Genomic DNA, 111,504 nt, shown 5'->3' on the forward strand with positions numbered 1-111,504 from the left:
GGCCGCATCGGATCAAGACACTCGATCCACGGAGGGTGAACGATGACCGCGCGCGAGGACGTGCTGCGCCGGATCCGGGCCGCGCTCGGGCAGCCCGGCGCGGGCACGACGCCGGCCGGTCACGTCGGCACGGCCCCCGCAGCCGTCGATGTGCCGCGGCAGTACCGGACCGCCGGGGACGACGCGCCCCGGTCGCAGGCCGTCGTCGAGCAGCTCGTGGACCGCCTGGAGGACTACCGGGCCCACGTGCACCGGGTCACGGCGGGCGAGCTGCCCGCCGTGGTGGCGCGACGGGTCGGCGACCTGGCACCGGCCTCGGGCGACGCGCCGTCCGTCGCCGTGCCGCCCGGGCTTGAGCCCGCGTGGCTCGACGCCCTGCCGAGCTACATCGTCGTGCACCGGGACTCCCCCGACGCGCCGATGACCGCGCACGACCTGGACAAGGTCTCTGCTGTCCTGACCGCCGCCCGGGTCGCGTGCTCCGAGACCGGCACCATCGTCCTGGACGCCGAGGCGGACCAGGGCCGCCGGGCGATCTCCCTGGTGCCCGACGTCCACCTGTGCGTCGTGCGGACCGACCAGGTCGTCCAGACCGTGCCCGAGATGGTCCGCCGGCTCGCCAAGCATCCCGAACGGCCGCAGACCTGGATCTCGGGCCCCAGCGCCACCAGCGACATCGAGCTCGACCGCGTCGAAGGGGTGCACGGGCCGCGCACGCTGCACGTCCTGCTCACCGCAGGGCGACAGGAGCCGCAGCAATCACCGGCGACGGATCGAGCGACTGCTAGTCCCTAGCAAAGGTCACCGCGCTCTGACAGTAATTAAGATCCCCATCATCCTGGACTCGACACATCTCGATCACGAAGTCAGCCAGTGCATTCGTCGTCGGCATTCCGTCCGCGTCCGTTGCGCCGGGCTCAGCCTTCCAGTCGATCAGGTGGATCTGTACCGCGTATCGGCCAGAATCCAACGGAATCTCGGGCATAGGGGCGCCAAAATCCTCGCCAACGGCCTCCAGTCCGCCCAGCGCGACCATCCCGTCAGAGACAAGAAGATACGGTTGCGACGAAACCACCCGGAAGGCCTCCTCACGCTCAGTGAGGGTTCCTAGTTCGGACACGACACGAACGGTAAACTCGTACGCCCCATCACCACCAATATTGATGGGGACCAGCGCGCCCTCAGCGATCACCGCGGCAAGAGCGGAGTCCCCCGCGACCCGATCCTCCCATTCATCGATCCCCGCCACCTCAGAGAATCGGGAAGTCCTCCACAACGCGAACAGGCCAGCGTCCGTGCGCACGGTACTCGTCACTTCCACGTCAAGTTCCTCTCTCTTCTGGCTACGGCAACAGAGATTGCCTATCGCTCAGCCAGACCGGCGCGTCTTCTTCCTCGGGGAATCTTCCGTTTCTGTCAGGCCACAGGAGCTGGAGCGCGTCGAAGGAATCCTCGCCGTAGAACACCGTGGCCTGTACCAGGTTCGAGATCAGAATATCTCGCGAGAGCGCCCGGAACCGAACCTCGGCTCCCTCAAGAATTTCACCCGACGCGTCACCATCTCTATATACCCTCCCGTCAGTCAGCATGGACTGCACTGAGCTCAATACGCTTCCTGACAGCTCCTCCGCAAATCCAGCCACAACAACTTCGGCGTGATCATAACTGGAAGTAAACCCGATACTGTACGCAAAGGGAGGAAGTTTTGCTTCGGAATCGAAGACCCAAATACAGCTCCTCAGGACGGGCTACCCGATCCTGCGGACCGACACCACCCACGACGCTCCTCCAGCAGCCTCACCCAATCGTTCTCGGAGTTCCGCGAGTAGTCGACGCTCGCCGCACCGGGTGCCGTTTCGATGAGATGGAGCACGAACCACCCGAAACCGAAGCATCCGTCAGGTCCGAAGGCTCCCAGGAGGGCCTGAGCCTCCTCGTCCGTCACCGGCTTCTCAATGGCTTCGAGGAGACCCTCAATCGTGTCAAGCTCCTCGGGCGTAGCCCTGACTTCGGCAGGGAGGGGGGTCATGTCGACAAATTCTTCGACTGAGCGACGAATCATCAACCCACCTCTCTGTCAGCGCGGGCCGTGAGGGCGACGATGTCCTTGGCCGACGCGTCCGACGGGACCTCCCCGTCGAAGCTGTACGAGTCATCGCAGAAGACGACCTGCTCCTCGGCCTGCAGGGTCGGCGGGAACGTCCGACTCGCCGAGGTGCCGCACTCCCGGACGTCTCTCATAGGAGCCCCACACCAGGATCTCGCGCAGCCTTGCGGAGAGTTCAGCAGTGTCGACACCGGTGTCGCCCAGATCCACCTCGACGACCGACGACACCTCCAAGGCGTCGGCATCGTCACCTCTAAGCTGAAGACGAAGGAGGTGGCCGACCAGGCTCACGTCGAGCAGACAACCGTAGACGGTCAGACCTCGTTCGGTGGAGACGCAGTACGAATCCATCCCCGACCGGATCTCCTGCGCATCCGGGGGATAGGTCGAACGCTGGATCGAGAAGGATCGCTCACAACCGCCCTCGTCCTCACCGGCGAACGCGACCTCCAGAGCCTCCTCGTCGTCGTAGTCCTCGAAGAACCCCACGTTCCGGGCCTTCAGCCGCACCGTCTGCCTCCCCTCGGTCCGAAGATTCATTCTTCCGTGACGGGTCGTCCGCGGCCCGGTCCACGCTCGTCGTCAGACGGTATCGTCAATCCCGCGCCTGGCGGTGATGGATGCCCGAGATTGCGCCCTCCTGAAGGCCGATGCCACCTGCCTGTTGCCGGCGGATCAGCCAGCCGCGCAGCGACGCGTAGTCGACCGTGGGCGGAACGTCGACGGCGATCAGCTGGGCGAACGTGCACGACGACTCCCAGACGCAGCCGACCGTTCCGAGGTGCTCCTCGACCGCTGCTCTCTCGTCGTCCTCGTGAAGGACGATCCTGAGGGTCGAGTATCCGGACTCTCCGGTCAGCTCCTCGTAAACGAGCTCGCGGAGCTCATGGTCCGGACGTGCGGCGATGCGGTCGCCATAGGCGATGCCCCGGACGAAGAGCGGCGTGTTGAGGACTCGGAGCTCGCCCCTGACATCCGTCCTCTCGCACCACGTGCGCTCGCTGAGCACGGGTGGCCAGCTGTCGCTCTCGGCCTCCATCTCGAACGACACTTGAACATCGGTGCGGCGCCCGGCTCCCCAGAGAGCTCTCTCACATCTGAGATCATTTCGCTCCTCGTTCGCGGAGATCAGCAAAGTGCTGTGCGATATTCGTAGTTCGCCACCAGTTCGGCCGTTCCGCGAGGGGTGCTGCCGTACGCGTTGGCGGCCATCGGGTCGGCGCCCCTCGAACGGAGCAGAGCGATGACGTCCCCTCTACCCCGAGAGTTCGCGACGGCAACCATCAGTGCGGTGTTGCCGAACCGATTCCTCTGATCGACCTCGGCACCACCGTCCAGCGGGGCGCGAGCCGCCTCCGGATGTCCCCCTGGGGCGCGAAGTGCAGCGGAGTGAAACCCGACCTGTCGGCCGCCCCGGGGTCGCAACCGGCCGCAACCAAGGACCTGACCTCCTCGACGTCGCCGTCCAGAGCGGCAGAGTGCAGAGGGGTCCTTCCCCCGCGGTCAGCCTCGTCGAGGCTTTCCATCGCTGTGGCCCCTCATCGTGTCGGGCATCGATCAGGACGTGGACGGGCTGCCCGGATCTCGTCCTTTCGGTCGCCATTGAACACGACATTGCCCTTGAGCAGGGTGGACCGAGACTGGCAACTGTTCGACGGGCAGGCAACGCCGGCTCGTCCCCGGTGCCCCGCACTCGGGCCGTGGGCCCGCCTCCGCCGATGCGGAACAATGGGCCCCCGTGACCGACGCGCTCTTCGACGTCCCCGCCGACGCCCGCCGCCCCGCCACCCGGATCGTCCTGCTCACCGGAGCCTCCGGCAGCGGCAAGTCCGCCCTGACCCGCCGGCTCGGACTGCCCGTCGTCATGCTGGACGACTTCTACCGCGACCACGACCACCCCGGGATGCCGCAGGCGTTCGGCATCGTCGACTGGGACGACCCGGCGAGCTGGGACCACGACGCCGCCCTGGAGGCGCTGCGCACCCTCGCGGCCACGGGCCGCACCGAGGTGCCGGTCTACGACATCCCGACGTCGCGCCGCACCGGCGCCTCGGTGGTCGACGCGCACGGCGAGAAGGTCGTGATCGCCGAGGGCGTGTTCGCGGCCGAGCTCGTGGCCGACCTGCGCGCCGACGGCATCCTCGCCGACGCGATCTGCCTGGCACGTCCCCGCCTGGTGACCTTCTGGTTCCGCCTGCTGCGCGACCTCGGGGAGTCCCGCAAACCCCCGTTCACGCTGCTGCGACGTGGCTGGGGCCTCATGCGCGCCGAGCCGGAATTCGTGCGCCGCTGGACCGAGCTCGGCTGCCGGCCGCTCACCCCGAGCGTCGCCGAGCAGGAGATCCGGTCCGTGGCCTAACCTGTGCCTGATCGTCGTGCTCCCGCGCCGAACCTCCTCCGTGCTGCCGCCCTCCTGACCTGTCGAAGCCAGACGCACCGCGCGCCGTCGCGCGACCCCGCACCGGGGTTGCCTCAGGCAGCGCCCTCTGAAGTGTCATGAAGACTTAACACGACGGTCATCCCTGCCACATCACGTGGCTTCACCGTGGTTCCAGGAGGTGGTCGAGGTGTTCGAACACAGTTCACTGCGTGTCCTGTCCCTCTACGAGGGCTTCTTCTCCGGTGGCGCCCGCGTGCTGCACTCGACAGTGGTGTCGGGTCTCCACGCGCACGGCCACCAGCAGCACTCGGCGCTCAGCCTGTACAGCGCCGTGCGCCGCGAGACCATGCTGCAGCGGATGGAGGACGACCCCCGGTTCCTCGCGCTGCGCGCCGCGGGCGTCCGCATCTCGACACTGGGCCGGTCGACGGACGACGACCACGACCCGCGTGTCTTCACCGACGCAGAGATGGAGGTCGCCCGCCGCGAGGCGACGGGGGCCGACGTCGTCCTGTCCCTCAAGGAGCAGCCGCTGCGCCTGGCGAACGCGGCCGGGTTCCCGGACCGTCCGGTGGTGGCGTGCCTGCACCGCTCCGACCCGGAGAACTCCGGTGCGGCCCTGGACGACCTGCGCACCGCCGCCGACAGCGGGCTGCTCGCGGCAGCGGTGTGCTGCGCCGAGTCGACCCGGGACGCCTACGCCGCGGCCGGCGTCCCGGAGCACCTGCTCAAGGTGGTCCCCAACGGCATCGACCTCACGCGGTTCCACCCGCTGCGCCGCGTGCGCCGGCTGGCGCTGCGGGGATCGGCCGGCATCCCGGCCGACGCGACCCTCGTCGCCTATGCGGCCCGCTACGACGCGATGAAGAACCCGACGCTCTTCGTCGCCGCCGCACGCCAGTTCCTGGAGCGCGACGACTCCGGACACGTCATGATGTGCGGCGCCGGCATGACGCGGGACAACACCGGACTGACGGAGCTGCTCGACCAGGCCTTCGGGGACCGTCCCGACCTGCTCGCCCGCGTCCACACCCTCGGCGTGCGCCGCGACATGGAGAACGTCTACGCGATGGCCGACGTCGTCGCTCTCACCTCGGCCTACGGCGAGGCCGCGCCGCTGTGCCTCATCGAGGGCGCCATGAGCGGCGCGGTCCCCGTGACCACGCCCGTCGGGGACAGCGCGCGGCTGGTCGAGCGCATCGGGTTCGTGACGGGCTTCGACGCCGCCGAGATCGCCGAGACGTGGATCGAGGCCGCGGCACGACGCGGCGAGCTGCGCGGGGCGCTCACCGCGGCACGCCAGCGGTTCAGCCACGTCCGGATGCTCTCCGGCTACGCCCAGGTGCTCGAGCAGGCCGTGCGGGGCACCGGTCTGCAGGTCGCCGCCTGACGACCGGGCGACGGGACGCCCGCTCCGGCGTCCCGTTGCCGGGCCCGGCGGGACCCGCTAGGACTGGAGGCGTCCGGAGCGCTCCGGGCGACGCGTCCGGGAGGTGAGTGGATGCCGGTCCCCGACCCCGCCGCACCGACGCCGGCGGACGTCGACGTGCGCCCCGCGACCGTCTTCGAGGACGTCGCCACGCTCGTCGGACCGCGGCGTCCCGACGCGACCGTCTGCTTCTGCCTGAGCTACCGGATCGGCTCGACGGAGAGCCGGCGCCTGCGTGGGCCGGCCCGCGGCGAGCGCGTCCGCGAGCTCTGCGCGGAGGATCCCCCTCCCGGCGTCGTCGCCTACCTGGACGGAGAGCCCGTCGCCTGGGCCGCGATCCACCGCCGCGCCGACACGTCGTTCGCGACGAACCGCCGCATCCCGCACGTCGACGACGTCGACGCGTGGTCCCTGTGGTGCCTGCGCGTGCGGCCCGGGTACCGCCGGACCGGGCTGACCGCCCCGTTGATCGAAGGGGCGGTCCGGTTCGCCCGCGACCGTGGCGCACCGGCGGTCGAGGCCTACCCGCTGGACAACCAGGGCGAGCGCATCGACACCACGATGGCCTACGTCGGCACCCGCACGATGTTCGAGCAGGCGGGTTTCACGGTCGCCGCCGCGACGTCGTCGACGCTCGACGGGTTCCCGCGCGTGCTGATGCGCCAAGCGCTCGACGGGTCCTGACGGCCCGGCCTCGCTCGGCACGCCACGGGCCGGTCTCGCGCGACAGGCCCGGGTGACGCGTCTGACATCGACTCCGGTGCACCGGGTGTGTACCGTGATGAGCGGAGCCCGACAGTGGGTTCGCGGACGAGGGAGCAGTACCCGCCACACGACAAGACTGCCGCGAAAGAGGTACGTCTCGTCATGGCCTGGATCGTCCTGCTCGTCTCGGGTGTGCTGGAGGCCGTGTGGGCCACCGCGCTCGCCGCCTCCGGAGGCTTCCGCAAGCCGAAGCCCACCCTCCTTTTCGTCGTCGCGCTCGCCGCCAGCATGGCCGGACTCGCGTGGGCGATGACCGACCTTCCCACCGGCACCGCGTACGCCGTCTGGGTGGGGATCGGCGCCACCCTCACCGTCGTGTGGGGGTTCGTCACCGGGCAGGACCGCGTCAACGTCGCGCGCGTCCTCCTCCTGACCCTGCTCGTCGGCTCCGTCGTGGGCCTCAAGGCGGTGAGCTAGCCATGTCGTGGCTGATCCTGCTTCTCAGCGCCGTCGCCGAGGCCGTGTGGGCCACCGCGCTCGGCGAGTCCGAGGGCTTCTCCGTCCTCGGCCCCACCATCGTGTTCTTCGTGTTCCTCGCCATCTCCATGGCCGGCCTCGGCTGGGCCGTGCGCCGCATCCCGCTGGGCACCGCCTACGCGGTGTGGGTGGGTCTCGGCGCCGCCCTGACGGTGTCCTACGCCATCGCGACCGGCGAGGAGCCCCTCTCCGCCCTCAAGGTCGTGTTCCTCCTCGGGATCGTCGGGGCCGTCGTCGGCCTCAAGCTGGTCCCGCACGACACCCCGACCGCGGAGCGGGACGTCGACGTCCGCGACTGATTCGCGCCCGCGGGGCCGGGGGAACCTCCGCGGTGCCCCGTTCGTCGTACCGTGTGGCCCGCCGGAACCCTTTCCTCCGGCGGGCCACCACTCCCCTGCACCCCGAAGGTCCCGATGAGCTCGAACACCACCCCGATCCTGCGCGCCACCGGCCTCTCGGCCGGCTACGGCGGCCCCGACGTCGTGCGCGACATCGACCTCGAGCTCACGACCGGCTCCGCTCCCGTCGGCGTCGTCGGGCCGTCCGGGGCCGGCAAGTCCACGATCGTGCGCGCGCTGGTCGGACGGGTCAGGCCCACCAGCGGTCATGCCACCTGGCACGGCCGCACCGTGAGCCGCATCGGGCTGCGCGACAAGAAGGCCTTCCGCACCCAGGTCCGTCGCGTCACCCAGGAGGGCATCGCCGACGCCGACGCCCGCTGGACCGTCGACCGCGTGCTCGGCAAGGCCCTGACCGACGCCCGCAAGGCCGGCCGCCCCTCGGGCCGCACCGTCGAGGAGCTGCTGGCCGACGTCGCCCTCGAGCCGCGTTTCGCGCCCCGGCAGATCGGCACGCTCTCCGGGGGCGAGAAGCAGCGCGTCGCGCTCGCCTCCGCGCTGGCGACGCGCCCGGACGCCCTCCTGCTGGACGAGCCCCTGACCGCCGTCGACCCGGCGATGCGCGGCGAGGTCGTGCGCCGGCTGGGCGAGGCGACGTCCGCCCAGGGCACGGCCGTGCTGCTGGTGACCCACGACCTGGAGCTGGTGGAGCGACTCTGCCCGACGGTGCACGTGCTCGCCGACGGCACCTTCGTGACCTCCGGGAGCCTCTCGCAGGTGCTGGCGACCGCGACGCACCCGGTGGTGCAAGAGCTCGCCGAGGCGGCACCGCAGGCGGTCCAGCGGTTCCGCTGAGTCCGCCGACTCGGCGAAAGGCCGTCAGGCGGTCCCGTCCGGCGCATTGTAGGCTCGACGGCGAGTCAGTCTCGAAGTCCGCCAATCGTGAGGGGTAGCAATGCTCGTCCGGGGCGGTGTCACGGGATGACGAGCGGATCCCCGAACACGGTCATGGCCCGATGGGCGATCGACTCCCCGGAAGACCTCGCGCGTATCCGCACGGACCTCGACCGCGCCCTGCAACGGATGGAAGCGGTGGACTGCGACTGCTTCGCCCCCTCGGGTGCGAGCCCGGACCACGTGGTCCTCATCGCCAACGAGCTGGCGTCCAACGCGCTGGAGCACGCGGACGGGCCGGCACGGGTCGAGCTGCGCTGCGACGGCGCGACCGTCGTCGTCTCCGTGACGGACCAGCGCCCCGACCTCCCGCCCGTGCTCAGCCCGCACCGCGATCTGGGTGAGGGCGGATTCGGCCTCCAGCTGGCGCTGCGTGTCGCCGACGAGGTCGGCTGGTACCGCGACTCCGCCTGGGAGAAGCGCGTGTGGGCGCGGTTCACGCTGGCCGCGCGAGACCGCTCGCGGAGCGGTTCCGGGTCCGCACGCCACGCCGCACCGGAGACGCGGACGCCCGTCGGCCGGTGACGAGCGACGGCTCGTCGCGGCGTTCTGCGTGCCGTCGGCCGTAGCACCCCCACGTCACGTCTGGAACGCCGCGTCGCCCCGCTCCGAGGACGGACGGCGAGGGCCCGACCGGGAAGCTCCCGGTCGGGCCCTCGAAGAACGTCAGGCGATCAGGCCCGGCGGCGCATCCAGAGGAAGGTGCCACCGGCGGCGATCAGCGCGAGCGCCCCGATCGCGATGGCCGTGACCTCGGAACCGGTCTGCGGCAGCTCGTCCGTGGTGGGCTCCATGCTGTCGCCCGGGGACGGCTCGTCGGAGACGTCGGTCGAGGGCTCCGTCGACGGCTCGGTGGAGGGTTCCTCCGACGGCTCCATCGAGGGCTCCTCGGAAGGCTCCATCGAGGGCTCCTCCGACGGCTCCATCGAGGGCTCCTCCGACGGCTCCATCGACGGGGAGGGCGACATCGAGGGCGAGGGGGACACCGACGGCGACGTCGACGGGGCCGGCGAGTGCGAGGGCGACGGCTCGATCTTGACCTCCAGGACGGAGACGTGGCTGATCTCCTGCACCTGGCCGTTGTTGTTGGTTGCCGGGGACTCGACCAGGTACTCGGCGACCGGCTCGTCCAGCGTGATGTACGTGACCCCGTCGTTCGCCGCCTTCACGCAGATCTTCGTGATCAGGTAGCCCTCGGACGCCGTCACCTCGAACGTGGTCTCGTCGATGTCCTCGGTCTTGATCCACCCGTCGTTCTCGTCCGGGCAGACCTGCTCGTCGCTGGTCGTGATGGTGGCGCCCGGCGTGGCCGTGGCCACGGGAAGCCCCACGAGGGCACCGAGGAGGAACAAAGCGGCGGCGGCGATCAACGCGATCGGCAAGCGGAATCGAGCAGCGGTCATCGCTGGTGTCTCACTCTCAGGCTGGTCGTGACGAGGCGGCGCTTGGCAGCCTAGGGGAGTCCGTGCCAGGTCGGAAGGCCCGTCCGCGGAACGTTACCCGCTGGTGATATCGCGGACTCAGGACTTCTGTCCGTTCTGCCCGATCTTCCCGGCCCATCATGATCCGGGCCTCGGGGTCGCCGATCCGGGGGCCGCCGAGCGGATGTCGGACGAAGCCAGGTGCCGGACGGCAGAAGGCCCGCCCGGGGGTTCCCCCGGGCGGGCCTCCGTGCGAACCCCCCGGATCAGGCCCGGCGTCGCAGCCAGACGATGGCCCCGCCGGCGGCGATCAGCACGAGCGCGCCGATCGCGATCAGCGTGACCTGCGCGCCGGTCTGCGGGAGCTCGTCGGCGCCGGACTCGACCTCGCCGGCGGACACCGGCGTCGGCTCGACGGTCGGCTCCTCAGGGGCCTCCGAGGCGTCCTCCGAGGGCTCGACCGACGGCTCCGGCGTCGGCTCGGTCTGCGGTGGCGCGGCAGCGCAGCTCGGCGTGGCCGGCGGGTAGACGAGGTCGACGGAGATCTCCGGGTTCACGACGAGCGTCGCCTCGATGTCCCCGCGCGTCCAGGCGTCGTTGCCGTTGGTCGGCACCCAGGTGCCGTCCTCGAGCTGGGCCCAGCCCGGCCAGGCCGTCGGGGTCTCCCCGTCGTCCGCCACCGCGGCTCCGGGCCACAGCGTGCGACCGGACAGCGTGCCGTCCTCTCCGAGCATGCCGAGCTGAAGCGTCTCCGTGTGCGTCCCGTCGGTGAGCACGAGGGTCACGGCGCGCTCGGGAGACAGGCCGTCCGGGTCGGTCAGGACCACGTCGAAGGAGATCCACGGCGCGTTCGCGACGCACTCGCCGACGGCGACCGAGCCGGCCAGCGAGGGTTCGACCGGAGCGGACGTCGGCTCCTCCGACGGCTCCGTGCTCGGCTCGGCGGACGGCTCCTCGCTGGGCTCCTGGGAGGGCTCGACGGACGGCTCCTGCGAGGGCTCAGCGCTCGGCTCGACGGACGGCTCCTCCGAGGGCTCGACAGAGGGCTCCTCCGACGGCTCCGTGCTCGGCTCGACGGACGGCTCCTCCGAGGGCTCGACAGAGGGCTCGACGGACGGCTCGACGGACGGCTCCTCCGACGGCTCCGTGCTCGGCTCGACGGACGGCTCCGGCGTCGGCTCCTTGCACTCCACGAGGCCTTCCCAGTGGTAGTTCGTGCCGTCGACCTGCACCCACTCGTAGGCGTAGCGGGTCCAGCCGGGCCACTGGTCGAGCGTCGTCGGGTCGAAGCTCTCCACACCCGTCCACCGGCCGGCGTCGTGGTGGAAGTTGAACGTCTCCACCTCGTCGGTGTCGAGGTTGCGGACCCGGACGTTGACGTCGTTGCCGGACACGCCGTCCGGGTAGGTCACCGTCAGGCCGGCCTCGCAGGTCGGCGCGGGGTACGGCCAGCCACCGTCGTCCGCGACCTCGCGGATCGAGACGTGGCTGATGTCCTGGACGCTGCCCTTGCCGTTGTCCGACGGCGAGACGATCAGGAAGGTCTTCGCCGGGGGGTCCACCAGGAGTCGCTCGACGGTGCGCGCGGACTTCACGCACACCTCGGCGATGAGGTGGCCCTCGCTCGCCTCGGCGAGGTACTCGGTCCCGGTGAGGTCGTCGATCTTGGACCACTCACCGTCGGCGGGGCAGGTCGCCTGGCCGTTGCCGTTCCCGGCAACAGCGGCACCTCCCGCGGGCAGGGCGGCGGCGCCGGGGAGCGCCACGAGGGCGCCGAGCAGCATCAGCACGGCGGTGGCGATCATGGCGATCGGTAGGCGTAGACGGGCAGCGGTCATCGCTGGGAGCTCACTCTCGGGGGGTCGACGTGGAGACGGCCTGGGAAGCCTAGAGCACCCGTGACCTGCGACGGGACACCGACCGCACCCGGGGCCGGGCCGTGCGGTCCTGTCCGGCACGTCCCCTGTGCCCCGCTGGCCCGCTTTTCCGCTTGTTCAGGGCTTCCGTGCCGGTTCCGGCTCCTCTTCACCGGCGGAACGAATTCACCCGGTGTGTCGTCGTGGGGACGACCCGCGGTACACGCCGGGACGCGAGCGGCTCAGGAGTCGTCCGCGACGAACCGCTGCCGGGTCTCGGCGAGCAGGGGCCGGTCCGCGCGCAGCACGACGGCGACCCAGAGCACACCGAACAGGGCCAGCAGCGCCGGGGACATCAGCCAGCCGACAGCACCCGCCAGCACGACGGCGACGAGCACCACGAGGGTCGACCGCGGCAGCCGTCCGAGGAAGTACAGGGCGAGCTTGGCGGTGTCCCGGGCCCGGAAGGAGAAGAACGACGCGATCACGGTGGCCTGCACCAGCCAGAGCAGCAGGAGCACCGCGGCACCGATCCCGACACCGGTCGCCCAGGCGGGAGCCGTGCCGATCCCGGAGGCCACGGCGAGCGTCAGTCCCGCGAGCGCCAGCACGCTGGGCACCCACAGCACGAGGGCGTCCATCGCGTTGATCCGATAGCCGCGCCCGAACGCCGCCACGGGTCCGAGACCCTCCTCGATCGCCCTGTCCCCGAGCGCGAACGCCGCCGCGGAGAACGCCGGCCCCACGAACACCAGCGCGAGCGCCACGAGCGCCGTCCCGGCCGCTCCGGCGCCGCGCAGTCCGAGCAGCAGCACGGCCGGCGACACGGCGAGCGCGAAGAGGACACCGACGACCAGGAGCCGCACCGCGGTCGGGGTGTCGTCCGGAGACGGGGCGGGGGGTTCGGTCGAAGCCACGGCCCCACCGTACCGAGCCCGGCCGTGACCGTCGGTCGCACCGTCGCCACCCGGCGCGGTGCGACGCCGTCGGGCAGCATGACCCCATGACCCGCAACCCCCTCGACATCCTGTTCCTCGGCGGATCCGGCGTCATCAGCGCCGCGTCCGTCCACCGTGCCGTCGCGCAGGGGCACCGTGTCGCAGTGCTCAACCGCGGCCGCTCGACCCACCGCGAGCTGCCGGCCGAGGTCGAGCAGCTGACCGCCGACATCTCGGACGACGCCGCCGTGGACGCGGTGCTGGAGGGCCGCGACTTCGACGTGGTCGCCCAGTTCCGCGCCTTCACCCCCGACCACGTCGCCCGGGACATCGCCCGCTTCACCGGCCGTACCGGCCAGTACGTGTTCGTCTCGAGCGCGTCCGCCTACCAGACGCCCCCCGCGCGGCTGCCGGTCACCGAGTCCACGCCGCTGCGCAACCCGTTCTGGCAGTACTCCCGCGACAAGATCGCCGGGGAGGACCTGCTCGTCCGCGCCCACCGCGAGAACGCCTTCCCCGCCACCGTGGTGCGACCGAGCCACACCTACGACCGCACGCTGCTGCCCACGCTCGGCGGCTGGACCGACGTCGCCCGGATGCGCGCGGGGCGGCCCGTCGTAGTGCCCGGGGACGGCACCAGCCTGTGGACCCTGACCCACACCGACGACTTCGCGGTCGGGTTCGTCGGTCTGCTCGGCCACCCGCTGGCGATCGGCGACACCTTCCAGATCATGGGCACCCACGCGCCCACCTGGAACCAGGTCTACACCTGGCTCGGGCAGGCGGCCGGGGTCCCCGACCCGGAGATCGTGCACGTCGCCTCCGAGACGATCGCCCACGTGCTGCCCGACGTCGGGCCAGGTCTGCTCGGCGACAAGGCGCACACGATGCTGTTCGACTGCGCCAAGCTGCAGGCGCTCGTGCCCGACTTCGCGACGACGGTCACGTACGACCAGGCGGCGCACGAGCAGATCGCCTGGTTCGACGCCCACCGTGCCGCCCAGGAGGTCGACCCGGTGCTCGACGCCGGGTTCGACCGGCTCGTCGAGCATGCCGGGGCGATCTGACCGTAGGCTCGCCGCCGTGACACAGCCCCTCGTCCTCCTCGACCTCGACGGCACCCTCATGGACTCCGCTCCCGGGATCACCGCGTCGGTCGCCCACGCCTACCGCACGATCGGGCTGCCGGTGCCCGACGACGCCACGCTGCGCACGTTCGTCGGACCGCCGGTCAGCGAGTCCTTCGCGGGCCACGGCGTCCCGGCGGACCGCGCCGACGCCGCGGTGGAGGCCTACACCGAGGCGTTCACCGCCGGCGGGATGTTCGACTGCTCCGTGTTCGACGGGGTGGCGGACGCGCTGGGCGACCTGCGGGCCGCCGGCTACGAGCTCGTCGTGGCGACCAGCAAGCCCGAGATGTACGCCCGCCCGATCTGCGACCGCTTCGGGCTGAGCGACCTGGTCGACCGCGTGCACGGCTCCGCCGGCGACGGGAGCACCTCGACGAAGGCCGACGTCGTCGCCGCCGCCCTGGCCGGCTCCGGGCGCCTCTCCCCCGTCGACCCCGCCCACGGTCCGGTGCTCATGGTCGGCGACCGGGAGCACGACGTGCACGGGGCCGCCGCGCACGGCATCGACTGCCTCGGGGTCGCCTGGGGCTACGCACCGGACGGCGAGCTGCAGGAGGCCGGTGCCGTCGACATGGTCGAGGAGGTCACCGCGCTCGCGTTCGCCGTCACCGCCGCGCTCACCGTGGACGCCGGCGCCGGCGCAGGCGTCGGCGCAGGCGTCGGCGTCCACGCGATCGGGGCCTGAGCCGGCCGTCGGGCACGACGAAGGCCCCGGAACCCTCCACGGGTTCCGGGGCCTTCGCGGTGTCAGGCGGTGTCGCTCACGCGGTCACCGGGTCACTCGGCGCCGGCCTGCATCTGCCCGGTGGGCGGCAGGTCCTTGACCGAGACGCCGGACGGGGCGTCCAGCGCCGCCGACGCACCGACCGAGACGGGACCGCGGTCGTGCTCGGACTTGGGGACCCCGCGGAAGGTGAACTCCCCGAGGATGCCCTCGCCCTCGCCGTCGACGACGACCATCTCGCCCTGCTTGAGCTCGCCGAACAGGATCTTCTCGGACAGCGAGTCCTCGATCTCCCGCTGGATCGCCCGCTTGAGCGGCCGCGCACCGAGGACCGGGTCGTAGCCCTTCTCGGCGAGCAGCTTCTTGGCGGCCGTGGTCAGCTCGATCGCCATGTCCTTGTCGCGCAGACGGCGGTCCAGCTTGGCGATCTCGAGATCGACGATCTCGATGATCTCCTGCTCGGAGAGCTGCGGGAACACGATCATGTCGTCGACACGGTTGAGGAACTCGGGCCGGAAGTGCTGCTTGAGCTCCTCGTTGACCTTGGCCTTCATCCGCTCGTAGGAGGTGCCCAGGTCGCCGCCGGCGTTGAAGCCGGTCTGGACGCCCTTGGCGATGTCCCGCGTGCCGAGGTTGGTCGTCATGATGATGACGGTGTTCTTGAAGTCGACCACGCGACCCTGGGAGTCGGTGAGGCGACCGTCCTCGAGCACCTGCAGCAGCGAGTTGAAGATGTCGGCGTGCGCCTTCTCCACCTCGTCGAACAGCACGACGGAGAACGGACGGCGACGGACCTTCTCGGTGAGCTGGCCGCCCTCGTCGTAGCCGACGTAGCCGGGGGGCGAGCCGAACAGCCGCGAGACCGTGTGCTTCTCCGAGAACTCGGACATGTCGAGCTGGATGAGCGCGTCCTCGTCCCCGAAGAGGAACTCGGCGAGCGCCTTGGCCAGCTCGGTCTTCCCGACGCCGGTGGGGCCGGCGAAGATGAACGAGCCACCGGGACGCTTCGGGTCCTTCAGCCCGGCACGCGTGCGGCGGATGGCCTGCGAGAGCGCCTTGATCGCCGCGTCCTGACCGACGACGCGCTTGTGCAGCTCGTCCTCCATGTGCAGGAGCTTGGAGGACTCCTCCTCGGTCAGCTTGACCACCGGGATACCGGTGGACATCGCCAGCACCTCGGCGATCAGCTCGTCGTCGACCTCCGCGACCGTGTCGAGGTCGCCGGACTTCCAGGCCTTCTCCTTCTCGGCGCGCTTCTGCGTGAGCTGCTTCTCGGTGTCACGCAGACCCGCGGCCTTCTCGAAGTCCTGCTCGTCGATCGCCGACTCCTTCTCGCGACGCGCCTCGGAGATCTCCTCGTCGAGCTCCTTGAGCTCCGGCGGGGCGGTCATGCGGCGGATGCGCAGGCGCGCGCCCGCCTCGTCGATGAGGTCGATCGCCTTGTCCGGCAGGTACCGGTCGTTGACGTACCGGTCGGCGAGCTGGGCGGCCGAGACGAGCGCGGAGTCGGTGATGGACACCCGGTGGTGCGCCTCGTACCGGTCACGCAGGCCCTTGAGGATCTCGATGGTGTGCTCGAGGGAGGGCTCGTTGACCTGGATCGGCTGGAAGCGACGCTCCAGGGCCGGGTCCTTCTCGACGTGCTTGCGGTACTCGTCGAGCGTCGTGGCACCGATGGTCTGCAGCTCGCCGCGGGCCAGCATCGGCTTGAGGATGCTGGCGGCGTCGATCGCGCCCTCGGCGGCACCGGCCCCGACGAGGGTGTGGATCTCGTCGATGAACAGGATGATGTCGCCGCGGGTGCGGATCTCCTTGAGGACCTTCTTGAGGCGCTCCTCGAAGTCACCGCGGTAGCGCGACCCGGCCACCAGCGCACCGAGGTCGAGGGTGTAGAGCTGCTTGTCCTTCAGCGTCTCGGGGACGTCACCGCGCACGATGTCCGCGGCCAGCCCCTCGACGACGGCGGTCTTGCCGACGCCGGGCTCGCCGATGAGGACCGGGTTGTTCTTGGTGCGGCGGCTCAGCACCTGCATGACCCGCTCGATCTCCGTGGTCCGGCCGATCACCGGGTCGAGCTTGCCCTCGCGGGCCGCCTGGGTGAGGTTGCGGCCGAACTGGTCCAGCACGGCCGAGCCGGACGGCTGGCCCTCCTGGGGGCTCCCGGCGGCGACCGGCTCCTTGCCCTGGTAGCCGGACAGCAGCTGGATGACCTGCTGGCGCACCTTGTTCAGGTCGGCGCCCATCTTCGTCAGCACCTGAGCGGCCACGCCCTCGCCCTCGCGGATGAGGCCGAGGAGGATGTGCTCGGTGCCGATGTAGTTGTGGCCGAGCTGCAGCGCCTCGCGCAGCGACAGCTCCAGCACCTTCTTGGCGCGCGGCGTGAACGGGATGTGCCCGCTGGGGGCCTGCTGGCCCTCGCCGATGATCTCGGTGACCTGTGCGCGGACGCCGTCGAGCGAGATGCCCAGGGACTCGAGCGCCTTGGCCGCCACGCCCTCACCCTCGTGGATGAGGCCGAGGAGGATGTGCTCGGTCCCGATGTAGTTGTGGTTGAGCATCCGCGCCTCTTCCTGGGCGAGGACGACGACCCGACGGGCTCGGTCCGTGAATCTCTCGAACATGTGCTGCTCCTCATGCGGGCGGCATTCCTGCACCCCGTCGGTGTGACGGCGACAGCCTGACCGCTACGACTCTATTCGCTCCCAACTCACCGAACGGCCTCGGAATGCCCGTGTTCGCCAGGGGCGTGACGGCGTGGCCCGTTGCCGGTTCGCGCCGGGCGGGGAAAAGTGAGGGCAAGTGGCCACACGCACCGGGAGGTCCCCATGGACGACGGCGGGCACGACGCCGGGCACGAGAGCGCCGGCCAGGACACCACCCCGAACCCGCAGCACGCCGGTGACGTCGACCCGCGGATGGCGCGTTTCGCCGGGCGGGTCGGCGAGGTCGAGGACCCCCTCACCTGGGGTCTCGACCTGGAGGACGAGGCACTGACGGGCTGCGAGGACGACATCGACCCGACGTCGGACCGGTTCGTGCGCTCCTACCGCACGTTCGCCGGCGAGTCCCTCGAGATCGAGACCCTCCGGACGGCGGTGGCCGAGGACGCGGTCGAGGACGTGGTCCGCGCCGCCGCCAGCGGCGCCCTGGCGGCACCCCTGCACGCCGACATCGCGGCGCCCGTCGAGCCGGACGCCGAGCCGGCGCCGCGGCCCGGCCGGGACTTCGCCGACGACTTCGCGGACTACCGCAGCGCGATGCGGGCGATCGTGGCCGAGGTCGACGCGGTCGAGCTGGAGCACGACACGTTCGGGGTCGACGGGCGCCCGGTCGCCGCCACCGAGGTGCAGGTGCGCGACGTCGTGGCCGTGCACGTCGCGACGCCGGGACGCGGTCTGGTGATCACCGGCCCGGCCGACCTCGTGGACCGCGTCACCGTCGTCACCCGGCCGATCCGGTCGCTGCTGCACCCGCCCGAGCATCGCTGACCCCCTGGATCCCCGTCGTCGTGCCTGGTCACGACCGCCGTCCTACCGTGGACCCATGGACGGCATCGTGGTCGGGGTCAACGGGTCGGTCGAGGCCGACGAGGCGCTGGACTGGGCGGCGGCGGAGGCGAGGTCGGCACGCCTGCCGCTGGTCGTCGTGATGGTCGCCCGCGAGCGGGACGAGGAGTCGCTCGGCGCCGTGCTGGCCGAGCGCGAGGCGGAGGCCGCGGAGATCCTCGGACGCGCCCGCGAGCGCCACGGCGGTGAGCTCGACGCGGAGGTCCGGGTGGTGCACGGCCCGGAGCCCGAGGCGCTGATGGCGGCGGCCGACGACGCGGAGATGCTGGTGCTCGGCCGACGACGGCGCAACCGCCTGGGGCGCCGGCTGCTGGGTTCGGTCTCGACCACCGTGGTGGAGCACAGCCGGATCCCGGTGACCGTCGTGCGCCGCCCCGAGGACGGCGACCAGAGCGGCCCGGACCAACCCTCGGACAGGCCGCGGGTCGTCGCGGGCGTGGACACCTCCGGCCACTCGGTGGCCGCGCTCGTGCACGCCGCCCGGGCGGCCGCACGCCTGGGGGCGGTGCTGGAACCGGTGTTCGCCTGGCAGATCACGACGCTCGCGCCCCTGCCGGGTTCGTGGGGATGGGCACCCCCGATCGACGACTACGAGCGCTTCGCACGGGAACGCCTGGAGGACGTCATCCGTGCGGTCGAGCTGCCGCTGTCGCCCGACCGGGTCCAGCCACGGGTGGTGCACGGCCAGGCGGCGAAGGTCCTCATCGAGGCCTCGGTCGGTGCCGACCGGATCGTGGTCGGCACGCGCGGCCTCGGCGGGTTCGACCGCCTCGTGCTGGGCTCGACGGCGCGGCAGGTGCTCGACTACGCGAGCAGTCCCGTGACCGTGCTCAACGGCTGAGCCGGCACGCGCCGGGGACACGGCGGGGTCACACTGGCCCCATGCCCACCGCGACCACCCCCGCAGGCCTGCTGCTCACCCCCGGTGCCGGTGCGGACCGCGAGCACCCGACCCTGCGCGCCGTCGAGGACCGCCTGGCCGCTCACGACCCGCCGCTGCCCGTCGAGCGCGTCGACTTCCCCTACCGCACCGCCGGGAAACGCGCCCCGGACCGACCTCCCGTCGCGATCGCCCACGTCCGGGCCGAGACCGAGGCACTGGCCGCACGCCTCGGCGTCCCGACGGACCGCCTCCTGCTCGGCGGACGCTCCTACGGCGGCCGGATGTGCTCGATGGCCGTCGCCCAGGGCCTGCCCGCCGCCGGGCTCGTGCTCCTCAGCTACCCGCTGCACCCGCCCGGGAAGCCCGACAAGCTGCGCACGGAGCACTTCGGGGAGCTCGACCTGCCCGTGCTCTTCGTCTCCGGCGACCGCGACCCCTTCGGCAGCCCCGAGGAGCTCGCCGAGCACACCGCGGCGATCCCCGGCCCCGTCACCCGGACGACGCTGCGCGGCGCCCACGACGTCAAGGCCGTCGACGACGTGGCGGACGCCGTGGCGGAGTGGATCGACTCCCTGTGAGGTCCAGCCACGCCGATCGCCGGCACGAGTGCCCGGAACGACGATTGTTCCCCTAGCATGTGGGTCGCCGTCCGGCGCGAGCCGGTCCCAGCGTCGGAAGGTCCACGTGCGTAGCGCCCACCTCGTCTCCCGTGTCGTCGTGAGCATCGTGCTGGCCGGTGCCGCGAGCGGGATCGGCTCCTCCGCCGTCGCCGCCGACGACGACCTGGACGTCACCACCAACGGCGTCACCTACCGCGACCGCGACCAGCGCGCGCACGAGGACCAGGTCACCTACGCCATCCGCAGCCTGGACGAGTGGCGGTTCGAGTGGCTCACCGAACCGATGTCGATGGGCCGTGCCGGCGAGGTCCCGTTCACCAAGGCGCCCGGCGCCATGCCCGACGGCTACTGCGTCACGTACGTCCGGGTCCCCGGCGTCGGCGAGTTCCGCGAGAGCTCCGGAGGCCAGCGGTGCACCGGCACGTCCACCGCGCGGCCGCCGTCGAGCTCCGACCAGACCACGACGGCGCCCCGGGAGCCGCAGGACGAGCCGGCCCCGGAGCCCGCGCCGACCTCCGCCGAGCCCACGCCGGAGGAGGAGACCGCCTCCCCGACACCGACCCCGTCGCCCAGCCGGAGCGCGTCGGCGTCGCCGTCGGCCACACCCTCGCCGACGTTCACCAAGACCGGCCCCACGCCGTCGCCGTCGGCCGCCCCGCTCGCCGACGGTCCGGCCGGCGGTGAACCCGGCGACAGCGACCTGTGGAGCGCCCAGGACCGCATCCTGGACGGTGAGACCTGGGCCGCCATCGGGTTGGGTCTGGCCGCGGTCGGCGTCGCGGTCGGTGGCGCCGTGGCCCTGCGGGCGCGGTTCCGCGCCGACTGAGATCCCTCAGCGACCTCCGGCCGGCTGCTCGGGATAGTCCGCCGGGCGCTTGCCCAGCTCCAGGGTGATCTCCCGCCGGTCCGCCAGCACGCCCTCGCGCTCCTCGTCGCGCTGACGCAGCGCGTCCCGCTGCAGGTCCCGGGACAGGTGGTCCCAGTACAGGACGCCGTCGAGGTGCTGGCACTCATGGATGAACGCCCGCGCCAGGTAGCCGGTGGCGTCGAGCTGCACGGGGCCCCCGTGCTGGTCGACGCCCCGGACGCTCGCTCCCGCGCGCCGCGCCAGCGGCTCGTAGGCACCGGGCACCGACAGGCAGCCCTCGTCCTCGGTGACCAGCTCCGCGGTGTCGTCGATCTCGAGCACCGGGTTGACCACGTGACCCACGTGGCGGTCACCCCGGTCGTCCGTGAGGTCGTAGACGAAGACGCGCAGGTCGACACCGACCTGCGGCGCCGCGAGCCCGACGCCCTGCGCGACCTCCATCGTCGCGAACAGGTCGTCGACCAGCCGCGCGAGCTCCGGCGTCGAGAACTGCTCGACCCGCCGGGCCGGGCCGTGCAGCACCGGCTCCCCGATCTCGGTGATGCGCAGCGCGCGACCGCGCCGCGCCTCCGGCACCTGGGCCGGGTACGGGTCGACGGGCTCACCGAGCAGATAGGTGGTGGGGCGCCGACGCCCGAAGGTCCAAGGCATGCCCCCGAGGGTACCCGTGGCCCCCGTGTGCGTCCGGGTGTGCGACGTCGGCCGCGCGGCGTGATCATGGACGCGACGGACGCGGTCGGACGACGCTCGAGCGCGGCGACGGACGGGAGGTTGCGCAGATGGCCGACGACACGCACCAGAGGATCTCGACGTGAGCGACGCGGCGGCGGCACCCGGATCGGACGAGGTGCTGATGGGGCCCGTCGACTACCTCGTCATCGAGTTCCGCGGCGACCGCATGACCGGTGAGGGCTGGCCGATCCTCGTCGACCTCGTCGACCGCGGCGTGATCCGCATCCTGGACCTGGCCTTCCTGCGCAAGGCCGAGGACGGCTCGGTCAGCGGGCTCGCGCTGGAGGACCTCGGGGCGGACGGTGTCGAGCTCGAGGTCTTCGAGGGCGCCCGCTCCGGGCTGCTGGGGGACGACGACCTGGCGGAGGCTGCTGCCGCCCTCGAGCCCGGCAGCGCCGCCGGGGTGCTGCTGTACGAGAACACCTGGGCGGCGCCCTTCGCCGCGGCGATGCGACGCAGCGGCGGTGAGCTGGTCGCCTTCGGCCGCATCCCCCTGGACGTGCTGCTCGACGCCGTGGACGGCGAGGACGCATCGTGACGACCCGACCCCGATCCGAGGAGATCTGACATGCCCGGACTGCTCCGCGGCGTGGCGCGGACGGCGGCCATCGCCGGCACCGCCACCGCCGTCTCGAACCGCGTCTCCCGACGGCAGGCCAACCGGTGGGCGAACCAGGCGTACGCCCAGGAACCGCCGCCGCAGTACAGCGCCCCACCGCCGCCGCCCCCGGCACCCGCACCGGCTCCGGCCGCCGCCCCGGCGGGCGCGGACGACATGCTCGCCCAGCTCGAACGGCTCGGGAAGCTCCGTGACGCCGGGGTCCTCACCGACGCGGAGTTCGCCCAGCAGAAGGCGAAGATCCTCGCGGGCTGACGTGTCGCGCGGTCAGTGCCGGAACGACTCCGTGTGACTCGGGTCGTGCGGGAGCTTCGTCTCCAGGCTCTCGAGGAAGTCCGTGGACCGAGCGAGGTCGGCGAGGAACATCTCGGCCATGTCGCGTGACAGACCGTTGCGGACCACGACCCGCAGCCCCGCGACGTCGGTGAGGTCTGCCGGCAGGGTGTAGGCGGGGACCTGCCACCCGCGCTCGCGCATCTTCGCCGAGACGTCGTACACCGTGTAGTTCGTGACCTCGGGCCTGAGCCGGAAGAAGAAGACCGGCAGCTCCGAGCCGTCGGACAGGAGCTCGTAGGGTCCCATCCCGGCGATCGCCCCCGAGAGGAACAATGCGGTGTCCCGTGCTGCCTGCTGGATCTGCCGGTAGCCCTCCCGACCCAGGCGGACGAGGTTGTAGTACTGGGCCACGACCTGCGCACCGGGCCGCGAGAAGTTCAGGGCGAAGGTCGGCATGTCCCCGCCGAGATAGTTGACGTGGAACACGAGGTCCTCCGGGAGGTCCTCCGGCGTGCGCCAGACGATCCAGCCGACCCCGGGGAACACCAGCCCGTACTTGTGCCCCGAGGAGTTGATGGAGCGCACCCGCGGCACGCGGAAGTCCCAGCGCAGGTCCGGGTCGAGGAACGGCGCGACGAATCCGCCGGACGCCGCGTCCACGTGGACCGGGACGTCCGGCCCACCCGAGGCGGCGAGCTCGTCGAGCGCGTTCGCGATCTCCTCCACGGGCTCGTACGACCCGTCGAAGGTGGACCCGAGGATCGCGACGACACCGATGGTGTTCTCGTCGACGAGCTTGACGGCCTCCTCGGCGTTCAGCTGGAGCCGGCCCTCCTCGATCGGTGCGTAGCGCGGCTCGACGTCCCAGTAGCGGCAGAACTTCTCCCACACGACCTGCACGTTGATCCCCATGACGAGGTTGGGCCGGTCCGTGGGCAGTCCGGCGGCACGACGGCGCTCGCGCCACCGCCACTTCAGGGCCAACCCCCCGAGCATGACGGCCTCGCTCGATCCGGTCGTCGACGTGCCCGTCGCCTCCTCACCCTCGGGCGTGTTCCACAGGTTGGCGATCATCCGGACGCAACGGCCCTCGATCGCCGCGGTCTGCGGATACTCGTCCTTGTCGATCATGTTCTTGTCCGAGGTCTCCGCGAACAGCAGCCGGGCCTCGTCGTCCATGTACGTCGTGACGAACGTGGCCAGGTTCTGGCGCGAGTTGCCGTCGAGCATCAGCTCGTCGTGGATCATGCTGTACGCGATCGGCGGGTCCATCCCGTCCTCGGGGATCACCTGCGCGGGCATGCCGTGCGTCGCCCGCGGGCGCGCGTAGAGCGGAGCGATCGCGAGCCGCTCGAACTCCTGCAACTCTGAGGACTCGGACGAGTGAAGGGCCATGGAAACCACCATGGACCTGCCCGGCCGGGCTCGCACCGGTGCACGTGGTCGAGGGCACGGGTCGAGCGCGCGTCGTCGAGCGGGGAGGACGTGAGGTCATGTCGTGGGGCCCGGGTGTCAGTGCCGTCATCATCGTCCTCGTCGGGCTCGTCGCGGGCACGATCACGATCGTCGTGCGCCGTACGGCCCCCCGGCTCGGCTCCGTCGATCCGGCTCCCTGGTCCGCGACCCTCTCCTACGTGGCGACCGCCTACGGCATCGTGATCGGCTTCTCCATCCTCTACCTGTTCGGGGCGTACGCCGGGGCCCGCAGCGCCGTCGGCGACGAGGCGACCTCGATCGGCACCGCTTTTGAGGAGGTGCAGCTGTTCGACGAGGCCGCGCCGGACGTGCAGCACGCGCTGATCTGCTACGCCCGGGCGGCGTCGGCCTACGACTGGCCGGCGATGCAGGAGGGCACGTCCGCCCCGGAGGTCGACGACGCCTACGCCGACCTCGTCGCCTCGCTGGGGCAGGCGCAGGAACCTCCGCAGGGAACCTTCGGGCCCGCCACGGCCACCAACGTCCTCGTGCAGATCGGGTCCATCTCGACCGCCCGCGAGACCCGCCTCGTCGCGGCCACCACCGTCCTTCCCGTGCTGCTGTGGGCACTGGTGCTGGGAGGTGGGCTGCTCGTCGTCGCGCTGATCTTCGCCGTGACGCTGCCGGCTGCACGACGCACGCAGTCGGTGCTCGTCGGGCTCGCCGCGTCGTTCACCACCGTGCTCGTGCTCCTGGTCGCAGCGTTGAACAGCCCCTTCTCCGCCGGCTCCGGACGGGTGTCCCCGGCGCTGATCGACCAGACGACGGTGTCGATGGAGCAGTCGGCCCCGGAGATCGCCGGACGTCCCTGCCCGGCCTCGGGCGGGTAGCCCTGGTCCCCGGTTCAGTCCTGGGGCGTTCCCCGGCCGCGCTGCCACGGCCATCGGCCGTGCAGCTCGACCATGAGCGACCAGGACAGGAAGGTCCGCACCACCACCAGCAGCCCCAGGGCGGCGACGTTCTGCAGGGTCGGCTCGAGCGTGACGGTCCGGATCACATCGGCCGCGATCAGCAGGTCCAGGCCGAGCAGGAGGCCCCGGCCCACCGACTGCTTGACGCGCTCGACGGCGTCGCGCACCCCGGCGGTCCGCCACGTCCTGGCCCCGGCGACGAACGCCGCCACGACGGCGACCGTGATGACCGCGATCGCGACGACCTCGATCCAGACGGAGATGTTCTCGGCGAGGCTCCAGTCGCCGATGGCCGGTACCGCCTCCACGTCGTCCACCCGGGCCTCCCCTCGTGCCGTCGGATCCCCCGCCGATCAGGTCAGGATCTGGAGCGCGTCCCCGACCAGGCTGACACCGAAGACGACCAGGAGCACCGCCATCACCGTGGCGTTGTTCGCGATCAACCACGTCTTGGTGCGGTCGAGCGCGGGGGCGAGCCGTCGTCCCGCGACCAGGTAGCCGAGCACGGGCAGCGTCACCGTCAGCGTGGCCAGGACGGTGAACACCGCCACCGACGCCACCGTCCCGCCGGTCGACAGCGACAGCGAGCCCAACGAGGCGCCGGCGGCCGCGGCGAGCAGGAGGTTCTTGGGGTTCACCGCCGACAGCGCGAGCCCCAGGCCCGCGGCGGCGACGGGGCGGAGCTCGTCGATGCGGGACATCCAGCCCGGGACGGGCGGTTCGTCGTCGGGGCCCGGCCGCCCGGCCCACTGATGGCCGGCTGTCAGCAGCAGGAGCGCACCCAGCACGAGCTTGATCCACCCCGCGGTGGTGCCCGGCTCACCGCTGTCGGTCCCGAGCCCTGGGATCAGCAGGACGAGCGTGACCACGCCCGCGACGCCGACGATCCAGGCGAGCATGAACACGAGGCTGTTCACGCGGGCACGCCTGCTGAAGAGCATGAGGATCACCGCCGCAACCGGCAGCGGGCTGATCGCGATACCGACCGCGTAGCCGATCGTGACGCCGACCGCCTCACCCATGCCGCCCACCTCCGCGTGTCACCGGCGGTCTCACGGTATCCGCACGCCCGGTACCCCGCAGAGCAGCCTCGGGGGTTTCCCACCGACGCCTGGCGACGAGGTCGTTGCTAGCGTGACGTGGATGGACCGGGCAGGGATCGTGCGCGCCGTCTTCGACCAGGGCTGGAACGAGCAGCGCTTCGACGCGCTCGCCCCGGCGCTCGGGACGTTCGAGCTCCACGTGGGCGGTCAGCACCGGACGACGGACCTCGCCGAGCTCGAGGCGATCGTCGGCGCCTGGCACGAGGCCTTCGCCGAGCTCCGGTTCGACGTGCACGCCGTGACCGCCTCCGACGACGTCGCGGCGGTCCGCGCGACGCTTCGCGGTACGCATCGCGGCGCGTGGCAGGGCCTCGAGCCGACCGGACGCTCGATCGAGGTCGAGCACATGTTCTTCTTCCGGTTCGACGGTCCGCGCATCACGCACGTGTGGGAGCTGCTCGACCGCCCGGCGCTCGACGCGCAGCTCGGGCGCTGACCCGGCGATGCGCGACCGGGTGCTGGACCTCGTCTTCCTGGTCGGCGTGCTGCTCAAGGGGCTCGACGGCGTCGTCGAGCTGATCGTCGGCGTCGTGCTCCTGATCGTGACGCCGGCCCAGCTCCGCGACGCCGCCGACGCCCTGACCGCGCCCGAGCTCGCCGAGGACCCGCACGACCTGCTCGCGCACGTCCTGCTGCGCGGCGTCGAGAACCTCGACGCCGGGACCGCGTCGTTCCTGGCCGCGTACCTGCTGATCCACGGGGTCGTGAAGATCGGCATCGTCGGGGCGCTGGTGCTGGGGACGCGACGGGTCTACCCCTGGGCCATCGCCGTGCTGCTGGCATTCCTCGGCTACCAGGTCTACGAGCTCGTGGTGCACCCGACCGTCGTCGTCGCCCTGCTGACGGTCTTCGACGCGCTGATCGTCCTGCTGACGTGGCGGGAGTGGCGCGAGGGCCGCACGCTGCGCGAGACCCTGCGCAGCACCACGGAGTGGCTCACGGCCCGTGGGTGACCGCGGGCGACCACACCCCCGCCACGTCTACCGCGCCTCCAGGACGAAGAACAGGAAGCCGAAGAACGTCGACCGCTCCCCGCTGCGGAGGCGCGGAGGCAGCAGCTCGGGCGGGGTGTCGGGCGACGGCTCGGGCTCGTCGAGGAGGGAGATGCTGAAGCCGGCGTCCGCGAAGGCCGCGGACATCGCCCGCAGGGACCGGTGCCAGAACGTCAGCCAGACCGTCTCGCCGTCGAAGTCGTAGTCCTCCGTGTACGGCCAGACCGCGAACTGGTCCGCCTCCGGCCGGTCGACCACCTGGTGAACGGGGTGGTTGACCGAGAGCAGGAGCCGGCCGCCGGGCTTGAGCACCCGCTTGATCTCGGCGAGCGGGCCGGCCCAGTCCTCGAGGTAGTGCAGCACGAGCGAGGCGACGACGTCGTCGAAGGTGTCGTCCGCGAACGGCAGCGGTTCGGCGAGGTCGGCGACGTGCAGCGGCACGTCGTCACCCAGGTGCTCGCGGGCGAGCTCGATCATCGCGGGGCTGCCGTCGAGCCCGGTCACCTCAGCACCCCGGTCACGGAGCTCGGCCGTCAGCGGACCGGTCCCGCAGCCGACGTCGAGGATCCGCCGGCCGCGCACGTCGCCGGCCAGCCGGAGCATCGCGGGACGCTCGTAGTAGGTGTTGAACAGGCCCGAGGCGTTCGCCTCCTGGTACTCCCGCGCGAACCCGTCGTAGTGGTCGGCCCGCAGGGATGCCTCCGTCGGCGACTCGATGACCAGGGAAGACGCCACCGTAGCGTGCCGACGCCGAAGTCCGACCGCGCGTCGTCATCCCTCCACGATCCCCTCACCGGAGACGGGTCGTGAGGCCCGAGAAGGTGCGGGCCGGGCGGATCGCGGTGACGCTGGCCGTGGCCGTCGGAGGAGGACGACATGATCGAGAAGATCGCCCGCAGCCACGACGCGGTGCTCGGCTACCGGGTCGTCGGGGACGTCACCCGCGAGGACTACGAGGAGCTCGTGCCGGCGGTGCAGGCCGTCGTCGACGAGCACGGCAGAGCGCGGCTGCTGCTGGACCTGACCGACTTCCGGTGGGAGAAGGCCGAGGCCTGGGGTGCCGATCTCCGGTTCGGTGAGCACTTCCGGCACGTCATCGAGCGGATGGCTGTCGTCGGGGATCACGGCTGGGAGAAGTGGCTCGCGCGTCTCGCCGAACCGTTCTACGCGCAGGACGCGCAGTTCTTCACGGACCAGGACGCCGCCTGGGACTGGCTCGCCGAGTAGGACGCCGACTAGTGGTCGCTGGCGGCAGCGGGTCGTCGACTCAGTCCGTGGGTGCCGCGGACACGTCGACGCACACCGCGCCCCTGTTGCCGTCCTGGTCGGCGACCACGGTGATCCCCGGGGCGTCGCTGTCGTCGACGACGGTCCCGCCCGCGGCGACGGCGGCGGCGACCCGCTGCTCGGCCACCTCGGGTGCCACGTAGACCTCGACGTGGAACCGCTGCCCGGCGGTCTCATGCTCCGCAGGGCTCCCGAACCACAGGTTCGGCACCCGTCCCGTGGCATCCCGGACCTCGTCGCTGGGAGATCCGTGGCCCTGCGCCTCCGCGTCCCCGGTCAGCAGGGCGGCCCACACCGGGGCGATGGTCCCGGAACCTGCCGTGTCGAGGCCGAGCTCGAGGACACCGACCGCGGTGGGATGGGCGTCGACCCCGTGCCCGGCGGCGATCTCGGTGATCCGTCGGGCGAGGTCGACGTCGCGCTGGGTCACCCACTGGACCACGTGCTCGGTGCCCTCGTCGTCGCGGAAGACGGCGTCGTCGCTCATCAACCGGAGGTCGACGTGGCCCGTGCCGATCGACACGCTCAGATGGTCACCGATCGCGTCGCCCGCCGCGCCCAGCGCGGCGACGAAGCGCGCGCCGGTGCCGAAGTCGGCGGTCAGGTAGCGGGCGTGCAGCCCCTGAGCCAGCTTGCGCCAGTCGGTCAGACCGGCCCGGGCGATCTCGTCGCCCGTCAGCATGTCCATGCTCAGCGACGATATCGACGGTGTCGCTCGGTCGCCCGCTGTCACCAGGAACCGGCAACCCGGGACGGCACCACGACCGGGAGTCGCGGGGGTCGAGGAGCTCCCACGCCGTCATCAGGTCGACCGTGAGATCGACGACGGACGGACGACCATCGTCGTGCAGGTGCAGGGTCACGGCGGTATACAACCACCGACGTCATCCCGTTCGTCTACGCCATGGCCGGACGCCGCATGACAGCCGACCAGGCACGGATCGCCCTGCGCCTGGTCGAGCTGGGCGCCGACGTGAACCGCCGCTACGAACTGGCGCTGAACTCTCAGGGCAGCGCGGACATCTGGAGCCCCGTCCAGTACCCGCCGATCACCGTCGAGACCTGGGGCCACGGCACGTTGATCGGCCAGGCTCTTGCCGTGCACCCCTTCAGCAAGTCCCGCACCGGACCGACGCCGCTCTTCCTGGCGGTGGTCAACGACTCCCCCGAGCTCGTCGACGCCATGATCGCGGCGGGTGCGGACCCGAACGTGCGCACGAGCTTCGACGAGACGCCGTTGCACTGGGCCGTGCTGTTCGTCGCCCCTCGGGCTGCCGAACGCCTGCTCGAAGCCGGCGCCGACGTCAATGCCCGCACGACGGGCAAGCAGACGCCGTGGACGTGGACCCAGCGCCGGCGGCACAAGAAGGCCCGTGAGGATACGGCCGAGATCGCGAGGCTGCTCGAGGCCCACGGTGGTCATGCCTGAACCCCGGGCGATGCACGCACGGAGAACGACGAAGCCCCAGGCGGGGCGCTTGGCCTGACCTGGGGCTTCGGAGGGAGCCGCCTGTCGGAATCGAACCGACGACCTATTCATTACGAGTGAATCGCTCTACCGACTGAGCTAAGGCGGCGTGCCGTGCACGACCGGGACGGGTCCCGATCAGCGGGCGAGGCAACACTACCCGACGGCCAGGCCGGACTCCAAAGCGATCCGTGGAGCGACGCCGTCGGGTCGGTCACACCTCGATGGACGGCCCGACGCACGCGGTCCTGACTCGCGGCAGACCACCCTGACTCGGCGCAGAGTGCGCTGACTCGCGGGGAACTGCCCTGACCCGCGAAAGATCGTCCTGACTCGCGGGGAGCGGTCCTGACTCGCGGGGAGAGGGCCTGACTCGCGGGGAGCCGGTCAGCAGGTGAGGCCGTCCTCCGGCACCGTGCCCTCGATGAGGTAGTTCTCCACGGCGTCGGCGATGCAGTCGTTCGACCGACCGTAGGCGGTGTGCCCCTCGCCCTCGTAGGTGACCAGCACCCCCGAGTCGAGCGCGTCGGCCATCCCCTCGGACCACACGTACGGCGTCGCCGGGTCGTTGGTGGTGCCGATGACGACGATCGGGTCGGCCCCGGGCGCCGCGACGTCGTACTCCTGCTCGGCCGGCGGGTAGGGCCAGTCGGCGCAGGAGAGGCCGCCGTACCCGAAGAAGGAGCCCATCGTCGGAGCGGCCTCCTCGATCTCCTTCGCCTCGGCACGCATCGTCTCGACGTCCGTCGCACCCGCGCTGTCCAGGCAGTTGATCGCCGTGAACGCCTCGGTGGAGTTGGTCGCGAAGGACCCGTCGGCGTTCCGGTCGTTGTAGAAGTCCGCCAGGTACAGCAGCGTGTCCCCGGTGCCAGCGTTGATCGCCTCGTCGAGGGCCTGGGTGAGCACCGGCCAGCTCTGCTCGGCGTACAGCGTGACCGCGACCCCGTAGAACGCGAGCGTCTGGGTGACGTCGCGGTCCCCGCTGGTGGGGTACGGGTTGTCGTAGGCGCGGTCGAGCACGTCGCGCACCTGCTGCATACCCTCGTCGGCCGACCCGGTCAGCGGGCAGTCCGCGCCCGCCTGGCAGTCGGTGACGTAGGCGCGCAGCGCGTTCTCGAACCCGACCGCCTGCCCGGCGGAGATCTCGTCGGCGTCGAGGGTCGGGTCGATCGCGCCGTCCAGGACCAGCCGGCCGGCGCGGTCGGGGAACAGCCCCGCGTAGGTCGCGCCCAGGCTCGTGCCGTAGGAGAACCCGAGGTAGTGCAGCTGGTCGTCACCGAGCACCGCGCGCAGCAGGTCCATGTCCTTCGCGGCGCTCTGGGTGTCGACCTCACCGAGCAGCTCGCCGGTGTTCTGCTCGCACGCCTCGGCCCAGGCGGCGGCCGACTCCCGCGCGTCCTCGAGGCCGGCGTCGGTGGTCAGGTCGTAGTCCTCACTGAGGTACTCGTCCTTCTTGGCGTCGTCGAAGCAGGTGACCGCCGTCGAGTCCTGGACCCCGCGCGGGTCGAAGCCGACGATGTCGAACGACTCGCGCAGCGGCTCCCCGAACGAGCCGTTCTCCACGAAGTCGGTCCCCGACCCGCCGGGTCCCCCCGGGTTGACCAGCAGGGAGCCGACCTTCTCCCCCGTGGCCCGCGTGCGCACGAGCTCCAGCTCGATGCTGCCGGCCTCGGGGTCGTCCCAGGACAGCGGCGCCGTCGCCGTCGCGCACTCGAACCCGCCACGGCAGCCGGACCACTCGAGGTCCTGGGCGTAGAAGTCCTCGAAACCTTCCGGGCCGCCGGCCACGGGGTCGGAGCCCGCCTCGACGGTCGCCTCGCCCACCGGGGTCGCGGTCTTGGCCGGCGCGTCGGCCGTGCAGCCGGCGAGCGCCAGCGCAGCGGCGGCCACCCCTGCCAGCACGCCGGTCCGTCGGCCGGCGGGGACGTCGGGGTACGGGCGGGGGCGGCGGGCGGGGAACTTCACCCGGACAACCTACCGGCCGCGTCGAGCCCGGCCCGGCACCTTCACCGAACCTCCTCCGGCGCGTCGTCGCTGATGACAGGAAGGGGCCGTCAGCCCTGGGGACGCAGCGCGATCGCCATCGCCTCGACGGCGAGCAACGGCGCAACGTTGCCCTCCAGCCGCTCCCGCGCCTGACCGATCGCGTCCATGCGACGCACCGTCTGCTCGGGTGTCGAGTCGCGGGCCAGGCCGCGCACCGTGTCGGCCTGCTCGCCGTTGACCGGCTCGACGTCCGCGCCGAGCTGGACGACCAGCACGTCGCGGTACAGCGAGAGCAGGTCGACCATCGCCCGGTCGAGGACGTCGCGCTGGCTACGGGTCGCCCGGCGCTTCTGGTCGTCCTCGAGCTGCTTGACCTGCGACCGGAGCTTGGGCGGGACGGTCTCTCCCTCGCCCACGCCCAGAGCGCGCAGGAGCTCGGACTTCTCGGCGGCGTCGCGTTCGGTGGTCGCGGCGGCCGCCTCGGCCTTGGCGACCTCCACGAGGTCGGCGGCGGCCAGCACGGCGTCGGGCACCCCGCGGATGCGGCGCGCGATCCGGAGCACGTCCGCCCGGCGCTGCCGAGCCTCCGGGTCCCGCGCCAGCCGGCGCGCCATCCCGACGTGGGACTGCGCGGCCTGCGCCGCCTGCAGCGCCACCGCGGGGTCGACGCCGTCGCGGCGCACCAGCAGGTCGGCGACGTCCCGGGCCGGGGGCACGCGCAGCGCGACGCTGCGGCACCGCGAACGGATCGTCGGGAGGACGTCCTGGCTGCTGGGTGCGCACAGCACCCACACGGTGTGCGCCGGCGGCTCCTCGATCGACTTGAGCAGCACGTTGGTCGTGCGCTCGACCATCCGGTCGGCGTCCTCGACGACGATGACGCGGTAGCGGCCGGCCGACGGCGTGCGCGACGCCGTGGTGATGAGGTCTCGCACCTCGTCGATGGTGATGACGACCTTGTCCGTGGCCACGACCGTCAGGTCCGGGTGGGTCCCGGCCAGGGTGGTCGTGCACGCGCGGCAGCGCCCGCACCCACCCTCGGGACACTGCAGCGCAGCGGCGAAGGCGCGCGCCGCGACGGACCGGCCCGACCCGGGCGGTCCCGTCAGCAGCCATGCGTGGGTCATCGCGCTCGGGTCGGTCGCGGCGCGCCGCAGCACGCCCACCGCTTCGGGCTGGCCGACGACGTCGTCCCAGACGGTCACGACGTGCCCTCCTGGTCCGTGCGGGCATGCTCGGGCTCGATGTCGGAGGGGTCGGCCGACGGCCACCTGCGCACCGCGGCGACCTCGGGGTCGGCCAACCGCACGGCCTCTCCGACGACGGGGGTCAGGTCCAGGCGGGAGGCGACGTCCACGCGGATCTGCGCCTGGATGTCGTCGACCGTGCCGGTGGCGTCGATGACGAGCCACCGGCCCGGGTCCGCGCTCGCCCGACGCAGGAACGCGTCGCGGGTGCGGCGGTGGAAGTCGAGTCCGGCCCGTTCGAGCCGGTCGGGCTGTCCCTCGCGGCGCGCGGCGGCGGTGGCGGGATCGACGTCGAGCAGCACCGTCACGGCCGGCAGCAGTCCGTCGGTGGCCCACAGCGAGAGGTTCTCGACCTCGTCCTGGGACAGCTCGCGCCCTCCCGACTGGTAGGCGACCGAGGAGTCGAGGTACCGGTCGGTGACGACGACGGCGCCGCGTTCCAGCGCCGGCCGGATCACGGTGGCCACGTGGTGGGCCCGGTCGGTGGCGTACAGCAGGGCCTCGGTGCGGGGGTCCACGTCGCCGCCGTGCAGCACGGCCCGGCGCAGCTCCGCCCCCAGGGCCGTGCCCCCGGGCTCGCGGGTCAGCACGACCTCGCGCCCGGTGACCGTGCCGAGCCACTCCGCGAGCAGGCGGGCCTGCGTCGACTTGCCGGCGCCGTCACCGCCCTCGAAGGACACGAAGTACCCGGGTGCGCTGCTCACGCCCACACCCTAACCGGGCCGTCCCACACGGCTCGTGCTGTGGTATTGGTCGCATCAGGGGGTCCTCGGCACGCAGGACCCTCCCGGTAGCGGGACGATAGGGACACCACGACCGAAGGGGACGACGATGACCGACGACGGAACAACCACCACGCTCACCCCGGACGAGTGCTGGGCCGTGCTGGCCGCGCAGCCGATCGGCCGCCTCGCGACCGCCGTCGCCGGCGAGCCGGAGATCTTCCCGGTCTCGCACGCCGTCGCCGACGGACACGTCTACTTCCTCACCCGTCCGGGCAGCAAGCTGGTCGAGGTGACGGTCAACAACCGTGTCGCCTTCGAGGCGGACGAGTGGCGCTTCGACACCGCCTCGAGCGTCGTGCTCAAGGGCACCGCCGAGGTCCTGGAGAAAGACGAGGACATCGCCGCCGCCGAGGCGACCGAGCTCGTGCCCTACCTCGACGACGGCAAGAACGTCTGGGTCCGGATCACGCCGACCGAGATGAGCGGCCGCCGGCTCACCCGGTGACCGGCGGTCGCGCTCACTCGCCCGGGTAGACGACCCCGAGCTGGGCGCGCGCGTCGTCCAGGATGCTCATCACCTCGAGGGTGTGCTCCCACGGCATCCGCGGGCTCTCGGTCCGCCCGGCTGCGAGGCACCGGGCGACCTCGGCGGCCTCGTACGCCTTGCCCTCCCCCGCCGGGGAGGTGAACGACCAGGTGGTGCCGTCGTCCCGCACCACCCGGAAGCCGGTCGGGGTGAAGAACCACTCGGGGATCTCGATGTGGCCGCGCGTGCCGATGATGCGGGCGCCGGCCGCGCCCTTGGCGGTGGAGGACGTGTGCAGCACCGCCTGGGCGCCGGACTCGTACCGCAGGATCATGCTGACGTGGTCGTCGACGCCCGTCTCCGCCAGCGTCCCGCGGGCGACGGTCTCGGCCGGCACGCCCAGCAGGTCGTGCACGAGGGTGATCGGGTAGATGCCGAGGTCCAGCAGCGCACCCCCCGCCAGCTCCGGGGCGAACAGCCGGTGCGTCGGGTCGTAGTCCCGGTAGATGTCGAAGTCGGCCAGCACCGTGCGCACCTCGCCGATCTCCCCGCGGGCGATCGCCGCGCGGATCGCCGCGACGTGCGGCAGGTAGCGGGTCCACACCGCCTCCAGCAGGAACACCCCGGCCTCGCGTGCGGCCTCGAGCAGCGCACGCGACTCGGCCACCGAGCGGGTGAGCGGCTTCTCCACGAGGACGTGCTTGCCGGCGGCGATCGCGAGGCGGGCGTGCTCGAGGTGGTGCGAGTGCGGGGTGGCGACGTAGACCACGTCGACGTCGTCGTCCGCCACCAGGTCCTCGTACGACCCGTGGGCCCGCGCACCCGGTGCATGGGCGTCGGCGAAGGCCTGGGCCTTGTCCACCGAGCGGGAGCCGACGGCGGTCACCCGCGACGCCGTGCGGTCCCGGACGCCGTCGGAGAACGACCCGGCGATGTTCCCCGCACCGAGCACCCCCCACCGGATCGCCGGGGCGGCCATCAGGTCGGGCACTGTGCCGACGAGGTCGTCGGCGGTGAGACGGGCGGCGTAGGTGGACGGCGTGGCGGCGGTGGGATCGGTCATGGGTCCACCGTAGGCGCGGCGTCGCGGTGGGCGGCGGAGATCACCGCCGCGGAGGCGGCGCGCACCCGCTCGAGGTCGTCCAGGCCGAGCCCCGAGGCCGCCACGACACGACCCGGCACCTCGACCGCCTCGGACCGCAGGGCCCGGCCGGCCTCGGTGAGGTGCACCTCGACGACGCGCCCGTCCGCGGCGGACCGTCGCCGCTCGAGGAGTCCCTGCTGCTCCAGGCGCTTGAGCAGGGGCGAGAGGGTTCCCGGGTCGAGGTACAGCCGGCCGGCGAGCCCGGTCGCCGTCGTGGTGCGTCCCGCACCGGCGTCCTCCCACAGGCCCAGCAGGACGAGGTACTGCGGGTGGGTGAGACCGAGCGGCTCGAGCACCGGGCGGTACAGCGACACCATCGCCCGGGACGCCGCCGACAGCGCGAAGCAGACCTGCGTCTCGAGCGCGAGGGGATCCACCGGTCGGTCCATGCGCTCAGGGTAGGCCGAGCCCTCCGGTCCGACATATAGTTGGTGCACCAATCTTTGGTGGGCCACACATCAGGAGACGCCGTGGGACTGTTCCGCCGCCGCCCGGACGACGACCGCACCTGGGGCATGCGGTTCACCGAGTCGTTCCTGCCGGTCTTCGGGCCGGCGTCGATCCGCAGGACACCGCCCGTGCCCCCGAGCGCCGAGGACCTGGCTCGCGAGGCCCGCCTGCACAGCACCTACGAGCAGGTCACCGGGCCCGACGGCCACCGTTACGTCGTCGAGCGTCACCCCGACTGACCGCGCGGGAGCCGCCATGACGACGCCGCACGCTGCCGTGCCGATCTCGTTGCGCCTGGGACAGGTCCCCGCCATGCTCAACGCCGAGCTCGCCGACCACCCCGTCTACGACGGCTTCGAGCTCCAGCGGTTCGACGACCCCGAGCACGGCAGCGGAATACTCGCGTTCCTCACCCGCCGGGCGGACGGCACCGTCGACTACGCCGTCCAGCGTGGCCTCCGGCTGGACCGCGCCCGCTACGGCATCGGCGGCGGCATCCGGTCGTGGCGCGAGATCGACTTCGACCGGGACCGGCTCGAGGTGAGCGACGCCGGCACGGTGGCGCAGGTGCGGTTCGCCGACGCCGACGGCCACGTGGTCGAGATCGACGTCGACGACCGCGCTGCCGGCCCCCGGCGGCCGGCAGCGCTGCTCGCGCCCCTGGGAGCCGCGATCCGGCAGCCGGCCTCGCTGATGCTCGTGTGGATGCCGAGCTTCGACCTGCTGCGCGCGGTCCCGGGTCACGACCCCGTGGTCCGCATCGGGGGCCGGGATGTGGCGACCGGCCGGCTGCCCGCAGGGCGCCTCCACGGCAGGCTGCTGGTCAAGACCTCCGGCCGGCTGTGGGTGCTGGAGCTGAACCGCGACGGCGATCCCCCGGCCGTCGCGGGCGGGCCCGGGGAGGCCGCTCCCACCACCGACGGGGACGCGCTGCGGGGCGTCCGCGCCACCGCGGACGGACATGCCGCGCGGGTGCTCTTCCGCCCGCCCCTGCCGGACCCGGGCGAGCTCGCCGACGGCGACGCCCGGCACGGTGCGTGGCGCGTGCTGCTCGACGACGCGCTGCTCACGGGCGGCACCTGGAGCGTCGAGGTCGTCGACGGTCGCGCCGAGGTCGAGCTCGCGGTGACCCGGCGGTGGCGTCCGCGCCGACTGCCGGGGCTGATGCGCCTCGTCACCACGGCGCTGCCGGTCTTCCGCACCTGGCCCACGACGTACGCCTGGCACGCCTCGGTCCCCCTCGACGGCGGCCCCGCGACGACCGCCTGGCGCCGGACGGGGACCGCGGGAGCGGCGGCCTACCGGCGGGCGACCAGCAGCTGACCGCTACTTCTTGGTCGTCGACGACTTCTTCGCGGCGGGCTTCTTGGCGGCCGGCTTCTTCGCGGTCGACTTCTTGGCCGACGTGCTGCGCTTCTTCGGCCCCTGGGCCCGCTTCTCGGCGAGCAGCTCGATGGCCCGCTCGGCCGTGATCGACTCCGGGGTGGCGTCCCGCGGGAGCGTCCGGTTGGTCTCGCCGTCGGTCACGTACGGACCGAACCGCCCGTCCTTGACCACGATCGGCTTGCCGCTGGTCGGGTCGTCGCCGAGCTCGCGCAGCGGCGGGGTCGCCGTCCGGCCCCGGCCACGCTTCGGCTGGGCGAAGACCTTCAGCGCCTCGTCGAGGGTGATCGTGAAGAGCTGCTCCTCGGACTCGATGGACCGCGAGTCCGTGCCCCGCTTGAGGTACGGCCCGTACCGGCCGTTCTGCGCGGTGATCTCCTCCTCGGTCTCCGGGTCGGTGCCCACCACGCGCGGCAGCGACAGGATCCGCAGCGCGTCCTCCAGCGTCACCGTATCCAACGACATGGTCTTCAGCAGCGACCCGGTGCGGGGCTTGGGCTGGGCGGCCTTCGCCTTCTTCTGGGCTGCCTGGGAGAGGTTCGGGTCGATCTCGGGCAGGTCGAGCTTCTCGGTGACGAACGGTCCGAAGCGGCCGTTCTTCGCCACGATCTCGTGGCCCGACTCCGGGTCGACACCGAGCACGCGCCCGTCGTCGGCACCGGCCTTGAGCAGCTCGCGCGCCTTCTCGACCGTCAGCTCGTCCGGGGCCACGTCGTCGGGCACCGAGGCCCGCGGCGCCTTGCCGTCCTTGCCCGGCTCCGCCTGCAGGTCCTCCAGGTACGGCCCGTACCGACCGACCCGGACCCGGATGCCCTCGCCGATCTCGACCGAGTTGATGACCACGGGGTCGATCTCCCCGAGGTTCTCCACCAGGTCGCGCAGGCCCCACTGCTCGTCGCCGCCGGAGCCGTCCCCGAAGTAGAACCGCGTCAGCCAGGCCAGGCGCTCCCGGTCACCGGACGCGATCTGGTCGAGGTCGGCCTCCATCTCGGCGGTGAAGTCGTAGTCGATGAGCCGGGCGAAGTGCTCCTCCAGCAGCCGCACGACGGCGAAGGCCAGCCACGTGGGCACCATGGCCTGGCCCTTGGTGCGCACGTAGCCGCGGTCCTGGATCGTCGAGATCGTCGCCGCGTAGGTGGACGGGCGCCCGATCCCGAGCTCCTCGAGCGCCTTGACCAGCGACGCCTCCGTGTAGCGCGCGGGCGGGCTCGTCGAGTGCCCCTCGGCCGCGATCTCCGTCCCGGCCAGGGCGTCGCCCTCGGCCATGCGCGGCAGCCGGCTCTCCTTCGGGCCGGCGGGCGCGGAGCCGCCGCCCTCAGGGGTCTCGACGTCCGTCGACTCCTCGTAGGCGGCGAGGAACCCGCGGAAGGTGATCACGGTGCCCGACGCCGAGAAGACGGCGTCGCGACCGGCCCGGTCACCGGCGCCGTCCCCGAGACGGGCGCCCAGCCGGACGGACGCCGTCGACCCCTTGGCGTCGGCCATCTGCGAGGCGACGGTCCGCTTCCAGATGAGCTCGTAGAGCTTGAACTGGTCCCCCGAGATCTCACCGGCCACCTGCGCCGGGGTGCGGAAGGAGTCGCCCGCGGGACGGATCGCCTCGTGCGCCTCCTGCGCGCCCTTGTTCTTCGAGGCGTACAGCCGCGGCGCACCCGGCACGTACTCGGAGCCGTACAGCTCGGCGGCCTGGCGCCGGGCGGCGTCGGTCGCCTCGGCGGACAGCGCCGGCGAGTCGGTCCGCATGTAGGTGATGTAGCCGTTCTCGTACAGCGCCTGGGCGGTGCGCATCGTCTGCCGCGAGGCCATGCGCAGCTTGCGCGACGCCTCCTGCTGCAGGGTCGAGGTCGTGAACGGCGCGGCGGGCTTGCGCGAGTAGGGCTTGGTCTCCAGGGACCGGACCGCGAAGGACGCCTCGTCGAGCCCGGCGACGACCGCCCCCGCAGCGGCCTCGTCGAGGTGCACGACGCCGGTGCGCACCTTGAGGCGGCCCAGGTCGTCGAAGTCGCGGCCCGTCGCGACGCGGTCGCCGTCCAGACCGGTCAGGCGGGCGCGGAAGAGCTGGCCGGCGTCGTCGCCGGACTCGGGGGCGAAGGAGCCGGTGACGTCCCAGTAGTCGGCGGTCACGAACGCCATGCGGTCCCGCTCGCGCTCGACGACCAGCCGCGTGGCCACGGACTGCACCCGGCCCGCGGACAGGCCCTGGCGGACCTTGCGCCACAGGACGGGCGAGACCTCGTAGCCGTAGAGACGGTCGAGGATGCGACGGGTCTCCTGGGCGTCGACGAGGTCGTCGTCCAGGTCACGGGTGTTCTCCAGCGCCCGGGTGATGGCCTCGCGGGTGATCTCGTGGAACACCATCCGCTTGACGGGGACCTTGGGCTTGAGCTCCTCGATGAGGTGCCAGGCGATGGCCTCGCCCTCGCGGTCCTCGTCCGTGGCGAGGTACAGCTCGTCGGCGTCCTTCAGCGCGGCCTTCAGCTCCCGCACCTTGGACTTCTTGTCGGCGTGCACGACGTAGTAGGGGTCGAAGCCGTTGTCGACGTCGACGGCGAACTTCTTGTACGGCCCCTTCTTCATCTCCGCCGGCAGCTCGGACGGCTGCGGGAGGTCACGGATGTGGCCGACGCTGGCCTCCACGACGTAGTCGTCGCCGAGGTAGCCCTGGATCTTGCGAGCCTTCGTCGGGGACTCGACGATCACGAGCTTGCGGGCCTGAGGCATCCGTTCCTGCTTTCCGACGGTGGTGGCGGGACGCGGCGCCGGGAGCGTCGCGTCCTGTCACGGTACGACACGCTCGACGACGGCGGAACTCTACCGAGGCACGCCCGGCCCGGCGCACGGCGGTCCACAGGGCCGCCACCGGGCGGCGGCGCTCACTCCCGCGGTCGTGCCGTCGCCTGACGCACCAGGAGCAGCAGCGCGAACGTCACCGCGGTGGCGGCGAGGACACCGAGGACCCCGACCGCATAGGCGGTGACGTCCTCGCCGATGGGCACGCTGGCGGCGTCGACGAGCCGCACGCCGCCCGCGAGGGCCACCGTGCCGGCGACCAGGGCGCTGAGGAGCAGGAGTCCCGCGACCACGGAGGAACCGGGCGACGACAAGGCGTTCGGCCGGGCCTCGCCCGTGGGCAGTCGGTGCCGGCGCGGGGCGACGTCGAGCGACGAGGACGGCGTCAGGGCGCACACGAGGGCGCCCCAGGCGAGCACGACGAACAGGGCCGCGACGACGTCGGACGGCCGGTGCCACTGCCCGACGAGCGTGGCCACACCCGTCGCGGCCGTGTACGAGGCACCCAGCAGCGCGACGACGGCCCGCCAGGCCCGCGGGGTGGCGAAGAGCAGCGCGACCGAGACGGAGGCCGCCACCGTGGTGTGCCCGCTGGGCAGCGTGTTGCCGCTGTACCAGCCCGGCAGCAGGTCGGGGCGCGTCAGCAGGTAGTGCTTCAGCACCTGGGTGGTGAGGTTGGCCCCGCCGACCAGGGCCGCGACCTGCAGCGCCACGACCCACCGTCGACGGACCACCGCGACCAGCATCGCGGCGCCGATCCCGGCCACCACGAACGCCACCGACACGACGTCGAGCACGGGCTCGGCCACCCGCCACAGGCTGTCCTGCCCGTAGAGCGCGCCGTCGCGGGCGAGGTCGTCGAGCTGCTGACCGGGCAGGGTCGTGACCAGCACCCGGTACGTGAGCCAGACCCCGAGCGCGGCCACGAGCGCGATCACCGCCGCCGCGGCCTGGGCCAGCGGACGGGTCTCGGGCTGCAGAGGTGCGGCGACCTGCGCCACCGGCCGCGATCCCTGCGCGGTCGTCGCGCCCGTCGGCCGGGGCGGCGCGACCGGGACCTCGTGGAAGTCGCCGTTCATGCAGGTCAGGATAACCAGTCCGTGTGATGTTCCGGTGGACGGCCGGTGCACTCTCCGGACGGCGACGCGTCCGGGTCAGCGGGACAGGTCCGGGGGCAGGCCGTGGGCCCCGGCCGACGCCGGGTCGTGCAGGTGGCAGGCCACGCGGCGCGCCGCTTCCTGCGCGCCCCGGTCCCCGAGCGCCGTGGCGGTCAGACCGGGCCGCACCTCCCGGCACACGTCCATCGCGTGCGCGCACCGGGGCGCGAACGGGCAGCCCGGCGGCAGCCGGTGCATGTCGGGCGGGGCGCCGGGGATCCCCGTCAGCTCGCGGCGCTCGCCCCGCAGCGGCGGGAAGGAGTGCAGCAGGGCCGACGAGTAGGGGTGCCGGGGCCGGCGGTAGATCTCCTCGGCACCGGCGTCCTCGACGATGTCGCCCGCGTACATGATCGCGATGCGGTCGGCGATCTCGATGAGGAGCGACACGTCGTGGGTGATGAAGACGACGGAGAAGCCCAGACGCTGCCGGAGGTCGGCGATCTCCTCGACGATCTGGCGCTGCATGACCACGTCCAGCGCCGTGGTGGGCTCGTCCATGATGAGCACCTGCGGGTCCAGGGCCAGCGCCATGGCGATCATGACCCGCTGACGCATCCCGCCGGAGAGCTGGTGCGGGAAGTCGCGCAGCCGGTCGGCGTTGATCCCGACCATCTCCAGCAGCGACGCGGCCTGGTCCCAGGCCTCCCGCCGGCGCATGCCCGGACGGTGCGCCAGGATGCCGTCGGCGATCTGCCGGCCGACACGGTAGACGGGGTTCAGCGAGTTCATCGCCCCCTGGAACACGATCGCGGTGTCCCGCCAGCGCGAGGCGCGCAGCTCGGCGTCGCTCTGGCGCAGCACGTCGGTGCGTCGTCCGTCCCGGTCGGTGAAGTGCACGCTGCCGGAGGTGATGAGCCCGGGGGGCGGCAGCAACCGGGTCGCGGCGTAGGCGAGGGTCGACTTGCCGCAGCCGGACTCGCCGGCCAGGCCCAGGACCTCGCCGCGGTGCAGGGTGAGCGAGACGTCCCGCAGCACGTGGGTGGCGTCATCGACGTAGCCGTAGTCGACCGAGAGATTCTCGATCTCGAGCACCGGCTCGCCGACCGCCCCCGTCGGGGCGGGCACGTCGAGGGTCGAGGCGGTCATGAGCGCTCCTTGCGGGTCGGGCCGGCGGCGGCGGCACGGGGTCCTGCCCCCGGTGGCGTGCGCAGGACCGGCGTGAAGCCGATCCGCGGACGGATGCGCCGGCGCCGCAGGACGCGGGCGTTCATCCCGGTGCTGCGCAGGCGCGGGTTGACGAACTCGTCGATGCCGAAGTTGACCAGCGTCAGCGCCATGCCGAGCAGGGCGATGCAGAGGCCCGCCGGGACGAACCACCACCAGGCGCCGCGCTGCAGCGCGAGGTTGTTCTGCGCCCAGAACAGGATGGTTCCCCAGTTCCAGTCGGAGACGGGCGTGATGCCGATGAACGCCAGCGTCACCTGGGACATGACGGCGAACGTCACGGTGCCCACGAACCCGGCGGCGATGATCGCGGTGAGGTTGGGCAGCACCTCGGCGAGCACGAGGCGCCAGGTGCGCTCGCCGTTGGCCCGTGCCGCCTCGACGAAGTCGCGCTTGCGCAGCGACAGCGTCTGGGCGCGCATCACCCGTGCGCCCCACGCCCAACCGGTCGCCCCGATGACGAGCGCGACGGTGACACCGCCGGCGGTGGGGAGCTGACCGGCGATGATGATGATCAGCGGCAGCTGCGGGATGACGAGGAACACGTTCGACAGCGCCGAGAGCGTCTCGTCCCCGGCGCCGCCGACGAACCCTGCCGTCACGCCGACGACCACGCCGAGCACGGTGGCCGACACCCCGGCGATGAGCCCGACCACGAGGACCCCGCGGGTACCCACGACGATCTGGGACAGGATGTCCCGCCCCGTGTGGTCGGTGCCGAGCCAGTGCGTCCACGACGGCGGCTGCAGCAGGTCCACCGAGACCTGGTTGGGGTCGTAGGGAGCGATCCACGGCCCGACCACGGCCAGGACGCCGAAGAAGAGCAGGATGCCGATCCCGGTGAGGGCCTTGCCGTTGCGCAGGAACAGGAACCGTTTCGGTCGGCGCGGGTCGCGCGTCCGGTGTTCGACGGCGGGTTCGACGACGGTCTCGGACTCGACCAGCGACGTGTCCTGGGCCATGGGTCACCCCTCCTGACGGGCGCGCGGGTCGAGCGCGGCGTAGACGAAGTCGGCGATGATGTTCGCCCCGAGCACGGCGAGCGTGATGACGAGGAAGCAGCCCTGCATCAGCGGGTAGTCCTGGGTGTTGACCGCCTGGAACAGCGTGTAGCCGATGCCCTGGTAGGAGAAGACCATTTCCATGATCAGGGTGCCGCCGACGACGAACCCGAGGGACAGGGCGAAGTTGGAGACCTGCGGCAGGATCGCGTTGCGCGCGGCGTAGCCGACCATCACGGTGCGTTCCGGCAGGCCCTTGGCGTGGGCGACGGTGACGTAGTCCTCCGAGGAGACCGTGACGACCATGTTGCGCATGCCCAGGATCCAGCCGGCGATCGAGGACAGCACCACCGTCAGCGCGGGCAGGAAGCCGTAGTAGATCACCGAGCCCACGAACTCCCACGACCACGCGGGCACCATGCCGCGGTCGTAGCTGCCCGAGGAGGGGAACCAGCCGAGCGTCACCGAGAACACGGTGATCGCGATGAGGCCGAGCCAGAAGTACGGCACCGCGGAGAAGAAGGTCGTGATCGGCAGCAGGGCGTCCGCCCAGGTGCCCCGGCGCCACCCGATCGCGACGCCGATCGACGTCCCGAGGACGAAGGCGATGATCGTGGCGATCCCCACCAGCCCGATCGTCCACGGCAGCGCCTGCTGGACGATCTCGGCGACCGGCGTCGGGAAGAACGTGAACGACAGCCCGAGGTCGCCGCGCAGCAGCAGACCCCAGTAGTCGACGTACTGCTGCCAGATCGAGGAGCTGGTGTCGAGGCCGAACAGGACCCGGATGGACTCCTCCGCGTTGGAGTCGATCCGTCCCTGCATGCGCCCCATGAGGGCCGTCACCGGGTCGCCCGGCATCAGACGCGGGATGAGGAAGTTGATGGTCACCGCGGCCCACGCGGTGATCAGGTAGAAGATCGTGCGGCGGACGGCGAACCTCACGGGGTCCCTCCTTCGTCGGTGCGCCGGCCGTAGGCGTCGAGGACGTCGCCGAGGCGCGGGCGGTCAGCACGGTCCGCGTACCCCCAGCAGGCGACCGCGCGTCCCGCGGCGACCTCGATCAGCGTCGGCGTCTCGGTGCGGCACACGTCGGTGGCGAAGGGGCAGCGGGGGTGGAACCGGCACCCGGCGGGCGGGTCGACGAGGCTGGGGGCCTCGCCGCGAGCCCCGTGGGCCCGGGTCGCGAGGTCGTCCGGGTCCGGCGCCGAACCGATGAGCAGCTGGGTGTACGGGTGCCGCGGGTCCTGGGTGACCGACTCGCTGTCACCGGTCTCCACGACCCGCCCGGCGTACATCACGGCCGTCCGGTCGGCGAAGTAGCGGGCCGAGGCGATGTCGTGCGTGATGTAGAGGATCGCGATGTCGAGACGGTCGCGCAGGTCCTGCAGCAGGTTGAGGATCCCGAGCCGGATCGAGACGTCGAGCATCGAGATCGGCTCGTCGGCCAGCAGCACCTCGGGGTCGGCGGCCAGGGCCCGGGCGATCGCGACGCGCTGCCGCTGACCCCCGGAGAGCTCGTGCGGGAACTTGTCGATGTACCGCTCGGTGGGGCTGAGCCGGACCCGCTCGAGCAGCCGCTCGATCGCGGCCTCCAGCTCGGCGCCGCGCAGCCTGCCCTGGTGGATGCGCACGCTGCGCGAGAGCGTGTACCGCACCGTGTGGACCGGGTTCAGCGAGCCGAACGGGTCCTGGAAGATCATCTGGACGCGCCCGACGTAGGCCCGGAATCCTCGGCGACGACGCACGGTCGCGTCCCGGCCGTGCAGCTCGAGGCTCCCGGCGGTGCGCGGCATCAGCTGGGCGAGCAGGCGGGCGATGGTCGACTTGCCGGACCCGGACTCGCCGACCAGGGCGACGACCTCGCCGCGGTGCAGCGTGAGGTCGACGTCGTCCACGGCGTGGACGACGGCGCCGCGGCGGCCGCGGACCGGGAAGTGCTTGGTCAGGCCGACGGCGCGCAGGACCGGGACGTCGCGCTCCGTGGCGGCCGGGGACGGGTCGGTTGCTGAGGTACTCATGCGGTCACCTGGGTGGGAAGGGACGGCGGGACGGGACCGGGGCCCGGTCGGCCGGCGTCCGCCCGCTGGGGGCGACGGCCGGCCGACCCGGGACCGCGACGTCCTGGTCAGTCCGTCGCGGGCTCGAGCTCGAGCAGGATCTGCAGCGCCTGCGAACCGGTCGGCTGCGGCTGGTTGTACGGGTCCTCCTCCGAGGGCCAGCCGACGTAGTTGACGGTCGAGTACTGCGCCGTGGCCGGACGTGCCCACAGGGCGATGGCGGGGACGTCCTCGACGAAGTGCTGCTGGATCGTCGCCAGCGCCTCGGAGCGCTCGGCGTCGTCGGTCGTCGCGGCGTAGGTCGCGAGCGCCTCGGTGACGTCCTCGTTCCGGTAGCGGCCGAAGTTCCACGACGCCGGCTCGCCGAGCGGCTCGTACTGGGCACCGTCCATCATGTTGGAGTACAGGTCCCAGGGGGTGGCGCCGCCGTCGGTCCAGTGCAGCGTGGCGTCGAAGTTGCCGGGCGGGACGATGTCGGCGAACCAGCCGTCCGCGTTCGCGGGCTGGACGGTGGCCTCGGCGCCGAGCTCGGCCGCGGCGTTCTTGATGAGGTCGAGCGCGGTGAGGTAGTCGTTCCAGCCGGCCGGGTTGGTCAGCTCGAAGGTGACGGGCTCGCCGTCGGGGTCCACGAGCTGCTCGCCCACCCCGGTGTACCCGGCGTCGGTGAGGACCTGCTTGGCGCCCTCGACGTCCGCGGACAGCTCCTCGCCGGCGAGCTCGTCGCTGATGAACTCCTCACCGGCGGGCAGCGGCAGCCCGGTGACGCTGGTGATGGGCGGGTTGACGCCGGAGGTGGCGACGTCGGTGATCGACTGCCGGTCCAGGGCCATGTTGAGGGCCTGGCGGAAGGCGACGTCGTCGAACGGCTTCTCCTCGTTGTTGACGAAGAGCGCGTCGATGCCCAGCCCGGCCGCCGCGTACTGGTGGTAGTGCTCCGGGTCGGCGGCGATGTAGACGTTCTCGTAGTCCGCGATGAACGTCCAGCCCCACTGCGCCTCACCGGTGGTGAGCGCCGTGGTCAGCGCGTTGTTGTCGTTGTACGAGGAGTAGCGGATCTCCGGCACGGACAGCTCGCCGCCCCAGTAGTCGTCGCGGGCCACGACGGTCGCCGCCTGCGGGGTCCAGGACTCCAGGGTGTACGGACCGGTGCCCACCGGTTCGGTGTTGGTGTACGTCGTCGGGTCCTCGACGTCCGCCCACAGGTGCTCGGGCACGATGAGCATGTCGGCGAGCTTGGCCGTGTTGACGTACTGCGGGGACCCGAAGGTCACGGTGACGGTGGTCCCGTCGGACTCGACGGACTCGATCGGCAGGGCGGAGGTGTTCAGCCCCTCGTGGTCCTGGCGGAGCTGGATCGAGAAGGCCACGTCCTCGGCGTCGAACGCCTCGCCGTCGGACCAGGTGACGCCCTCGCGCGGCGTGACGACGGCCTGGGTGTAGTCGTCGTTCCACTCGATGGACTCCGCGAGCCAGGGCTGCGGCTCCTCGGCGGGCTTGGCGTCGTTGGCCATCATCAGCGGTTCGTAGATGACGAAGGCGTAGCCGAGGGACAGGGCGGCCGAGCCGGTCGCGAAGGGCGACTGGTTCTCGGTCTGGGTCCCGTTCGGCATGCCGACGGTCAGGACCTCGCCGGTGGCCGCGGCGGTCTGGTCGTCGGCCGTGTCGGCGCTGGTGTCGGTGTCGCCACCGCCGCCGCACGCCGTCGCCAGCAGAGCGACGGCGGCGACCCCGGCGAGCGACGCGGAGAGCTTGCGGATTCTCACGGTGTGCCTCCTTGCACGTGTTCTTCGGTGGAGCGTTCCTGGGGGGACGGTCGGTCGGTGGCCCCGTGGACGGGGACGTCCACGGGGCACCGCAGGTCACGGACGGAGCGGCCGGCCACGAGCCGGTAGGTGCCCGACGGCGTGGTCCAGCCCGCGTGGGCGTCCCACGTCTGCAGCGCGCGGCGCGGGACCGTGACGTCGACCTCGGCGGTCCCGCCCGGTGCGACGTCGACGACGGCGAAGCCGCCGAGCCAGCGCACGGGCCGGGCCGGGTCACGGACGGCGGTCCCGGCGGGCGGCTCGACGTACACCTGGACGACCTCCCGGCCCGACCGCGGCCCGGTGTTGCGCACGCGGACCCGCACCACGGCACCGGCCGCGGGGTCCGCGGGCGGGTCGAGGAGCTCGGCCGCCTCGTAGGACCACGTGGTCCAGCCGAGGCCGTGCCCGAAGGGGGCGGCCGGCTCCTGGCGCGAGGCCGTGCCGTCGGTGTCGCGCCGGCGCTCCCACGCCCGGTAGCCGACGTCGAGCCGCTCGGTGTAGTCGACGACGCCGTCGGTCGGCACGGCGTGCGGCACCGGGACGTCCTCGGCGCGCGCCGGCAGGGTCCAGGGCAGCCGGCCGGACGGCTCGGTGACCCCCGTGAGCACGTCGGCGAGCGCGGCCCCGGCCTCCTGGCCCGGCAGCCAGGCCCACAGCACCGTGGGCACCTCGGCGAGCCAGGGCAGGAGCACGGGGGCGCCCGCGTTGACGACGACGACGGTGCGCGGGTTCGCGGCCGCCACGCGGCGGACGAGCTCGTCCTGGTTGCCGGGCAGCCCGAGGTCCGTGCGGTCGAACCCCTCGGACTCGACCTCGTGGGTGGTGCCCACCACGACCACGGCGACGTCGGCGGCGCGGGCGGCCTGCTCGGCGGCGTCGAGCTCCTGCTCGGCGGAGGGTCCGGGGCGCCGGTGCACGAGCTGGGCGCGGACGAACCGGTCGTAGCCGACCGGGTGGACGACCTGCAGCTCGGCGACGAGCTCGGCGGACGACCCCGTGACCCGCGCCGTGGCGGCGACCGGGTGGTTGTGGGCCGAGGCGAGGATGACGTCCTCGGTGGCGACGACGTCACCGGCGGCGATCTCGTGGCCGTCCAGCACGACGCGGTGCACGCCGACCGTGCCGACCCCGATCTCGTGGACGCCCGGCTCGGCCACGTCGACCCGTGCGCTCAGGCGCACGGTGACGTCCTCGGCGTGCAGGTCGGTCATCCAGCCGTCCCACCGCGTCCGCGTCTCGGCACGGCGCACCGCACCGGTGCGGTCGAGCACCTCGAGACGCATCCCCGGTGCTCCGGTGACGGGGTCCGTGCACCGGTCCAGGTCCAGGGGAGGCGGGTTGCGCAGTGCCCGGGACCCCGCCACGACGTCGAGGTGCGACCCCTCCGGCAGCGCCTCGGCGAGCGCGGGGGCCGGGTAGGACAGCCGGTCGGGGACGACGAACGAGGAGCCCCCGCCCTGGAAGAACGGTTCGACGGCGGCGGCCCCGAGCAGCGCCACGCGCAGCGGCGCGCGGTTCTCGACGCCCGGCAGCGGCAGGAGCCCGGCGCGGTCCTGCAGGACGACGGTGGAGCGCGCGGCGAGCTCGCGCAGGAACGTCTCGCGCGCCTCGGGCACGGCGAACGCCGGTCGCGGGGCTCGACCTGCCGGGTACGCGGCGTCGTCGCCGGGTGGCGTCAGGCGGCCGACCCGGTGCGCGAGCCGCAGCAGACGTCGCACCTTGTCGTCGAGGTCGGCCTCGGTGACCGCCCCGGTCTCGAGGGCCGCGCCCAGGCCGTCGCCCCAGGCGCCGTCGGGACCGGGCATCTGCAGGTCGAGCCCGCCGCGGACGGCCGGCGCGACGGAGCGGGTGGCGACCCAGTCGGAGACGACGAGCCCGTCGAACCCCCACTCGTCCTTGAGCACCCCGGTCAGCAGCGGCCGGTGCTCGAGCACCTGTGCGGCGGTGGTGCCGTCGTCGACGCCGCTGTAGGCGCCCATGACGCTCCACGCGCCCGCCGCGACGAGCCGTTCGAACGGCGCCAGGTAGACCTCGCGCAGCGTGCGGGGGTCGACCCGGGCGAGGTAGCGGGTGCGGTCCGTCTCGGAGTCGTTCGCGACGTAGTGCTTGACGCACATGCCGACGCCGTCCTCCTGGGCGGCCGTGACGACCGCGACGGCGACCTCGGCCGTCAGGTGCGGATCCTCGCTGTAGCACTCGAAGTGCCGGCCGGCGACGGGGGTGCGCTGGAGGTTCACCTGGGGTGCGAGCACCAGGTGCACCCCGTGGCGGCGGGCCTCGGCGGCGAACAGTCGGCCCACCCCGCGGGCCGCCCCGACGTCCCAGGTGGCGGCGAGCGCGGAGGGGGCCGGCAGCATCGCGGAGCTGGACGAGCCGTCAGGCCGGCGCACACCGACCGGGCCGTCCGACATGACGACGGGCGCGAGCCCGATGCGCTCGATCCCCCGGGTCGACCACATGCCCGCACCGACGACGAGGGAGGCCTTCTCCTCGGCTGTCAGGCGGGCGAGGAGCCCGTCCAGAACGGCCTCCTCGTTGGGTGTCCCGACGGTCGTCGGGAGGGCGGTCGGCGATGACACGCGATGTCTCCTGTCCGGCGCGGCTGTGCGTCGCGTCACAGTGAACCATACTTACTTACTTGTTAGTAAGTGGATTGGATCACAGTATGGTGACGTCATGAGCCAGGCCACACCTCCCCGGTCCCGCCGCGTCCCCCGTGCCGAGCGGCGCGAGGAGATCCTGGCGGCCGCCGCCCGCGTGTTCGGCTCCAAGGGGTACCGCGCCGGCTCGCTCGCCGAGGTCGCGGAGCAGGTCGGCATCACGCACGCCGGGGTGCTGCACCACTTCGGGAGCAAGGACCGGCTGCTGTGGGAGGTGCTCGAGTACCGCGACCGCGTCGACGTCGAGCATCTGGAGGGCCAGCACATCCCCGGCGGGCTCGAGCTGTTCCGGCACCTGGTCACCACGGCCCGGCGCAACGCCGACCGCCGCGGCATCGTGCAGGCCTACACGGTCCTGACCGGCGAGGCCGTCACCGACGGGCACCCGGCCGCGGACCGGGCACGGACCCGCTTCGGGGTGCTGCGCGAGGACATCGCGTCGGCGCTGCGCACCGTCGCGGACGAGCGCGGCGTCGACCTCGCGGAGCAGGACGCCGTGCGGGCGGCCAGCGCCGTCATCGGGGTGATGGACGGACTGCAGACCCAGTGGCTGCTCGACCCGGAGGTCGTCGACCTGGCCGAGTCGACCGCGTTCGCGATCGAGGCGATCCTCCGGGCCGTGCTGCCCGGGGTCGAACCGCTGCCGGACTCCCCCGGGGCGTCCGGGGCACCGTGACGGACGCGCGCGTCAGGCCGGGCGTGGCGCGTACATGATCACCGCGACGCCGACCAGGCACACGAGGGCGCCGATCACGTCCCAGCGGTCCGGGCGGAACCCGTCGACCGCCATCCCCCAGACCAGCGACCCGGCGACGAACACCCCGCCGTAGGCGGCGAGGATGCGGCCGAAGTGGGCGTCCGGCTGCAGCGTGGCGAAGAACCCGTACAGGCCGAGCGCGATCACCCCCGCGCCGATCCAGAGCCAGCCCCGATGCTCGCGGACGCCCTGCCACACCAACCAGGCGCCGCCGATCTCGAACAGGGCGGCGGCCACGAACAGGACGACGGATCTCAGCACGGTCATGATCCAGTCTCCCGCCGTCGGCGGCCGAGGGCGCGAGCTCTCAGCGGCCGAAGACCTGGGTCCACCACGGGCCGCCCTGGCCGGGTTCCTTCCCGAGGCCGTGACGCGTGTGCGAGCACTCGAGGATGTTCGCCCGGTGGCCGGGGCTGTCCATCCAGGCCTGCACGACCGCCGCCGCGTCCCGCTGCCCGACGGCGATGTTCTCGGCCGCCAGCCCGCTCACGCCCGCGGCGTCCGCCCGGTCCCAGGGGGTCAGACCATCGGGGTCGGTGTGGTCGAAGTAGTCGCGCACGCGCATGTCCTGCGAGTGCGCCGTCGCGAGCGCGTCGAGCTCGGGGTCCTGCCGGAGCGGTCCGCACCCGGCGTCCGCCCGCTCCGCGTTGACGAGCTCGAGCACCGCGGCGGCCGCGGCGCCGGCCGGGTCCTCGCCGTCCGCGCGACCGGAGCCCTCGTCCCCCGGCTTCTCCGAGGCCGCCCGGGGGTCGGGCGTCGGAGACGGCGCGGGCTGCACCCGCACCGCGGGGGCGACCTCTTCCGTCGAGCGTTCGCCGTCCACGACGATCGCCGGCCCGAGGTTCGCGGCGACGTCCGGGGACGGCCCCGGACCCCCCGGCCCTGCGGCGTCCGTCACGCCGGGGGGACCCACGGGGCGGACGAACGACGGCCCGGCCGGCGCAGCCGCGGTCGATCCCGCGGGATCCGCTCGCTCCGGACCCGGCCGGAGCGCGTCAGGGGCGACCCCGGCGAGGACGGCCAGCAGGCCCAGGCCGATGACCAACGGAACACCGAACAGAACGGGCGAACGCCACGAGGGCACGGCATGTCGAGGGCTCATCACCGCCGCACGCTACCGGTCGCCAGGGCCGATGCCCAGGGTCGATGCTGCTCAGCGCTGCGCGAGATGCCGCTCGTAGGCCGGGGTGCGCCGGACGGCCTGGCGGTGGGCCTCGTGCGCGGCCGCACGCACGGCCTCGACGTCGAACCGCTTCTCGGCGTCGCGACGCCAGCCGACGTACTGGGTCCAGGCGAGGGGCTCGCCCTCGAGGGCCACGGGCGTCACCCCCGGCTGGTCGAGCAGCAGCGGCTGCACCAGCGCGACGGCGTGGTTGTCCCGCACCTGCTCGATGGCCGAGGCGCGCTCGGTCTCGCTGACCTCACGCGGGGTGAAGCCGGACCGGACGCACGCCGCCACGAAGCACCGCTCGAAGCACCCCTCCCCCGGTGCCGAGAGCCAGTACTCCTCCGCCAGCTCGGCGAGCGGGACGACCTCGTCGTCGGCCAGCCGGTGCGCGTCGGAGAGCAGCACGAACACCGGGTCGGTGAACAGCCGGGTCCACACCACGTCGCCGTCGGTGGGCAGCACCTCGTTCTCGCAGGCGCCGACGAGCGCCAGGTCGAGGTCACCGGCCGCGAGCCGCCGGGTCGCCTCCTGCGCCGACCACGCCGTGAACGACGTCAGCGCGATGCCGGTCAGGTCGGCGCGCAACCGGTTGAGGAAGATCCCGCCCAGCACCGTGGCGACGGTCCCCACCCGGAGCGCGGTCACGACGTCGGTCCGGCCGCTGACGTGGCGGCGCACGTCCTCGCCGAACGCGTCCATGGCCGGCAGGAGCACGCGGGCGTGCCGGAGGACGAGATCGCCCAGCGGGGTGGGCCGGGCACCGCGGCGGTCCCGGACGAACACGGAGCCGCCGAGGGCGTCGTCGATCCGGTTGAGCTGCGCGGTCAGGGCAGGTTGCGCCATCCCCAGCGCGGCGGCCGCGCGGGTCACGCTGCCGTGCTCCGCGACGGCGGTCACGAGCCGGAGGTGGCGGAGGTCGATCTCCATACCGGGATGGTATCCCGGGCATCCTGTCGGGGGGATGGATCTGCGGCGTGTGCCTGGTCACCAGGCGGACGCAGCCGCGGGCGACATAGGCTCCTGGGGCAATGGTGCCGCACGACGGCGGGAGGAGTCATCATGGCGGAGCGCGTGACGTTCGCGAGCAGCACCGGACCGATGCTGGCCGGCATCATCGACGAGCCGGAGGGGGAGGTGCGCGGCTGGGGCGTGTTCGTCCACGGCTTCACGCTCGGCAAGGACTCCCCGGCGGCAGCGCGCATCTCCAAGCAGCTCGCGGCCGAGGGCATCGGCATGCTGCGTTTCGACAACCTCGGTCTCGGCGACTCCGAGGGTGACTGGGGCGACGGCTCCTTCACGATCAAGGTCGCCGACGTCGTGCGCGCCGCCGAGTTCATGGCCGACCGGGGCACCCCGGTCGAGCTGCTCGTGGGCCACTCCTGGGGTGGCGCCGCCGCGATCGCCGCCGCGCCCGAGATCCCCGGCGTCCGGGCGGTGGCCTCCGTGTGCGCACCCTTCGACCCCAGCCACGCCGAGAACCACTACGACGACCTGGTCGACCAGGTGCTGGAGGAGGGCAACGCCGTCTGGCAGGTCGGCGGCAAGCGGCTCAACCTCAAGCGCGGCATGGTCGAGGACGTCCGGGACGCCGACCTGGAGCACCGCATCTCCGAGCTCGACACCCCGCTGATGATCATGCACTCGCCCACCGACCAGATCGTCGGCATCGAGAACGCGAGCAAGATCTTCGCCGCGGCCCGCCACCCACGCAGCTTCGTCTCCCTCGAGGGGTCCGACCACCTGCTCACGCGACCCGGTCAGGCGCAGCGCGCCGCCCGGATCATCAGCGCCTGGGCCAACCAGTACCTGCGCGAGGACTGACCACCGGACCGGTGCGGGGCGGGCCGGACGGTGCCACAGTTGTCCTTCGTGCAGTCACGCATCCTGCGGCTCCTGGCCGACCGCCGTCGTTCCCCCGCGGTCTCCCCGGCGAGCCTGCGCCGACGGCCCGCGCGAGTGGTCGCCGCCGGCTTCCTCGGTGCCATCGCCGCCGGCACCCTCCTGCTGAGCCTGCCCGTCGCCGCGACGGGGCGGACCGCCTCGGTCGTCGAGGCGTTCTTCACCGCGACCTCGGCCGCCTGCGTGACGGGGCTCGTCGTCGTCGACACCGAGACCTTCTGGTCGCCGTTCGGGCAGGCCGTCATCCTCGTGCTCGTCCAGATCGGCGGCTTCGGCGTGATGACGGTGGCCAGCCTGCTCGGGCTGCTGCTGTCCCGGCGCATGGGGCTGCGCACCCGGCTCGTCGCCGCGGAGTCGACCCACACCATCGGGCTCGGCGAGGTCCGCCGCGTGATGATCGGCGCGCTGCAGTTCACCGTGATCGCCGAGGTGCTCGTGGCGACGGTCATCACGCTCCGGCTGCGCGTCGGCTACGGCGAGTCCGTCGCCCACGCCACCTGGTCCGGCCTGTTCCACTCCGTGTCGGCCTTCAACAACGCCGGGTTCTCGCTGTACGGCGACTCGCTGATGCGGTTCGTCACGGACCCCTGGGTCTGCCTGCCGATCAGCGCGGCGGTGATCATCGGCGGCATCGGTTTCCCGGTGCTCGTCGAGCTCACCCGGCGCACCACCTCCGGCGACCGCCCCGTGCTGCTGCTGCGCCGCCCCGGGCGCTGGAGCGTGCACACCCGCCTGACGCTGCTCATGACCGCCGTGCTGCTGGCCGTCGCCACCCTGTTCTTCCTGGCCGTCGAGTGGGCCAACCCGCGCACGTTCGGTCCGCTGGACGTCCCCGGCAAGATGCTGGCCGCCTTCACCCAGGCCGTCATGCCGCGCACGGCGGGGTTCAACAGCATCGACACCGAAGGCCTGAACCACGGGTCGTGGTTCTTCACCGACATCCTGATGTTCATCGGGGGCGGCAGCGGCGGCACCGCCGGCGGGGTGAAGGTCGGCACGCTGGCGGTGCTGGCCGTCGTCCTGTGGGCCGAGCTGCGCGGCGACCCCGACGTGACCGCCTTCGACCGGCGGCTCGCCCCCTTCACCCAGCGCCAGGCCGGGACCGTCGCGCTCGTCGCGATGGCCGCCGTCGTCGTCACGACCCTCGCCATCACCGTCACGGTGCCGCCGGAGGTGGTCCCGCTGGACCGCGTGCTGTTCGAGGTCGTCTCGGCGCTGAGCACCACCGGTCTGTCCACCGGCATCACCGGCGACCTGGAGCCGTGGCACCAGTGCCTGCTGGCCCTGCTGATGTTCCTGGGACGCCTCGGCCCCATCACGCTGGGCACCGGGCTCGCGCTGCGCGAGCGCCGACGGCTCTACCGGCGGCCCGAGTCCGCCGTCGTCATCGGCTGACCGGCCGTGGCGGCGGGTCAGCCGGCGGGGGCCGGGGCCAGGAACCCGTCGCGCACGAGGTCGCGCACGACGGGCAGCAGCTCGGCGGCGAGGTCGTCCGCCGGCACCTCGAGCAGGGCGCCGAGCGCGCCCAGGATCTGGCCGACGGTCAGCTCGCCGTCGCAGACACCGACGAAGGCCGCCAGGCCGGTGGACGCCTGGACACCGCGGCCGAGCCCGTCGCCCTGGCGCACGACCACCACGTTCGGGTCGCTCGCGCCCGGGGTGAGGTACCGCTCCTCGGTGACGTCGCCGGCCACGACGAGCCGCTCGGTGGCCAGCTCGGCGTCCGAGCGCACCGCCAGCCAGTCGTGCGCGGCCAACGACGCCGCGACGTGCCCGCCCAGCGGCTGCCGCAGCGCACCGTGGTGCTCCTCGAGGCGCCGCAACGTCGGGCGGTCGTCGGCGGCGGGCCGCCGGAGCGTGACGAGACCGAAGCCGACGCCCTCGACGTCCCGGGAGGCGAAGTCGTCCAGCCAGGCACCGTAGGCCGCGGCCCAGGCCTCGGGCTCCCGGTCCGGCGTCGTGCCGCCGTCGCGGATCCAGGTCTCGGCGTACTCGGCAGGGTCGAGCAGTTCCCGCTCGATCACCCAGCCGTCCAGACCGGACGCGTCGAGCCAGGCCCCGACCCGGTCGGTCCAGGGCTCGCCGCGACGGCGCTCCCAGTTGACGAGCATCTGGGCCACACCGCCCGGGGACAGCACCTCGCCGACGCCGGTGATCAGGTCGCGCACGAGGTCGTCGCCGGCCCGACCGCCGTCGCGGTACTCGAAGGCGCCCAACGTCTCCGAGACGACGGCACCGGCGGCGCCCGCGTGCGGGGTGATGACGAACGGCGGGTTGGACACCACCAGGTCGAAGCGGTCGTCCCGCACCGGGTCCAGCATCGAGCCGGCCCGCAGGTCGAGGTCGGCCCCGGGGGCGTTCAGCGCCGCGTTGAACCGCGTGAAACCCAGAGCGCGCTGCGAGACGTCGGTGGCCACCACCGCCTCGGCGTGCCGGGCCGCGTGCAGCGCCTGGATGCCGCACCCCGTCCCGAGGTCGAGCACGCGCGAGACCGGGGTGCGGACCGTCACCTGGGCGAGCGTCGTCGACGCCCCGCCCGCACCGAGCACGTGGTCGGCGGCCAGCCGACGTCCGGTCGCGAGCTCGCCGAGGTCGCTGGCCAGCCACCACTGCACGGGACCGCCCGCGTCCGTGGCGGCGTAGGGACGCAGATCGCAGAGGGCCCGCACCGCGTCCGCGGCCCCCGACCCCGCGGCCTCGACGAGACCCAGGGCCTGGGCGCCGGAGGTGCCGACGCCGGGCAGGGCCGCGTCGATCGCACCCCGCGTGACCTCCCGGCCGAGCAGGAACAGCCGGGCCAGCGCCGCCCGCGGGTCTTCCGCGTGCCGGGCGAGCACACGGTCCGCGGGGACGGTCTGCTCGCGGTGCAGCGCCGCGGCGGCCAGCGGGCCGAGCAGGTCCTCGACCCCGTCGACGGTGTAGTCCACCCGCTCCAGCGCCGACCGCAGCGCGGCCGGGTCGCCGGACGAGGACGGAACCGTCACCCGCGGCACCCGCCGTCGAGGTACTGGGTCACCTGGTCGTGGGCGACGGCCGCTCGGGCCGTGTCGGCCTCCGAGAAGGTCAGCGTCATCACGGAGGCGACCTCGTCGGCGTCGTCGGTGTCGACGTCGGCGAGCGCGTCGACGGCGCTGTCCAGGTAGCTGGTCATCCCCGGCCAGCCCTCGACGTCGGGTGCCTCGACCGACGAGATCGCCCGGTAGGCCTCCCGGAAGCCGGACACCAGCGCCCGGGGGTGCTGCTCGTCGATGCCGGCCAGGGCGCGGTTGGTGTCCGCCCAGACCTGCTGCAGCTCCAGGCACTCCTCGTCCACCGACGGGGAGGGCGCGGGGGACTCGTCGTCGCCGTCGTCGTCGCCGTTGCTCATCACGAGGTCGGAACCGATCGAGATGGCGGGCATGGGCTCGGCCGACGCCGACCCGTCCGACTCCTCGCCGCCGCTGCAGGCACCGGCGGCCAGCACGGTCGCGAGCGTCGCCGCGGCGGTGGCGGCGGCTCGGCGGGAACGTCGACGGGTGGTCAGCATCGACCCATGGTGACCCACGCCCGGGGCCGTGCGGAAATCGGGCGCGCCGCGCGTGGGCGCCGCGCGCGCGACCTTCCGGGCGTTCCCGGCAAGCCGGGCCGGACCCGGCGGACGACGATCAGACGGTGGCTTTGCCGTCCGGGACCTCACCCGTCCGTCGCCCCGCAGTCGGAGGCGAGATGCTTCGTGACCCGCTCCGACGCCGCCGCCATGGCGGCCGTGTCCAGCTCGGCCATCGCGCCCGCGACGGCCGCCTCGACGTCGGAGGACTCCGCCTCCTCCGCCGCGTCCGCCACGACGGTCACGTAGGTCGCGACGGTGGACCAGTCGGCGGCCACCTCGGCGGGAGGCGTCAGGCCCGTGAGAGCGTTGCGTGCCGCGACGAAGCCGGTGCGCAGCGACTTCGGCGACTCGAGGTCCATCTGCACCTGGGCGGCGGCGGCACGCGACCACGCGACCTGGGCCGCCGCACAGGTCTCGGGCGCGGTGGTCAGCAAGCTGGCGTTCGCCTCGGATCCTCCGCCCGGCCCGCTGACGGCGTCGAACCCGGCACCCGCGCCCACGCCGGCGATCAGCGCGGCGGCGGTGACGACGACCAGGGAGCTGCGTCGGGCGAACCGGCCGCCGGGACGGCTCCTGGCCAGCACGACCCCGCGTCGCCTCATCCCGGCGGCACGATGGGCCACCTTGTCCGCGGCGTCGCGACCTGCGTCGGCGGCCCGCTGCCGGCGGCCCCCGGACCCCTGAGCGGCCGCGTCGTCGCGCTTGCCGCGACCCCCGGCCCCGCCACGCTTCCCGCGCCGCGTGGCCTTGTCCCCTCCCGGGGAGGACGACGACGGCCCCGCTGCGGAGCGGCCACCCAGCACGTCGTCGAGGGCCGGCACGTCGGTGCCGACGGTCGCGGAGGCCCAGGGCGGGGCCACCGGGCCCTCCGGGCCGCCGTGCTGCCCCGCGTCGTCCCCGTCCGGATCGGGGACGTCGTGGTGCACGTCGGTCGGCCTCATGTCGGCGAACAGTACCGGGTGACCCCCGGGCACCGAGATCGAGTTGCCCGATCCTTGCCTTGGTGACCTTGACCTGGGACCCGGTTGACCGCCAGATTGTGCGAGTGACATCGACGACGACGGGCATGTGGGTAGCACCCGAGAAGGATCCGCGCGCCACCGGTATCGATCCGGTCGGCGAGAAGGAGACGCTCTGGGAGTACCTCTGCCGCTACCGGATGACCCTCGTGATGAAGTGCGAGGGGCTCGACGCCGACCAGCTGGCGCGGCGCAGCGTGTACCCCTCGTCGCTCTCCCTGCTGGGGCTCGTACGCCACCTGGCCAACGGGGAGCACCACTGGTTCTCCCGCGTGCTCGGCGGCTCGACGGCGGACGCCCCGTTCGAGCGGCCCGGCGTCGAGGACGTCGAGTTCGACGAGGCGGTCGGCACGCCGGAAGCCGTGGCGGAGGCCTGGGAGGCGTGGCACGCCGCGGTCGACGCGGCCGACGAGCTGATGATCGAGGAGGACCTCGACCGGGAGGTGCCGTTCGACGACGGCACCGTGGAGGTGCGTGACGTCGTGATCCACATGGTCGAGGAGTACGCGCGGCACATGGGTCACGCCGACCTGCTGCGCGAGTGCATCGACGGGCGCGTCGGGCTCTGACCTGCGAACACCGTCGTCACGGACATGCAGCGCATGCCTGTCGCCCTCCCTCCGGGGAGATGCGGCTGCTGGGAGCGTCCTGTCAGGTCGCCGGCGGGTCGGCGGCGAGGATGCGGAGCGCGGCCTGACCGTCGTTCCGGCGTGTCTCGGGAAGGAGGCGCCACTCACGGGCGCCGTCGGGGAGGGCTCGTGCCAGTGTCCGGACCCTCGAGCGGTCGGACCCCGTGAACCGTTCGCGCTCGACGAAGGGGTCCTCGATGCAGGCGAGGAGGAGCGCCGCGTCCTGGAGATGTCGTCCCGTGTCCCGGGAGTCGGTGCGGTAGGCGGCGGCCTTGAGGATCGTGGCGCCGATCGCCGACGGGACGCTGATCGTCGTCGACCCCTCGGTGCCGATGGTGAGGCGCGCGTCGACCGTCCGCCTCAGTGCCTGCGTCCCGCCCTCGATCGCCACCATGTCTCGGCCCCGCAACGGCCCCACGACACGAGGTGGAGCATGGTCGGCGATCAGGACGTCGACGACGTCGTCGCCTGCCGTGACGACGTCGACCGTGTCCGCGCTCCGCCGGAATCGGTGAGCCGTCGTGTTGCGCTCGTCGATGGATGTCACCAATCCGTAGCCGATCGACTCGAGGGCACGCGCTGTCTCCGCGACGACGCCAGGGGTGGTCTCGACATGCACGAGGATGTCGACGTCGTGCGTCGGGCGCACGATGCCGATCCCCTGATGCACACCGTGGAGCTGGGCCATCAGACCGCCGACGAGCGTCCACCGGTCACCCGGCAGGACCGCGGCGAGCTCGGCGACGTTGCACCACGGTGGACCCCACCCACCGGGCGGGCTGGGGATGTCGAGCAGCGGACGATCAGGCACGGTACTCCCCCAACGCTCGCTCCAACGCGTCGCGCCCGGCACTGCGCTCCCGCACGTCGAGGGACTCCGCCAGGTCGACGGCGGCCAGCAGAGGACCTCGGTCGGCGAGCCGGCGGACCACGTCGAGCCTCATGGCCGTGGCCCGCAGCGTGACAAGTCCGTCGTCGTCCCGGGCAAGTCCGTACCGACCGACGAGGCCACCGAGAGCCGACTCCGCGACATAGCCGTCGACGGCATCGGAGGACGCCAGCCCGAGGCGCAGCTCGGCCTCTCGCTTGTGCACCACCTCGTGCTGGAGGTGACGCAGGGCGCTGGAGTGCGCGGCGTACCGGAAGACCTGAGCTCTGCCCCGCGATCGCTCGACCAACTCGTCCACGGAGATCTCGCGAAGACGCTTCGCCAACCGTGACCGCTGGCTCACGCCCAGCCAGTCCGGCTGGTCGCCCTCCAGCAGCGAGATCGCCGCCCATGCCGTGGAGCTCGACCACGCGCGCGTGTGCGAGTCGATGCGCACGGCCAGGTGCCTCTCGACGGAGGTCGCATCGACGAGGCCGCGCGCGACCTTCCGCAGCTCGCCGCGCGTCGCCAGGTTCTGGACCTGCCGCACCGAGACGCCGAGCCTCTCAGCGGCCTCCGAGACCGCCATGAACCCGCCCATGACAGAAAGTTTCGCCTTCGCGAATATTTCTGTCAACGCTCGGGCGTCGGCGGCACCGGCGATTCCCGTCGGCCGGCCACGGGGTTCTGCTCGATGGTCGTCGCCCCCTTCACGGGCGTCGACGCACCGAACGATGCGGTCGGGACGCCGGCACGTGTCACCGTCGGGCAGACGACCTCTGGTCTCCTCCGCCTCTGCGAGGTACCCGAGACGCCGACGCTGCCGGCCGCAGGACCGAAGCCTTGCGACCGGCAGCGTCGGCGCACGAATCGTCAGCGGGACGAGACCGGTGCCGGCTTCTCCTCGACGTCCGAGGTCTCGCCGTCGACGCGGGCTGCCCGCAGCCGCGACAGCACGACCGCACCCATGGCGATGGCGGCCGCCACGCAGGCGATGGCGATGCGCAGCGTGTGGTTCGCGTCCTCACCGGCCGACAGCATGACCACCGCCGGGGCGATGAGCAGCGACACGAGGTTCATCACCTTGATCAGCGGGTTGATCGCCGGTCCGGCGGTGTCCTTGAACGGGTCCCCGACGGTGTCACCGATGACGGTCGCGGCGTGCGCCTCGGACCCCTTGCCGCCGTAGGCACCGTCCTCGACGATCTTCTTCGCGTTGTCCCAGGCACCACCCGAGTTCGCCAGGAAGATCGCCATGAGCACGCCGGCGCCGATGGTGCCCGCCAGGAACCCGGCCAGCGGACCGACGCCGAGCCCGAACCCGACCGCGATCGGGGCGAACGCGGCCAGCAGGCCGGGGGTGGCCAGCTCACGCAGGGAGTCCTTCGTGCAGATGTCCACGACGCGGCCGTACTCGGGGCGCTCCTCGTAGGTCATGATGCCCGGGTGCTCGCGGAACTGGCGGCGCACCTCGTACACGATCGCACCGGCCGCCCGCGTCACCGCGTCGATGGCCAGCCCGGAGAACAGGAACACGGTGGCCGCACCGAGGATGACGCCCACGAGGGTCACCGGGGAGATGATCTCGTAGCTGAGCATCGAGGCCACGAGTCCGTCGGTGGCCACGACCACGCCGCCGAGCGCCGTCTCCACCGCGTCGGCGTACGAGCCGAACAGGGCCGTCGCGGCGAGCACGGCGGTCGCGATGGCGATGCCCTTGGTGATGGCCTTGGTGGTGTTGCCGACGGCGTCCAGGTCGGTCAGCGTCTGCGCACCCTGCTCGTCGACGTCGCCGGACATCTCGGCGATGCCCTGGGCGTTGTCGCTGACGGGCCCGAAGGTGTCCATCGCGACGATGACGCCGACCGTGGTGAGCAGACCGCAGCCCGCGAGCGCCACGAGGAACAGCGACAGCCAGATCGACCCGCCCGCCAGCAGGAACACGCCGCAGATCGCGGCGGCGATGATGCCGGCGGTGTACACCGCGGACTCGAAGCCGACGCCGATGCCGGAGAGGATCACCGTGGCCGCCCCGGTGCGGGAGGTCGCGGCCACGTGCGCGGTCGGCTTGGAGTCCGTGCCGGTGAAGTACCCGGTGATCCACAGGATGACGCCGGCCAGGACGATGCCCACGAGCACGGCCAGCGAGGCGACCACGCGCGGGTCGGAGGTGACGCCGGCGAGGTCGGCCGTGCCGCCCATCCCCTCGAAGCTGTCCGGCAGGTAGACGAAGGCCGCCACGGCGGCCAGGGCCGCCCCGACGACGGCGGAGATGTAGAAGCCCCGGTTGATGGCAGTGAGCCCGGACTCGTCACCGCGGACGCGGGTGATGAGGACGCCCAGCAGGGCGACGAACGCGCCGATCGCGGTCACGACGAGCGGGAAGACGAGGCCCTGCTCCCCCATCACGGCCTTGCCGAGGATGAGCGCGGCCACCAGGGTCACGGCGTAGGACTCGAAGAGGTCGGCGGCCATGCCGGCGCAGTCGCCGACGTTGTCCCCCACGTTGTCGGCGATGGTCGCGGCGTTGCGCGGGTCGTCCTCCGGGATCCCCTGCTCGACCTTGCCGACCAGGTCCGCGCCGACGTCGGCCGCCTTGGTGAAGATGCCGCCGCCGACCCGCATGAACATCGCCAGCAGCGCGGCGCCGAAGCCGAAGCCCTCGAGCACCGCGGGCGCATCGCCCCGGTAGACGAGGACCACCCCCGCCGCACCGAGCAGGCCGAGCCCGACGACGGACATCCCGACGACGCCACCGGTGCGGAACGCGATCCGGGCGCCGAGCGCACGGCCCCCGGGCAGGGCGGCGGCCGCGGCGACGCGCACGTTGGCGCGCACCGCCAGCCACATGCCCAGGTAGCCGATCGCGGCGGAGAAGCCCGCGCCGACGAGGAACGCGACCGAACGGCCGATGCGCACCCCGCCGTCCCCGGGCAGCAGGAACAGCAGCGCGAACACGACGACGGCGAAGATGGCCAGCGTGCGGAACTGCCGGTTCAGGTAGGCCGATGCGCCCTCCTGGACACCGCGCGCGATGTCCTGCATGGCGGCGGTCCCCTCGTCGGCCGCGAGGACCTGGCGGCGCAGCGTTCCTGCGCAGACCAGCGCTGCCAGGGCGATCACCGCGATGACTGCGACGATCGTCAGACTGTCGGACCCGAGTGTGAGCATCCGTCCTCCTCGACGTTCTGCCACGCCCCGCCCGGTCGCCGGTGACCGCACGGGAAGCCTGTGAGAGCCCGTCGTCGCCGTTGACGACGGGATGCGCGCGAGTCTACTCATCTGTGATGCCTGTCACGAAATGGTGGGTGACCGGGGCACCGTCCGGCCATAGGATCCGGCCACGACGTCAATGACGACTGATCGGAGCCACACGTGAACTCCCTTGTGCTGATGGTGGTGGGCCTCGCCATGGTCCTCGCCGGGTACTTCCTCTACTCGAAGTTCCTGGCCCGCCACATCTACCGCCTCGACGAGAACTTCCGGACGCCGTCCCACGAGATGCGGGACGGCGTCGACTACGTCCCGACGAACAAGTTCGTCCTGTGGGGCCACCACTTCACCTCGGTGGCCGGCGCGGCACCCATCGTCGGACCCGCGGTCGCGGTGATCTGGGGCTGGCTGCCCGCGTTCCTGTGGGTGACCCTCGGGACCGTGTTCTTCGCCGGCATGCACGACCTCGGCGCCCTGTGGGCCTCGGTCCGCAACAAGGGCCGCTCGATGGGGATGCTGTCCGGCCGCTACATCGGCTCGCGGGGGCGGGCGCTCTTCCTCGTGGTCATCTTCCTGCTGCTGCTCATGGTGATCGCCGCCTTCGCGACGGTCATCAAGAACCTGCTCATCTCCACGCCGACCTCGGTGATCCCGGTCTGGGGCGCCATCGCCGTGGCCGCGATCATCGGCCAGATGATCTACCGCTGGAAGATCAACCTGCCGGTCACCACCCTGATCGGCGTGACCGCCCTGTACGGGCTCATCCTGCTGGGCGACCGCTTCCCCGTCGTGCTGCCCGACTCCGTGCTGGGCATGTCCCCGGCGACGTTCTGGATCGTGGCGCTGTTCCTGTACGCCGGGATCGCCTCGCTGCTGCCCGTGTGGGTGCTGCTGCAGCCGCGCGACTACATCAACGGCGTCCAGCTGTTCATCGGCCTCGGCATCCTGTACCTGTCGGTGCTGCTCGCCAGCCCCGCCGTCGTCGCCCCCGCCGTCAACCAGAACGTGCCCGAGGGCACGCCGAGCATGGTGCCGCTGCTGTTCGTGACGATCGCCTGCGGCGCCATCTCCGGGTTCCACGGCATGGTCGCCTCCGGCACCTCCGCCAAGCAGCTGGACAAGGAGACCGACGCCCGGTTCGTGGGCTACTTCGGCGCGGTCGGCGAGGGCCTGCTGGCGCTCGGCGCGATCATCGCCGCCACCGCCGGCTTCCGGACGCTGGCCGACTGGGAGGCCGTCTACTCGGCGTTCAACGAGGGCGGCGTCTCCGCGTTCATCGACGGCGGAGCGTCGATCGTCAACACCGGCCTGGGCATCCCCGTGTCGCTGTCGGCGACCATCCTGGCCACGATGGCGGTGCTGTTCGCCGCGACGACCATGGACACCGGCGTGCGGCTGCAGCGCTTCGTGGTCCAGGAGGCCGGCGAGGTCATGGGTGTGACGGTCCGCAAGGGGCTGGCCACGATCGTCGTGCTCGTCGTCGCGGTCGGTCTGACCTTCAGCGCGGGCGGCGACGGCGCGGGCGGCCTGCTCATCTGGCCGCTGTTCGGCACGACCAACCAGCTGCTGGCCTCCCTGACCCTGTCGATCGTGGCCGTGATGCTGCTGCGCCGGAAGCGCAACCCCGTGGTCGTGCTGGTCCCGCTCGTGTTCGTCCTGGCGATGAGCGTGTACGCGCTGATCGTGCAGCTCGGCACGTTCTACGCCGACCAGAACTGGTTCCTGCTGGGGCTCGACGTGGTGATCCTCGTGGCCTCGGCCTGGGTCGCGGTCGAGGCCACGGCTGCGATGGTCGCCGCCCGCCGCGGCGAGTTCGACCCGGAGACCGACGAACCGGTGGCCGCCGGGCAGTCCGCCGGGACCACCGCCACCACGCGGGACTCCTGACGTGGCCGGCACCCTGAGCGCCCTGTCCGCCGGGCTGCGGGAGTTCTACGAGGCGCCCTACCGGCGCACCCTCTCCCGTGCCCGGCGCGACGAGGACGACCTGTTCACGATCGTCGTCCTCGCCGAGGCGCTCGGGGTGCCGAACCCCGCCACGTACTACACCGTCGAGCTGCTGCCGCTGCTGGCCGACCGCGTGCACGAGTGGCACACGCGGCTCGGGATGGACCGTTCCCCGCTGGAGGGAGTCTCGTGCTGCTAGACCTCGCCGCACGGCGGCAGGTGCTGTTCCTCGGCGGCAAGGGCGGCGTCGGCAAGACCTCCGTCGCCTCCGCCGTCGCCCTGCACCAGGCGCGCCAGGGCCGCCGCGTGCTCGTGGTCTCCACCGACCCGGCGCACAACCTCGGCCACCTCTGGCTCCGCGAGGTGGGCGACGAGGTCGTGCGGCTCGCCGACGGGGGAGGGTCCGGCGGGTACCTCGACGGCGTGGAGGTCGACCCCGAGCGGACGACGGCGGCGCACCTGACGGCGGTCCGGGCCACGCTCCGGCGGCTGGTGCCCGAGCACCTCGGCGGCGAGGTGGACCGCCACCTCGACCTCGCCCGGGACGCCCCCGGGATGCACGAGGCGGCGGTGCTCGAACGCGTCGCCGACCTCGTGGAACAGGGGACGCAGGAGTACGACCTCGTCGTCTTCGACACCGCGCCGTCGGGGCACACCACCCGGCTGCTGTCGCTGCCGGAGACGATGGGCGCGTGGACCGACGGGCTGCTGCGACGCCGCGAGCGCTCCGAGCGCTTCGGCGCCGCGGCCCAGATGCTGGGCGGGCGCGCCGAGCAGGCCGCCCGGCGGGACGCCGAGATCCGCGCGGTGCTCACCCGTCGCCAGGAACGGTTCGCGCTGCTGCGCGAGGTGCTCACCGACCCCGCCCGGTGCGCGTTCGTCGTCGTGCTCGCGGCCGAGCGGCTGCCCGTGCTGGAGTCGGTCGAGCTGGTCGGCACCCTGGAGGGCATCGGCGTGCCCGTCGGCGGGCTCGTGGTGAACAAGAGGTCCCCGGCCGACGCCGGGGAGCTGCTGGCCGCCCGCCGCGCCGGCGAGGAGGCGCACCTGGACACGCTGGGCGAGCACCTGGGACACCTGCCGCGCGACGAGGTGCCGCTGCTGGGCGACGACCTCGTCGGCGCGAGCGCGCTGACCACCCTCGCCGGCCACCTCTGAGCCGGCGTCCGCCACCGTGGCAGGATGCGGACCATGCAGGACACCACTCGCACCGTCCCCGACGCCGCCCGCGTACACGCCGAGGACCTCGGCCGGTTCGTCAGCGCGTCCCCGTCCTCGTACCACGCGGCCGCCGAGACGGCCCGCCGCGCGCAGGAGGCCGGGTTCACCCGCCTGACCGAGACCGACGTCTGGGAGGTCACGCCCGGCGGCCGCTACGTCGTCGTGCGGGACGGGTCCGCGATCGCGTTCGTCGTCCCGCCGACGGCGGACCCGACGACGCCGTTCAGCATCCTCGGCACGCACACCGACTCCCCCGGGTTCAAGCTCAAGCCGAAGCCGACCACGGGTCGCGGCGGGTGGGTGCAGGCCGGTGTCGAGGTGTACGGCGGCCCCCTGCTGAACTCGTGGCTGGACCGCGAGCTCGAGCTGGCAGGACGCGTCGTGACCCGCGACGGCGCCGAGCACCTGGTCCGCACCGGGCCGTTCGCGCGCATCCCGCAGCTCGCGATCCACCTGGACCGCAGCGTCAACGACGGCCTCACCCTGGACAAGCAGCGCCACACCCAGCCCGTGCTGGGGCTGGGCGAGGTCAGCGAGCACGACGTCCTCGGCGAGCTCGCCGGCCGCGTCGAGGGCGGCGCCGTGGACCCGGCCGACGTCCTCGGGTACGACGTGGTCGTCGCCGACACCCAGGAGCCGCGGGCGTTCGGGGCCCGCGGCGACCTGTGGGCCTCCGGTCGCCTGGACAACCTGCTCTCGACGCACGCGGCCCTGACCGCCCTGCTCGCGGCGGAGCCGGACGCCCTCACCGGGGTGGCCGTCGTCGCCGCCTTCGACCACGAGGAGATCGGGTCGGAGTCCCGCTCCGGCGCGGCCGGCCCCTTCCTCGCCGACGTGCTGGACCGCGTCTCCCGGTCGCTCGGTGCGAGCGGCGAGGACCGCCACCGCGCGCTCGCGGCGTCGCTGTGCATCTCCTCCGACGTCGGTCACGCCGTGCACCCCAACTACCCCGAGCGGCACGACCCGGCGAACCAGCCGGTCGCCGGCGGCGGCCCGATCCTGAAGATCAACGCCAACCAGCGCTACACGACCGACGCCCACGGGGCCGCGACCTGGCAGGCCGCGTGCGACGCGGCCGAGGTGCCGACCCAGGAGTTCGTGTCCAACAACACGATCCCGTGCGGCTCGACCATCGGCCCCATCACGGCGACGCGCCTCGGGATCCGCGTCGTCGACGTCGGCGTGCCGATCCTGTCGATGCACTCGGCCCGCGAGCTGACCGCCGTCGTCGACCCCTGGTACCTGATGCGGGCGATGGGCGCGGTGCTGGTGCGCTGACCCGGCCCGGGCGGGTGGCTCAGCGCAGCCCGAGCTTGCTCGTGCAGTGCGGCCACTGCCCCCAGCCGGCCCGCCGCTGGAGGATCTGCGCGCGCTTCGTCTGCTCCTGCGCGCCGTGGTAGTGCGGCAGTCCCGAGCCGCCGACGGCGCGCCAGGTGCTGGACGAGAACTGGTACATCCCGTAGTACCCGTTGCCGGTGTTCAGGCGCACCCGGCCACCGGACTCGCAGTGTGCGAGCTCGCCCCACACGTCGCGCTTCGTGAAGCGTCCCTCGCGCACCCAGCCGGTGCGCCCGCCGGGCAGCTTCACCTTGATCCGGTCCACGTCGCGCTGCGTCGTGCGGGCGCGCTTGACGACCCGGGTCCCGAGGTCGGCATAGGTGATCGTGCGCGACGTCGTGCGGATGTGCTTCGTCACGCGCAAGCGCTTGGTCGTGTAGGTCCGGCCGGTGATGTCGCGCAGCGGGACGGACGTGACCCGCTTCTTGCCGACCCAGCCGACCCGGCCGTCGGGGAGGCGTACCTTGAGCCGCTTCGGGTACCGGTCGAGCACGACGAGCCGGGTGCCGTCGTCGGGGCGCGCGATCGTCCGGCTGCTCGGGCTGCGCTTCACCGTCGTGCGGGCACGGTCGGCCTTGACCCAGCGGTACGTCGTCGTGGTGGCGGTCGGCACGGGGCCGACGGCGGCGGGCGCCGCGGTGGCGGTGGACGGCGCCGCGGCGGCCGAGGCGGCCGTCGCCGGGAGGCCGGCGACGGGGACGAGGGCGACTGCGGTCGCCGCGGCCACGGTCGCGCCGAGCCGCCGGAGGGGTGTGGTCATGGCGACCAGGAAACGATGATCACGATCTGATAACAGCCCCGCGCCGTGTTCCTTCACACAACCCTCGCCGCCACCACGCACCCGTGCTCGGGCGAACCGGACGCCTCCGCACAGACCGGCCAGGCCGCGGGTGCCACACTGTCGGCGTGCCGTCCCGCGACCCTGCCGCCGTCCCCGGGGAGAACCATCCCCTGGTGGACGTGCTGACCGCGCACGGCGCCCGGGCCGACCGCCTGACGCACCTGCGCACCCTCCCGGCGCGCAGCGGGGAGCACGCCGACTGGCCCGCGTGGGCCGACCCCGACCTCGTCGCCGGGTGCCGCGCGCTCGGGGTCGAGCGGCCCTGGACCCATCAGGTCACCGCGGCCGAGGCCACCTGGCGCGGCGAGCACGTGGCGCTGGCCACCTCGACCGGCTCGGGCAAGTCCCTCGCGTTCTGGCTGCCCGCCCTGACCGCCGTCCGCGACGCCCGGCGGGCCGCGACGCCCGACGCCGGACGGATCGAGACACGGCACCGGGGCGCCACCGCGCTGTACCTGTCACCCACCAAGGCCCTCGCCGCGGACCAGCTCTCCGGTCTGACGGGGCTGCTCGACGCCGCCGGCATCCGCGACGTGCGCACCGCCACCTGCGACGGCGACACCTCGACCGAGGAGCGGCGCTGGGTCGTCGACCACGCCGACGTCGTCCTGACCAATCCCGACTTCCTGCACTTCGCGCTGCTGCCCCAGCACCGCCGGTGGACGCGGCTGCTGCGAGGACTGCGGTACGTCGTCGTCGACGAGGGGCACACCTACCGCGGCGTCTTCGGCGCGCACGTCGCGCTCGTGCTGCGACGCCTGGCCCGGCTGGTCGAGCACCTCGGCGGCACGGCCCCGACCGTCGTCGTCGCCAGCGCGACGACCGCGGACCCGGCGGTCAGCGCCGCCCGGCTGATCGGCGTCGACCCGGACCAGGTCACGGCCGTCACCCGCGACTCCTCGCCGTCGGGGCGGCGCACCGTGGCGCTGTGGCGCCCGCCCGAGATCACCGGACCCGCCGTGGAGCGGGTCGGCGCCGACGGCCTCGACCCGGCGGCGGACCCGTGGGCGCTGCCCGACCCCCTGGACCGGGAGGCGCACGAGACCGACGCCGTCCTGACCCCCTCGGGCGAGGCCGAGCACCCGCGCCGGTCCGCCACCGCCGAGGTGGCGGACCTCCTGGCCGACCTCGCCGCGCACGGTGCCCGGACCCTGGCGTTCACGCGGTCACGGCGCGGTGCGGAGTCCGTGGCGCAGCAGACCCGCGACCACCTGCGCCCGGTCTCCACCGAGCTGGCCGGCCGGATCGCCGCCTACCGTGGCGGCTACCTGCCCGAGGAGCGCCGCGAGCTGGAGCAGGCCCTGCGCTCGGGAGCGCTGCTCGGCCTGGCGACCACCAACGCCCTCGAGCTCGGGGTGGACATCTCGGGTCTCGACGCCGTGCTCGTCGCCGGCTGGCCCGGGACCCGGATGTCGCTGTGGCAGCAGGCCGGACGCGCCGGACGGGCCGGCGCCGACGGGCTGGTGGCCTTCGTCGCGCGCGAGGACCCGCTGGACACCTACCTCGTCACGCACCCCGAGGCCGTGTTCGACGCGCCCCTGGAAGCCTGCGTGTTCGACCCCGCCAACCCGTACGTGCTCGCTCCCCAGCTCTGCGCGGCGGCGCAGGAGCTGCCGCTGCGCAGCGAGGGCCTGGCCCGGTTCGGCGACCCGGCCCTGGTCCGCGAGATCCTCGACGTGCTCGTGGCCCGCGGGGCGCTGCGGCGCCGCCCCTCCGGCTGGTACTGGACGCACGCCCGGCCCGCCGCCGACCTGGCCGACCTGCGCGGCAGCGGCGGCCGTCCGGTGCGGGTGGTCGAGGCCTCGACGGGTCGGCTGCTCGGGACGGTCGACGCCGCGTCCGCCGACGGTCAGGTGCACGACGGCGCCGTCTACGTGCACCAGGGCGTGACGTTCGTCGTCGACCACCTGGACCTCGCCGAGCACGTGGCGCTCGTCGCGCGCCGGGACGTCGACCACGCCACCTGGTCGCGCGAGCTGATGGAGATCAGCCTGGCCGAGCCCGGCGACGCCGAGCACCCCGCACCCGAGGGCGCACCACCCGCCCGCGGTCGCGCGTGGGGACCCGTGACCTGGGGTCTCGGCCCCGTGGAGGTCACCAGCCAGGTCGTCAGCTTCCAGCGCCGGCGCGTCCCGGACATGCAGGTCCTGGACACCGAGGCCCTGGACCTGCCGGCGCGCACGCTGGGCACGACGGCCGTGTGGTGGTCGGTGCCGGACTTCGTGCTGCGTGCGGCAGGGGTGGACGAGGAGACGGCACCCGGCGCGCTGCACGCCGCCGAGCACGCCGCGATCGGCCTGCTGCCGCTGCTGGCGACGTGCGACCGCTGGGACCTCGGCGGCGTCTCCACCGCCCGGCACCCCGACACCGGCGAGGCGACCGTGTTCGTCTACGACGCCTACCCGGGCGGTGCGGGGTTCGCCGAACGCGGGTACGAGCTCGGGGCGCAGTGGCTGCGGGCCGTCCGGGAGGCCGTGGCCGCCTGCCCCTGCGCCGACGGCTGCCCGGCCTGCGTGCAGTCCCCGAAGTGCGGCAACGAGAACTCCCCGCTCGACAAGACGGGGGCCGTGCGACTGCTCGACGCCGTGCTGTCCCACGCCCCGGCGGGCGCCCCGACGTCGTAAGACCCCCTACGATCGAGGCGTGACCCCCGAGGACGAACTCACCGCACGCCGTGACCGGCGCGAGAACACCCGTGTCGACCCGGCGAACGCCCGCTCGTGGCTGCTGCTGTCCGCGCTGCGCGCCGACGACTTCGACGCCGCGCAGCTGTCCCGGGCGGACCAGCTCGTGCTGGACTGCGAGGACGCCGTCGACGAGTCGCGCAAGGACGAGGCCCGCCGCCTCGTGCTGGACTGGTTCCGCACCGGCGGACGCGCCTGGGTGCGGGTCAACGAGCGCGGTGCGGCCGCCTGGGCCGACGACATGACCGCCTTCCGCGACGCCGAGGGCCTGTGCGGCGTGATCCTCGCCAAGTGCGAGAGCCCCGACCAGGTCGTCGACACCGTCCAGCGGCTGGGCGGACACGTCCCGGTCATCCCGCTGGTGGAGTCCGCCCTGGGGATCGAGGACGCCGTCGGCATCGCCCGCGCCCCCGGCGCGTTCCGGCTCGCCTTCGGCTCCGGGGACTACCGCCGCGACACCGGCGCGGCGAACGAGCCGCTGGCGATGGCCTACCCCCGGTCGCGCCTCGTGACCGCCTCCCGCATCGGCGAGCTGCCAGGACCGATCGACGGCCCGACCGTCGGGTCCAGCCACCCGCTCCTGCGCGAGCAGTCCGGCGACGCCGTGGCGATGGGCATGACCGGACGCATCTGCCTCGACCTGGAGCAGCCGGCGGTCATCAACGAGGTCCTGTCCCCGGCACCGGCGGACGTCGCCTGGGCCCAGGACTTCCTGGCGGAGTTCGAGGCCGCCGGCTCGGTGATCCGCGACGGGTCGGACAAGCCGCGCCTGGCCCGCGCCCGCCTGATCTCGGAGCGCGCGCGACTCTTCCGGGTCGAACCCTCCTGACCCACGCGGTCCGGCACCCTGCCGGCGCGCTCGCCGCGGCGCCCCGGCGGGTCCGGCCCGGGCGCTCGCCGTGGCGGCGCCGAGACCGAACCGGGAGCCGGGACCGCTGACGGGCCGCCGGACGACCACTTCCACGACGCCGCCGTCGTGCTGCTCGCAGCGGGCGAGCCGGGCGCCGTGGTGCACCACGGTCCGGCGGGCCACCGGGCAGGCGTCGTACCCCCACCGGCGCGCCTCGGCACCGGCGAGCGCCCCGAGGTCGGCGGCCGTCCGCGCTCCCGCCCGAGCCTGCTGCGTCTCCACCAGGGCCAGCAGCCCGGTCAGGCACAGCAGCACGACGGCGACCAGACCCAGGACCAGCACCGTGCCGGCGCCGCGCTCGCGGTCGACGGCCGTCACGGCTCGACCCAAGCGACGGCCCCGCCGGTCGCCTCCAGCGGGATCCCGGCCAGGACGCCCCCGGCCACCGGACGCGTGACCACGACCCGCACCCAGTCGCCCTCGGGAATCACCGTCACCTCGGCCCCGGCGCCGCCGACGCGCGCCACGGCAGCACGGACGGCAGTCTCGTCCTCCCCGACGGCGACCATCCGCGCGCCCGCCCGCGCCGCGTCCGCCGCACGCAGCTGTGCGGCGGACGCGGCCACGAGGGTGAGCACCGCGACCAGCAGCAGCGCCACGACGGGAAGACCGACGGCCAGCTCGGCCGTCACCGCGCCACGCTCGGACCGGTCGCGCGGTCTCATACCGTCAACGCCGAGCTGATGATCGACTCGAGCATCCCGCGCACCGTGTCGCTCTGCAGCACGAGGATGAGGAGCCCGGCGAACCCGGCCGCCGCGATGGTCGCGATGGCGTACTCGGCGGTGGCCAGCCCCGCCTCCGGGTCGAGGTCGGGCGTCCCGGACGCAGCGGGCTCCGGCACCTCGGGCGCCGCGGTCTCGGGTACCGCGCTCTCGGGCGCCGCGAGCGGCGTCGTCTCGACGGTCATGTGTTCTCCTCTCGGTCGCGGGCGGCCGGCCACGGTGGCCGGCCGCCCGTCGGGACCCGGGCCGGACGGCCGGGGTCGGACCCGCCGGTGGCGGGGGTCGGTGCGCTCAGCCGGACACGAGGTCCACACCGAGCGAGAGCAGGACGGGCACGAGCCCGAGCAGGACGAACGCCGGCAGGAAGCACAGGCCCAGCGGGAGCACGAGCCGTACCGCCAGCCGACCCGCCGCCGAGCGGGCCGCGGCACGTCGGCGCTGGTTCAGCTCGGCCGCGGCGGCCCGCAACGACTCGCCCGGTGCGACGCCGTCGGTCCAGGCGCTGCGCAGCGCGTCCCGCAGCGGGGCGAGCCGGGCCGTGCCGGTACCGGGCCGCACCCCGCCGGAGGCCTCCCAGGCCACGTGCCAGTCGCCGCCGAGCCGCAGGGAGGCCGCCACGGCGCGCAGGGTCCGGCCGTCCCGACCAGCGACCGCGGACCCCACGGCCTCCAGCGCCCGGGGGACGCCGACGCCGCTGCGCACGGCCGTCGCGACGAGCTCGAGCAGCACGGCCACGTCGACCGGACCGCCGGGGTCGTCCGCGACGGGGCGGCCCGCGCGGTCGGGGCCGTGACTCCCCCGGCGGTCGGCACCGCGCCGGCGTGCGGCCCGCGGACCGACAGGCGTCCACCACCAGGGGGCGAGGCCGACGAGCACGCACCCGCCCACGACGACGGCGATCACGACGGACCTCCGGCGCGTCGTGCGGCACGGACGAGCCGGGCCGTCCACCACCGGCCGACGGCCAGCGCGATCCCGCCCGCGACGACCGCCGCGGTGCCGAACCCGCCGTCCGTGGCCGACCCCACCGGGTCGGCACCGAGCACCCCGCCGAGCAGCACGCCCAGCGCCGGCAACCAGACCAGCACGCGCGCGGTGGTCTGCGGGCCGGCCAGCGCCGCGTCCCGTTCCTCCGCGGCCTCGGCCTCGGCGACGAGCGCGTCCGCGACCGACTCCAGGACCTGTCCCAGCGGCGCGCCTACCTCCCTCGAGAGGCGTGCCCCGGCGATCACCGCCGCCGCCTGCCGGGGGTCGGTCACGACCTCGGCCAGGCGCTCGGTGACGGGCAGGCCGTCGACATCGGTGGACACGTCCAGCCCGCGCGCCCAGGCGGTGGCCGGGGCGGCCCCGGACCGCAGCAGGGCGACCACCCGGGCCAGGGCGACACGGACGTCGTCGGGAGCCCGGCCCCGTCCGCGGCGTCGAGGCGTTCGTCGGGGGGCGTCCGCCCCGCCCGCGCCCGGCAGGAGCCCGGCGGGCCGACGTCCGCCGGGAGCGGTCACGCACCAGACCGCACCGGCCACGCACAGGCCGGCCAGCACGCTCACGCCACCCACCTCCGCCGCAGCGCGTCCCACCCGTGGCCGGGGACCGGCTCGGCGACGTCGCCCGGACCCTGCCAGGTGGCGACCGGGACGACCTGCAGGTCGCCCTGGCCGTCGCGGTGCACGGTGGCGATCTGGGCCAGGTGGCGCACCCTGCGCCGGCGCTGCAGGTGCAGCACGACGTCGAGGGCGGCCGTGGCCTGCGCGGCGACGGCGGTGCGGGACATGCCGGCCAGCGCCGCGAGCGCCTCGAGGCGCGCCGGGACGTGCTCGGCGGCGTTGGCGTGCACGGTGGCCATCCCGCCGTCGTGCCCGGTGTTGAGGGCGAGCAGGAGCTCGCGCACCTCGGCCCCGCGGCACTCGCCCAGGACGATGCGGTCGGGACGCATGCGCAGCGCACCCCGCACGAGGTCGGCCAGCGTGATCTCGCCGACCCCCTCGACGTTGGGCCGCCGCGCCGCGAGCGCCACGACGTGGGGGTGGACCGGGGCCAGCTCACGGGCCTCCTCGACGGTGAGCAGGCGTTCGTCGTGGGGGACCAGGCCGAGCAGGGCGGCGAGCAGGGTCGTCTTCCCGGTGCCCGTGCCCCCGGTCACCAGCAGGTTCGCCCGTCCCCGCACGAGCCCGTGCAGCACCGGCACCCACGCGTCCGGCAGGGCGCCGCGCTCCGCGAGCGCCCGCAGGTCGTGGGTCGCCTGGCGCAGCACCCGCAGGGCGATCACCGCGCCCTCGGGGGCGACGGGCGCGACGGCGGCGTGCAGCCGGGTGCCGTCGGGCAGGCGGGCGTCGACGACAGGGCTGGCGTCGTCGAGACGCTGGCCGGCGACGGCGGCCATGCGGACCGCGAGCTCGCGCACGGCACCCGGGGACGCGAGCGCCAGGTCGGCACGCTCCAGGCCGTGGCCCCGGTCCAGCCAGACCTCCTCGGGCCCGTTGACCAGGACGTCCGTGACGCCGGGCGTCTCGAGGAGCGGTTGCAGCGGACCGGCGCCGACCAGCTCGGCCCGGGCCGCGCGGGTGAGGTCGGCCAGCGCGTCGGACCCGAGGACCCGGCCGGTGGACCGCAGCGCCGCGGCGACGTCAGCGGCATCGGGCGGCGTGGTACGGCCAGGACCGCCGAGCCGTGCCCGGACGTCGTGGAGGAGCCCGTCGTCGAGCGTCGTCACGCCGCCTCCCGTCGGGCAGCAGTGCCGGTCAGCGCGTCCACGAGCCGGTTCGCCGCGCGTCCGAGCGGCGCCCGGCGTCCCGTGCTCGGGCCGTGGCCGCGTTCCAGGCGGCCGGCGAGCCGCGGGTCCCAGCCGACGGTGGCGACCACCGGGTGGCCGAGCACCTCGCCGAGCCCGCGCTCGTCGACCCGGCCGTGCGCGGGCCGGCAGGCGACCGGGAGGACGTGCGGGGCACCGACGTCGTCCAGCTGTCGCAGCGTGGCCAGCGCTCCGGCGACGCCCCCGGTGCGCAGCGGGGTGACCAGGACGACGGCGTCCGCCGCGCCGACCAGCGTGGCCGCGGCCGCGGTGCAGACCCAGGGGCGGGGCAGGTCGAGCACGACCCGGTGCCCGGTGCGCAGGACGGCCGTCGTCGTGTCCAGCACGACGGCCTCGTCGGGTGCGGTGGCGTCGCGGTGCCCTCCGGACAGGACGGGGACCGCTCCCCACCGGGGCAGGGTGGCGACGAGGGCGTCACCGTCGACCGTGCCGCGGGCGCCGGCGAGGTCGCTCCAGCGGGCACCCGCGGCGTCGTCGATCCCGAGGTGCACGTCCAGACCGGCGCCCGGGACGTCCAGGTCGACCAGCGCGGTCGACCCCACCCGCCGCCTCAGGGCGCGGGCGAGCGCGGCCGCGAGCAGCGAGGTGCCGACCCCGCCGCAGGCTCCGAGGACCCCGACGAGACGTGCGGCGGCCGGCACGGGGGGCACGCCGTCCGTGGGGGTCGTGGGGAGGTCCATGGCGACCACCGTGCCGGGCCGGACCACCCCGTCGCGGGCCACGACGCCGCCGCCGGGGACGACGAGACCTGGGGGTGACGTCCCCGAACGCTCCCGCGGCCCTGCCGACCTCCTCCAGGACGGCGCTAGGCTCGCCCCCATGAGCACCTCGCCGCTGGAGCCGCAGCAGCAGGGGGGCGCCACGTCGACGGGCCGGCGGGTCGCCGCGTTCTTCGACCTGGACAAGACGATCATCGCCACGAGCTCCACCGCGGTGTTCTCCCCCTCGTTCCTCGCCGGCGGGCTCATCACGCGCGGCGACGTGCTGCGCAGCGCCTACGCGCACTTCCTCTACATGGCCGGCAGCGCGGATGCGGACCAGACCGAGCGGATGCGCCAGCACCTGTCGGATCTCGCCACCGGGTGGGACGTGGCCCGGGTGAAGCAGATCGTCGCCGAGACCGTGCACGAGCACGTCGACCCGTACGTCTACGCCGAGGCGGTGGAGCTCATCACCGAGCACCACGAGGCCGGGCACGACGTCGTCGTCGTCTCGGCGTCCGGCACCGAGCTGGTGGAGCCGATCGCCGCCATGCTCGGGGCGGACCACGTGGTCGCCACCCGGATGGCGGTCGCCGACGGCCGGTTCACCGGGGAGATCGACTTCTACGCCTACGGGGAGAACAAGGCGACGGCGATCCGGGACCTCGCGCGCAAGCGCGGCTACGACCTGGACCGCTGCTACGCCTACTCGGACTCGGTGACCGACGCGCCGATGCTGGCCGCGGTGGGGCACGGGCACGCGGTCAACCCCGACCGTGCGCTGCGCCGGATGGCCGCCGAGAACGGGTGGGAGATGCTGACCTTCACCCGCCCGGTGGCGCTGCGCCCGCGGGTGCGCCCGGTCCCGGTGCTGGCGGCGGTCGGGCTGCTCGGCGCGGTGGGCCTCACGTGGTGGTGGCGCCGTCGCCAGGGACGCGACCTCGCCTGACGCGGGCGCTTGCGGTGGACGTCCCCCGGGCGTTTGATGGACGGGTCAGGACGGCACGCGGGACCCACGCTCAGGAAGTCCACGTCGAGGACTCGTCGAACGGGCTGGACCCGGTACGGCGATCGAGGACAAGGCGCCTGCTACCCGTGTCCTGTCCGGCGTGAACGGCGTCCCGGCCACCGTGCCCGGGCGCCGTTCGCGTGGTGGGTCCGGGCCGTCGCCCGAACGGCACCCCACCCGGTCACGCACCGTCCGGGCGCGACCACGACCGCTCGGCGGACCAGGGCGACCGCTCGCGGAACGGCGCCGCCGAGCGGATTGCGGAGCACTCCTTACTTTCGGCGTCCCGGGCGTGATCCCGGTCACGGTGCGGGTCTAGACTCGCCTGTGATGCGGCCCGGAGAGGCACGCGGACGGACGGAACGCGACGACGCGGAGGAACCAGTGACCGACACCCAGTCCAGCAGCCCGAGCCTGGAGAACCTGCTCCACGAGACCCGCACCTTCCCCCCGAGCGGGGAGTTCGCCGCCCAGGCGAACGCCCAGCCGTCGCTCTACGAGGACGCCGCGGCCGACCGCCTCGAGTTCTGGGCACGCCAGGCCCGCGACCTCGTCACCTGGCGGACGCCCTTCACCGAGACCCTCGACTGGTCCGGTGCGCCGGTGGCCCGCTGGTTCGCGGACGGCACCCTCAACGCCGCCTACAACGCGGTCGACCGGCACGTCGAGGCCGGCCTCGGCGACCGGGTCGCGATCCACTTCGAGGGCGAGCCCGGCGACACCCGCACCGTCACCTACGCCGACATGCAGCGCGAGGTGTCCCGCGCGGCCAACGCCCTGGCCGCGCTCGGGGTCGAGTCCGGCGACCGCGTCGTCATCTACATGCCCATGCTCGTCGAGTCGGCCGTGGCCATGCTCGCCTGCGCCCGGATCGGCGCCGCGCACTCGGTCGTGTTCGGCGGGTTCAGCGCCGACGCCCTGCGCAGCCGCATCGCCGACGCCGAGGCCAAGGTCGTCATCACCGCCGACGGCGGCTACCGCCGCGGTGCACCCAGCCCCCTCAAGCCCGCGGTCGACGAGGCCCTGCGCGGCGAGGGCGCCGAGAGCGTCGAGCACGTGCTGGTGGTCCGCCGCACCGAGCAGGACGTCGACTGGACCGAGGGCCGGGACGTGTGGTGGCACGACGTCGTCGACACCGCCGACGACGTCCACGAGCCCACCTGGGTGGAGGCCGAGCACCCGCTCTTCATCCTGTACACCTCCGGGACCACCGGGAAGCCGAAGGGCATCCTGCACACCACCGGCGGGTACCTCACCCAGGCCGCCTACACGCACAAGAACGTCTTCGACCTCAAGCCGGAGAGCGACGTCTACTGGTGCTCGGCGGACATCGGCTGGGTCACCGGGCACACCTACATCGTCTACGGACCGATGCTCAACGGCGCCACCCAGGTGATGTACGAGGGCACCCCGGACACCCCGCACAAGGGCCGCTGGTGGGAGCTCGTCGAGAAGTACAAGGTCTCGCTGTTCTACACCGCCCCGACCGCGATCCGGGCCTGCATGAAGTGGGGCGAGGAGATCCCCGCCGGCTTCGACCTGTCCTCGCTGCGGCTCCTCGGCTCGGTCGGCGAACCGATCAACCCCGAGGCGTGGATGTGGTACCGCCGCGTCATCGGTGGTGACACCACCCCGATCGTGGACACCTGGTGGCAGACGGAGACGGGCGCCATCATGATCAGCCCGCTGCCCGGCGTCACCGCGACCAAGCCGGGTTCGGCCCAGGTCCCGCTGCCGGGCATCAGCGCCGACGTCGTCGACGACGAGGCGAAGCCGGTGCCCGACGGCGGAGGCGGCTACCTCGTGCTGTCCGAGCCGTGGCCGTCGATGCTGCGTGGCATCTGGGGCGACCTGCAGCGGTTCAAGGACACCTACTGGTCCCGGTTCCCCGGCCTGTACTTCGCCGGGGACGGCGCCAAGAAGGACGAGGACGGCGACATCTGGCTGCTCGGCCGCGTGGACGACGTCATGAACGTCTCCGGGCACCGGCTGTCCACGACCGAGATCGAGTCGGCCCTGGTGTCCAACGACCTCGTCGCCGAGGCCGCCGTCGTCGGGGCGTCCGACGAGATGTCCGGCCAGGCGGTGGTGGCGTTCGTCATCCTGCGCGGCGAGCACGCCGACGAGGCCTCGACCGACGAGGGGTCGGCGCGCATCGAGAAGACGCTGCGCGACCACGTGGCCAAGGAGATCGGCCCGATCGCCAAGCCCCGCAGGATCCTCGTCGTGCCCGAGCTGCCCAAGACCCGGTCCGGCAAGATCATGCGTCGCCTGCTGCGCGACGTCGCCGAGAACCGTGAGGTCGGCGACGCCACGACGCTGGCGGACTCGTCGGTGATGAACCTGATCCAGGCCGGCCTCGGCAAGCCCTCGGAGGACTGAGCCGCAGCGAGCTCGCGAGTGCAGGCTCCGTCCGACCAACAGGCCCTGAGGACTGAGCCGGAGCTTGCCACGACGGCGAGGTCGTACCGTCCGCGTCCCCGTCGTACCCCGCGGGTGCGACCGCGGCGCGGACGGTACGACCTCGCCGTCGTCGGCGGTGGTGGTGGCTCCCGTCAGCGGGGTCACTCCGTGGCGAGTGCCCGGCTCTTGCGCCGGTAGACCGACGGCGTCTCCCCCGTCAGCCGCACGAAGGTCCGGGTGAACGACGGCTGGTCGTAGAACCCCGCCCGCACCGCCACCTCGGCGAGCGTCAGGTCGGTCTGCGTCAGCAGGGTGGTCGCGTGGTCGACCCGCGCCCGCAGCACGAACTGCTTGGGGGTCAGCCCGAAGATCCGTCGCATCCGACGGTCCAGGGCGCCGGTCGTGCAGCCGGCGACCTCGGCCAGCTCGGCCTGGGTCACGCCCACGCCCAGACGGTCCTCGACGACCTGCACCACGCGGGCCATGGACCCGATCACCTGGTCGTGCACGTCGCGGGTGTTCAGGTCCCGGGAGGTGGACACCAGCCCGAGGACGACGCCGTCCCGCTGCACGGGGAGCTTGGTCGTCAGGTACCACCCCGGTACCCCCCCGGGGCGTCGGATGAGCTCGAGCTCGTTGCGCAGCGGCCAGGCCTCGCTGAGCACCCTGCCGTCCTGCTCCTCGTAGCGGGCGGCGAGCTCGGGCGCGAACAGCTCGGCCGAGGTGCGGCCGACGACGTCGCGGGGCGAGCGACGGTTGGCGCGGTCCACGAAGGTCCGGTTGACCAGCACGTACCGGCCGGTGACGTCCTTGGCGCAGAACATCGTGCCCGACATCTCGTCGAGCAGGTCGACGAGCTCGGGGGACAACGCGTCGATGAGCCGCTCGGCCTCGGGCCACAGCTCCACGGGTGCGCCGATCGCCATGGCGTCGGACGCTACCACCGGCGCGGACCCTCGCCGGAGCGCCGACGGGCACGGGCCAGGGGCCACAATGGTCGGGTGCGACTTCCCGTCCCGATCGAGATCGGTCCCCTGTCCCCGTCCGCCCAGGACGCCGTCCGCACGCTGGCCTCGACGGCCGCGGCCCACGACGGCGTGGACCCGCTGTCGGAGCAGCCGCTGCTGCGCCTCGGCGACGACGGCGCCGACCTGACCCACGCGGTGGTCCGGTCCCGGTCGGGCGCGACGGTCGGCTACCTGCAGGTGGACCGCGGGGGCGACGTGGCCGGTGCGGAGATGGTCGTCCACCCCGAGCACCGGCGCGCCGGCGTGGGCAGCCTGCTGCTGCGGACCGCGGAGCGCGACGCGCGGCTGCCGGAGCGGTCCGGGGCACCCGACCAGCGCGGCAAGCCGCTGCGGGTGTGGGCCCACGGCGACCTGCCCGCCGCCCGGGCCTTCGCGGAGTCCCACGGCTACGCCGTCGTGCGCGAGCTGCTGTTCCTGGCCCGCCCGCTCGACGGGGCGGTCGACGCCGCCGACGCCCCCGCCGTGTCCGAGGGCCACGTCCTGCGGCCGTTCCGGCCCGGCGAGGACGACGACGCCTGGCTGGCGCTCAACGCGCTGGCGTTCGCCGACCACCCCGAGCAGGGGCGCCTGGGTCCGGACGACCTGAGGGCCCGGCTGGCCGAGCCCTGGTTCGACGCGGCCGGGTTCCTCCTGCTGGACCGTCCGGACGGCGGGCCGGCCGGATTCGTGTGGACGAAGGTGGAGACCGACCAGCCGGCAGGGCAGGCCGACGGCGAGATCTACGCCCTCGGCGTCGACCCGGGCACGCAGGGCGAGGGCCTCGGCCGGGTGCTGACGCAGGCGGGGCTGCAGCACCTGGCGGCCGTGGGCTGCACGCGCGCCGTGCTGTACGTCGAGGGCGACAACGTCCCGGCGCTGCGCACCTACGAGCGGGCCGGGTTCACCCGGGCCGCGGTGGACGTGCAGTACGCCCGCCGCTGACCCGGTCGACGCCTGCGTCACCCACCGGTCGGCAATCAGTGCCACGATGGGGCGTATGACAGGCTCCTCCACCCCCGCGGCGCGTCGACGCGACGCCCGTGGCCGGTTCGTGGCCGCTGCCACCTCCACCTCGTCCGAGACCCGCACGACAGCGAAGGCAGGACCCCGCCGGATGGATCCCGAGCTCGCCGCCCACATCGCCGAGCACATCGCCGAGGAGCCGGACCAGGACCAGGTCGTCGAGGAGTCCCTGCACCAGCCGGAGCTCCCCGAGGACCGGTTCGCCGACCGCGAGCTGAGCTGGCTCGCCTTCAACGAACGGGTGCTCGAGCTCGCCGAGGACGAGTCCCTGCCCCTGCTGGAACGCGTGCGGTTCCTGGCGATCTTCGCCTCGAACCTGGACGAGTTCTTCATGGTCCGCGTCGCCGGCCTGAAGCGCCGCATCGCCACCGGGATCGCCGTCACGGCGGCCTCGGGCCTCAGCCCGCGCGAGGTGCTCGCCGGCATCGGCGCCAAGGCCCACGAGCTGATGGACCGGCACGCCCGGGTGTTCCGCGACGACGTCTCGCCGGCCCTGCACGACGAGGGCATCACGCTCGTGCACTGGGACGAGCTGCTCGAGAAGGAGCAGCAGCGCCTGCACAAGTTCTTCCGCAAGCACATCTTCCCGGTGCTCACGCCGCTGGCCGTGGACCCCGCGCACCCCTTCCCCTACATCTCCGGGCTGTCGCTCAACCTGGCGGTCGTGGTGGCCAACCCGCTGACCGACAAGGAGCACTTCGCCCGGGTCAAGGTGCCCCCGCTGCTGCCGCGGTTCATCGCCGTCGACGACCGGGGCCGCCCCAGCGCGCCGACACCGACCCAGAAGGGTGGGACGCAGAAGTCCTTCGTGCCGCTGGAGGAGGTCATCGCCCAGCACCTGGACTACCTCTTCCCCGGGATGGAGATCCGCGAGCACCACACCTTCCGCGTCACCCGCAACGAGGACGTGGAGGTCGAGGAGGACGACGCCGAGAACCTCCTGCAGGCGATGGAGAAGGAGCTGCTGCGGCGCCGCTTCGGCCCGCCGGTCCGCCTCGAGCTGCACGAGGAGATCTCCCCGCGCATCCGCGAGCTGCTGGTGCGCGAGCTCGGCGTGGTCGAGGAGGAGGTCTACCAGCTGCCCGGGCCGCTCGACCTGACGGGTCTCAACGTGCTGGCCGACATCGACCGCGCGGAGCTGCACTACCCGCCGTTCGTCCCGACGACGCACCGCCAGCTCGCCGAGGTGGAGTCGGCGATGCCGGGGAACGTGTTCGCCGCGATCCGCGAGCGGGACGTGCTGCTGCACCACCCCTACGACTCGTTCTCGACGTCGGTGCAGACGTTCCTCGAGCAGGCCGCGGCCGACCCGAAGGTGCTGGCGATCAAGCAGACGCTGTACCGCACCTCGGGCGACTCCCCGATCGTCGACGCGCTCATCGACGCCGCCGAGGCGGGCAAGCAGGTCCTGGCCCTGGTGGAGATCAAGGCCCGGTTCGACGAGCAGGCCAACATCTCCTGGGCCCGCAAGCTGGAGGAGGCCGGCGTCCACGTCGTGTACGGCATCGTCGGGCTGAAGACGCACTGCAAGCTCTCCCTGGTGGTGCGCCAGGAGTCGGACGGGCTGGCCCGCTACTGCCACGTGGGCACGGGCAACTACCACCCGAAGACGGCGCGGCTGTACACCGACCACGGCCTGCTGACCTGCGACCCGGACGTGGGCCAGGACCTGACCCGGCTGTTCAACCAGCTCTCCGGCTACGCGCCGCACTCGAAGTTCCACCGCCTGCTCGTGGCGCCGCGCACGGTGCGCAGCGGGCTGATCGAGCGGATCGACCGCGAGGCCGAGGCCGCGCGTGCCGGGCACGAGGCGTGGGTGCGGATCAAGGTCAACTCGGCGGTCGACGAGGCGACGATCGACGCCCTGTACCGCGCCTCCCAGGCCGGGGTGAAGGTCGACCTCGTGGTCCGCGGCATCTGCGCGCTGCGCCCCGGGGTGCCGGGGCTCAGCGAGAACATCCGGGTGCGGTCGATCCTCGGCCGGTTCCTGGAGCACTCGCGCATCTTCGCGTTCGCGAACTCGGTCGGCCCCGCCATCGGCGAGGGCGAGAGCAACGGGCCGGAGGTCTTCATCGGCTCGGCCGACCTCATGCACCGCAACCTGGACCGCCGGGTCGAGGCGCTCATCCGGGTCAAGGACACCGGCCAGATCCTCGAGCTGCTCGAGCTGATGAACGACTCGATGTCCGCCCGGACCGCCGCGTGGCACCTCCAGCCGGACGGCACCTGGCGCCGTCAGGTCGAGGACGACGAGGGCCGCCCCACGGTGGACCTGCAGTCCGTGCTGGTCGACCGCCACCGCCGGCGTCCGCCGAGCTCGCGCTGAGCCGCCCGATGAGCACCACGTCGCAGTCCGGCCGCGTCCTGCGCACCGCGACCCCGTTCGTCGACCCGCTGGGGCCGACGTCCGTGCAGCACGCCCCGGTCATCCAGACCGCCGGCGCGGTCGTGTGGCGCATCCGCCACGACCGCCTCCAGGTCCAGCTCGTCCACCGCCCCCGCTACGACGACTGGTCGTGGCCCAAGGGCAAGCACGAGGAGGGCGAGTCCCTGGCGACCACGGCCGTGCGGGAGGTCACCGAGGAGACGGGCAAACCCGTGGTCCTCGGGCTCCCGCTGCCCGGCCTGCAGTACCTGACGCCGGAGGGCCGGGTGAAGCGGGTGCACTACTGGGCCGCGCGGCGCGCCTCGGCCAAGCACGACTCGCGGGCGCTGGCCGCGCGCACGCCGGTCGCCCCCGCCTCGAGGCGGGAGATCGACAAGGCCGAGTGGCTCGACGCCGAGGACGCCGCCGAGCGGCTCACCCGGAGCACCGACCGCGGGCCGCTGGACGCGCTGGTCGAGGCGCACCGCGACGGCCAGCTGGCCACGCACGCCGTCGTCATCGTCCGGCACGGACGGGCCCTGCCGCGCGCCAACTGGTACGGCGTCGAGCAGGACCGTCCGCTCACACCCCTGGGGCACGGGCAGGCCGCCGCCCTCGTGCCAGTGCTGGCCTCCTACGGCGTGGACGCGGTGATCTCCAGCCGCTGGGAGCGCTGCGCGACGACGATCGACCCGTACGTGCGCGCCGCCAACCTGCGCCCGGAGTACAGCGACAACCTCGGAGAGGCCCAGCACGAACGGTCCCCGGCGCGCGTCGCCGCGGCGGTGCGCGACCTGCTGGAGGCCGACCGGGCCGCGGTGCTGTGCACCCACCGGCCGGTGCTGCCGACGGTGCTGGACGTGCTCGGCCAGCACTCGAGCCGGTCGGTGGCCTCCACGCTGCCGCGGCGCGACCCGTACCTGGAGCCGGGCGAGGCGCTCGTCGCGCACGTGGCGCGCACGCCGAAGGGCCCCAAGGTGGTCGCGGCCGAGCGGGTGGCCCCGCAGGTCTTCTGAGGCCCCGCCCGCACCGGACGCGTCAGACGACGGTGCGGCCGCCCCGCAGGACCGTGCGCACGAGCGGCACGCCCGGGCGGTAGGCCAGGTGCACGTGCGAGGGGGCGTCGAGCACGACGAGGTCGGCCCGCGCCCCGGGCCGCAGCGTCCCGACGTCGTCGCGCCGCAGGGCCGCGGCTCCCCCGGCGGTGGCGGCGCGCACGGCCTCCAGCGGGGTGAGCCCCATCTCCCGCACGGCGAGCGCCACGACGAACGGCATCGACGAGGAGTAGCAGCTGCCGGGGTTGCAGTCGGTGGCCAGGGCGACGGCGACGCCCGCGTCGAGCAGGGCCCGCGCGTCCGGGTAGGGCGAGCGGGTGGAGAACTCCACGGCGGGCAGCAGCGTCGCCACCGTGCTCGACCCGGCCAGTGCCGCGACGTCGTCGCCGGTGAGGTGGGTGCAGTGGTCGACGCTGGCGGCGCCGACCTCGACGGCGAGCCGGACGCCGGGACCGGGGCCGAGCTGGTTGCCGTGCACGCGGGGCAGCAGCCCGGCGCGGATCCCGGCCTCCAGGACCTCCCGGGACTCGTCGGCGTCGAACGCCGTGGGTGCGGCGGGTTCGCAGAAGACGTCGACCCACCGGGCGTGGGGTGCGCAGGCGGCGAGCATCGGCCCGGTGACGAGGTCGAGGTAGGCACGACGGTCGTGCGCGAGCTCGGCCGGCACGGTGTGGGCGCCGAGGAACGTCGTCTCGTCGGTGAGCTCGCGCGCCAGGCGCAGCATGCGTTCCTCGGTGGCGACGTCCTGGCCGTACCCGCTCTTGATCTCGACGGTCGTGGTCCCCTGGGCGAGCATCTCCGCCACGAGGCGTCCCGCGCCGTGGCGCAGCACGTCGTCGGAGGCGGCCCGCGTGGCCGCGACGGTGGTGGCGATGCCCCCGCCGGTGTACGGCTCGCCGGCCATCCGGGCGGCGAACTCCGCGGACCGGTCCCCGGCGAAGACGACGTGCGAGTGCGAGTCCACGAACCCGGGCACCACGCAGCGTCCCTCGACGTCGAGCCGGTCGTCCGCGGCCGGGGCCCGTGCGGCGGGGCCGGTCCAGACGACCCGACCGCCGGAGGCCACCAGCGCGGCGTCGGTCAGGACCCCCGACGGGCCGTGCGCGGGGTCGTGGGCGACGAGCTCGCCGATGCCCGTGACGAGCAGCGTGCGGTCCTCGGCCGGTTCCGTCATCGTCCCTCCTCCACGAGGTCCCAGATCCTCGCGATCGACGTCCGCAGGGCGGAGGCCACGTCCAGGTCGACGTGCCGCCCGTCGCGGACCACGGTGCGTCCGTCGCGGACCACGGTCCGCACGTCGCGGGCCCCGGCGACCAGCGCGAGCTGGGCGGGGTCGGTACCCGCCGTGGCCGGCGTGTCGAGGGCCACGGCGACGAGGTCGGCCCGCGCCCCGACCTCGATCCGGCCGGCGTCGTCCCAGCCGAGGGCACGGTGCCCGGCCGCGGTGGCCGCCTCGACCACGGCGGCGGGTGCGAGCACGCCCCGGCGGCCGGTGCGCAGCCGGGCGTGCTCCTCCAGTCCGCGCGCCTCGGCGAGCAGGTCGGCGGCCACGTGCTGGTCGGAGCCGACGCACAGCGGCACCCCGGTCGCGGCGAGCCGGTCGACGGGGGCGAGTCCGTCGGCCAGGTCACGTTCCGTCGTCGGGCAGACGCACACGGCGGTGCCGGACGCGGCCAGTCGGGCGACGTCGTCGGCGTCCAGGTGGACGCCGTGGACCACGGTCGTGCGCGGGCCGAGCGCACCGGCGGCGTCGAGCACCCCCGTGGGGCTCGTCCCGTGGACCGACCGTGCCGCCCGGTTCTCGCCGGGCTGCTCGGACAGGTGCGCGTGCAGCGGGGCCCCGTGCTCGCGCGCCCAGGACGCGACGACGGCGATCTCGTCCGGCGCGAGGGCCCGCACCGAGTGCACGGCCGCCCCGACGCGGACGTCGTCCGCTCCCGCCCAGGCCGACCGCAGCGCCTCCACGCGGGTCCGCCAGGCGTCGGCGTCCCCGTCGCCGAAGCGCCGCTGCGCGGGCGCGAGCGGCTGGTACGAACCGTCCTCGAGCCCGCCGTGCAGGTAGCAGGTGTCGAGCAGCGTCAGGCGCACCCCGGCCCGGGAGGCGGCCCGTCGCAGCGCCCCGGCCATGGCGTGCGGGTCGTCGTACCGGCCGCCGTCCGGCGCGTGGTGCACGTAGTGGAACTCCCCGACCGCCGTCACGCCCGCGAGCGCCAGCTCCGCGTAGGTGGCGGTGGCGAGCTCCTCGTACGCCGCGGGGGTCAGGACGTCGGCGACCGCGTACATCCGCTCGCGCCAGGTCCAGAAGGATCCGCCGTCGTCGTGCGTGCGTCCGCGCAGCGCCCGGTGGAACGCGTGCGAGTGGGCGTCGGCCAGCCCGGGCAGGACGACGCCGGGCAGCACCGTGTCGGTCGCGTCCGGCGTGGTCCCGGGTTCGACGGCGGTCACCCGGCCGGCGTCGGTCTCGACGCGCACCCCGGCGGCGAGGCCGCCCGGCAGCCACGCGTGCTCGCACCAGAAGGTCACGCGGCCTCCCCCAGGAGGTCGGTCAGGACGTCCGCGAGCGCCACGACGCCGGCCTCGCAGTCGGTCTCCTCGGCGTGCTCGGTGGGGGTGTGGGAGGCACCCGTGGGGTTGCGGACGAACAGCATCGCGGTCGGCACGCCGGCGGCGGCGAGGATGCCGGCGTCGTGCCCGGCGCCGGTCCCGATCACGGGCGCGGCTGCGCCCCCGGCGGGTCGTCCGACGACGTCGGCCAGGCGGGCGGCCAGGGCCGGGTCGAACACGGTGGCCGGGGACCAGGACTCCTCGACGGGGCCGTAGCCCGACAGGTCGGCGAGGACCCGGTGCACGGCGTCCTCGCGGGGTGCCCGGGAGTCGATCCAGGCCCGGACCCGCGAGGGGATCGCGTTGACGCCGTTCGGCTCCACGGAGACCTTCGCGACGGTGGCGAGCGCGTCGGCCGACCCGGCGGCGGCCCGGACCTCCTGGATCAGCCCGGCCAGGTCCAGCATCGGGTCGTGCCGGTGGGCCAGCGGCGTCGTGCCCGCGTGGTTCGCCTCGCCGTGCAGGTCGACCCGCCAGCGGCCGTGCGGCCAGATCGCCGACGCCACCGCGACGGGCGCTTCGTCGTCGCCGGTCAGGTCGGCGAGGTACCGCCCCTGCTCCACGTGCAGCTCGACGAAGGTGCCCACCCGGGCCAGCGCCTCGGCGTCGCGCCCGTAGCCGGCCGGGTCCAGGCCCGCCCGGGCCAGCACGTCGGCGAGCGTGTCCCCGTCGTCGTCGCGCAGACCGAGCAGACGGTCGGCACCCGCGGTGCCCGTCACGGCCCGCGACCCGAGGCAGGCCAGCCCGAACCGGGCGCCCTCCTCGTCGGAGAAGTTCACGACGCCGAGGGGCCGGGCGGGGCGCACGCCGCGGGCCCGCAGCAGGTCGACGGCCGCGAAGGCGCTCGCGACGCCCAGCGGGCCGTCGAACGCGCCGCCTCCGGGCACCGAGTCGAGATGGCTGCCGGTGACGACACCGGGGCCGTCGGCGTCCGGGTCGCCCCACCACGCCCACTGGTTCCCGGCGCGGTCCACGGTGACGTCGAGCCCGCGGGCGGCGGCCTCGGCGACGAACCACTCGCGCAGGGTGAGGTCCGCCGTCGTCCAGGCGAAGCGGGCGTACCCGCCGCTCGAGGCCCGTCCGACGTCGGCGAGGTCCCGCAGGAGTCCCGCGACACCGCTCACGCGTCACCCCGCATCGGCAGCTCCAGGCCACCACGTTCGGCCGCGGCGACGGCGTCGTCGTACCCGGCGTCGGCGTGCCGCAGCACGCCCGTGGCCGGGTCGTTGGACAGCACCCGCTCGAGCTTCTGCGCGGCGAGGTCGGTGCCGTCGGCGACCGTCACCTGGCCGGCGTGGATCGACCGGCCCATGCCGACGCCACCACCGTGGTGCAGCGACACCCAGGTCGCGCCGGAGGCCGCGTTGACGAGGGCGTTGAGCAGCGGCCAGTCCGCGATCGCGTCCGAGCCGTCCGCCATCGCCTCGGTCTCGCGGTACGGCGAGGCCACCGAGCCGGAGTCCAGGTGGTCGCGTCCGATGACGATCGGCGCGCTGATCTCCCCGGACTCGACCAGCTCGTTGAACCGCAGGCCGGCACGGTCGCGCTCGCCGTGACCCAGCCAGCAGATGCGGGCGGGCAGCCCCTGGAAGGCGACCTTGTCCTGGGCGGCGCGGATCCACCGGTGCAGGTGGTCGTCCTCGGGGAAGAGGTCCAGCACGGCCCGGTCGGTGGCCGCGATGTCGCGCGGGTCCCCGGACAGCGCCGCCCACCGGAACGGCCCCTTGCCCTGGGCGAACAGCGGGCGGATGTAGGCGGGCACGAAACCCGGGAACTCGAAGGCCCGCTCGTACCCGCCCTGGCGGGCCTCGTCGCGGATCGAGTTGCCGTAGTCGAACACCTCGGCACCGGCGTCCTGGAAGCCGACCATGGCCTCCACGTGCCGGGCCATCGACTCGCGGGCCCGGTCGGTGAACTCCTCGGGCTTCGCGGCGGCGTACTCGGCCCAGTCGGCGACGTCGACGCCCACCGGGAGGTAGGACAGCGGGTCGTGCGCGGAGGTCTGGTCGGTGACGACGTCCACGTCCGCGCCGCGGCGCAGCAGCTCGGGCAGCACCTCCGCGCTGTTCCCCGTCAGCCCGACCGACAGCGGCCGGGCGGCGGCCTTCGCCTCCTGCACCCGCTGCAGGGCGTCGTCGAGGGAGTCGGCGACGACGTCCAGGTAGCGCTCGCGCACGCGCCGGTCGAGACGTGCCCGGTCGACGTCGACCACGAGGCAGACACCCCCGTTGAGGGTGACGGCGAGCGGCTGCGCGCCGCCCATGCCGCCGCAGCCGCCCGTGACCGTCAGCGTCCCGGCCAGGGTGCCGCCGAACCGCTTGGCAGCCACCGCGGCGAGCGTCTCGTAGGTGCCCTGCAGGATGCCCTGCGCGCCGATGTAGATCCACGACCCGGCCGTCATCTGGCCGTACATCGTCAGCCCGAGCTGCTCGAGACGACGGAACTCCGGCCAGGTCGCCCAGTCCCCCACGAGGTGGGAGTTGGCGATGAGCACCCGCGGCGCCCACTCGTGGGTCCGCAGCACCCCGACCGGTTTGCCGGACTGCACGAGCATCGTCTCGTCCGCGCGCAGGTCCGTCAGCGTGCGGACCATCGCGTGGAAGCTCGGCCAGTCCCGGGCGGCACGGCCCGTGCCGCCGTAGACGACCAGGTCGTCGGGACGCTCGGCGACCTCCGGGTCGAGGTTGTTCTGCAGCATGCGCAGCGGCGCCTCGGTCTGCCAGCTCCGGGCGGTCAGGGTGGTACCGCGCGGGGCACGGACCGGCACGGGGGTGCCGCGGTCGTAGGTCGTCATCGGTGACTCCTCGGGTGGTTCGGGTCGGTCAGGCGAGCTCGCCGACGGCGGCGGTCGCGGCGTCCAGCACCGCCCCGCCGACCACGAGGTCGACGACGGCGTCGATCTCCGGCGTCAGGTACCGGTCGGGCCCCGGGCCCTCGACCCGGGTGCGCAGCAGGTCGCGGACGGCGCCGGTGCCCGCGGCCGGCCCGTGGGCGGGGTCCGCGGCGGCGCGCAGGTCCAGGGCCCGGGCGGCGGTGAGCAGCTCGATCGCCAGGACCCGGCTCAGCCCGTCCACGGCGCGGCGCAGCTTGCGGGCACCGGCCCAGCCCATGGAGACGTGGTCCTCCTGCATGGCCGAGGACGGGATCGAGTCCACGCTCGCCGGCGCCGCGAGACGCTTGAGCTCGGAGACGATCCCCGCGGCCGTGTACTGGGCGATCATCAGCCCCGAGTCCACGCCGGGGTCGTCGGCCAGGAACGGCGGCAGGCCCTCGTTGCGCGCGACGTCGAGGAACCTGTCGGTGCGGCGCTCGCTGATGCCGGCGACGTCGGCCACCGCGATCGCCACGAAGTCCAGAACGTACGCCACGGGGGCGCCGTGGAAGTTGCCGTTGGACTCCACCCGCCCGTCCACCGTCACCACCGGGTTGTCGATCGCCGCGGCCAGCTCGCGGTCGGCGACGAGGCGCGCGTGGTCGAGGGTGTCGCGGGCGGCGCCGTGCACCTGGGGGGCGCAGCGCAACGAGTAGGCGTCCTGGACGCGGGTGCAGGACGGCGTCCCGTCGGGCTCGAGCTCGCGGTGGCTCGCCATGAGCGGGGAACCGGCGAGCAGCGCCCGCAGGTTCGCCGCCGACGCCGCCTGCCCCGGGTGGGGGCGCATCGCCACGAGGTCGGCCGCGTACGGGGCGTCGGAGCCCAGCAGCGCCTCGACGCTCTGCGCGGCCGCGACGTCGGCGGTGGCGAGCAGGCCCTGCAGGTCGTCCAGGGCCAGGCAGAGCTGGCCGAGCATCCCGTCGGTGCCGTTGATGAGCGCCAGCCCCTCCTTCTCCTGCAGCGCCAGCGGCTCGATCCCGGCCGCGGCCAGCGCCTCCCCGGCCGGGTGCCGGGTGCCCGCGGGGTCCCGGACCTCGCCCTCGCCGAGGGCGGCCAGGGCGACATGGGCGAGCGGTGCGAGATCGCCGGAGCAGCCCAGGGAGCCGTACTCGTGGACGACGGGGCTGAGCCCCGCGTTCAGCATCGCCGCGTAGGTCTCGGCGACCTCGGGACGGACCCCCGTGCGGCCGGTGCACAGCGTGGCCAGACGCAGCAGCTGCAGGGCGCGCACCACCTCGGTCTCCACCTCGGGCCCGGACCCCGCGGCGTGCGAGCGCACCAGGGAGAGCTGGAGCTGGGCCCGCGACCCGGCGGGGATGTGCCGGCGGGCGAGGGCGCCGAACCCGGTGGACACGCCGTAGTGGGGGACGACGTCGTCCGCCAGCGCGTCGATCACGGCCCGGGAGCGCGCCATTGCGTCCAGGACCGCGCCACCCACGGAGACCGGGGCGCCGTGGCGTGCGACGGCGACGACCTGGTCGACCCGCAGGGGGGACCCGTCCAGCAGGACCGTGGTGGTCCCCCGGCCGTCGGTGACGGGGGACGGCGGCGAGGGGTGCGTCGTGCTCATGCCCTCATCGCACACCCGCCGACGGTCGGCGGGGAGCCGTCGGACGGCGATAGTGTCTGGGATACCAGACAGTGCGTCCCGGTCGGCCGAGGGAGGTGGTGCGGCGTGGCAGGCAGCAGCGACGTCCCCGCGGCGCGCGCCACGGCGCGCCTGCTCGCCCACCTGGCGGCCCAGCCCGGCCCGGTCCCCGCGTCGTCCGTGGCCGCGAGCCTCGACCTGCCCCGGTCGTCCGTCTACCACCTGCTGTCCGTCCTGACCGACGAGGGGTTCGTGACCCACTACCCGGAGGAGCGTCGCTACGGCCTCGGGGTCGCGACGCTCGGGCTCGGCACCGCCTACACGCGTCAGGCACCCGTGACGCGGCTGGCCCGCCCCGTGGTCTCCCGGCTGGTGGAGGCGACCGGCGAGAACGGCCACCTCGCGCTCCTCAACGGACGTGAGGTGCTCTACCTGGTCGAGCAGCGGGCACCGGGCCGCCCGCCGCTCGTGTCCGACGTCGACGTCCGCCTGCCCGCCCACCTCACGGCGTCCGGGCGGGCGGTCCTCGCCCATCTGCCCGCCGCCCAGGTCCGGGCCGCCTACCCGACCACCGGGGCGTTCAGCGACCGCACGGGACGGGGGCCGCGCACGCTCAGCGAGCTGCGGACGGTGCTGCGCGAGGTCCGGCGGCGGGGGTACGCGGTCGAGGACGGCGAGGTGACCGACGGGTTCGCCTCGGTGGCGGACGTCGTCGTCGACCACCTCGACCGGCCGGTGGCCGGGCTCGCCCTGACGTTCCGGTCCTCCGATCGGGGCCCCGAGGACCGCGAGCGGCTGGCCGACCAGGTGTCCCGGGCGGCCGCCGCGATCAGCGCCCGCCTGGGCGCCCGGCCCCGGTGAGGGTCAGCCGCCGACGAGCGGCAGCAGCGCCAGCGTCGCCGCCGCCGCGAGCAGCGCGGCCACCGGGGCGGTGAGCAACCAGTAGATCGCGATCGTGCGGACCACGCCCCAGCGCACGGCGGTCCAGCGCCGGGTGGCGCCGGCGCCCATGATGGCCGAGGTGATGGTGTGCGTGCTCGACACCGGGGCGTAGAGGACGATGGCGTTCGCGTACAGCACGACCGCCGAGACCGACTCGGCGACGAACCCGCGCGCCGGGTCGAGGTCGATGATCCGCTGACCGAGCGTGCGCATGATGCGCCAGCCGCCGGCGTAGGTGCCGATCCCCATGGCGGTGGCCGCCGAGATCTTGACCCACAGCGGGACGCCGCCGCTCGTCGTGGCCGCGCCGACGGTGATCAGCGCGAGCCAGATGACACCCATCGTCTTCTGCGCGGACTGCAGTCCGTGCCCGAGCGCCATGGCGGCGGCCGAGGCGGTCTGCGCGAGGCGGAACCGCCGGTTGACCCGTGCCGGGGCGACGTTCCGCAGCAGCCACATCAGCGCGAGCATGAGACCGAAGGCGCCGACGAAGCCGACCGCCGGGGACAGCAGCATCGGCAGCACGACCTTGTCGACCACCTCGGCGCCGTACACCGCCATCCCGCCGGCCAGCCCGGCGCCCAGCAGGCCCCCGATGAGCGAGTGCGTCGAGGAGGTCGGCATCCCGGACCACCAGGCGTACAGGTTCCACACGACCGCGCCGAGCAGCGCGCTGAGCACCACGACGAGGGACTGCAGGGCGGTCGCGCCGTCGAGGTCGACGATCGAGGTCGCGATGGTCTCGGCCACCTCCGTGCCGAGCAGGGCACCGACGAAGTTCATGCCCGCGGCCATCGTCACCGCGATGCGCGGGGTCAGGGCCCGCGTCGAGACGGAGGTCGCGATCGAGTTCGCCGCGTCGAGGAAGCCGTTGGTGTAGGCGAACCCCAGCGCGACGACCACGATGACGACGACCAGCGCGACCTCCACCGTCACGACTCCTTGACGCTGATGGACTCGACGAGGTGGGCCACGCGCTCGAAGGCGTCGGTGGCCTCCTCGAGGGTGTCGACGATCTCCTTGAGCTTGATGAGCAGGATCGGGTCGGCGACCTTGTCGAACAGGTGCCCGAGCAGGGAGCGGTGCAGGTTGTCGCCCTGGTTCTCGAGCCGGTTGATCTCCACGCAGTACTCGGGGAGCTGGTCGAGCTTGCGCAGCCGCGGCATCGCGTCCGCGGTGAGCTCGGCGCAGCGCTGCAGCACCTGCACCTGCTCCGAGACGGCCATCGGCAGCTCGGAGACCTTGTACAGCACGATGAGGTGCCCCGCCTCGTCCATGGCGTCCATGCAGTCGTCCAGGGCGGAGGCCAGGTGGTACAGGTCGTCACGGTCGAAGGGCGTCACGAAGGTCTGGTTGAGCCGCCGCTTGATCGAGTGCGTGACGTCGTCGGCGAGGTGCTCCGCCTCGGCGAGGCGGGCGACGATCTGCTCGCGCTCCGGCCGGGAGGCGCCCAGCAGCTCGGCGAGCAGCGAGGCACCGGTGACGGTGTGCCGCGCGAGGGCGGCGAGCAGCTCGTAGTAGGTCGAGTCGCGCGGAGTGAGGCGCAGACGCACAGAGACCCCCGGTGGGAAAGAACGCTTTGGTCAGTCACAGGGTAGGACCCGCCCCGGGGCAGCGCGTACTCCGGTCACGGAGTTTCACCGCTCCGTGACGGTGGGAGGAGAAGAAGTGCGACGCCGGACCGGGAGCGCCTCTCGGCGCGTGGCCGCTCGAAGCGGCTGAAGATGGAGCCCGGGGCTACCGCGGCCCGGCGCCGCCCCACCATCGTAAGGGCGCGACCCGCGCACGTCGAAACCTCTCGCCTCAGTCGAGCGATCCCGCACGCCACAGCGCCGCGGCGTGCTCCAGCTCCTCCGCCGTGCGCGTCAGGTCGCTCGCCCCGCGGGTCATGCGGGCGGCGGCGTCCGGGTCGGCCGTCTCGCGGGCGTCCGCGTCGTAGGCCGCGCCGGTGGCCAGGATCCGGCAGAAGGCGGCGGCCCGTTCGAGCGCGACGGCGAGGTCGCCGCCGTAGACGCCCGAGAGGACGCGGTCGGCCAGCTCGCGCAGGTCGCTCGGGGTGGGCGGCCGCGGTACCCCCGCGACGACCTCGTGGACGGGCGCGACGTCGACCCCGAGGCGGTAGCGCAGGCCGATGGTCCGGGGGTCCCGGCGCACCCACTCGCGCAGCGCGTACAGCCGCCAGAGCGCACCGGGCAGGGACGCGGGGGCGGCGTCGGACCACAGCTCGGCCACGACGTCGAGGCCCTCCTCCTCCACGAGCCGGACGAGGCGTGCGACCACCTCCGGGTCCTCGGCGGCGCGCGCGGTGTGGACCACGGCGCGGGCGGTCGTATGGGCCACCTCGTCACGGCGTGCGGGATCGAGCTCTCCCGGCAGGCTCTCGGCCTCGACCGGGTCGAGCATCGCGGGGCGGCGGAAGCGGGGGCGGTCGGTCACCCCACCAGTCTCGCAGTCGGCGACCGGAATATTTGCATGCTGCAAGCACTTGACTTATTGTTTCTCGAAGCAACGAAAGGGGGTGCGCGATGTCCGACGACGCCACCACCGCTCTCGTCACGGCCCTCGAGCGGCTCAGCCGGGCCCAGCGCGAGGCCGCGGCCCGCATCGCCGGCGACCTCGGGCGCCCCCGCGCCGCGCTCGGCGTCGTGCGGCTGCTGCGCGTCCGCGGCCCCGTCCAGCTCTGCGAGGTCGCCGACACCCTGCGCGTGGACGCCTCGGTCGCCAGCCGGCAGGTCGGCGCGCTCGTCGAGGGCGGCTACGTGCGACGCACCGTCGACGAGACCGACCGGCGCGCCCGCACCCTCGAGCTCACGGACGCCGGCCACCGGCTCGCCGCCCAGAGCGACGACCGGTTCGACGCCTTCGTCGCCGAGGCCTTCGCCGACTGGTCGGCCGAGGACCTCGCCGACGCCATCGACCACATCCGCGACGTCGCGGACGCCATCAGCTCCGTCAGCCAGGAGGCCCCTCCCCGATGACCGACACGTCCACCCGATCCACCCCGACCGACACGCCCGCGACCGGCCGCGCCCCGGCGATGACCCGCCGCGAGACGCTGGAGGCCCTCTCGGGCATCCTGCTCGGCGTCTTCGTCTCCCTGCTCGCCACCACCATCGTCTCGACCGCGCTGCCGCGCATCGTCGCCGACCTCGAGGGCTCCCAGCACGCCTACACCTGGGTCGTCACGGCCATGCTGCTGACGATGACGATCTCCACCCCCCTGTGGGGCAAGCTCGCCGACCTGACGAACCGCAAGACGCTCATCCAGGTGGCGCTGGTCGTCACCGTGGTCTCCGCCGCGTCGGCCGGGTTCGCCCAGAACATGGAGATGCTCATCACGTCCCGCGCCCTGCAGGGCGTCGGCGCCGGCGGGCTGATGTCCCTGGCGACGGTGCTGATGTCCGACATCATCAGCCCCCGCGAGCGCGGCAAGTACATGGGCCTCATGGGTGGTGTCATGGCCGTGGCGCAGATCGGCGGCCCGCTGCTCGGCGGCGTCATCACCGACTCGATCGGCTGGCGCTGGACGTTCTTCGTCGGGGTGCCGTTCGCCGTGGTGGCCCTGGTCGTGCTCCGCAAGACCCTGCACCTGCCCGCCAGGCCGCCGCGCACCGTGCGCATCGACGCCGCCGGCGCCGCGCTCATCGCGCTCGGGGTCGCCCTCCTGCTGCTGTGGGTCACCTTCGCCGGCGACCAGTTCGACTGGGCGTCCTGGCAGACGGCCGCCATGGTGGGCGGCGCCGTCGTCGCTCTCCTCGCCGCGGCCCTCGTCGAGCGCCGCGCACCCGAGCCGATCATCCCCCTGCACCTGTTCCGCAACCGGACGTTCGTGCTGTCCGTCGTCGCCTCGGCGGCGGTGGGCGTGGCGATGTTCGGCACCGCGGTGTTCCTCGCCCAGTACCTGCAGCTGGCCCGGGGCATGACACCCACCCAGTCGGGTCTGCAGACGATCCCCATGGTGGTCGGCACCATGGTGGGCGGGATCGTGCTCGGCCGGATCATCTCCCGCACGGGCCGGTACAAGGCGATCATGATCGGCGGGGCCGTCGTGCTGACGGCCTCCCTGTTCGGGATGTCGACGATCGGGACCGGCACCAGCCTGGTCGTGGTCTCCGTGTTCCTGTTCGGGCTCGGGCTGTCCGTGGGGGCGCTCATGCAGAACCTCGTGCTCGCCACCCAGAACACGCTCGGCCTGCGCGACATGGGCGCGGGCACCGCCACCGTGGCGTTCTTCCGCTCGCTAGGCGGCGCGATCGGCGTCTCGGCCCTCGGCGCCGTCCCGGCGGCCGACGTCCGTGACGAGATCACGCGCGGCCTGGCCGGGCTCGGGGTCCCCGCCGGGACGCTCGGCGGGTCCAGCGGCTCCGTGCCCGACATGTCCACGCTGCCGGCGCCGGTCGCCGACGTCGTGTCCTCCGCCTACACCGAGGGGATCACCGGGATCTTCCTCGTCGCCGTGCCGATGGCCGTCGTGGCGCTCGTGGCGATCTGCTTCATCGTCGAGATCCCCCTCGGCGAGCGGTCCGGCATCGAGCAGACCCGCGACCTCGTCGCGGAGCAGGAGGCGGCGACGGACCCCGCTCCCGTCCCCGCCGCGGAGGATCGGACCACGCGCGCCGTCGACCCCCGGGAGTGACCGCCACCCGGCCCGGCAGGGGCAAATTCACCCGCTCCAGGGGGCCGGAGTTCAAATCGTGACCTCCGGAACGTCCCGAGAGCGTCGAGGGACCGCCATGATGGGGCACATGCACGACAGCGCTGCGCCCACGACCCCGCCGGACCCGACGACGGACCCCCTGGGTGCCCTGGAACGCGAGGTCCGCGTGCTGATCCGGCGGGCCCAGTCGACGGCCGCCCAGATGGCCCGGCTCATCCACCCGGAGCTCGACGCGTCGGCCTACCCGCTGCTCGCCCACATCGCCCAGTACCCGAACAGTCGCGGGTCCGACCTGGCGGCACACTTCGGCGTCGGCCGCGCCACCGTCTCCCGGCAGCTCAGCCGGATGGCGGACCTCGGACTGGTGCACCGCGAGACCGACCCCGAGGACACGCGCGGGCAGTGCATCACGCTCACCGACGACGGCGTCGCGCGGTTCGAGCACGCCCGCGACGCGCGGATCGGCATGCTCGAGGGTGCCCTGGCGTCGTGGTCCGAGGAGGACATCGCCGAGCTCGCCACGCTGCTGCGCCGCTACTCGGCGGACGTCGTCCGCTGGCTGGGGACCCGTCAGGGTGAGGAGTCGCCCGCCACGTCGGGCACGCCGTCGGTCGCGACGGCGGGCTGACCGCGGGGCCGCCCCGGACGGGCGGCCCCCGACGGTCGCTCAGCCCTCGACGGGCTCGAACGTCATGCTGACCGAGTTCATGCAGTAGCGGTCACCGGTCGGCGTCTGGGGTGCGTCGTCGAACACGTGGCCCAGGTGGGACCCGCACCGCGCGCAGCGCACCTCGATGCGTACCATCCCCAGCGACCGGTCCTCGATCAGCTCGACGCGGTCCTCCGCCAACGGGGTGTAGAAGGACGGCCACCCGCAGTGGGATTCGAACTTCGTCTCGCTGCGGAACAGCTCGCCGCCGCAGCCGCGACAGCGGTACACGCCCTCGCGCTGCTCGTCGAGCAGCTCACCCGTCCACGGCCGCTCCGTCCCGGCCTGGCGCAGCACCGAGAACTCCTGCGGGGACAGCTCGATGCGCCACTGGTCGTCAGTCTTGGAAACGTCGTAGGTCATGTCGGCGCCAACACCGCACGTCCGAGCGGTGTTCCCCGGCTCAGCGCTGCCGCGAGCCGCCGGACCGCGACGGCCGCTGCCGACCCTGCTGACCCTGACGCGGCTGCGCGGTCGCGCCCTGACCACCCTGGCCACCACGGCCCCGGCGACGACGGCGACGACCGTCGCCCGTGCCACCGGCGCCGGCCGTCGCGGCCTGCCCCGACGGCTTCTTCCCGGACGCGCGGCCCGCCTGCTGCGGCGGCGGCGTCTCGGACGGGGCCACGTAGGGGGCGACCTCTCCGACCAGCGCGGTCAGCGTGGCGTCACCGGGCGCGGCGGGCTGCGGGCGGGCGGTGATCCGCGCCTTGCGGGTCAGGTCGCGCACGTCGCCGCGCTCCTCGGGGAGCATCACGGTGACGACGTCGCCGCCCGAGCCGGCGCGCGCCGTGCGCCCGGACCGGTGCAGGTAGGCCTTGTGCTCGGCCGGCGGGTCGACGTGCACGACGAGCTCGATCTCGTCGACGTGGATGCCGCGCGCGGCGATGTCCGTCGCGACCATGACCTTGACGTCACCGGTCGAGAACGCGGCCAGGTTGCGTTCGCGCGCACCCTGCCCGAGGTTGCCGTGCAGGTCCACGGCCGGCACCCCGGCGGCGGTGAGCTGCCGGGCGAGCTTCTTCGCCTGGTGCTTCGTCCGCGTGAACAGCACCCGCCGGCCCGTCCCGCGGGCGAGCTCGTGGACGACCTGCTTCTTCGACTCCTTGTCCGCCACCGCGAGGATGTGGTGCGTCATCTTCGGCGGCGCGGCCGCGGCCTCGTCGACCGAGTGGGTCACCGGGTTCTTGAGGTAGCGCTTGACCAGGACGTCGACGCCGTTGTCCAGCGTGGCCGAGAAGAGCAGGCGCTGGCCGGTGCGCGGCGTGCGGTCCATGATCCGCTTCACGCCGGGCAGGAACCCGAGGTCGGCCATGTGGTCTGCCTCGTCCAGCACCGTGATCGCCACGTCCTCGAGCGTCAGCACCTTCTGGTTGAGCAGGTCCTCGAGACGCCCCGGGCACGCGATGACGACGTCGACGCCCTGACCGAGGGCCGTGACCTGGCGGGACTGCGCGACGCCGCCGAAGATCGTCGTCGTGCGCAGGCCGAGCGCCTCGGCCAGCGGCTTCATCGTCGCGTCGATCTGGTTCGCCAGCTCACGCGTCGGGCACAGCACCAGCGCGGTGGGCCTGTTCGGCACCCGGCGCGGGCGGCCGGCCGCACGTTCCCGCGCGGCGCGCTGCGCCAGCCGGGTCACGACGGGCAACGAGAACGCGAGCGTCTTGCCCGACCCGGTCCGGCCGCGGCCGAGGACGTCGGATCCCCCGAGCGTGTCGGGCAACGACGCCGACTGGATGGGGAAGGGGGTGGTGATGCCCGTCCGGGTCAGGTGCTCCACGACGGGGGCGGGCAGGCCGAATGCGGCGAAAGAAGTCAACAGAAAAGCCTCTCCGGACGTCGACGACGTCCACGGTCGGGGTCCGCCGCACGCAATCCGGGGGGATCTCCACGACGCCGGGCGCGCGGGTGTCGCAGCCGCCCTCAGGTCCCATTGTCACACGGCCCGTCGCTCGGACCCGCCGTGCCCCGGGCCCGACGTGGTGGAATGGCGGCCGTGGACGACTTCCTCACGACCGCCGGCGACGTGCTCGCGCAGATCTGGACCGCCGCGACCACCGCCGTGGACCCGCCCGACCGCACGGTGGTGATCGCTGCGGGCCTGGTGGCGCTGGCTGTCGTCGCCGTGTCCCCGGTGTGGCGTGTCGCACGGCACGTCATCACCATCGCGCACGAGGGGGCGCACGCGGTCGTGGCGATGCTCACGGGGCGGCGCCTGGACGGCATCCGCCTGCACTCGGATACCTCGGGGCTCACGGTCACGGCGGGCCGCCCCCGGGGCCTGGGCATGATCCTCACCGCGTTCGCGGGATACGTCGGCCCCGGGCTCGTCGGCCTCGGCGCGGCCTGGTTGCTGCGCGCCGGGTACGCCGTCGGGCTGCTCTGGCTGCTCGTCGTGCTGCTGGCCCTGCTGCTGCTGAAGATCCGCAACTGGTTCGGCCTGTGGTCCGTGCTCGTCAGCGGCGCGCTGCTGGTCGGGGTGTCCTGGTGGCTCGACCCGACCGTGCAGTCCGCCGTCGCGTACGCCGTGACCTGGTTCCTGCTCCTCGGTGCGGTGCGGCCCGTGGCCGAGCTGCAGTCGCAGCGGGCCAGGGGCCGCGCCCGCACCTCGGACGCGGATCAGCTCGGACGGCTCACCGGCGTGCCGGGGATCGTCTGGGTCCTGATCTTCTTCCTGGTGACGGTCGGTGCACTGGTGCTCGGCGGGTCGTGGATCGTCGGACCGGTCACGACCGCCTGAGCCGTCTCCTCAGAGCTTGGCGTAGCGGGCCCGGGCGAAGGAGTAGACGCCGTACGCGGCGATCCCGACACCCAGGACGACGAGCAGCGCGACACCGAACGGCTGCTCACGGACCGTGGTCAGCGCCTCCTCCATGCCACCGGCCTGGTCGGCGTCGTGCGTGACGGCTGCGGCGACGAACAGACCGCCCAGGACGCCGAGCGCGATGCCCTTGGCGATGTAGCCCACCTGGCCGAGGCGGACGACCGCGTTGCCCACGGTGCCACCACCGGTGCCCCGCAGGTCCTCGAGGAACTTCTTGGTCGCGCCCTTGTAGATGTGGTAGATCCCGACACCGATGACGGTGAGACCGACGGCGCCCACCAGCAGCACGCCGCCGGGAGCCCCCATCACGGAGGCGGTGAGGCTCTCCTCCTTGTTGCCACCGCCGCCCGACCCGCTGCCGGTGGCGTACTGACCCGCCGTGAAGGCGAGCACGGCGTAGAGGATGCCCTTGCCCGCCGCCTTGACGCGGGCGCCGGCCTCCTTCTTGTCCGACACGCCGGGGACACCGATGATCGCCTCGGTGAGTTCCCAGAGCCCGAGCGCAGCGAAGCCGACGGTCGCCGCCCAGAGCAGGATCTCGCCGCCCGGCGCCTGGCTGACCTGCTGCATCGCACCGGACGAGTCGGCCTGCCCGGAGGAGGACCCGAAGGCGAGCTGCACCGCCAGCCAGCCGATGATCAGGTGCAGCAGACCCGACGCTGCGTAGCCGGCCCGGGCGAGGGTCCGGACGGCCGGGTGGTTGCGGGCTTGCCGGGCAGCGCCCTGGGCGCTCTGGGACGTGGATGACACGTGGACACCTCCTGGTGGCCGCGACGGTCGCGGCGTGCCGTTCACCATGGCGCACATGTCCGCTCGGCGCCACGCGAGACGAAAGACGGCGGGCCGCCCTCCCTCAGGAGGACGACCCGCCGTCGCGGAGCTGGGGAGCTCAGGCCTGCGGCGTGAGCACGAATCCCGGTCCCTCGGGGGAGGGCTCGGCGTCGAGCTGCAGCGCGTCGAGGGCCGGCGCCGAGCCGGAGTCGACGAAGACGTTGGTCTCGCCGGACTCGTCGACCACCTGGTCCTCGGGCTGGGGCGCGGGGACGAGCGCGAGCTCGAAGTTGCCCGGCTGCTCGGCGGACTGCGCGATACGCAGACCGCCCTCGGCCGGGACGCCGGCCTGCTCGGCCAGCGAGTCGACGGCGGTGCGGGCGTTGTCCGTCACGGTGAGCATGGGAGCTCCTCTCGTCGGGTACGCGACTCGTCCACCGAATCAGGACCACGCGGCGAACGCAACGGTTCGCCGCGATCGCCGGAGAACGTCCCGGCCTGTGAGACTGCAGGTGACAGACCTGCCGGCGGGGCTTATGTTGCCCTCCCGGCCGCATTGTGAGACTCCTCGCAGCACGCGGCGGCGCAGCGCCCGCCGGCGCGCGGCGCCAGTAGGCTGGCCACAGCCTCCGGCCGGACGGTCGGCGGCGGGCCTCTAGCTCAATCGGCAGAGCAACGGACTTTTAATCCGTGGGTTCAGGGTTCGATCCCCTGGGGGCCCACCGACGCAGCACCCCCGGGCATCCTGTCCGACCGGCCGGTCAGTCCGTCAGCACGAAGAGCGTCGACTCGTCGACCGCGTAGGCGGTGGAGCGGTCGAGCGCGGCGATCGCCTGCGCCGACGCGATCTCCTCGTGCTCGGTCCACTGCCGGCCGTCGGCGCTGACCCAGGCCGTGCCGTCGACGTCCACACCCCACAGCGAGCCGTCGACCCCGGCGGACACCTGCCGCAGCAGCGGCGCCCCGTCCACCGGGGCGAAGGAAGCGGCCCGGTCCGTGCTGTGCATCAGACCGTCCGGGGTGGCGGCCCACACCTCGTCGCCGACCGCGGCGAGCGACGCGGCCGCCATCCGCGGCCCCTGGTCCCAGGTCGACCCGCCGTCGGTCGAGACGATCAGCCCGGTGACGCCGTCGAAACCGACGAGGTAGTCGTCGGTGACGGCCAGGGCGTGGAAGTCGATCTCGCCGGTCAGGGACACCGGGTCCCAGGTCTCGCCCCCGTCGTCGCTGCGCAGGAGCCCGAGCGGGTTGGGCAGCGGGCTGCCCGGGCCGGGGTGGCCGGAGGACACCAGGCGTCGGGTGCCGGGCAGCCCGGTCATGCCCATGAGGTCGTCCTGCGGGCCGACGGCGGTCACGCTCCCCCGGTCGTCGATGACGCGCACGCCCTCGTGGGTCCCGGCGCGCACGACCCCCTCGTCCTCCACGACCAGGCCGTGGACGTGGCTGATCGCCTCGTCGAGCGCCACGGTCCGCACGCGCGGACCGTTCTCCTCGGGTGCCGGGGAGGACGGTGACGGGGAGGACGAGAGCGTCGGTGTCGGCGTCCCACCTGCCTCGGCATCTCCCCCCTCCTGCTCGGCGGCGCCGCACGAGGACAGGACCAGGGAGAGCAGGGCGGCGAGGGCGAGGACGGCGGGGCGGTTCATGGGGGGGAGCTCCTCGGATCGGTGGCTGGACGCGTGCGGACGGTGACGCCGGCCGCGACCCCCGGATCCGACGGTCGCGGTGCGCGGCACACGACGATCGTGGCCCTGTCAGCAGGAGAGAACGCCGCGCGTTCGATGAAGGTTCCATCAAGGCGGCCTGCCGAGGCCGTCCGGACGCCGCCCGGGACGCCGTCGGGTCCTAGCATCGAGGGGGACGACGAAGGAGGGTGGCGATGGCGGACCGGGTCCGGGCACTGGTCGTCGAGGACGAGCGCGCGCTGGCCGAGGTGATCGCCGGCTACCTGCGCCGGGAGCAGTTCGACGTCCTCGTCACCCACGACGGTCCGGCCGCGGTCGAGGCGGCCCGCACCCACGCACCGGACCTGATCATGCTGGACGTCATGCTGCCGGGGTTCGACGGCGTCGAGGTCTGCCGCCGGGTGCGCACCTTCAGCGACGCGTACGTCGTGATGCTCACGGCCCGTGACGAGGAGACGGACAAGGTCGTCGGCCTGTCGGTCGGCGCCGACGACTACGTGGTCAAGCCGTTCTCGCCGCGCGAGCTGGTCGCGCGGGTGCAGGCGATGCTGCGCCGACCACGCTCCGCGACGCCCGACGGGGCGACCGCGACCCGCGTCCTCGCCCTGGGGGACGTGACGGTCGACCCCGAGTCGAGGCAGGTCGTCGTCGACGGCCGGGAGGTCGACCTGACCCGCACCGAGTTCGACCTGCTGGCCACCATGGCGGCACGACCACGCACGGCGTTCAGCCGCGAGCAGCTGATGGAGGCGGTGTGGGGGCCGGGCTGGTTCGGCGACGAGCACGTCGTCGACGTCCACGTCGGGCACCTGCGCCGGAAGCTCGGTGACGATCCCGCCGTGCCACGCTACATCCGCACCGTGCGCGGCGTCGGCTACGGGGCGGTCCCGCGGTGAGCACCGCTCGCGCGCGCGGGCCGCGACGCCGGGTCCGGGACGGCCTGGCCGCGCGTCTGATGCTGGCGCAGTTCCTGGTGATCACCGCCGGGGCGGTCACGCTGCTGGGCACCGCCTTCCTCGTCGCCCCGGGGCTGTTCTCCGACCATCTCGCCCGGGCCGGAGCCCCGGACGAGGAGACGCTCGACCACGTCCGGTCCGCGTTCACGGACGCCCTCGGCATCGCCCTGCCGGTCGGAGCCCTCATGGCGCTCGCGGCCGCCGGACTGGTCTCGTGGGTGCTGGTGCGACGTCTGGTGCGCCCGATCGAGCAGCTCGCCGTCTCGGCGGACACCATCGCGACGGGACGCGGCGAGGCCCCGGTCCCCGTCGCGGCGTTCAGCTCCGAGATGCGGCAGCTCTCGGACTCCTTCGAGCACATGGCGCGGCGGCTGGCCGACGTCGACAGCGGCCGCGCCCGCCTGCTCGCCGACCTCGCCCACGAGCTGCGGACGCCGTTGGCCACGCTGCAGGCCTATCTGCAGGGGATGCAGGACGGCGTCGTCCCGCTGACCGACGAGTCGTGGGAGACCGCCCAGCAGCAGGTCGACCGGCTGCGCCGTCTCAGCAGCGACGTGCGCGAGGTCGCCGCAGCCCAGGAGCACGCGCTCGACCTGCGCCGCGAGCCGTTGGACATGGTCGGGTCCGCCGCCTCCGCGGTGGCCCTCGCGGAGCCTCGCGCGACGGCCGCCGGCATCACCGTGAAGCTGGTTCCCCCGCCGGTAGCCACGGCCGAGGTGCTCGCCGACCGTGACCGGATCGGGCAGGTGCTGGGGAACCTGCTGGACAACGCCGTGCGCCACACGCCGCCCGGCGGCCGGGTCGACGTGGGCGTGGCCCGGGGCGACGATCAGGTCACGGTGACCGTGACGGACACCGGGCCGGGCGTCCCCGCCGATCAGCGCGAGGCGATCTTCGACCGGTTCCACCGCGGGGATCCGTCGCGAACCGCCGACGGCTCGGGCAGCGGTCTCGGTCTCACCATCGCCCGGGCCATCGTCGTCGAGCTCGGTGGCCGGCTCGAGGCGAGCGGCCCGCAGGGTCCTGCCGACGGAGCACGGTTCGTCGTCCGGCTGCCCGCGCACGACCCGCGGCCGGCGTCTTGATCGTTTCTTCACCGGCCGGAGATCGGTCCGCCGGTCTGCCGCGACATCCTCGAAGGAGCCGGTACCAGCGGGGGCCGGCCGACAGCGGAGGGAGGCATCGTGATCGGCATCGCACTGGGAACCCTGGTCGCCTCGGACGGCGGGTCCGGGACGGACGGATGGGGCCACATGGGTGACGGCTGGGGCATGGGCTGGGGCGGCGGGTGGATGATGCTCGTCTGGGTCGTCGTCTGGGTCGTGGTCCTGGGACTGATCGTCTGGGGCGTGGTCGCCCTGACCCGCAGCGGCCGACGCGACGGCGGCGCGGCATCACCCACGCCCACCGAGGTCCTGGAGATGCGCTTCGCCCGCGGGGAGATCACGGACGAGGAGTACCGCCGGGCACGCGCGACGCTCGAGGAGCGAAGGAACGACGGTCGGTAGCGCGGATGTCCTCGGGACCGGGTGAATTTCGGCCGACCACCGGGGTTCGGGACCTTTGGCACCTTGACGCTGCGGGGGGACGGATCAACGATTTCTGCTAGGAGCCGCGACCTTTCGAGGGGGAGGGGGGCGTATTCCGCGACACCGACGACGTGTCGCCCAGGGTTCCGTTCACGTTCGCGACGCCCCGCGGCTCCGCGCCTCGAACCTCACCGAAGGCACGATCATGGAGCTGAGCAGGCGAGACTTTCTGAGAATTGCCGGTGCCGGCGCCGGCGCCGTGGCGCTGAGCAGCGTCCCGGTGCTCCCGACCGCCGCACCCTCGAGGTACGCGGCGTTCGCGGCACCCCTCACCGCCGGACTGAGCGACCCGGCGCTGCAACCGAAGTTCGTCGAGCTGGCCCCCAACGCGCTCGACCCTAGTTTTCTGTTCAAGGACCTCAACGAGAGAGGCGGGCCGGCCACGCGTCCGGACTTCAGACTCCGGGCCCGGCAGACCGTGCAACAGACCGGGCTCATCGAACCGAAGAACGGCCGCCGCCTCACGACCCCGGTCTGGGGCTACGGCGACAGCACCGTCTCGTGGCCGGGACAGACCTTCCAGGTCGCTAGCGCGTCGGCCGGCGGAGCGGACGAGACGACCGTGCGTTGGGACAACGAGCTCCCGAACCGGCACCTGCTGCCGGTCGACGAGAACCTGCACTGGGCCTACTCGCTGCACGGTGCCGGCTCGGCGAACGGCGTGGACTACCGGCAGTACAGCATCAGGAAGAACGGCGTCCCGATGATCACCCACCTGCACGGGGGCAACACGGACTTCCAGTACGACGGGAACCCGGAGTTCTTCTACGGACGCCAGAGCCTCGTCACCGGGCCACAGTGGGACTTCGTGGACGGCGGGTTCACCAACACGTTCCGCTACAACAACGACGTCCCCGCCGGGAACCTCTGGTACCACGACCACACGCTGGGCATCACACGGCTCAACGTGTACGCGGGTCTGGCCGGCTTCTACTTCGTCCGGGACGAGATCGACACCGGGACGGCCGACAACCCGCTGGACCTGCCGGCGTTCCCCTACGAGCTCGCCTACGCGATCCAGGACCGCATGTTCACCGACCGCGGAGCGCTGTTCTACCCGGCCTTCCCCGGTGACCCGTTCTACGACGACTTCATCACCGGCCAGGGCGTCGTCCTGCCGCCCGACCTCTTCCCCGGCGGCGGTCCCACCGCGCTCGCCGAGTTCTTCGGCGACCACATGGTGGTCAACGGCAAGATCTGGCCCAAGGCGGACGTCGAGCCGCGGAACTACCGGATGCACCTGCTCAACGGCTGCGACTCACGCTTCCTCGTCACCCAGTTCGTCGCCGTGAACGCCGGGGCGACCGACCCCAGCTCGGGGACGCCCGTGCCGTTCTGGGTGATCGGCTCCGACCAGGGGCTCGGCACGCCCGCGCAGACCGACACGCTCGTCATCGAGCCGGGCGGGCGCTACGACGTGGTCGTCGACTTCTCCCAGGTGCCGGCGGGCAGCCGGGTGATCCTGAAGAACCTCGGCGGGGACGCCCCCTTCGGTGGGGCCTTCGGAGGTGACCTCGACCCGGACGACCTGTTCCCGGACCGGCAGACCGACCGGATCATGGCGTTCGACGTCGTCGTCCCGCTGTCGGACGTGCCGGACATCTTCGACCCGGACAGCCTGTCCGGGTACGGGGGCGTCGGGCCCGAGAACACCACTCGACGGGTCGCCCTGTTCGAGGGGACCGACGAGTTCGGCCGCCTCCAGCCGCTGCTGGGGACCGTGGCGAACGACATCACCGGGACGAACGTCGCCACGGCGTACACCTGGTTCCAGCCCCCGACGGAGACCCCGACGGCGGGCGACACCGAGATCTGGGAGGTCTACAACTTCACCGCGGACGCGCACCCGATCCACCTGCACCTGGTCAACTTCGAGATCCTCGACCGGCAGGCCTTCGAGTACGACATCACCGGGACGCAGACGACGACCCAGCACAACGGCACGACGGGAGAAGCCGCCGAGATCTCGAACATCCGCAACCTCACGCCGGCGTCGGTGGGGAGCGAGTACTTCGAGAACGCCCCGAAGGACATGGTCACCGCGCTGCCCGGCGATCCCGACGGTGCTCCGCCGACCGGACAGATGGTGCGGATCAAGGCCGACTTCTCCAAGAGCGGCCGGTACGTCTGGCACTGCCACATCCTGTCGCACGAGGACCACGAGATGATGCGGGTCCTCCAGGTCGGCTGACGTGAGCTCTGGAACGCTCAGGTGGCGCGGAAGAACGCGTTCGCCCGGGCGTTCCAGAGCATCACGATGATCAGGAGGGCGAACAGCCCGGACAGGAGCGCGGACCAGAACCCGGCGTACTCCCCCCAGACGATGACGACCCAGAGGGAGAGCACCACGCGCAGCGCCATGAGCAGAGTGACCAGGAACCGGGAGAAGCGGTTCCCGTTGCCGAGGCCGACCGCGACCAGGGCGACGACGAGGCCGAGGGCGATCTCGACCCAGGCGTAGACGGGGGCGTCGCTCGCGCCGATGCCGGCATCGGCGAGCACCTCGTCGGTGGCGAGCAGCATGAGCACCCCGCCGACGACCGAGGCGATGGCGACCAGCCAGGTCAGCACCACGACGAACGTGACGCTGCCGGGACGGGTGACGGGACCTGGAGCGGACATGGGAACCCTCCCTGGGTCGTGCTGCAGCCGCGGCGCCGCCGGGTGCGCGGTACGGACGCTGACCACGCTAGACAGCGTCCCGTGCGCTCGCGCGGCGGAGCCTCTCGGCCCGGTGCGACGCACGCGGGGTGACGCCGGGGCCGGCACGGCGCAGGATGGTCGTCGTGACCACGCTGCTGCCCGACCACCCGGACCCCGACCGTCCCGTCGTCGTCGCCCACCGCGGCTACTCCGCCGTGGCGCCGCAGAACACGTTCGCCGCCTTCGACGCGGCGTGGCGTGCCGGCGCCCCGGCCCTGGAGCTCGACGTGCGGCTCAGCGCCGACGGCGTCCCCGTCGTCATCCACGACCCGGTCGTCGACCGGGTGACCGACGGTTCCGGCGCCGTCGCCGACCTCGACGTCCACACCCTGCAGGGCCTCGACGCCGGGGGCCCGTTCTCGTCGGCGTTCGCCGGGCAGCGCATCCCGCTCCTGCAGGACGTCCTGGCGTTCCTGGCTGCCCGGCCCGGCATGGACCTCCTGTGCGAGTACAAGGGCGCCTGGACGACGGAGCAGGTCGCCCCGACGACGTCCGCGATCGATGCCGCCGGGCTGGCGGGGCGCTGCATCGTCCAGGGGTTCCACCGCGGGACGGTGGCGGCGCTGCGGGAGGCCGCACCACACCTGCCCCGGGGGCTGCTCTGCGAGGAGGTGCCGGCCGACCTCCTGGACGCCGCCGCCGACCTCGACGTCGTGACCGTCAACCCCGCCGTGGCGTCCGTGCTGGCCGATCCGGCGCTCGTCCGACACGCGCAGGCGGCGGGCCGCCGGGTCATGCCCTGGACCGCCAACTCGTCCCGGGAGTGGGAGCTCCTGCTCGGCGCCGGCGTCGACGGCGTGGTGACCGACCGGCCCGGCGAGCTGCGCGGATGGCTCAGCGGGCGCGCGCGGCGCGGGGCGGGCTCGGTCGTCGGCTAGCCGCCGTCACCGCCCTCGACCGGGCCGCCCTCCCCGGAGTCCCGGGACAGCCCGGACCGACGCATCCGGCGGTGCGCCTCGTCGTCGGCGGGGTCGTCGGACTCCGCGGCGGTGCCGTCGTCGGAGGTGCCGTCCGCGGCGACCCGCGGGTCGTCGGGTGTGCCGGTGCTGTCGTCCTCGATCGCGATCTCCCCCGTCAGCCGGCGCTCGGCGTTCTCCTCGCGCTCCTCGATGACGTCCTGCCCCGGACCGTTGAAGGTCCGCGACCGCTCCTCGGCCGACTCGCTGCCGCTGTACAGCCCCGGACGGTCGACGCTGTCGAGCACCATCGTCGCGTCGGCCGCGGCGTCTGGCGCCGGCGCGGGCTCCTCCCAGCGCCGGTCGCGCAGCCGGCGGAGCAGACCCCGCTCCCGGACGGAGGTCCGCCGGGGCCCGGAGGTCGCCGTGCGCCCCGGGACGACGATGAGGCCGTCGTCCTCGTCCTGCTCGGCCCCGGGCGAGAGGGCCGCGGCGTCGTCGGGCTCCGGCTGCGCCGCGTCCTCGCTCGGGGCTGCGGCGTCCTCGACGGCCGGCAGCACGTGGTCGGCCTCCTCGAAGCGGGTCCGCGGGATGGCGTACGGAGCCTCGCGCTGCAGCCAGGACACCAGGCCCTCGCGCACGGTGCACCGCAGGTCCCACAGGGTCGGCGAGTCCTGTGCGCTGACCAGGGCACGGACGCGGACGTACCCGGACGTGGCGGAGGTCACCTCGAGGATGCCGAGCCGCTCGTCCCACAGGGACGAGGCGCGCAGGATCCGCTCCAGCTCGGCCCGCATCGCCGCCAGCGGGACGCGGAAGTCGACGTCGAACTCCACGGTGCCGAGCAGGTCGGCGGCCCGCCGCGTCCAGTTCTCGAACGGCGTCGTCGTGAAGTAGGTGCTGGGCAGGATGATGCGCCGGTCGTCCCACACGTGGACGACGACGTAGGTCAGGGTGATCTCCTCGATCCGGCCGAACTCGCCCTCGAGCACCACGACGTCGTCCACGCGGATCGCGTCGGTGAACGCGATCTGCATGCCGGCGAAGGTGTTCGCCAGGCTCGACTGCGCGGCGAGGCCGGCGACCAGCGAGAGCACACCGGCCGAGGCCAGGATCGAGGCACCCGCGGTGCGCATCTGCGGGAACGTGAGCAGCACGGCGGCGATCGCGAACACGACGACGACCGCGACGGTGAACCGCCGCACGATGGAGATCTGGGTCTCCACACGGCGTTTGTGCCGGTCGTCGTGGCTGCCGGCGAGCCGGGCCAGGGTGCGGTCCTCCACGACGAACGCCATGGCGCCGACCAACCAGGCCCCCGCCAGGATCGCGGTGATGACCAGCGTGTGCTGGACCACGCCGTACCAGGCCTGGTCCCGGTCCGCCGACACGGTGACCGCGACCCACACGGCGACGGTCATGAGCAGCGCGCGCAAGGGCTTGCGGAGCCGGGTCGCCATGTCGCGCAGCAGCGGCCGACGCCGGGCTAGGCGCCGGATCAGCGCCGACACCACGGTCACCAGGAGGTACGCCACCACCAGCGCGGCCCCGGCCCAGGCCAGGGTCACGGTCAGGGAGACCGTCGCCTCGACCGTCTGGTCGACCGTCTCCTCGTCGATTCCTCCGCCATCACCGTCCAGGAACATGAGGATCAGCCTAAGGACGCCCGGCGGATCGTGCGCAGCCGCCGGCGGGTCAGGACGTGGACGGGGCGAACCGTCGGCGCGGCGGCCGGTGCAGCCAGGTGCGGAGCCGACCGGTCACCCAGGGCAGCACCCAGAACGACATGATCGGGGTGAGGATCAGCGTCGTGATCAGGACCTGGAGCACCAGCGGCAACCCGTCGAAGGCGGGGACCAGCCAGGCCACCAGAGCGGTGAACGTCAGGTTGACGGGGAAGAACCCGAGCCAGATCGCGATCGACTGCTTCCACCGGGGCGGAGCCGGCAGCAGCGGTGGGCCGGACGGCTCGTCCTGGCGCAGGGGCGGGTCGAACCATCCCTCGATGCCGGTCCGCTTCGTGACGGCGTGCTCGGTGACGAGCCCCTCGCCCTCGGCGAGCCAGCTCCGGCGATCGGCGGAGGTCTCCCAGGCCTCGAGACGTTCGGCGTCG

Annotated in this window: 112 protein-coding genes, 2 tRNA genes, 1 pseudogene and 1 riboswitch (1 of these 116 only partly in view); of the genes and pseudogenes, 50 read left to right on the forward strand and 65 right to left on the reverse strand. The window is 73.2% G+C overall.

The window, feature by feature from the left end; all coding sequences use genetic code 11:
- Positions 1 to 42 precede the first annotated feature (42 nt).
- Positions 43 to 795 carry a LutC/YkgG family protein gene (locus HLI28_RS05160; protein WP_171246449.1) on the forward strand — a complete coding sequence of 251 codons (753 nt, stop codon included), beginning with the start codon at positions 43 to 45 and terminating at the stop codon, positions 793 to 795.
- On the opposite strand, the gene HLI28_RS05165 is transcribed toward HLI28_RS05160, so the two are convergent.
- The 7 genes from HLI28_RS05165 to HLI28_RS16030 all read right to left on the reverse strand — a co-directional run bounded on the left by HLI28_RS05165 (position 785) and on the right by HLI28_RS16030 (position 3,633).
- Positions 785 to 1,321 carry a hypothetical protein gene (locus HLI28_RS05165; RefSeq protein ID WP_171246450.1) on the reverse strand — a complete coding sequence of 179 codons (537 nt, stop codon included), beginning with the start codon at positions 1,319 to 1,321 and terminating at the stop codon, positions 785 to 787. The genes HLI28_RS05160 and HLI28_RS05165 overlap by 11 nt on opposite strands.
- A gap of 22 nt (positions 1,322 to 1,343) precedes the next feature.
- On the reverse strand, positions 1,344 to 1,742 hold the full coding sequence (locus HLI28_RS05170) for a DUF4262 domain-containing protein (protein ID WP_171246551.1): 399 nt from the start codon (positions 1,740 to 1,742) through the stop codon (positions 1,344 to 1,346).
- Positions 1,739 to 2,029, reverse strand: a complete 291-nt coding sequence (locus HLI28_RS05175; protein WP_171246451.1) for a hypothetical protein — start codon at positions 2,027 to 2,029, stop codon at positions 1,739 to 1,741. Before HLI28_RS05175 ends, HLI28_RS05170 begins: the two co-directional genes overlap by 4 nt.
- Positions 2,030 to 2,152: 123 nt before the next feature.
- The gene (locus HLI28_RS05180; protein ID WP_216077402.1) at positions 2,153 to 2,617 is read right to left on the reverse strand and encodes an Imm10 family immunity protein; all 465 of its coding nucleotides are present in this window, start codon (positions 2,615 to 2,617) and stop codon (positions 2,153 to 2,155) included.
- Positions 2,618 to 2,702: 85 nt separating this feature from the next.
- Positions 2,703 to 3,158: a DUF4265 domain-containing protein gene (locus HLI28_RS05185; protein WP_171246453.1), complete on the reverse strand. Its 456-nt coding sequence runs from the start codon at positions 3,156 to 3,158 to the stop codon at positions 2,703 to 2,705.
- Positions 3,159 to 3,235: 77 nt separating this feature from the next.
- Positions 3,236 to 3,391 carry a hypothetical protein gene (locus HLI28_RS16025; RefSeq protein ID WP_216077403.1) on the reverse strand — a complete coding sequence of 52 codons (156 nt, stop codon included), beginning with the start codon at positions 3,389 to 3,391 and terminating at the stop codon, positions 3,236 to 3,238.
- A complete protein-coding gene (locus tag HLI28_RS16030; protein WP_216077404.1) occupies positions 3,391 to 3,633 on the reverse strand; it encodes an ankyrin repeat domain-containing protein in 243 nt (80 codons plus the stop codon). The genes HLI28_RS16025 and HLI28_RS16030 overlap by 1 nt, the downstream gene beginning before the upstream one ends.
- A 212-nt stretch (positions 3,634 to 3,845) precedes the next feature.
- Between HLI28_RS16030 and HLI28_RS05195 the strand changes: the two genes are divergently transcribed.
- From HLI28_RS05195 to HLI28_RS05225, 7 genes are all read left to right on the forward strand, one after another.
- Entirely contained in the window at positions 3,846 to 4,466 is a 621-nt protein-coding gene (locus HLI28_RS05195; protein ID WP_171246454.1) for an ATP-binding protein, read from the forward strand.
- 175 nt (positions 4,467 to 4,641) lie between these two features.
- A complete protein-coding gene (locus HLI28_RS05200; protein WP_343035669.1) occupies positions 4,642 to 5,877 on the forward strand; it encodes a glycosyltransferase in 1,236 nt (411 codons plus the stop codon).
- A 111-nt stretch (positions 5,878 to 5,988) separates the two neighbouring features.
- Complete coding sequence (locus tag HLI28_RS05205; RefSeq protein WP_171246455.1) at positions 5,989 to 6,600, forward strand: GNAT family N-acetyltransferase; 612 nt, start codon at positions 5,989 to 5,991, stop codon at positions 6,598 to 6,600.
- Positions 6,601 to 6,701: 101 nt separating this feature from the next.
- A riboswitch (guanidine-III (ykkC-III) riboswitch) is annotated at positions 6,702 to 6,767 on the forward strand.
- Between the two features lie 16 nt (positions 6,768 to 6,783).
- Complete coding sequence (locus HLI28_RS05210) at positions 6,784 to 7,098, forward strand: DMT family transporter (RefSeq protein WP_171246456.1); 315 nt, start codon at positions 6,784 to 6,786, stop codon at positions 7,096 to 7,098.
- Positions 7,099 to 7,100: 2 nt separating this feature from the next.
- A complete protein-coding gene (locus tag HLI28_RS05215) occupies positions 7,101 to 7,457 on the forward strand; it encodes a DMT family transporter (protein ID WP_171246457.1) in 357 nt (118 codons plus the stop codon).
- A 114-nt stretch (positions 7,458 to 7,571) separates the two neighbouring features.
- Positions 7,572 to 8,351 (forward strand): ABC transporter ATP-binding protein, encoded by a 780-nt coding sequence (locus HLI28_RS05220; protein WP_171246458.1) that lies wholly within the window; start codon positions 7,572 to 7,574, stop codon positions 8,349 to 8,351.
- 126 nt (positions 8,352 to 8,477) lie between these two features.
- Entirely contained in the window at positions 8,478 to 8,975 is a 498-nt protein-coding gene (locus tag HLI28_RS05225; RefSeq protein ID WP_171246459.1) for an ATP-binding protein, read from the forward strand.
- A gap of 149 nt (positions 8,976 to 9,124) precedes the next feature.
- Here HLI28_RS05225 and HLI28_RS05230 read toward each other — a convergent pair whose 3' ends face one another.
- The 3 genes from HLI28_RS05230 to HLI28_RS05240 form a co-directional block, all read right to left on the reverse strand.
- Positions 9,125 to 9,853: an LPXTG cell wall anchor domain-containing protein gene (locus HLI28_RS05230; protein WP_171246460.1), complete on the reverse strand. Its 729-nt coding sequence runs from the start codon at positions 9,851 to 9,853 to the stop codon at positions 9,125 to 9,127.
- 284 nt (positions 9,854 to 10,137) lie between these two features.
- Complete coding sequence (locus HLI28_RS05235; protein ID WP_171246461.1) at positions 10,138 to 11,676, reverse strand: LPXTG cell wall anchor domain-containing protein; 1,539 nt, start codon at positions 11,674 to 11,676, stop codon at positions 10,138 to 10,140.
- A gap of 293 nt (positions 11,677 to 11,969) precedes the next feature.
- The gene (locus HLI28_RS05240; RefSeq protein ID WP_171246462.1) at positions 11,970 to 12,644 is read right to left on the reverse strand and encodes a glycosyltransferase; all 675 of its coding nucleotides are present in this window, start codon (positions 12,642 to 12,644) and stop codon (positions 11,970 to 11,972) included.
- 86 nt (positions 12,645 to 12,730) lie between these two features.
- Between HLI28_RS05240 and HLI28_RS05245 the strand changes: the two genes are divergently transcribed.
- Together HLI28_RS05245 and HLI28_RS05250 are read left to right on the forward strand one after the other, a co-directional pair.
- Entirely contained in the window at positions 12,731 to 13,732 is a 1,002-nt protein-coding gene (locus HLI28_RS05245; protein WP_171246463.1) for an NAD-dependent epimerase/dehydratase family protein, read from the forward strand.
- Positions 13,733 to 13,748: 16 nt separating this feature from the next.
- Positions 13,749 to 14,480, forward strand: coding sequence for an HAD hydrolase-like protein (locus HLI28_RS05250; protein WP_343035671.1), 732 nt, complete (start codon positions 13,749 to 13,751; stop codon positions 14,478 to 14,480).
- Between the two features lie 92 nt (positions 14,481 to 14,572).
- Here the strand turns inward: HLI28_RS05250 and HLI28_RS05255 are convergent, their stop codons facing one another.
- Positions 14,573 to 17,140 carry an ATP-dependent Clp protease ATP-binding subunit gene (locus HLI28_RS05255; protein WP_171246465.1) on the reverse strand — a complete coding sequence of 856 codons (2,568 nt, stop codon included), beginning with the start codon at positions 17,138 to 17,140 and terminating at the stop codon, positions 14,573 to 14,575.
- 204 nt (positions 17,141 to 17,344) lie between these two features.
- Between HLI28_RS05255 and HLI28_RS05260 the strand changes: the two genes are divergently transcribed.
- From HLI28_RS05260 to HLI28_RS05275, 4 genes are all read left to right on the forward strand, one after another.
- Positions 17,345 to 18,007: a hypothetical protein gene (locus HLI28_RS05260; protein ID WP_246246433.1), complete on the forward strand. Its 663-nt coding sequence runs from the start codon at positions 17,345 to 17,347 to the stop codon at positions 18,005 to 18,007.
- Between the two features lie 55 nt (positions 18,008 to 18,062).
- A complete protein-coding gene (locus tag HLI28_RS05265) occupies positions 18,063 to 18,926 on the forward strand; it encodes a universal stress protein (RefSeq protein ID WP_171246466.1) in 864 nt (287 codons plus the stop codon).
- A 41-nt stretch (positions 18,927 to 18,967) separates the two neighbouring features.
- Positions 18,968 to 19,546, forward strand: a complete 579-nt coding sequence (locus HLI28_RS05270; protein ID WP_171246467.1) for an alpha/beta hydrolase family protein — start codon at positions 18,968 to 18,970, stop codon at positions 19,544 to 19,546.
- A gap of 106 nt (positions 19,547 to 19,652) precedes the next feature.
- Positions 19,653 to 20,414 (forward strand): hypothetical protein, encoded by a 762-nt coding sequence (locus HLI28_RS05275; protein ID WP_171246468.1) that lies wholly within the window; start codon positions 19,653 to 19,655, stop codon positions 20,412 to 20,414.
- A 6-nt stretch (positions 20,415 to 20,420) separates the two neighbouring features.
- On the opposite strand, the gene def is transcribed toward HLI28_RS05275, so the two are convergent.
- Positions 20,421 to 21,107, reverse strand: coding sequence for a peptide deformylase (gene def / locus HLI28_RS05280; RefSeq protein WP_171246469.1), 687 nt, complete (start codon positions 21,105 to 21,107; stop codon positions 20,421 to 20,423).
- A gap of 160 nt (positions 21,108 to 21,267) precedes the next feature.
- On the opposite strand from def, the gene HLI28_RS05285 reads away from it, so the two are divergent.
- Complete coding sequence (locus HLI28_RS05285) at positions 21,268 to 21,726, forward strand: DUF6325 family protein (protein WP_304602628.1); 459 nt, start codon at positions 21,268 to 21,270, stop codon at positions 21,724 to 21,726.
- A 30-nt stretch (positions 21,727 to 21,756) separates the two neighbouring features.
- The gene (locus HLI28_RS05290) at positions 21,757 to 22,062 is read left to right on the forward strand and encodes an SHOCT domain-containing protein (protein WP_171246470.1); all 306 of its coding nucleotides are present in this window, start codon (positions 21,757 to 21,759) and stop codon (positions 22,060 to 22,062) included.
- A 12-nt stretch (positions 22,063 to 22,074) separates the two neighbouring features.
- Here HLI28_RS05290 and gad read toward each other — a convergent pair whose 3' ends face one another.
- Positions 22,075 to 23,478 carry a glutamate decarboxylase gene (gene gad / locus HLI28_RS05295; RefSeq protein ID WP_171246471.1) on the reverse strand — a complete coding sequence of 468 codons (1,404 nt, stop codon included), beginning with the start codon at positions 23,476 to 23,478 and terminating at the stop codon, positions 22,075 to 22,077.
- 98 nt (positions 23,479 to 23,576) lie between these two features.
- Here gad and HLI28_RS05300 point away from each other — a divergent pair, with 98 nt between their 5' ends.
- Positions 23,577 to 24,389: a bestrophin-like domain gene (locus tag HLI28_RS05300; protein ID WP_171246472.1), complete on the forward strand. Its 813-nt coding sequence runs from the start codon at positions 23,577 to 23,579 to the stop codon at positions 24,387 to 24,389.
- Positions 24,390 to 24,403: 14 nt separating this feature from the next.
- On the opposite strand, the gene HLI28_RS05305 is transcribed toward HLI28_RS05300, so the two are convergent.
- Positions 24,404 to 24,787, reverse strand: coding sequence for a DUF1622 domain-containing protein (locus tag HLI28_RS05305; protein WP_343035672.1), 384 nt, complete (start codon positions 24,785 to 24,787; stop codon positions 24,404 to 24,406).
- A gap of 36 nt (positions 24,788 to 24,823) precedes the next feature.
- On the reverse strand, positions 24,824 to 25,492 hold the full coding sequence (locus HLI28_RS05310; RefSeq protein WP_171246473.1) for a GAP family protein: 669 nt from the start codon (positions 25,490 to 25,492) through the stop codon (positions 24,824 to 24,826).
- Positions 25,493 to 25,613: 121 nt separating this feature from the next.
- Between HLI28_RS05310 and HLI28_RS05315 the strand changes: the two genes are divergently transcribed.
- Positions 25,614 to 26,009, forward strand: a complete 396-nt coding sequence (locus HLI28_RS05315) for an ester cyclase (RefSeq protein ID WP_171246474.1) — start codon at positions 25,614 to 25,616, stop codon at positions 26,007 to 26,009.
- 7 nt (positions 26,010 to 26,016) lie between these two features.
- Entirely contained in the window at positions 26,017 to 26,526 is a 510-nt protein-coding gene (locus HLI28_RS05320; protein ID WP_171246475.1) for a DUF2127 domain-containing protein, read from the forward strand.
- A 27-nt stretch (positions 26,527 to 26,553) separates the two neighbouring features.
- On the opposite strand, the gene HLI28_RS05325 is transcribed toward HLI28_RS05320, so the two are convergent.
- The gene (locus tag HLI28_RS05325; protein WP_171246556.1) at positions 26,554 to 27,258 is read right to left on the reverse strand and encodes a class I SAM-dependent methyltransferase; all 705 of its coding nucleotides are present in this window, start codon (positions 27,256 to 27,258) and stop codon (positions 26,554 to 26,556) included.
- 183 nt (positions 27,259 to 27,441) lie between these two features.
- Between HLI28_RS05325 and HLI28_RS05330 the strand changes: the two genes are divergently transcribed.
- The gene (locus HLI28_RS05330) at positions 27,442 to 27,792 is read left to right on the forward strand and encodes a SpoIIAA family protein (RefSeq protein WP_171246476.1); all 351 of its coding nucleotides are present in this window, start codon (positions 27,442 to 27,444) and stop codon (positions 27,790 to 27,792) included.
- A 40-nt stretch (positions 27,793 to 27,832) separates the two neighbouring features.
- On the opposite strand, the gene HLI28_RS05335 is transcribed toward HLI28_RS05330, so the two are convergent.
- Positions 27,833 to 28,540: a 4a-hydroxytetrahydrobiopterin dehydratase gene (locus tag HLI28_RS05335; protein WP_171246477.1), complete on the reverse strand. Its 708-nt coding sequence runs from the start codon at positions 28,538 to 28,540 to the stop codon at positions 27,833 to 27,835.
- 231 nt (positions 28,541 to 28,771) lie between these two features.
- Between HLI28_RS05335 and HLI28_RS05340 the strand changes: the two genes are divergently transcribed.
- Positions 28,772 to 29,281, forward strand: coding sequence for an ankyrin repeat domain-containing protein (locus tag HLI28_RS05340; RefSeq protein ID WP_171246478.1), 510 nt, complete (start codon positions 28,772 to 28,774; stop codon positions 29,279 to 29,281).
- Positions 29,282 to 29,356: 75 nt separating this feature from the next.
- Here HLI28_RS05340 and HLI28_RS05345 read toward each other — a convergent pair.
- The 4 genes from HLI28_RS05345 to tmk form a co-directional block, all read right to left on the reverse strand.
- Positions 29,357 to 29,429 (reverse strand) — tRNA-Thr (locus HLI28_RS05345).
- 278 nt (positions 29,430 to 29,707) lie between these two features.
- The gene (locus tag HLI28_RS05350) at positions 29,708 to 31,285 is read right to left on the reverse strand and encodes an alpha/beta hydrolase (RefSeq protein WP_343035674.1); all 1,578 of its coding nucleotides are present in this window, start codon (positions 31,283 to 31,285) and stop codon (positions 29,708 to 29,710) included.
- Between the two features lie 89 nt (positions 31,286 to 31,374).
- On the reverse strand, positions 31,375 to 32,511 hold the full coding sequence (locus HLI28_RS05355; RefSeq protein ID WP_171246479.1) for a DNA polymerase III subunit delta': 1,137 nt from the start codon (positions 32,509 to 32,511) through the stop codon (positions 31,375 to 31,377).
- Positions 32,508 to 33,257 carry a dTMP kinase gene (gene tmk, locus HLI28_RS05360; RefSeq protein WP_171246480.1) on the reverse strand — a complete coding sequence of 250 codons (750 nt, stop codon included), beginning with the start codon at positions 33,255 to 33,257 and terminating at the stop codon, positions 32,508 to 32,510. Before tmk ends, HLI28_RS05355 begins: the two co-directional genes overlap by 4 nt.
- Before the next feature lie 127 nt (positions 33,258 to 33,384).
- Between tmk and HLI28_RS05365 the strand changes: the two genes are divergently transcribed.
- A complete protein-coding gene (locus HLI28_RS05365; protein ID WP_171246481.1) occupies positions 33,385 to 33,783 on the forward strand; it encodes a pyridoxamine 5'-phosphate oxidase family protein in 399 nt (132 codons plus the stop codon).
- A gap of 13 nt (positions 33,784 to 33,796) precedes the next feature.
- On the opposite strand, the gene HLI28_RS05370 is transcribed toward HLI28_RS05365, so the two are convergent.
- Together HLI28_RS05370 and HLI28_RS05375 are read right to left on the reverse strand one after the other, a co-directional pair.
- The gene (locus HLI28_RS05370; RefSeq protein WP_171246482.1) at positions 33,797 to 34,867 is read right to left on the reverse strand and encodes a Gfo/Idh/MocA family protein; all 1,071 of its coding nucleotides are present in this window, start codon (positions 34,865 to 34,867) and stop codon (positions 33,797 to 33,799) included.
- Complete coding sequence (locus HLI28_RS05375) at positions 34,864 to 35,337, reverse strand: MarR family winged helix-turn-helix transcriptional regulator (RefSeq protein ID WP_171246483.1); 474 nt, start codon at positions 35,335 to 35,337, stop codon at positions 34,864 to 34,866. The genes HLI28_RS05370 and HLI28_RS05375 overlap by 4 nt, the downstream gene beginning before the upstream one ends.
- A gap of 81 nt (positions 35,338 to 35,418) precedes the next feature.
- Between HLI28_RS05375 and HLI28_RS05380 the strand changes: the two genes are divergently transcribed.
- Both HLI28_RS05380 and HLI28_RS05385 read left to right on the forward strand, forming a co-directional pair.
- On the forward strand, positions 35,419 to 35,637 hold the full coding sequence (locus tag HLI28_RS05380) for a hypothetical protein (protein ID WP_171246484.1): 219 nt from the start codon (positions 35,419 to 35,421) through the stop codon (positions 35,635 to 35,637).
- A gap of 16 nt (positions 35,638 to 35,653) precedes the next feature.
- Positions 35,654 to 36,721, forward strand: a complete 1,068-nt coding sequence (locus tag HLI28_RS05385; RefSeq protein WP_171246485.1) for a hypothetical protein — start codon at positions 35,654 to 35,656, stop codon at positions 36,719 to 36,721.
- A gap of 3 nt (positions 36,722 to 36,724) precedes the next feature.
- Here the strand turns inward: HLI28_RS05385 and topA are convergent, their stop codons facing one another.
- From topA to HLI28_RS05425, 8 genes are all read right to left on the reverse strand, one after another.
- Positions 36,725 to 39,502 carry a type I DNA topoisomerase gene (topA, locus tag HLI28_RS05390; protein ID WP_171246486.1) on the reverse strand — a complete coding sequence of 926 codons (2,778 nt, stop codon included), beginning with the start codon at positions 39,500 to 39,502 and terminating at the stop codon, positions 36,725 to 36,727.
- 152 nt (positions 39,503 to 39,654) lie between these two features.
- Positions 39,655 to 40,650: a phosphatase PAP2 family protein gene (locus HLI28_RS05395; protein WP_171246487.1), complete on the reverse strand. Its 996-nt coding sequence runs from the start codon at positions 40,648 to 40,650 to the stop codon at positions 39,655 to 39,657.
- 75 nt (positions 40,651 to 40,725) lie between these two features.
- Positions 40,726 to 41,814 carry an ABC transporter ATP-binding protein gene (locus HLI28_RS05400; protein ID WP_171246488.1) on the reverse strand — a complete coding sequence of 363 codons (1,089 nt, stop codon included), beginning with the start codon at positions 41,812 to 41,814 and terminating at the stop codon, positions 40,726 to 40,728.
- Entirely contained in the window at positions 41,811 to 42,854 is a 1,044-nt protein-coding gene (locus tag HLI28_RS05405) for an ABC transporter permease (protein WP_171246489.1), read from the reverse strand. The genes HLI28_RS05400 and HLI28_RS05405 overlap by 4 nt, the downstream gene beginning before the upstream one ends.
- A gap of 3 nt (positions 42,855 to 42,857) precedes the next feature.
- Positions 42,858 to 43,838 (reverse strand): ABC transporter permease, encoded by a 981-nt coding sequence (locus HLI28_RS05410; protein ID WP_171246490.1) that lies wholly within the window; start codon positions 43,836 to 43,838, stop codon positions 42,858 to 42,860.
- Positions 43,835 to 44,914, reverse strand: a complete 1,080-nt coding sequence (locus tag HLI28_RS05415; protein WP_171246491.1) for an ABC transporter ATP-binding protein — start codon at positions 44,912 to 44,914, stop codon at positions 43,835 to 43,837. Before HLI28_RS05415 ends, HLI28_RS05410 begins: the two co-directional genes overlap by 4 nt.
- Before the next feature lie 107 nt (positions 44,915 to 45,021).
- Entirely contained in the window at positions 45,022 to 46,716 is a 1,695-nt protein-coding gene (locus HLI28_RS05420) for an ABC transporter substrate-binding protein (protein WP_171246492.1), read from the reverse strand.
- Entirely contained in the window at positions 46,713 to 49,337 is a 2,625-nt protein-coding gene (locus HLI28_RS05425) for a beta-d-glucosidase (RefSeq protein WP_343035675.1), read from the reverse strand. The genes HLI28_RS05420 and HLI28_RS05425 overlap by 4 nt, the downstream gene beginning before the upstream one ends.
- A 97-nt stretch (positions 49,338 to 49,434) precedes the next feature.
- On the opposite strand from HLI28_RS05425, the gene HLI28_RS05430 reads away from it, so the two are divergent.
- Positions 49,435 to 50,094, forward strand: coding sequence for a TetR/AcrR family transcriptional regulator (locus HLI28_RS05430; RefSeq protein ID WP_171246493.1), 660 nt, complete (start codon positions 49,435 to 49,437; stop codon positions 50,092 to 50,094).
- Positions 50,095 to 50,106: 12 nt separating this feature from the next.
- Here the strand turns inward: HLI28_RS05430 and HLI28_RS05435 are convergent, their stop codons facing one another.
- The 3 genes from HLI28_RS05435 to HLI28_RS05445 all read right to left on the reverse strand — a co-directional run bounded on the left by HLI28_RS05435 (position 50,107) and on the right by HLI28_RS05445 (position 52,270).
- Entirely contained in the window at positions 50,107 to 50,442 is a 336-nt protein-coding gene (locus HLI28_RS05435) for a YnfA family protein (protein ID WP_171246494.1), read from the reverse strand.
- 40 nt (positions 50,443 to 50,482) lie between these two features.
- Complete coding sequence (locus tag HLI28_RS05440) at positions 50,483 to 51,073, reverse strand: CAP domain-containing protein (protein WP_216077405.1); 591 nt, start codon at positions 51,071 to 51,073, stop codon at positions 50,483 to 50,485.
- A 255-nt stretch (positions 51,074 to 51,328) separates the two neighbouring features.
- Positions 51,329 to 52,270 carry a LysR family transcriptional regulator gene (locus HLI28_RS05445; protein ID WP_171246496.1) on the reverse strand — a complete coding sequence of 314 codons (942 nt, stop codon included), beginning with the start codon at positions 52,268 to 52,270 and terminating at the stop codon, positions 51,329 to 51,331.
- A 132-nt stretch (positions 52,271 to 52,402) separates the two neighbouring features.
- Between HLI28_RS05445 and HLI28_RS05450 the strand changes: the two genes are divergently transcribed.
- Together HLI28_RS05450 and HLI28_RS05455 are read left to right on the forward strand one after the other, a co-directional pair.
- The gene (locus HLI28_RS05450) at positions 52,403 to 53,164 is read left to right on the forward strand and encodes an alpha/beta hydrolase family protein (protein ID WP_171246497.1); all 762 of its coding nucleotides are present in this window, start codon (positions 52,403 to 52,405) and stop codon (positions 53,162 to 53,164) included.
- Positions 53,165 to 53,212: 48 nt separating this feature from the next.
- Positions 53,213 to 54,637, forward strand: a complete 1,425-nt coding sequence (locus HLI28_RS05455) for a TrkH family potassium uptake protein (RefSeq protein ID WP_343035676.1) — start codon at positions 53,213 to 53,215, stop codon at positions 54,635 to 54,637.
- 17 nt (positions 54,638 to 54,654) lie between these two features.
- Here the strand turns inward: HLI28_RS05455 and HLI28_RS05460 are convergent, their stop codons facing one another.
- The 3 genes from HLI28_RS05460 to HLI28_RS05470 all read right to left on the reverse strand — a co-directional run bounded on the left by HLI28_RS05460 (position 54,655) and on the right by HLI28_RS05470 (position 57,772).
- Positions 54,655 to 56,226, reverse strand: coding sequence for a DUF7059 domain-containing protein (locus tag HLI28_RS05460; RefSeq protein WP_171246498.1), 1,572 nt, complete (start codon positions 56,224 to 56,226; stop codon positions 54,655 to 54,657).
- The gene (locus HLI28_RS05465; RefSeq protein ID WP_171246499.1) at positions 56,223 to 56,768 is read right to left on the reverse strand and encodes a hypothetical protein; all 546 of its coding nucleotides are present in this window, start codon (positions 56,766 to 56,768) and stop codon (positions 56,223 to 56,225) included. Before HLI28_RS05465 ends, HLI28_RS05460 begins: the two co-directional genes overlap by 4 nt.
- A 146-nt stretch (positions 56,769 to 56,914) precedes the next feature.
- Positions 56,915 to 57,772 carry a hypothetical protein gene (locus HLI28_RS05470; protein WP_171246500.1) on the reverse strand — a complete coding sequence of 286 codons (858 nt, stop codon included), beginning with the start codon at positions 57,770 to 57,772 and terminating at the stop codon, positions 56,915 to 56,917.
- A gap of 125 nt (positions 57,773 to 57,897) precedes the next feature.
- Between HLI28_RS05470 and HLI28_RS05475 the strand changes: the two genes are divergently transcribed.
- Positions 57,898 to 58,419 (forward strand): DinB family protein, encoded by a 522-nt coding sequence (locus tag HLI28_RS05475; RefSeq protein ID WP_171246501.1) that lies wholly within the window; start codon positions 57,898 to 57,900, stop codon positions 58,417 to 58,419.
- 82 nt (positions 58,420 to 58,501) lie between these two features.
- On the opposite strand, the gene HLI28_RS05480 is transcribed toward HLI28_RS05475, so the two are convergent.
- From HLI28_RS05480 to HLI28_RS05490, 3 genes are all read right to left on the reverse strand, one after another.
- Positions 58,502 to 59,290, reverse strand: coding sequence for a nucleotidyl transferase AbiEii/AbiGii toxin family protein (locus tag HLI28_RS05480; protein WP_171246502.1), 789 nt, complete (start codon positions 59,288 to 59,290; stop codon positions 58,502 to 58,504).
- On the reverse strand, positions 59,283 to 59,948 hold the full coding sequence (locus HLI28_RS05485) for a MerR family transcriptional regulator (protein ID WP_171246503.1): 666 nt from the start codon (positions 59,946 to 59,948) through the stop codon (positions 59,283 to 59,285). Before HLI28_RS05485 ends, HLI28_RS05480 begins: the two co-directional genes overlap by 8 nt.
- A 272-nt stretch (positions 59,949 to 60,220) precedes the next feature.
- Complete coding sequence (locus tag HLI28_RS05490) at positions 60,221 to 62,518, reverse strand: sodium-translocating pyrophosphatase (RefSeq protein ID WP_171246504.1); 2,298 nt, start codon at positions 62,516 to 62,518, stop codon at positions 60,221 to 60,223.
- 204 nt (positions 62,519 to 62,722) lie between these two features.
- Between HLI28_RS05490 and HLI28_RS05495 the strand changes: the two genes are divergently transcribed.
- The 4 genes from HLI28_RS05495 to HLI28_RS05510 are packed head-to-tail and all read left to right on the forward strand — an operon-like array spanning position 62,723 to position 67,003.
- Positions 62,723 to 64,447, forward strand: coding sequence for a carbon starvation CstA family protein (locus HLI28_RS05495; protein WP_171246505.1), 1,725 nt, complete (start codon positions 62,723 to 62,725; stop codon positions 64,445 to 64,447).
- Between the two features lies 1 nt (position 64,448).
- The gene (locus HLI28_RS05500; protein WP_171246506.1) at positions 64,449 to 64,706 is read left to right on the forward strand and encodes a cory-CC-star protein; all 258 of its coding nucleotides are present in this window, start codon (positions 64,449 to 64,451) and stop codon (positions 64,704 to 64,706) included.
- Entirely contained in the window at positions 64,697 to 65,662 is a 966-nt protein-coding gene (locus HLI28_RS05505) for a TRC40/GET3/ArsA family transport-energizing ATPase (RefSeq protein WP_171246507.1), read from the forward strand. Before HLI28_RS05500 ends, HLI28_RS05505 begins: the two co-directional genes overlap by 10 nt.
- A gap of 33 nt (positions 65,663 to 65,695) precedes the next feature.
- Positions 65,696 to 67,003 carry a M18 family aminopeptidase gene (locus HLI28_RS05510; protein ID WP_171246508.1) on the forward strand — a complete coding sequence of 436 codons (1,308 nt, stop codon included), beginning with the start codon at positions 65,696 to 65,698 and terminating at the stop codon, positions 67,001 to 67,003.
- Positions 67,004 to 67,022: 19 nt separating this feature from the next.
- On the opposite strand, the gene HLI28_RS15745 is transcribed toward HLI28_RS05510, so the two are convergent.
- Positions 67,023 to 67,823 (reverse strand): transglycosylase family protein, encoded by an 801-nt coding sequence (locus HLI28_RS15745; RefSeq protein ID WP_216077406.1) that lies wholly within the window; start codon positions 67,821 to 67,823, stop codon positions 67,023 to 67,025.
- Between the two features lie 146 nt (positions 67,824 to 67,969).
- Between HLI28_RS15745 and HLI28_RS05520 the strand changes: the two genes are divergently transcribed.
- Together HLI28_RS05520 and HLI28_RS05525 are read left to right on the forward strand one after the other, a co-directional pair.
- Complete coding sequence (locus HLI28_RS05520; protein WP_343035677.1) at positions 67,970 to 70,528, forward strand: DEAD/DEAH box helicase; 2,559 nt, start codon at positions 67,970 to 67,972, stop codon at positions 70,526 to 70,528.
- Between the two features lie 19 nt (positions 70,529 to 70,547).
- Complete coding sequence (locus HLI28_RS05525; protein ID WP_171246509.1) at positions 70,548 to 71,417, forward strand: HpcH/HpaI aldolase/citrate lyase family protein; 870 nt, start codon at positions 70,548 to 70,550, stop codon at positions 71,415 to 71,417.
- A gap of 60 nt (positions 71,418 to 71,477) precedes the next feature.
- Here HLI28_RS05525 and HLI28_RS05530 read toward each other — a convergent pair.
- The 7 genes and pseudogenes from HLI28_RS05530 to HLI28_RS05560 all read right to left on the reverse strand — a co-directional run.
- A pseudogene (locus HLI28_RS05530) lies at positions 71,478 to 71,816 on the reverse strand (Rv3654c family TadE-like protein); the annotation flags it as partial.
- On the reverse strand, positions 71,813 to 72,130 hold the full coding sequence (locus HLI28_RS05535; protein ID WP_343035678.1) for a TadE family type IV pilus minor pilin: 318 nt from the start codon (positions 72,128 to 72,130) through the stop codon (positions 71,813 to 71,815). The gene HLI28_RS05535 and the pseudogene HLI28_RS05530, both read right to left, overlap by 4 nt.
- A gap of 29 nt (positions 72,131 to 72,159) precedes the next feature.
- Positions 72,160 to 72,408, reverse strand: a complete 249-nt coding sequence (locus tag HLI28_RS15910) for a DUF4244 domain-containing protein (protein ID WP_171246511.1) — start codon at positions 72,406 to 72,408, stop codon at positions 72,160 to 72,162.
- A 106-nt stretch (positions 72,409 to 72,514) separates the two neighbouring features.
- Positions 72,515 to 73,126 (reverse strand): type II secretion system F family protein, encoded by a 612-nt coding sequence (locus HLI28_RS05545; protein WP_343035679.1) that lies wholly within the window; start codon positions 73,124 to 73,126, stop codon positions 72,515 to 72,517.
- Entirely contained in the window at positions 73,123 to 73,770 is a 648-nt protein-coding gene (locus HLI28_RS05550) for a hypothetical protein (protein ID WP_343035680.1), read from the reverse strand. The genes HLI28_RS05545 and HLI28_RS05550 overlap by 4 nt, the downstream gene beginning before the upstream one ends.
- Positions 73,767 to 74,933, reverse strand: a complete 1,167-nt coding sequence (locus HLI28_RS05555) for a TadA family conjugal transfer-associated ATPase (RefSeq protein ID WP_171246513.1) — start codon at positions 74,931 to 74,933, stop codon at positions 73,767 to 73,769. The genes HLI28_RS05550 and HLI28_RS05555 overlap by 4 nt, the downstream gene beginning before the upstream one ends.
- Entirely contained in the window at positions 74,930 to 75,712 is a 783-nt protein-coding gene (locus HLI28_RS05560) for a CpaE-like family protein (RefSeq protein ID WP_171246514.1), read from the reverse strand. The genes HLI28_RS05555 and HLI28_RS05560 overlap by 4 nt, the downstream gene beginning before the upstream one ends.
- A gap of 139 nt (positions 75,713 to 75,851) precedes the next feature.
- Between HLI28_RS05560 and HLI28_RS05565 the strand changes: the two genes are divergently transcribed.
- Positions 75,852 to 76,682, forward strand: a complete 831-nt coding sequence (locus HLI28_RS05565) for an HAD family hydrolase (RefSeq protein WP_171246515.1) — start codon at positions 75,852 to 75,854, stop codon at positions 76,680 to 76,682.
- A 444-nt stretch (positions 76,683 to 77,126) separates the two neighbouring features.
- The gene (gene acs / locus HLI28_RS05570) at positions 77,127 to 79,124 is read left to right on the forward strand and encodes an acetate--CoA ligase (protein WP_343035681.1); all 1,998 of its coding nucleotides are present in this window, start codon (positions 77,127 to 77,129) and stop codon (positions 79,122 to 79,124) included.
- Positions 79,125 to 79,306: 182 nt separating this feature from the next.
- On the opposite strand, the gene HLI28_RS05575 is transcribed toward acs, so the two are convergent.
- Positions 79,307 to 80,071, reverse strand: a complete 765-nt coding sequence (locus HLI28_RS05575; RefSeq protein ID WP_171246517.1) for an AraC family transcriptional regulator — start codon at positions 80,069 to 80,071, stop codon at positions 79,307 to 79,309.
- A 75-nt stretch (positions 80,072 to 80,146) separates the two neighbouring features.
- Here HLI28_RS05575 and mshD point away from each other — a divergent pair, with 75 nt between their 5' ends.
- The 3 genes from mshD to HLI28_RS05590 all read left to right on the forward strand — a co-directional run bounded on the left by mshD (position 80,147) and on the right by HLI28_RS05590 (position 84,556).
- A complete protein-coding gene (gene mshD, locus HLI28_RS05580) occupies positions 80,147 to 81,094 on the forward strand; it encodes a mycothiol synthase (protein ID WP_171246518.1) in 948 nt (315 codons plus the stop codon).
- 172 nt (positions 81,095 to 81,266) lie between these two features.
- Complete coding sequence (locus HLI28_RS05585) at positions 81,267 to 83,501, forward strand: RNA degradosome polyphosphate kinase (RefSeq protein WP_171246563.1); 2,235 nt, start codon at positions 81,267 to 81,269, stop codon at positions 83,499 to 83,501.
- Positions 83,502 to 83,509: 8 nt separating this feature from the next.
- The gene (locus tag HLI28_RS05590) at positions 83,510 to 84,556 is read left to right on the forward strand and encodes an NUDIX hydrolase (protein WP_171246519.1); all 1,047 of its coding nucleotides are present in this window, start codon (positions 83,510 to 83,512) and stop codon (positions 84,554 to 84,556) included.
- A 22-nt stretch (positions 84,557 to 84,578) separates the two neighbouring features.
- Here the strand turns inward: HLI28_RS05590 and hutI are convergent, their stop codons facing one another.
- The 5 genes from hutI to hutH are packed head-to-tail and all read right to left on the reverse strand — an operon-like array spanning position 84,579 to position 91,641.
- Entirely contained in the window at positions 84,579 to 85,769 is a 1,191-nt protein-coding gene (hutI, locus tag HLI28_RS05595) for an imidazolonepropionase (RefSeq protein WP_171246520.1), read from the reverse strand.
- Positions 85,766 to 87,118 carry a formimidoylglutamate deiminase gene (locus HLI28_RS05600; protein ID WP_171246521.1) on the reverse strand — a complete coding sequence of 451 codons (1,353 nt, stop codon included), beginning with the start codon at positions 87,116 to 87,118 and terminating at the stop codon, positions 85,766 to 85,768. The genes hutI and HLI28_RS05600 overlap by 4 nt, the downstream gene beginning before the upstream one ends.
- Complete coding sequence (locus HLI28_RS05605) at positions 87,115 to 88,323, reverse strand: allantoate amidohydrolase (RefSeq protein ID WP_171246522.1); 1,209 nt, start codon at positions 88,321 to 88,323, stop codon at positions 87,115 to 87,117. The genes HLI28_RS05600 and HLI28_RS05605 overlap by 4 nt, the downstream gene beginning before the upstream one ends.
- Complete coding sequence (gene hutU / locus HLI28_RS05610; RefSeq protein WP_171246523.1) at positions 88,320 to 89,993, reverse strand: urocanate hydratase; 1,674 nt, start codon at positions 89,991 to 89,993, stop codon at positions 88,320 to 88,322. The genes HLI28_RS05605 and hutU overlap by 4 nt, the downstream gene beginning before the upstream one ends.
- A 28-nt stretch (positions 89,994 to 90,021) precedes the next feature.
- On the reverse strand, positions 90,022 to 91,641 hold the full coding sequence (gene hutH, locus HLI28_RS05615; RefSeq protein WP_171246524.1) for a histidine ammonia-lyase: 1,620 nt from the start codon (positions 91,639 to 91,641) through the stop codon (positions 90,022 to 90,024).
- A gap of 105 nt (positions 91,642 to 91,746) precedes the next feature.
- Here hutH and HLI28_RS05620 point away from each other — a divergent pair, with 105 nt between their 5' ends.
- Positions 91,747 to 92,520 (forward strand): IclR family transcriptional regulator domain-containing protein, encoded by a 774-nt coding sequence (locus tag HLI28_RS05620; RefSeq protein ID WP_171246525.1) that lies wholly within the window; start codon positions 91,747 to 91,749, stop codon positions 92,518 to 92,520.
- Positions 92,521 to 92,523: 3 nt separating this feature from the next.
- Here HLI28_RS05620 and HLI28_RS05625 read toward each other — a convergent pair whose 3' ends face one another.
- From HLI28_RS05625 to HLI28_RS05635, 3 genes are all read right to left on the reverse strand, one after another.
- A complete protein-coding gene (locus HLI28_RS05625; RefSeq protein WP_171246564.1) occupies positions 92,524 to 93,531 on the reverse strand; it encodes an inorganic phosphate transporter in 1,008 nt (335 codons plus the stop codon).
- 2 nt (positions 93,532 to 93,533) lie between these two features.
- Positions 93,534 to 94,154: a DUF47 domain-containing protein gene (locus HLI28_RS05630; RefSeq protein WP_171246526.1), complete on the reverse strand. Its 621-nt coding sequence runs from the start codon at positions 94,152 to 94,154 to the stop codon at positions 93,534 to 93,536.
- Positions 94,155 to 94,404: 250 nt separating this feature from the next.
- Complete coding sequence (locus HLI28_RS05635) at positions 94,405 to 95,004, reverse strand: hypothetical protein (RefSeq protein WP_171246565.1); 600 nt, start codon at positions 95,002 to 95,004, stop codon at positions 94,405 to 94,407.
- Between the two features lie 122 nt (positions 95,005 to 95,126).
- Between HLI28_RS05635 and HLI28_RS05640 the strand changes: the two genes are divergently transcribed.
- The 3 genes from HLI28_RS05640 to HLI28_RS05650 all read left to right on the forward strand — a co-directional run bounded on the left by HLI28_RS05640 (position 95,127) and on the right by HLI28_RS05650 (position 97,886).
- Entirely contained in the window at positions 95,127 to 95,579 is a 453-nt protein-coding gene (locus HLI28_RS05640) for a MarR family winged helix-turn-helix transcriptional regulator (RefSeq protein WP_171246527.1), read from the forward strand.
- The gene (locus tag HLI28_RS05645) at positions 95,576 to 97,237 is read left to right on the forward strand and encodes an MDR family MFS transporter (RefSeq protein ID WP_171246528.1); all 1,662 of its coding nucleotides are present in this window, start codon (positions 95,576 to 95,578) and stop codon (positions 97,235 to 97,237) included. The genes HLI28_RS05640 and HLI28_RS05645 overlap by 4 nt, the downstream gene beginning before the upstream one ends.
- A 109-nt stretch (positions 97,238 to 97,346) precedes the next feature.
- The gene (locus HLI28_RS05650; protein ID WP_171246529.1) at positions 97,347 to 97,886 is read left to right on the forward strand and encodes a MarR family winged helix-turn-helix transcriptional regulator; all 540 of its coding nucleotides are present in this window, start codon (positions 97,347 to 97,349) and stop codon (positions 97,884 to 97,886) included.
- A gap of 39 nt (positions 97,887 to 97,925) precedes the next feature.
- Here HLI28_RS05650 and msrB read toward each other — a convergent pair whose 3' ends face one another.
- Positions 97,926 to 98,330, reverse strand: a complete 405-nt coding sequence (msrB, locus tag HLI28_RS05655) for a peptide-methionine (R)-S-oxide reductase MsrB (protein ID WP_171246530.1) — start codon at positions 98,328 to 98,330, stop codon at positions 97,926 to 97,928.
- A gap of 40 nt (positions 98,331 to 98,370) precedes the next feature.
- On the reverse strand, positions 98,371 to 99,786 hold the full coding sequence (locus HLI28_RS05660; RefSeq protein WP_171246531.1) for a DEAD/DEAH box helicase: 1,416 nt from the start codon (positions 99,784 to 99,786) through the stop codon (positions 98,371 to 98,373).
- A 168-nt stretch (positions 99,787 to 99,954) separates the two neighbouring features.
- Here HLI28_RS05660 and HLI28_RS05665 point away from each other — a divergent pair, with 168 nt between their 5' ends.
- Positions 99,955 to 100,707 (forward strand): M50 family metallopeptidase, encoded by a 753-nt coding sequence (locus HLI28_RS05665; RefSeq protein ID WP_171246532.1) that lies wholly within the window; start codon positions 99,955 to 99,957, stop codon positions 100,705 to 100,707.
- 9 nt (positions 100,708 to 100,716) lie between these two features.
- Here the strand turns inward: HLI28_RS05665 and HLI28_RS05670 are convergent, their stop codons facing one another.
- Both HLI28_RS05670 and HLI28_RS05675 read right to left on the reverse strand, forming a co-directional pair.
- A complete protein-coding gene (locus HLI28_RS05670; protein WP_343035683.1) occupies positions 100,717 to 101,541 on the reverse strand; it encodes a DUF1206 domain-containing protein in 825 nt (274 codons plus the stop codon).
- A gap of 139 nt (positions 101,542 to 101,680) precedes the next feature.
- On the reverse strand, positions 101,681 to 101,965 hold the full coding sequence (locus HLI28_RS05675) for a Fe-S cluster assembly protein HesB (protein ID WP_171246533.1): 285 nt from the start codon (positions 101,963 to 101,965) through the stop codon (positions 101,681 to 101,683).
- A 246-nt stretch (positions 101,966 to 102,211) separates the two neighbouring features.
- On the opposite strand from HLI28_RS05675, the gene HLI28_RS05680 reads away from it, so the two are divergent.
- Positions 102,212 to 102,284 (forward strand) — tRNA-Lys (locus HLI28_RS05680).
- A gap of 39 nt (positions 102,285 to 102,323) precedes the next feature.
- On the opposite strand, the gene HLI28_RS05685 is transcribed toward HLI28_RS05680, so the two are convergent.
- Positions 102,324 to 103,208, reverse strand: a complete 885-nt coding sequence (locus tag HLI28_RS05685) for a F510_1955 family glycosylhydrolase (RefSeq protein ID WP_216077407.1) — start codon at positions 103,206 to 103,208, stop codon at positions 102,324 to 102,326.
- A 233-nt stretch (positions 103,209 to 103,441) separates the two neighbouring features.
- Between HLI28_RS05685 and HLI28_RS05690 the strand changes: the two genes are divergently transcribed.
- The 4 genes from HLI28_RS05690 to HLI28_RS05705 all read left to right on the forward strand — a co-directional run bounded on the left by HLI28_RS05690 (position 103,442) and on the right by HLI28_RS05705 (position 107,983).
- Positions 103,442 to 104,143 (forward strand): response regulator transcription factor, encoded by a 702-nt coding sequence (locus tag HLI28_RS05690; RefSeq protein WP_171246534.1) that lies wholly within the window; start codon positions 103,442 to 103,444, stop codon positions 104,141 to 104,143.
- Positions 104,140 to 105,288, forward strand: a complete 1,149-nt coding sequence (locus tag HLI28_RS05695; protein WP_171246535.1) for an ATP-binding protein — start codon at positions 104,140 to 104,142, stop codon at positions 105,286 to 105,288. The genes HLI28_RS05690 and HLI28_RS05695 overlap by 4 nt, the downstream gene beginning before the upstream one ends.
- 99 nt (positions 105,289 to 105,387) lie before the next feature.
- Complete coding sequence (locus HLI28_RS15750) at positions 105,388 to 105,711, forward strand: SHOCT domain-containing protein (RefSeq protein WP_343035684.1); 324 nt, start codon at positions 105,388 to 105,390, stop codon at positions 105,709 to 105,711.
- A 226-nt stretch (positions 105,712 to 105,937) separates the two neighbouring features.
- A complete protein-coding gene (locus HLI28_RS05705) occupies positions 105,938 to 107,983 on the forward strand; it encodes a multicopper oxidase family protein (RefSeq protein ID WP_171246536.1) in 2,046 nt (681 codons plus the stop codon).
- Positions 107,984 to 108,000: 17 nt separating this feature from the next.
- On the opposite strand, the gene HLI28_RS05710 is transcribed toward HLI28_RS05705, so the two are convergent.
- Positions 108,001 to 108,414, reverse strand: a complete 414-nt coding sequence (locus HLI28_RS05710) for a hypothetical protein (protein WP_171246537.1) — start codon at positions 108,412 to 108,414, stop codon at positions 108,001 to 108,003.
- 155 nt (positions 108,415 to 108,569) lie between these two features.
- Between HLI28_RS05710 and HLI28_RS05715 the strand changes: the two genes are divergently transcribed.
- Positions 108,570 to 109,373, forward strand: coding sequence for a glycerophosphodiester phosphodiesterase (locus tag HLI28_RS05715; protein ID WP_171246538.1), 804 nt, complete (start codon positions 108,570 to 108,572; stop codon positions 109,371 to 109,373).
- Here HLI28_RS05715 and HLI28_RS05720 read toward each other — a convergent pair.
- The gene (locus HLI28_RS05720; protein ID WP_216077408.1) at positions 109,370 to 111,037 is read right to left on the reverse strand and encodes a mechanosensitive ion channel family protein; all 1,668 of its coding nucleotides are present in this window, start codon (positions 111,035 to 111,037) and stop codon (positions 109,370 to 109,372) included. The two genes, HLI28_RS05715 and HLI28_RS05720, sit on opposite strands and share 4 nt — an antisense overlap.
- A gap of 49 nt (positions 111,038 to 111,086) precedes the next feature.
- A protein-coding gene (locus HLI28_RS05725; protein WP_171246539.1) for an antibiotic biosynthesis monooxygenase crosses the window boundary here: on the reverse strand, positions 111,087 to 111,504 show its 3' portion. The gene runs 182 nt beyond the window's last position; only the last 418 of its 600 coding nucleotides appear in the window; the start codon falls outside the window, past its right edge; the stop codon is at positions 111,087 to 111,089.

Origin of the sequence: Isoptericola sediminis (assembly GCF_013085345.1) — a bacterium.
Taxonomy (GTDB): domain Bacteria; phylum Actinomycetota; class Actinomycetes; order Actinomycetales; family Cellulomonadaceae; genus Isoptericola; species Isoptericola sediminis.

Coding starts and splice junctions, on each gene's coding strand:
- HLI28_RS05160 (WP_171246449.1), top strand. CDS start 43: ATGACCGCGCGCGAGGACGTGCTGCGCCGGATCCGGGCCGCGCTCGGG.
- HLI28_RS05175 (WP_171246451.1), bottom strand. CDS start 2,029: ATGACCCCCCTCCCTGCCGAAGTCAGGGCTACGCCCGAGGAGCTTGAC.
- HLI28_RS16025 (WP_216077403.1), bottom strand. CDS start 3,391: ATGGTTGCCGTCGCGAACTCTCGGGGTAGAGGGGACGTCATCGCTCTG.
- HLI28_RS16030 (WP_216077404.1), bottom strand. CDS start 3,633: ATGGAAAGCCTCGACGAGGCTGACCGCGGGGGAAGGACCCCTCTGCAC.
- HLI28_RS05205 (WP_171246455.1), top strand. CDS start 5,989: ATGCCGGTCCCCGACCCCGCCGCACCGACGCCGGCGGACGTCGACGTG.
- HLI28_RS05210 (WP_171246456.1), top strand. CDS start 6,784: ATGGCCTGGATCGTCCTGCTCGTCTCGGGTGTGCTGGAGGCCGTGTGG.
- HLI28_RS05215 (WP_171246457.1), top strand. CDS start 7,101: ATGTCGTGGCTGATCCTGCTTCTCAGCGCCGTCGCCGAGGCCGTGTGG.
- HLI28_RS05220 (WP_171246458.1), top strand. CDS start 7,572: ATGAGCTCGAACACCACCCCGATCCTGCGCGCCACCGGCCTCTCGGCC.
- HLI28_RS05225 (WP_171246459.1), top strand. CDS start 8,478: ATGACGAGCGGATCCCCGAACACGGTCATGGCCCGATGGGCGATCGAC.
- HLI28_RS05230 (WP_171246460.1), bottom strand. CDS start 9,853: ATGACCGCTGCTCGATTCCGCTTGCCGATCGCGTTGATCGCCGCCGCC.
- HLI28_RS05235 (WP_171246461.1), bottom strand. CDS start 11,676: ATGATCGCCACCGCCGTGCTGATGCTGCTCGGCGCCCTCGTGGCGCTC.
- HLI28_RS05245 (WP_171246463.1), top strand. CDS start 12,731: ATGACCCGCAACCCCCTCGACATCCTGTTCCTCGGCGGATCCGGCGTC.
- HLI28_RS05255 (WP_171246465.1), bottom strand. CDS start 17,140: ATGTTCGAGAGATTCACGGACCGAGCCCGTCGGGTCGTCGTCCTCGCC.
- HLI28_RS05260 (WP_246246433.1), top strand. CDS start 17,345: ATGGACGACGGCGGGCACGACGCCGGGCACGAGAGCGCCGGCCAGGAC.
- HLI28_RS05265 (WP_171246466.1), top strand. CDS start 18,063: ATGGACGGCATCGTGGTCGGGGTCAACGGGTCGGTCGAGGCCGACGAG.
- HLI28_RS05270 (WP_171246467.1), top strand. CDS start 18,968: ATGCCCACCGCGACCACCCCCGCAGGCCTGCTGCTCACCCCCGGTGCC.
- def (WP_171246469.1), bottom strand. CDS start 21,107: ATGCCTTGGACCTTCGGGCGTCGGCGCCCCACCACCTATCTGCTCGGT.
- HLI28_RS05290 (WP_171246470.1), top strand. CDS start 21,757: ATGCCCGGACTGCTCCGCGGCGTGGCGCGGACGGCGGCCATCGCCGGC.
- gad (WP_171246471.1), bottom strand. CDS start 23,478: ATGGCCCTTCACTCGTCCGAGTCCTCAGAGTTGCAGGAGTTCGAGCGG.
- HLI28_RS05300 (WP_171246472.1), top strand. CDS start 23,577: ATGTCGTGGGGCCCGGGTGTCAGTGCCGTCATCATCGTCCTCGTCGGG.
- HLI28_RS05310 (WP_171246473.1), bottom strand. CDS start 25,492: ATGGGTGAGGCGGTCGGCGTCACGATCGGCTACGCGGTCGGTATCGCG.
- HLI28_RS05315 (WP_171246474.1), top strand. CDS start 25,614: ATGGACCGGGCAGGGATCGTGCGCGCCGTCTTCGACCAGGGCTGGAAC.
- HLI28_RS05320 (WP_171246475.1), top strand. CDS start 26,017: ATGCGCGACCGGGTGCTGGACCTCGTCTTCCTGGTCGGCGTGCTGCTC.
- HLI28_RS05330 (WP_171246476.1), top strand. CDS start 27,442: ATGATCGAGAAGATCGCCCGCAGCCACGACGCGGTGCTCGGCTACCGG.
- HLI28_RS05335 (WP_171246477.1), bottom strand. CDS start 28,540: ATGGACATGCTGACGGGCGACGAGATCGCCCGGGCCGGTCTGACCGAC.
- HLI28_RS05340 (WP_171246478.1), top strand. CDS start 28,772: ATGACAGCCGACCAGGCACGGATCGCCCTGCGCCTGGTCGAGCTGGGC.
- HLI28_RS05365 (WP_171246481.1), top strand. CDS start 33,385: ATGACCGACGACGGAACAACCACCACGCTCACCCCGGACGAGTGCTGG.
- HLI28_RS05370 (WP_171246482.1), bottom strand. CDS start 34,867: ATGACCGATCCCACCGCCGCCACGCCGTCCACCTACGCCGCCCGTCTC.
- HLI28_RS05375 (WP_171246483.1), bottom strand. CDS start 35,337: ATGGACCGACCGGTGGATCCCCTCGCGCTCGAGACGCAGGTCTGCTTC.
- HLI28_RS05385 (WP_171246485.1), top strand. CDS start 35,654: ATGACGACGCCGCACGCTGCCGTGCCGATCTCGTTGCGCCTGGGACAG.
- topA (WP_171246486.1), bottom strand. CDS start 39,502: ATGCCTCAGGCCCGCAAGCTCGTGATCGTCGAGTCCCCGACGAAGGCT.
- HLI28_RS05395 (WP_171246487.1), bottom strand. CDS start 40,650: ATGAACGGCGACTTCCACGAGGTCCCGGTCGCGCCGCCCCGGCCGACG.
- HLI28_RS05400 (WP_171246488.1), bottom strand. CDS start 41,814: ATGACCGCCTCGACCCTCGACGTGCCCGCCCCGACGGGGGCGGTCGGC.
- HLI28_RS05405 (WP_171246489.1), bottom strand. CDS start 42,854: ATGGCCCAGGACACGTCGCTGGTCGAGTCCGAGACCGTCGTCGAACCC.
- HLI28_RS05415 (WP_171246491.1), bottom strand. CDS start 44,914: ATGAGTACCTCAGCAACCGACCCGTCCCCGGCCGCCACGGAGCGCGAC.
- HLI28_RS05430 (WP_171246493.1), top strand. CDS start 49,435: ATGAGCCAGGCCACACCTCCCCGGTCCCGCCGCGTCCCCCGTGCCGAG.
- HLI28_RS05435 (WP_171246494.1), bottom strand. CDS start 50,442: ATGACCGTGCTGAGATCCGTCGTCCTGTTCGTGGCCGCCGCCCTGTTC.
- HLI28_RS05445 (WP_171246496.1), bottom strand. CDS start 52,270: ATGGAGATCGACCTCCGCCACCTCCGGCTCGTGACCGCCGTCGCGGAG.
- HLI28_RS05450 (WP_171246497.1), top strand. CDS start 52,403: ATGGCGGAGCGCGTGACGTTCGCGAGCAGCACCGGACCGATGCTGGCC.
- HLI28_RS05465 (WP_171246499.1), bottom strand. CDS start 56,768: ATGCTGACCACCCGTCGACGTTCCCGCCGAGCCGCCGCCACCGCCGCG.
- HLI28_RS05470 (WP_171246500.1), bottom strand. CDS start 57,772: ATGAGGCCGACCGACGTGCACCACGACGTCCCCGATCCGGACGGGGAC.
- HLI28_RS05475 (WP_171246501.1), top strand. CDS start 57,898: ATGTGGGTAGCACCCGAGAAGGATCCGCGCGCCACCGGTATCGATCCG.
- HLI28_RS05485 (WP_171246503.1), bottom strand. CDS start 59,948: ATGGGCGGGTTCATGGCGGTCTCGGAGGCCGCTGAGAGGCTCGGCGTC.
- HLI28_RS05490 (WP_171246504.1), bottom strand. CDS start 62,518: ATGCTCACACTCGGGTCCGACAGTCTGACGATCGTCGCAGTCATCGCG.
- HLI28_RS05510 (WP_171246508.1), top strand. CDS start 65,696: ATGCAGGACACCACTCGCACCGTCCCCGACGCCGCCCGCGTACACGCC.
- HLI28_RS15745 (WP_216077406.1), bottom strand. CDS start 67,823: ATGACCACACCCCTCCGGCGGCTCGGCGCGACCGTGGCCGCGGCGACC.
- HLI28_RS15910 (WP_171246511.1), bottom strand. CDS start 72,408: ATGACCGTCGAGACGACGCCGCTCGCGGCGCCCGAGAGCGCGGTACCC.
- HLI28_RS05560 (WP_171246514.1), bottom strand. CDS start 75,712: ATGGACCTCCCCACGACCCCCACGGACGGCGTGCCCCCCGTGCCGGCC.
- HLI28_RS05565 (WP_171246515.1), top strand. CDS start 75,852: ATGAGCACCTCGCCGCTGGAGCCGCAGCAGCAGGGGGGCGCCACGTCG.
- HLI28_RS05575 (WP_171246517.1), bottom strand. CDS start 80,071: ATGGCGATCGGCGCACCCGTGGAGCTGTGGCCCGAGGCCGAGCGGCTC.
- HLI28_RS05585 (WP_171246563.1), top strand. CDS start 81,267: ATGGATCCCGAGCTCGCCGCCCACATCGCCGAGCACATCGCCGAGGAG.
- HLI28_RS05590 (WP_171246519.1), top strand. CDS start 83,510: ATGAGCACCACGTCGCAGTCCGGCCGCGTCCTGCGCACCGCGACCCCG.
- hutI (WP_171246520.1), bottom strand. CDS start 85,769: ATGACGGAACCGGCCGAGGACCGCACGCTGCTCGTCACGGGCATCGGC.
- hutU (WP_171246523.1), bottom strand. CDS start 89,993: ATGACGACCTACGACCGCGGCACCCCCGTGCCGGTCCGTGCCCCGCGC.
- hutH (WP_171246524.1), bottom strand. CDS start 91,641: ATGAGCACGACGCACCCCTCGCCGCCGTCCCCCGTCACCGACGGCCGG.
- HLI28_RS05635 (WP_171246565.1), bottom strand. CDS start 95,004: ATGCTCGACCCGGTCGAGGCCGAGAGCCTGCCGGGAGAGCTCGATCCC.
- HLI28_RS05640 (WP_171246527.1), top strand. CDS start 95,127: ATGTCCGACGACGCCACCACCGCTCTCGTCACGGCCCTCGAGCGGCTC.
- HLI28_RS05645 (WP_171246528.1), top strand. CDS start 95,576: ATGACCGACACGTCCACCCGATCCACCCCGACCGACACGCCCGCGACC.
- HLI28_RS05650 (WP_171246529.1), top strand. CDS start 97,347: ATGCACGACAGCGCTGCGCCCACGACCCCGCCGGACCCGACGACGGAC.
- msrB (WP_171246530.1), bottom strand. CDS start 98,330: ATGACCTACGACGTTTCCAAGACTGACGACCAGTGGCGCATCGAGCTG.
- HLI28_RS05665 (WP_171246532.1), top strand. CDS start 99,955: ATGGCGGCCGTGGACGACTTCCTCACGACCGCCGGCGACGTGCTCGCG.
- HLI28_RS05675 (WP_171246533.1), bottom strand. CDS start 101,965: ATGCTCACCGTGACGGACAACGCCCGCACCGCCGTCGACTCGCTGGCC.
- HLI28_RS05685 (WP_216077407.1), bottom strand. CDS start 103,208: ATGAACCGCCCCGCCGTCCTCGCCCTCGCCGCCCTGCTCTCCCTGGTC.
- HLI28_RS05690 (WP_171246534.1), top strand. CDS start 103,442: ATGGCGGACCGGGTCCGGGCACTGGTCGTCGAGGACGAGCGCGCGCTG.
- HLI28_RS05705 (WP_171246536.1), top strand. CDS start 105,938: ATGGAGCTGAGCAGGCGAGACTTTCTGAGAATTGCCGGTGCCGGCGCC.
- HLI28_RS05710 (WP_171246537.1), bottom strand. CDS start 108,414: ATGTCCGCTCCAGGTCCCGTCACCCGTCCCGGCAGCGTCACGTTCGTC.
- HLI28_RS05715 (WP_171246538.1), top strand. CDS start 108,570: ATGGTCGTCGTGACCACGCTGCTGCCCGACCACCCGGACCCCGACCGT.
- HLI28_RS05720 (WP_216077408.1), bottom strand. CDS start 111,037: ATGTTCCTGGACGGTGATGGCGGAGGAATCGACGAGGAGACGGTCGAC.